This window comes from Pseudomonas sp. TH04 (assembly GCF_016651355.1).
Taxonomy (GTDB): domain Bacteria; phylum Pseudomonadota; class Gammaproteobacteria; order Pseudomonadales; family Pseudomonadaceae; genus Aquipseudomonas; species Aquipseudomonas fluorescens.
Genome location: NZ_JAEKEA010000001.1, coordinates 3,841,833 through 3,953,924 on the forward strand (window position 1 = coordinate 3,841,833; position 112,092 = coordinate 3,953,924).

Below are 112,092 nucleotides of genomic sequence, written 5' to 3' on the forward strand. Positions count from 1 at the left end.
GTGCGTCCGAATCAGTGGAAAGCACCAGATCCACGCGTTCCAGCAGGTCACGCACTTGCTCGCGCGTTGAGCCGCTGGCCTGAACGTCAGGCCGTTCCTGCTTATGCAGCAGATCGTGGGTGATGTTCAGCGCGGCCATCACGGCGATGCGGTCGGCACCGATGACTTTGCCGCTGCTGCGGATTTCACGCATTTTGCCATCCAGGTAGCGGGCAGCACTCACCAGGTTGCTGCGTTCTTCCTGGGGGCAGATGATCGAATATTCTTTGTCGAGGATCTGCACGGTAACGCTATTGCTTGAACTCATGAGTCTTGCTCCAGGGCCTTCAGGCGCGAAATCATCGATTCGACCTTACGCCGGGCGATTTCGTTTTTTTCAATGAGGTGAGCGCGTTCCTCGCGCCAGGTCTTTTCCTGAGCTAATAGGAGTCCGTTTTGACTCTTAAGTTGCTCGACCCGATCAATTAGCAATTCGAGTCTGGCCATCAGCGCTTGCAGGTCGGTGTCTTCCATTGGGTTCCACTGGATTTGTCTGATGAATGGCAACTGCAGGATAAACGATCTGACGCCCTTGATAGTCTTGGTACGTCTGCCGGTGCTAGGATACAGCGCTTCATTCTAGACATTGCGCCGTCTGGCGCCTAGCTCACCATGCCTATTCAGAACTCCCCGTACGACGCTTTTTCCAAACTGCTGAGCTCCAGCGGTCATCCTTGCTCGCCTGCCGAACTGCACGGCGTGTTGTTGGGCCGCAGCTGCACGGGTGTTGGCTTCGATGCCGACAACTGGCTGGCTGATGTGGCCGAGCTGCTGGAAACCGAACCGACCGAGAACGTGCGTAACGCGCTGATTGGCCTGCAAGAGATGGTCAAAGGCGAGCTGACCGGTGATGACGTCACCGTGGTCCTGCTGCTGCCGACCGACGACGCACCGCTTACCGAGCGCGCTGCCGCACTGGGCCAATGGTGCCAGGGTTTCCTCCACGGTTTCGGCGTGAACGCCAGCGGCCTGGAACTGAGCACTGATGCCAAAGAAGTGTTGCAAGACTTGGCGGCGATCTCCCAGGTGCAAGATGCCCTGGAAGAGTCCGAAGACGGCGAAGGCGACTATATGGAAGTAATGGAATACCTGCGCGTCGCGCCGCTGCTGCTGTTCACCGAGACCAAGAAGTCCGCTGAACCGGCTGCACCCAAGCCTTCGCTGCACTAAGAAAGGAAGCCCATCTGCCCATGATCCATATCCCGAAAGCGGAATACACCCGTCGCCGCAAGGCGCTCATGGCGCAGATGGAACCCAACAGCATCGCGATTCTGCCGGCCGCCGCCGTGGCCATTCGCAATCGTGATGTCGAGCACGTCTACCGCCAGGACAGCGACTTCCAGTACCTGAGCGGGTTTCCCGAGCCCGAAGCGGTGATCGTGCTGATGCCCGGTCGCCAGCATGGCGAGTACGTGCTGTTCTGCCGCGAACGCAACGCCGAGCGCGAATTGTGGGACGGCCTGCGTGCCGGCACCGAAGGCGCGATTCGTGACTTTGGCGCCGACGATGCATTCCCCATCACCGATATCGACGACATCCTGCCGGGCCTGATCGAAGGCCGCGACCGGGTCTACTCGGCCATGGGCAGCAACGCCGAGTTCGACCGGCATGTGATGGAGTGGATCAACGTGATCCGCTCTAAAGCGCACCTGGGCGCCCAGCCGCCGAACGAATTTGTTGCCCTGGATCATCTGCTTCACGACATGCGCCTGTATAAATCGGCGGCAGAAGTGAAGGTGATGCGCGAGGCCGCACGAATTTCCTGTGCGGCCCACGTGAAGGCCATGCAGGCCAGTCGCGCGGGGTTGTATGAGTTCAGCCTGGAAGCCGAGCTGGATTACGAGTTTCGCAAGGGCGGCGCGAAAATGCCGGCCTATGGCTCCATCGTCGCCGCCGGGCGCAACAGCTGCATTCTGCATTACCAGCAGAATGACGCAGTGCTCAAGGATGGCGACCTGGTGCTGATCGACGCCGGTTGTGAGATTGACTGCTACGCCAGCGACATCACTCGCACCTGGCCGGTCAACGGTACGTTTTCGCCCGAGCAAAAAGCGATTTACGAGATTGTGCTGGCGTCCCAGGAAGCGGCCTTTGCCGAAATTGCGCCGAACAAACATTGGAACCAGGCCCATGAGGCGACGGTAAAAGTCATTACCACCGGGCTGGTGAAACTGGGCCTGTTGCAGGGCGATGTCGACGAATTGATCGCCAGCGAAGCGTACCGGACCTTCTATATGCACCGTGCCGGACACTGGTTGGGCATGGATGTACACGATGTGGGCGAGTACAAGGTCGGTGGCGAATGGCGCGTGTTGGAAGTCGGCATGGCGTTGACCGTGGAACCCGGCATCTATATATCGCCGGACAACCAGAGTGTGGCAAAGAAATGGCGTGGCATTGGCGTGCGCATCGAGGACGACGTGGTGGTGACCAAGCAAGGCTGTGAAATCCTGACCGGCGGCGTGCCCAAGACGGTTGTCGAGATCGAAGCGCTGATGGCGGCTGCCCGATGAGCCGCGTTAACCTGGCGATCATCGGCGGCGGCCTGGTGGGTGCGAGCCTGGCGCTGGCGTTGCAAGCGGGCGCCAAGGCGCGGGGTTGGAACATCGTGCTGATCGAACCGTTTGCGCCGGGTGACACGTATCAGCCGAGCTACGATGCGCGTTCCTCGGCGTTGTCTTACGGCGCTCGTCAGATTTATCAGCGCTTGGGCCTGTGGCAAGCCATCTCCCGCCGCGCCGAGCCGATCAAGCAGATTCATGTGTCGGACCGTGGGCGTTTCTCCACTGCGCGGTTATCCGCGATGGAGGAGGGCGTGCCTGCCCTCGGTTATGTGGTGGAAAACGCCTGGCTCGGCCAATGCCTGTGGCAAGGTTTGGACAAAGAAGTGGTGAGCTGGCGCTGCCCGGCCGAAGTCACGCGCATGGAGCCGCTGCCCGATGGCTATCGCCTGACCCTCAATGATGAAACCGTATTGGAGTGCGACCTTGCGGTGCTGGCCGATGGGGGCCGCTCCGGTCTGCGCGAGCAATTAGGCATCGGTGTAAAAACACGCCCGTACAACCAGAGTGCGCTGATCGCCAACATCACCCCAAGCGACGCGCACAACGGCGAAGCCTTCGAGCGCTTCACCGATGAAGGCCCGATGGCCTTGCTGCCGCTGCCGGACAATCGTTGCGCGCTGGTCTGGACCCGCATCGGCATGGACGCACAGCGCCTGGCCAACCTTGATGAACGCAGTTTCTTGAGCGAATTGCAGGGCGTGTTCGGCTACCGCCTGGGCACCCTGAAGCAAGTGGGCGCCCGTCATTTGTACCCGCTGACTCTGGTGGAGGCGGAAGAACAAGTCCGCTCTCACCTGGCGGTCCTCGGCAATGCGGCTCACAGCCTGCACCCGATTGCCGGGCAGGGTTTCAACCTGTCCCTGCGCGATGCGAATGCCTTGGCCGAAGCCTTGCTGGCTGGGCCGGCGGTGCCGGGTGACCTGGCGACGTTGCAGCGTTATCGCGAGCGCCAGCACCTGGATCAGAAGCTCACGGTGGGGTTTTCCGATCAAGTCACGCGCCTGTTTGGCAGCGCTCAACCCTTGGTGGCCATGGGGCGCAATATGGGCCTGCTGGGCCTGGACCTGCTCCCGCCGGCCAAACGCTGGTTCGCCCGTCAGGCCATGGGCTTGGGTACGCGCCCCGATGCGTAAGTGGTTGGTCCAACGGTTGGGTAAAGCGCGGCTGTTGCGTTGGGTCATGACCCTTTATCCGCCCTATCTCGGGGCGGGGATCAGCGTGCAGCACATGAGCGCTGACTTTCGTCATGTCAAAGTGCGCATGGGGCTGGGCTGGTACAACCGTAATTACGTCGGCACGCAATTTGGCGGCAGCTTGTATTCGATGGTCGATCCGTTCTACATGTTGCTGTTGATGGAGAACCTGGGCCGCGACTACATCGTCTGGGACAAGGCTGCGAGCATCGATTTCATCTCGCCGGGCAAAGGCCCGGTGTACGCCGAATTTTCCATCGACGACGCCTTGCTGGACGAGATTCGTCGACAGACTGAAGGGGGTGAGAAGTACTTGCCCCAGCTTCAGGTGCAGATTCATGACGGCTCCGGCACCCTGGTGGCGCGGGTCGACAAAACCCTTTACGTGCGGCGCAAGCCGCCAGCGAGACAGGCTTAAAGCATGGACATGCGCGCAGATGTGCTGATTGTCGGGGCCGGAATGGTCGGGAGCGCCTTGGCGCTGGCGTTGCAGGGCAGTGGCCTGCAAGTGCTGCTGCTCGATGGCAGCCCGCTGAGCGTCAAGCCGTTCGATCAGGACGCAGCCTTCGAGCCCCGCGTGAGTGCCTTGTCGGCCGCCAGCCAGCGCATCCTCGAGCGCCTGGGCGTGTGGGACGGCATTGTGTCGCGGCGCGCCAGCCCCTATGGCGAGATGCAGGTGTGGGACGGCAGCGGCACGGGGCAAATCCACTTTTCAGCGGCCAGCGTGCACGCCGAAGTGCTGGGGCATATCGTCGAGAACCGCGTGGTTCAGGACGCGTTGCTGGACCGCCTGCACGATTGCGACTTGGGCTTGCTGGCCAATGCGCGCCTGGAACAGATGCGTCGCTCCGGTGATGACTGGCTGCTGACCTTGGCCGACGGCCGCAAATTGCGTGCACCGCTGGTGGTTGCCGCCGACGGTGCCAACTCCGCTGTGCGCCGCCTGACCGGCACCGCGACGCGCGAGTGGGATTACCTGCATAACGCCATCGTCACCAGCGTGCGCAGCAGCCAGGCTCACCAGCGCACGGCATGGCAACGCTTCACCGATAGCGGCCCGCTGGCATTTTTACCGCTGGTACGGGAGGGGCAAGAGGATTGGTGTTCGATCGTCTGGTCGACCACCCCGGCGGAATCCGAACGCTTGATGGCGCTGGATGACGACAGCTTTTGCCGTGAACTGGAGCGCGCCTTTGAAGGGCGGCTCGGCACAGTGATCAGCGCCGACCCGCGCGTTTGTGTGCCCTTGCGTCAACGCCACGCCAAGCGCTATGTGGCCGAAGGCCTGGCGTTGATCGGCGATGCCGCGCATGTGATCCACCCGTTGGCGGGGCAAGGCGTGAACCTGGGGTTTCTCGATGCAGCAGTGCTGGCCGAAGTGTTGTTGGCGGCCACCGAGCGCGGCGAGCGCCTGGCCGATGTGAAGGTGCTGAGCCGCTATGAGCGCCGGCGCATGCCGCACAACCTGGCGCTGATGGCGGCGATGGAAGGTTTTGAGCGGTTGTTCCAGGCCGATCAACTGCCTTTACGCTGGCTGCGCAACGCCGGGTTGAAAATGGTCGACCAGATGCCCGAAGCCAAAGCGGTTTTTGTACGTCAGGCCCTGGGGTTGACGGGCGATCTGCCGGAGCTGGCCAAGCCCTGACTTGAAATGCAGTCGCTGTGGGAGCCGGGCTTGCCCGCGATGAGGCCATCAGCGCTCGCGCCAATCCGGCCATGCAACATCTGGTAACGCCTCCACCGAGCGCTACCAAATGTGAGTCCTTATCATTTGCCTTCTTTTTGCAAATGAGAGACCGCACCCATGTTGGCACCCAAGCGCCTCCTGACTGCCCTGGCACTCACCCTTATCGGCAGCACCACCGTGCAGGCGGCCGACGAAGTCGTGGTCTACTCCTCGCGTATCGACGAACTGATCAAGCCGGTGTTCGACGCCTACACCCAGAAAACCGGGGTGCAGGTGAAGTTCATCACCGACAAGGAAGCCCCGCTGATGCAGCGGATCAAGGCCGAAGGCGAAAACGCCACCGCTGACCTGCTGCTGACCGTCGACGCCGGCAACCTCTGGCAGGCCGAGCAAATGGGCATCCTGCAACCGTTCACCTCTGCGGTGATCGACAAGAACATTCCCCTGCAATACCGCGCCTCCAGCCACGCATGGACTGGCCTTAGCCTGCGTGCGCGGACCATCGCCTATTCCACTGACCGCGTAAAACCGGGCGACTTGACCACCTATGAAGCCCTGGCCGACAAGCAGTGGGAAGGTCGACTGTGCCTGCGCACAGCGAAAAAGGTCTACAACCAGTCGCTGACGGCCACCCTGATCGAAACCCATGGCGCGGCCAAGACTGAAGAAATCGTCAAAGGCTGGGTCAACAACCTGTCCACCGACGTGTTCTCCGATGACATCGCAGTGCTCGAAGCCATTAACGCCGGGCAGTGCGACGTGGGTATCGTCAACACCTACTACTATGGTCGCCTGCACAAGCAGAAGCCGGACCTGGCGGTGAAGCTGTTCTGGCCGAACCAGGGCGACCGTGGCGTACACGTGAACCTGTCGGGCATTGGCCTGACCAAGCACGCACCGCACCCGGAGGCTGCCAAGGCCCTGGTGGAGTGGATGACTACGGCTGAGGCGCAGAAGATTTTTGCCGATGTGAACCAGGAGTTCCCGGCTAACCCCGCCGTGCCGCCATCAGCGGAAGTAGCGACCTGGGGCAAGTTCATCGCCGATACCTTGCCGGTGGAGGTGGCAGGCAAGCGCCAGGCTGAGGCCATTCGCCTGATGGACCGCGCCGGCTGGAACTAAAATTTTAGAACGCCGCTGATCAACATGTGGGAGCGGGTGTGCTCGCGAAGGCGTCGTGTCAGTCGATACATGTGTGACTGATACACCTCTTTCGCGAGCACGCCCGTTCCTGCATGGGTTGGTGGTGTTTTCAAGACAACTGACATTCTGAGAATTTTTCATTGGCCCACCCCGCCCAACGCCGCTGGTACCTGCCGGTCTTCACCGTCGCCGCTCTGGTACTGCTGCCGCTGAGCGTGCTGTTGCTGTCCTGGCAGAGCATCGACACACAGATCTGGGCGCACCTGTGGGACACGCAGATGCCACGTCTGCTGGGCAACACGCTGACCCTGGTGTTGGGCGTCGGTGTCGGTGTGACGCTGCTGGGCGTGAGCCTGGCCTGGCTGACCAGCCTCTGCGAATTTCCCGGGCGGCGCTGGCTCGACTGGGCGCTGATGTTGCCCTTCGCTATTCCCGCCTACGTGCTGGCCTTTGTGTTTGTCGGCCTGCTCGATTTCGCAGGCCCGGTACAAACCCTGCTGCGCGAATGGTGGGGCAGCGGTCTGCGTCTGCCGCGCGTGCGTTCCACTGGCGGTGTGATCATCGTGTTGGTGCTGGTGTTCTACCCCTATGTCTATCTTCTGGCGCGCACCGCGTTTTTGGCTCAGGGCAAAGGCCTGATGGAGGCGGCGCGCGTGCTTGGCCAGTCACCCTGGCAAGCGTTCTGGCACGTCGCGTTGCCCATGGCGCGCCCGGCGATTGGTGCTGGCGTAGCGTTGGCGTTGATGGAGACCCTGGCAGATTTCGGCGCAGTCTCGGTATTCAATTTCGACACCTTTACCACCGCTATCTACAAAACGTGGTACGGCTTTTTCAGCCTTTCCAGCGCTGCCCAACTCGCCAGCCTGTTGCTGCTGGTGGTCATGCTGGTGTTGTACGGCGAACGACGTGCCCGAGGTGCCAGCCGCGCGGGCAATGAGCGGCCGCGCGGCAAGGCGCTGTATCACCTGCGCGGGTTAAAGGCCGCCGCGGCCAGTGCTTGGTGTGGTTTGGTGTTTGCCTGTGCCTTTGTTATCCCGATGCTGCAACTGGTCGCCTGGTTCTGGCAGCGCGGTCGGTTCGATCTGGATGAGCGTTATACCGGCTTGATCGTTCACACCCTCTACCTGGGCGGTATCGCTGCCCTGATCACGGTCAGCGTTGCGTTGATATTGGCCTTTGCCAATCGCCTGGCGCCTACGCGCGCGATTCGCTCCGGAATCAGCTTGGCCAACGTCGGCTATGCCTTGCCGGGCTCGGTACTGGCGGTGTCGATCATGCTGGCGTTCAGCTACCTGGACCGTGAGCTGGTAGTGCCGTTGTCAGGTTGGCTCGGCGGCGCTGGCAAGCCTTTGTTGCTTGGCAGCCTGTCGGCGCTGGTCCTGGCGTATCTGGTGCGTTTTCTGGCGGTGGCCTATGGGCCGCTGGAAAACAGCCTGGCGCGAATCCGACCGTCTTTACCGGAAGCGGCGCGCAGCCTCGGCGTCAGTGGGCCACGACTGTTTTGCAAAGTGTATCTGCCGCTATTGCTGCCGGGGACATTGAGCGCGGCGCTGCTGGTGTTCGTCGATGTGCTCAAGGAAATGCCGGCGACCCTGCTGATGCGCCCGTTTGGCTGGGACACGCTGGCGGTACGGATCTTTGAAATGACCAGTGAAGGGGAATGGGCGCGGGCGTCGTTGCCGGCGCTGACACTGGTGTTGGTGGGCCTGTTGCCGGTGATCGGCCTGATCCGACGCTCTGCACGACAAATCGGTTAGGTGCCAGTCCTACGGCTTGCGGCTACAATGCGCGGCATTCGGTGCGCTCCGTCTTTCGGGGCGAGTCGCTAAATGTCGCTGCAGGCCTGGTAATACAAGGTGTTCAGCGCAAATGGCAACTCTGCGCATCTTCGCCAAGCCCGGAAGGAGAAACCCATGGGACAGCGTACGCCTCTGTATGACCTGCATCTCGCCCTCGGCGCGAAAATGGTCGATTTTGGCGGTTGGGATATGCCTCTGCATTACGGCTCGCAAGTTGAAGAACACCATCAGGTGCGACGCGACTGCGGGGTGTTCGATGTATCTCATATGACCGTGATTGATGTCACAGGCCTTCAGGCCAAGGAATGGCTCCAGCACCTGCTGGCCAATGATGTCGATCGTTTGCATGGCTGCGGCCGTGCGCTTTACAGCGCCATGCTCAATGAGCAAGGCGGCGTAGTGGACGACATGATCGTCTACCGCACCGAGACGGGCTACCGGTTGGTGGTCAACGCAGCCACCCGTGATCAGGATATGGCCTGGATGCAGGCACAGTTGGGCAGCTACGCGGTGCAACTGCATGAGCGGTCCGAGTTGGCGATGCTTGCCATTCAAGGGCCGCATGCCCGGCAGAAAATCGCCGAATTGGTCACCCAGTCTCGCGGCACGCTGATCCATCAGCTCAAGCCGTTTGAAGGCCAGGTCGACGGCGATTGGTTTATCGCGCGTACGGGTTACACCGGTGAAGATGGCTTGGAAATTGTCCTGCCTGCCGCTCAGGCTCCGGGTTTTTTCAATGACCTGGTCGGCGCCGGCATTTCACCCATTGGCCTTGGCGCCCGCGATACCCTGCGCCTGGAGGCCGGCATGAATCTGTATGGCCAGGATATTCACCAGGCGGTTTCGCCCCTGGCGGCCAATATGGCCTGGAGTATTGCCTGGGAGCCTGCCGACCGCCAATTCATCGGCCGTGCCGCCCTCGAGGCGGAAAAAGCAGGCGGTGTGCGCTACAAATTGGTCGGTCTGGTGCTGGAGGAGCGTGGGGTTTTACGTGCTCACCAAGTGGTTCGTATCGCCAATGTTGGCGAAGGAGAGATCACCAGTGGTAGTTTCTCTCCTACGCTGAGCAAATCCATTGCACTGGCGCGTGTACCGACGGCCACTGCCGATCGGGCCGAAGTGGAAATCCGCGGTAAGTGGTACCCGGTTCGAGTGGTCAAACCGACCTTCGTGCGCCATGGCAAAACCCTGATCTAACTATTCCGGCAGGCCAAAGGCCGCTGACATTTCATCTTGAGGACACAGACTATGAGCGATATCCCTGCCGACCTGCGTTTTGCCGAAAGTCACGAATGGGCCCGTCTGGAAGCTGACGGCACTGTGACCGTCGGTATCTCCGACCATGCTCAGGAAGCGTTGGGTGATGTGGTGTTTGTTGAACTGGCGGAAGTTGGCGCCCAGTTTAAAGCTGAAGGCCAGGCTGGCGTGGTTGAGTCGGTGAAGGCTGCTTCGGATATCTACGCCCCGATTGCTGGCGAAGTGATCGCCGTCAACGAGGAATTGAGTGGCAGCCCTGAGCTGTTGAACTCCGACCCTTACGGCGCCTGGATCTTCAAGCTCAAGCCAAGCAACTCGGCTGATCTGGAAAAACTGCTGGATGCCGCCGGCTACAAAGCCGCCATCGGCGAGTAACCGCGAGCCGTTGGACCCGCGCACATCAATGTGGGAGCTGGCTTGCCTGCGATAGCATCACGGCGGTGTGGTTGAATCACCGCAGTGCCTGTATCGCAGGCAAGCCAGCTCCCACAGTTGATTGCGGACAGCTGGCAGTTTGTCTTTAGCTCGCTTTCAGTACCGCTTTAACCGCCGCGACCGACCGTTCCACGTCCGCTTCTGTCATCGCCGTGAACATCGGCAACGACACGATCAAACGCCCAACACGCTCCGACACCGGGAACATGCCTTCCTTGAAGCCCTGTGCCCGATACAGGCTCAGCAGGTGGATCGGCGGGTAGTGATACCCAATGCCGACGCCGTGGGCTTGCATTTGCTCCATGAAGGTCGCGCGCGCGGGCAGACCGTCCTGGCGCTCCGGCAGTACCAGCTGGAACAGGTGCCAGTTGCTGTTTTCGAAATCCGCTGGCGGCAGTTGCGCGCCGTATGTCTCTTCAAAGTCACTGCCGAAGCACTTGAAGTAGTGCCGTGCCAGATTCTGGCGATGGGCAGTGATCTTCTCGATATGGGCAAATTGCCCCAGGCCGATGGCGGCGGCGATGTCGGTCATGTTGAACTTGCCGCCCAACACATCCACGTCCAGCCCGTCAAAACCGGTACGGGTAACGCCCTGCAGACGATATTTTTCTGCCAGACGGGCTTCCTCGGCATTGTTCAACACCAGGCAACCGCCCTCGGAAGAGGTGATGTTCTTGTTCGCCTGGAAGCTGAACGACACGAAGTCACCGGTTGCACCGATACGTTCGCCATCCCAGCTGGAACCCAAGGCCTGGGCGGCGTCTTCGACGATACGCAGGTTGTACTTGTTGGCCAGTGCATACAGCATCGGCATATCCAGGGGCAGGCCGGCCAGGTAGACCGGGATGATCGCCTTGGTACGTGGGGTGATCGCTGCTTCTACCTGGGCCAGGTCGATGTTGCGGGTGACCGGGTCGATATCGGCAAATACCGGCGTGGCGCCCACTTCCAGAATGACGTTGGCGGTGGCGACCCAAGAGATAGGGGTGGTGATGACTTCGTCACCAGGGCCGATCCCGGCGATGCGCAGGGCAATCTCCATGGTGCAGGTGCCGGAGTTGAAAGTCCGTACCGGACGGCCGCCAAAGTATTCCGACAGTTGTGCTTCGAACGCCTGTACTTTTGGCCCGCTGGTGATCCAGCCTGAGCGCAGGACGTCGCCGACCGCCGAGATGGTGGCTTCATCAATGGTAGGTTTGGAAAACGGCAGAAAGGGCTGTTGGCTCATAACGACGAAGGCATCCGTTTCAGATAGGCGATGAGTAAAAGACGTATCAGTACCGCATGGTTGCACGGTTTGACTGAATATAGCCTGTCATGCGTGAACGAATCGTCATGTTATGGACAAAAAAATGCCGCTTGGGAAAGCGGCATTTTTTATCGGGCGCGGTTACTCGGTAACAGCGTTTTTCGCGAGGATGGCGTTGGCCAACTCCATATCTGTGGCCTTGAGGCCAGGGTTGTCAGCGCGCACTTTCTGCATGGCAGCTTCCAGGTAAGGGCCGCGGATGCCGCCGTCGCTGGCAACAAAGCTGCCTGCGTCATCCTGGGCGGCGACCACCAGCTTGTGGTCCTTGAAGGTCAGGTACGTCGAGCCGGTAGTGGCGCCCGATGAGATGACGTTGCGCCAGAAACTGTCGGCCATGGCTGAGCCGACAGGGAGGGAAAGCACAGCAAGGGTTGCGACAGCATATTTGAGACGCATGATGGGTGACTCCGACTGGGTTATCTGAACAGTTTGATTGTAGTTAGCCCAATCGAGTTCCATCACTGACTAAACAGTTTCGACCTGTAAAACCACGCCATGCTGACCAATGACACGCACTTGAGCGCCTACGGGGCTGTCCGGACCGGTCACCATCCACACGCCATCGCCGACTTTTATCTTGCCCCGGCCATCGACGATCGCCTGATGCACCACAAATGTGCGACCAATCAGTTCCGAGCCGCGCATGTTCAGCCCCGGCTGGTCGCTGACCTTGGCGCTGCTGCGCTGGCGTCTCCACCAGTACACGGCGGTCAGGATCGACAAGACAGCGAATAGCAGCAGCTGCCATTCCAACCCGAGCGGTGGGACCAGAAACTTGATAACGCCTACGGCCGCGGCGGCGATCCCCATCCACAGCAGGTAGCCACCGGCGCCGAACACTTCAAGAATCAACAGCACCGTACCCAGTGCCAGCCAATCCCAGAACGACAGATGCTGCAGGAATTCCCACATGGCGACTGCCTCAGCCTTTCTTGTTGTCGAAGGTTGCCTTGACGATTTCGCCGATGCCACCGACTGCGCCAATCACCTGGCTGGCCTCCAGCGGCATCAGGATGACTTTGCTGTTGTTGGCCGAAGCCAGCTTGCCCAAGGCATCGATGTATTTTTGCGCGACGAAGTAGTTAACCGCCTGCACGTTGCCCGAGGCGATTGCCTCGGAAACCACTTGGGTGGCGCGGGCTTCGGCTTCGGCCTGACGCTCGCGGGCTTCAGACTCCAGGAAAGCCGCCTGACGGCTGCCCTCGGCCTCAAGGATCTGCGCCTGCTTCTTGCCTTCGGCAGTCAGGATCGCCGATGCGCGCAGGCCTTCGGCCTCCAGAATCTGCGCACGCTTGATCCGCTCGGCTTTCATCTGGCCGGACATGGCGGCCATCAGGTCGGCAGGCGGGCTGATGTCCTTGATCTCGATCCGGGTGATCTTGATGCCCCACGGTGCCGTCGCTTCATCCACGGTACGCAGCAGTTTCTCATTGATGCCGTCACGCTGGCTCAACATCGCATCCAGTTCCATGGAGCCGAGCACGGTGCGGATATTGGTTTGCAGCAAGTTACGAATAGCATGTTCGAGGTTGTTGACCTCATAGGCGGCCTGGGCAGTGTTGACCACCTGGAAGAAGCACACGGCGTCAATCTGCACAGTGGCGTTATCGGCGGTGATGACTTCCTGAGGCGGGATATCCAGCACGCTTTCCATCACGTTCATCTTGCGACCAATGCGGTCCATGATCGGAATGATGATGTTGAGGCCGGGTTTGAGGGTGTTGGTGTAGCGGCCGAAGCGCTCGACGGTCCATTGGTAGCCCTGGGGCACCACTTTAAAACCCATGAACAGGATGGCCACGGCCAAACCCACGAATAGAAGCAGTACGGTTCCGATCTGCATAGCGATTCCCTATCTGATGGTGTCAGTGAAGCGGATGTGCGATCGAGTGTAACGGTCTGCTCACGGATAGGGACGGTTTCACGGCGCAACCACCCAATCATTTGTTTCTGAATCCCCAGGGGTTACCCGCAAAACTTCTGCGAGGGTGGTCAGCCCGGCGTGCACTTTGTCGATACCGGCCATTCGCAGCGTGCGCATGCCTTGCCCAAGTGATGCCCGGCGTAGAGCCTGCACATCGGCGCCGGGCGTGATCAGCGCCTTGAGCGTCTCGTCCATCACCATGATTTCGTAGAGCCCGGCACGGCCTTGGTAGCCGCTGTCGCGACACTCCCCGCAGCCAATCGCTTCGTGAGCCGGTTCCGGCGCATTCACCGCGCGTTTGCAATGAGGGCACAAAAGCCTTACCAAACGCTGTGCCATTACGCCTATCAGCGTAGCCTTGATCAAATAATGAGCAATGCCCAGTTCCTGCAAACGACTGATGGCGCTGGGAGCATCGTTGGTGTGGAGAGTCGATAGCACCAGATGTCCGGTCAGTGCGGCCTGGATCGCCATTTCGGCCGTTTCCTGGTCGCGAATCTCACCGATCATGATGATGTCCGGGTCTTGACGCAGCAGCGCGCGGATACCGCTGGCGAAGGTCAGGTCGATGTTGTGGTGCACTTGCATCTGGTTGAAGGCGGGCTCAATCATTTCGATCGGATCTTCCAGCGTGCACAGGTTGACCTCGCGGGTCGCCAGTTGCTTGAGCGTGGTGTAGAGGGTGCTGGTCTTGCCCGAGCCGGTAGGCCCGGTAACCAGGATGATGCCGTTGGCCTGGCGGGTCATGGCGTGCCACCGTTGTTGGTCTTCGACGGATAAGCCCAGTTGGTCAAAATCCTTGATCAGCACCTGTGGATCGAAAATACGCATCACCAGTTTTTCGCCAAACGCGGTCGGCAGGGTTGAAAGGCGCAGTTCCACCTCAACGCCCTCCGGGCTTTTGGTCTTGACCCGGCCGTCCTGGGGTTGGCGCTTTTGCGCGACATTCATCCGGCCCAGGCTTTTCAGGCGGCTGACGACCGCCATCGTGACCTGAGGCGGAAATTGATACACATCGTGCAACAGCCCGTCGATGCGAAAACGCACCCGGCCCTGGTCGCGACACGGTTCTATGTGGATATCGCTGGCCCGTTGGCCAAAGGCGTACTGCAACAGCCAGTCGACGATATTGACGATATGCGCGTCATTGGCATCCGGCTCCTGCTCGCTGGCGCCGAGGTTGAGCAGTTCGAAGTTGCTGGCCACCGTTACCTTTTGATCTGCGCCGCTGACGGACTGGGCCAGTCGGTAAAACTCGCCAATGCAGCGCTGAATGTCCTTGGGGTTGGCGACCACGCGCTTGATCGAGCGTTTCAGCACCTGCGCCAGCCCGGCTTCCCATCCGCTGACATGGGGCTGGGCGCTGGCGACGGTGACGGTTTGCGCATCCACGGCCACCGCAAGGATCGCGTGGCGCTGCGCGAAGGCGTGGGACATCAAGGGCACTACCGTCGCCACGTCGATCTTGAGCGGGTCGATGCGCAGATAAGGCTGCCCGACATGCCGGGCCAGCCATTGGGTCAGTGTTTCCAGGCAAAACCCTTCGGTTGCGATGCATTCAAGCGGGTGCAGTGAGGACGGCGTCGCCGATAACCTTTGCGCCACCTCCGCTGAAATCAGCTTTTGCTCGACCAGCGCAGGCAGCAATTGCTGCAGTTCCAATCGGTGATCGTGCAAGGCAGCGGGCATGGGCATTTCCTGGGCAGTGTCGGGTGTAATTCCAGGCTAGCCAGTCGCTGAACATCCACCGCCCAGTGTGTATTGCAGGCTTTTACAGACTGGCCGCCGTCACCGCCTGAGGCCGCAGGGAATCGGCCGGCCACACGTCCAGCGAGCACACGCTGATCAGGTTTCTAATTTTTTCACCGATCACCTGGGCCCGATGCCAGCTCAAACCGTCCATCACGATGTCGATGTTCAGCAGGTCGTCCTCCCGGTTCACATTGACCTGCTGTGGCGTCAGGAACTGCAGTGCGAAGTAATTGAGCACGCGGCACAGCACATCCGGTTCGGCCTCGGCAACGATCTGATAATGCGCCTGGCAATGGGCGCAGTTGACGGCCCACGCATCGACGCGGGCAGAGGGCGGTGTGGTTTCGACGGCGTGCATGCTGATTCTCCAGATTCGACTGAAGAAATTTTTACATTCGCTGCGGGAGATTTCTTATCTAAGATGGGGCGTATTTGCGATTTGTTGAATAAAACAATTCGATATAAGCGCTATTAAAGGTATTTCTATGCACAGTGAGTTGGACGTCTACGACCGCCGTATCCTGGCCCTGCTGCAAGAGGACGCCTCACTGTCCAGCGCGCAGATCGCCGAGCAGGTGGGGCTGTCGCAGTCGCCGTGCTGGCGGCGTATTCAGCGGCTGAAGGAAGAAGGCGTGATTCGCGGTCAGGTGACGCTGCTCGACCGCAAGAAAATCGGCCTCAACACGCAGATTTTTGCCGAGGTAAAACTCAACGCCCACGGCCGATCCAACTTCACCGAGTTCACCGAGGCGATCCGTGGGTTTCCGGAAGTGTTGGAGTGTTATGTGCTGATGGGGGCGGTGGATTTTCTGCTGCGCATCGTCACCTCGGACATTGAGGCGTACGAGCGGTTTTTCTTCGAGAAGCTGTCGATGGTGCCGGGGATTCAGGAGGTCAACTCGATCGTGGCTTTATCCGAGATCAAGTCCACTACCAGCCTGCCTGTATTGCGCTGACCGTGTGGGAGCGGGCTTGCTCGCGAATGCGGCGTGTCAGCCACCAAGAAGTTGACTGATCCACCGCTTTCGCGAGCAAGCCCGCTCCCACATTTGACCGAATTGCTCGGTTTTACAGGCGCAGCAACGTTTTCCAGGCACGGTTCTGATACACCGCAATCGCCTGATGCATGCGCGCATCCAGCGACTCGTCGGTGATCGGCTGGTTGGCCAGCAGCGCCAGCTTGTTCAGCTCGCCGTACAAACGGTCCAGTTCCGGAATATCCACCACGTGGCGCGCGTGATGCAGCCAGGCCTGGATGCGCTCGATACGCGGCAGTTGCTCGGCCAGGTCTTCCGGTTGCTGCTGATAGCGCGGCAGTTGCAGGGCGACGGCATCGTCAGCCAGCAGGCGCGGTAGCCAGTTGGTGATTTGCGCGGCGCCCTGGCGGTTGCCACGCACGTTGCGGTCGGTGGTCCAGGTGCGTGCCAGCAGCCAGCGCGAGGTGTTCAGCGAGAACAAGCCCCAGCGCACGTCTTGCAGCTCTTCAGCGAATTGTTCCGGTGCGGCTTTGCGAATGTCTTCGTCGTCATCACCGGCCTGGACCAGCGGGCGCCAGTCTTCCAGCAACGCATCCAGCGCGCTGCGCAGTTCACTGGTGGATTGACGCGGAGCGGCCTGGCCGAGGCTGCCGATCAGGGCGCGCAGTTCGCCGAGGTTGTCGACCCAGTCCTGCAGCAGGCGCCAGTGGCCGTTGAAACGGTATTGTTCGGCCAGGCGCTGGCTGCTGCCCAGCAGGTGCCACATGATGGCGGCGAAAGCGTCGTCCAACGGCATTTCGGCTTGGATCTGCGGCGCCGGCAGGCTCAGCGAGTAGCTGTTGGCGTCGTACAAGCGGTAACCACGCTCGGCTTTGCTGATATCGCAGGGCATCAGTGCCAGGGTGGCGGCCAGTTCGGCGGCGAGTTCCAGCAGGGCAGCCGGTTCACCTTCGCGCAGTTCCAGTTCCAGCTCGCAGATTTCTTCTTTCTGCTTGCCGACGACCACATGGCCCAAGTCCAGGGCGGCTTCGATGACCACCTTGGTCTTGCCACGTCCCCAGGCGATTTCAGCGCGCTCACGCACGAAATCGGTGGTGAAAATCGGCTTCAGGGTCTTTTTGTCCAGCTCGGCCAGTTGCTCGGGCCAGCACTCGCCGTCGAGTTTCTTCACGTCGAGCTTGGCTTTGGGCAGGTCCCAGTTGAACTCGTTGCGTTCCGACAAACCGGCGACGCTTTGGCCACGGGTCTTGAGGGTCTGGATGATTTCGTCACCGTCCTTGCGCAGGCGCAGGGCGACTTTGGCCTGGGCCAGGTCGCGCTCGGGGGTGTCGAAATACTGGTTCATCAACTCACGGCGTTCCCAGCCACTTTTGTTGCGTTTTTTCAGTAGCGGGTGCTCACGCAGCGCGGCGAGGGTTTCGCGGCTGACGCGGAGCTTGATTTCGGTTTCTTTCTGCATGGCCGGAAAATCCAGGATCGGGAGCGCAGCCGGGGAAAAGAGTGGCTGCCAAGGTCGTGCAGTGTACAGGACTGAGCCCGGCAACGCGCCGCAACGGTTTATTGTGTCGTGCAGATGGTTCTATAGTGGGGCTCATCCGGGAAGTTGAGAGGCCGCGCATGCCGTTACCGTCCATGAAAGAGCAATTCGCCGCGTTGGTTGCCGCGCCGTCGGTCAGTTGCACCCAAGCGTCTCTCGACCAGACCAACCGCCCGGTGATCGACCTGCTCGCCAGTTGGCTGGGCGACCTGGGTTTTGCCATCGATATCCAGCAAGTCAGCCCTGGCAAGTTCAACCTGCTCGCCAGTTTTGGCAGCGGCCCTGGCGGCCTGGTGCTGGCCGGTCATAGCGACACCGTTCCTTATGATGCTGCGCTGTGGAAAACCGACCCGCTCAAACTGACGGAAGTCGACGGCCGTTGGGTGGGGTTGGGCAGCTGCGACATGAAGGGCTTTTTTGCACTGGCCATTGAAGCGGTGTTGCCATTGTTGGATCAGCCGTTCAAGCAACCGTTGCTGATCCTCGCCACCTGCGACGAAGAAAGCTCCATGTCCGGCGCTCGCGCGCTGGCCGAGGCGGGGCGCCCGTTGGGTCGCGCGGCGGTGATCGGTGAGCCGACGGGGCTTAAGCCGATCCGCCTGCACAAAGGCGTGATGATGGAGCGTATTGATATTTTGGGCCAAAGCGGCCATTCGTCGGACCCAAGCCTGGGCCACAGCGCTCTTGAAGCCATGCACGACGCCATCGGCGAACTGCGTGGCTTGCGCCTGGCCTGGCAGCGTGAGTACCGCAACCCGCAATTCAGCGTGCCGCAACCGACCATGAACTTCGGCTGCATCCACGGTGGTGACAATCCCAACCGCATTTGCGGTCAATGTTCCCTGGAATTCGACCTGCGGCCCTTGCCGGGCATGGACCCGCAAGTACTGCGCGACGCTATCCGGCAGAAGCTCGAACCCTTGGCCGAGCGTCACAAAGTCAAGATCGACTACGCGCCGCTGTTCCCCGAAGTGCCGCCGTTCGAGCAGGCCGAAGACGCCGAGCTGGTGCGGGTGGCGGAGCGATTGACCGGTCATCGTGCCGAAGCAGTAGCGTTCGGCACCGAAGCGCCTTATCTTCAGCGCCTTGGTTGTGAAACCCTGGTGCTCGGCCCTGGCGATATTGCCTGCGCTCACCAGCCAGGTGAGTACCTCGAAATGTCACGCTTGACGCCTACAGTGCGTCTATTGCGAGAACTGATCGAACATTACTGCCTCAAACCTGCATAAATTAACCCCAGCCCATTCGTACATAAGGAGAGTGAGCGTGTCGCCAAGCCTGTTCCGACGATAACCATCAGCCCGCTGTGCGCTTTCACGATTCATCCTTTTTTGGCTGCTTTTTATTACAGGCCCAGGTGTTATGCCCGAATACGTCAATTGGCTTCGTCACGCTTCGCCTTACATCAACGCCCACCGCGACTGCACCTTTGTGGTCATGCTGCCCGGCGACGGTGTGGAACATCCCAACTTCGGCAATATCGTTCACGACCTGGTGCTGCTTCACAGCCTGGGCGTGCGGCTGGTGCTGGTCCACGGTTCGCGCCCACAAATCGAAGCGCGCCTTGAAGCGCGCGGCCTGACCCCGGTTTACCACGAAGGCTTGCGCATCACCGATGCCGCGACGCTGGAGTGTGTGATCGACGCGGTCGGCCAGCTGCGTATTGCGATCGAAGCGCGCCTGTCCATGGACATGGCCTCGTCGCCGATGCAAGGCTCGCGCCTGCGGGTGGCCAGCGGCAACCTGGTCACCGCGCGGCCGATCGGTGTGCTGGAAGGCGTGGATTACCACCACACCGGCGAAGTGCGCCGGGTCGACCGCAAGGGCATCAACCGTCTGTTGGATGAGCGCTCCATCGTACTGCTGTCGCCGTTGGGTTACTCGCCCACCGGGGAGATTTTCAACCTGGCCTGCGAAGACGTTGCCACCCGCGCCGCCATCGACCTGGGGGCGGACAAGCTGCTGCTGTTTGGCGCCGACCTGGGGCTGATCGATGAACACGGTCTCCTGGTTCGTGAGCTGCGCCCGCAACAAGTGCCGGCGCACCTGCAGCGCCTGGGCAACAACTATCAGGCTGAACTGCTCGACGCCGCCGCCGAAGCCTGCCGTGGCGGCGTAGGGCGCAGCCATATCGTCAGCTACGCCGAAGACGGCGCATTGCTCACCGAACTGTTTACCCGGGACGGCGGCGGTACGCTGGTGGCCCAGGAGCAATTTGAACTGGTGCGCGAAGCGGCGATTGAAGATGTCGGCGGTTTGCTCGACCTGATCAGCCCGCTGGAAGAGCAGGGCATTCTGGTACGGCGTTCGCGCGAAGTGCTGGAGCGTGAGATCGAGCAGTTCAGTGTGGTCGAACGCGAAGGCATGATCATCGCCTGTGCGGCGCTGTATCAAATCGCAGACTCGGACGCCGGTGAGTTGGCATGCCTGGCCGTGAACCCGGAATACCGCCACGGCGCGCGCGGTGATGTGTTGCTGGAGCGCATCGAAACCCGAGCCCGGGCGCAGGGGTTGAAGACGCTGTTTGTCCTCACCACGCGTACTGCCCACTGGTTCCGTGAGCGTGGTTTTGTACCGAGCAGCGTCGATCGTCTGCCTTCGGCGCGAGCCTCGCTGTACAACTACCAGCGTAATTCGAAGATTTTCGAGAAGGCCCTCTAACGCCGATTTTCCTGCCTGATAAAAAGCTGGCTCCTGCAGGAGTTGGCTTACGGGTTGATGAACTTGTCGGTCACGTACGCTGAGTAATCCGGCAGCACCGCTTCGATCTTCCCCTGTTCCTGCAAAAACGTCGCTGTCTCTCCAATCGCCTTCGCTGTGCCCCCTTTAAGCAGGGCTTCGGTTTGCTGCGCCTGGGCATCCGGGAAGGTGGTGCCGGCCAAGAGCTCAGGAATATCCACGGCATTCGAACCTGTCAATTTGGCGATTTTCTGCACCGGTTCAGAGTCTACCGTCCAGCCGTTTTTATGGGCGGCATAGTCGGCGAAAGAGTCCAGCGTGACCTTGGCAAACTTGGCCACTACGTCAGGATGTTTTTCCGCGAAATCCTTGCGTGCCACCCACACTTCGAATGTCGGCGCTCCCCACTGGCCCACCTGGGCCGCATCTGTCAGGGTTTTTCCGGTCTTGCGGATCTCGCCCAGGGCTGGCGACCACACGAACGCACCGTCGATATCGCCACGTTTCCACGCGGCGGCAATCTCTGCGGGCTGCAGGTTCACCACGTTGACTTTTTGGGCGTCCAGGCCCCAATGCTTCAGCGCGCCGAGCAGGCTGTAATGAGAGGTTGAGACGAAGGGGGTGGCGATGGTTTTGCCGACCAGGTCCTCTGGTGTGTCGATGCCGCTGCCATTACGCACCACCAGCGCTTCAGAAGCATTGATCTGCGCCGATACCATAAAGGCTACGATCGGTAGATTGCGTGAAGCCGCCGCTGCTAGAGGGCTGGAACCCAGGTTACCGATTTGTACATCGCCGGATGCGATAGCCGTGACGACTTGCGGCCCACTGTTGAATCGGCGCCAGGCAATCTTCTCGCCAATCGCCTTTTCGTAGAGCCCATCGGCCTGGGCGACTTTGCTGGGGTCGATGCCGGTTTGATAGCCGATGGTTAAATCGGCCGCTTGGACACCAAAAGAAATTATTAGTGACACAAAAACTGTAACAAATTGACGAGAGGATGTGCCTTTGGCCATGATGGCGTCGCCTTTTTGATCGTGGGTGACGTATGCAACTGTACGGCAACACTAATCGATCTAAAAAAAGGCTGGTAAATACCATTTAGGAATTAGCTTATGGGGCGGTTGGTCTATGCTGACCGGCTTGCTGCATGCAAAGCCTTATTCCTGAATCGTATGAAAAAGAATGAAACAATTCTTTTTGGGTGTATGAAAAACTCATTACCCTGCAGGGACCAAATCAACAGCGTTTAGACCAAGGTAGTAGACATACAAAGTTACGATTGACTTGGTAGTCACTATCTGGCGCTAATCGCGCATCTGTGGATCCAGGGCGTCAGATCCGGGACCAAAGAAATACAAAAATTAGAAATGAGAGGAGCGGTACATGAAGAAGTCAACATTGGCGTTGGCTGTGACCCTGGGCGCAATCGCTCAGCAAGCAGGCGCTGCCGGTTTCATCGAAGACAGCAAGGCCACTCTGGGTCTGCGTAACTTCTACATCAACACTGACAACCGTGACGGCGCGCCTACGGCGAGCAGCCGTAGCAAGAACGCAGAATGGGGCCAAGGCTTCGACCTGCGTTTCATCTCGGGTTACACCCAAGGTACCGTTCAGTTTGGTGTTGACGCTATCGGCCTGTACGGCATGCGTCTGGACTCCAGCCGCGATAACCACGGCAACTACAGCGGCACCTCTTCGGGCGGCACTGTGTTCCCAAGCGACGGCAACAAGGCTGTCAGTGATTTCGCCAGCCTGGGCGTGACCGGTAAGGTCAAAGTCTCCCAGACCGAACTGAAGCTGGGCACTTTGCAGCCTAAGCTGCCAGTTATCGTGACCAACGACGGTCGTCTGCTGCCGCAAACCTTCCAAGGTGGCCAGATCACTACCAACGACATCAAGGATTTGACCTTGGTTGGTGGTCAGATTGAGCATGCCAAGGGCCGTAACTCCAGCAACAACGAAGGCTTGTCGCTGGGCGGTGCCAACGGTAGCTCTAACTACAGTGCCGGCAAGTTCGTCAATAAGTTCTACTACGCAGGTGGTGACTACAAGATCAACAAGGATCTGACTGCCCAGTACTACTACGGCAACCTGGAAGACTTCTACAAGCAACACTTCCTGGGTCTGACCCACAACTGGTCGATCGGCCCGGGCGTATTGAAGTCTGACTTGCGTTACTTCCACAGCACCGACGACGGTCTGAACGGTAACACGCCTGCCTATTACACCACCGGCAACTACAACACCTTCAACGCCGGCAAGGGTAAGGTTGACAACAACCTGTACAGCGGCCTGTTCCTGTACACCGTTGCAGGTCACACGTTTGGTGGTGGTTACCAGGTCAGCAACGGCAGCAGCGATTTCCCGTGGCTGAACCAAGGTGACGGTTCGTCGGCGTACCTGACTACCGACATGCAAATCCAGAAGTTCGCCCGCGCAGGCGAGCGTACCTGGCAAGCACGTTACGCTTACGATTTCGCCAAGGTTGGCCTGCCAGGCCTGACGGCCGGTGTTGTGTACCTCAAAGGTAGCGACATCGACACCATCGCCAACAACGCCGGTCGTGCTGAAACCACCGGTCAGTCCGAGTGGGAACGCGACATCACCGTTGCCTACGTGATTCCAGAAGGCCCGCTGAAAAACCTCGGCGTTGCCTGGAAAAACGCTATGTGGCGTACCGATCTGGCGAACACCCGTTCCCAGGACGAAAACCGTTTGATCGTCAGCTACTCGCTGCCACTGTTCTAGTAGCGTGAAGCTGTTGTAAGACTGTAAACCTTGCCCGGCGCAATGCCGGGCAAGGTGTCTTTCTTTTCAAGTCGGGCTCAACCCCCGCAAGCCCTTCCTGAAACCCCTCTTGGTACAGCGTCTCAAGGCCTTCTCGAACCTTGTGTTGGATGTTGATCCTCAGCGTTTCCCGCGTCCAATGAATTGATTTTTAATATTCGTTTATCGTCTAAATAAAGCGATATTTATTCTTTTTAAATAATCTATAACCCATGCACAGTAGGCTCCATAAGCACTCACCAGGAGCCACACCATGAGCCTAAGATTGGGCGACATCGCCCCCGACTTCGAACAGGATTCCAGCGCCGGCAAGATTCGCTTCCATGAATGGCTGGGCGATAGCTGGGGCGTGCTGTTTTCCCATCCGGCGGACTTCACTCCGGTGTGCACCACCGAGTTGGGCTTTACCGCCAAGCTCAAGGACGAATTCGCCAAGCGCGGCGTCAAGGCGATTGCGCTGTCGGTAGACCCGGTGGACTCGCACCACAAGTGGATCGAAGACATCAACGAAACCCAGAACACGGTCGTTAACTTCCCGATCCTGGCGGATGCCGATCGCACGGTGTCGGACCTGTACGACCTGATCCACCCGAATGCCAGTGACACCCTCACCGTGCGCTCCTTGTTCGTGATCGACCCGAACAAGAAGATTCGCCTGACGATTACCTACCCGGCCAGCACCGGCCGCAACTTCCACGAAATCCTGCGGGTTATCGACTCGCTGCAGCTGACCGACAGCCACAAGGTCGCCACGCCCGCCAATTGGCAGGACGGCGATGACGTGGTGATTGTGCCGTCGCTCAAGGACGAGGAAGAAATCAAGCAACGCTTTCCCAAAGGCTATCGCGCGGTGAAGCCGTATCTGCGGCTGACCCCACAGCCTAATCGCTGAGGCTGAAACCGCTATCGCGGGCAAGCCCGCTCCCACAGGGGAATGCGGTCAGCTGTGGGAGCCGGGCTTGCCCGCGATAGCAGACTTCAAATGGACACAGGTTTCAAGTTGTAGACCGTCTCACACAGCAGGGGTTTTCAGGCCGTTTCGACGGCCTTTTTTTTCGTCTGAAGATTCATAAATCTCATATATTTTTAGGGAATAAACAAATGAAAAAATAAGATTTATAGATATATAAATCAGCTGATATGGTCTGTCCCATCTTGGCGCCACCGCACACAGCGAACCGCCGACACTTGCTCAAGGAATACCTGCATGCTGGTCGTAACACTTGGAGGCAGTCCCAGCCAGCGTTCCCGCTCCGGGGTCTTGCTGGAAAAAACCCGTCAGTGGCTGCAAGACAAAGGCGTGGAAGTGGTGAGTTATCAGATACGGGACTTCCCGGCCGAAGACTTGCTGCACGCCCGCTTCGACAGTCCCAAAGTCATCGACCTGTTGCAGCAAGTCGCCAACGCCGACGGCCTGGTCATCGCCACGCCGGTCTACAAGGCCTCGTTCTCGGGTGCGTTGAAAACCGTGCTCGATCTGCTGCCTGAGCGCGCCCTGGCCCACAAGATCGTCTTGCCGATGGCCACCGGCGGCAGCATCGCCCACATGCTGGCAGTGGACTACGCCTTGAAGCCGGTGTTGTCGGCCCTCAAAGCCCAGGAGCTGCTCCACGGCATCTTTGCCGAAGACAGCCAGATCGCTTACGGCGAGGGCAGTGCCCAGGCGCAACTGGTGCCGGTGCTTGAACAGCGTTTGCACGAGGCCCTGGAGACGCTCTACAGCGCCATGGCCCGTCGCCCGAAACCCCTTGATCCCAATGTGTTGAATGACCGTTTGTTGAGTGCTCGCTGGAGCATTTAAGCCTTACCGGATTTTGTAGTACTCACCTTACTCAGCCGCCAACGGCCAAGCAGGTGCAGCCAACCCCCCAATCGCATTTTTTGGAGAGAGCGCCATGCGCACTGTCATCTTGCGTCGTGGTCTGGTCGCACTGTTTGCTGCGGCTGTGTCCTTCGGCGCCATGGTTCAAGCCCACGCCGCCGAAACCCTGCGGATCGGTTATCAAAAGTACGGCACCCTGGTGTTGCTCAAAGCCAAGGGCACGCTGGAAAAACGCCTGGCCGCCCAAGGCGTGCAGGTGCAGTGGACGGAATTCCCCGGTGGCCCGCAACTGCTCGAAGGCCTGAACGTCGGTTCCATCGACTTCGGCGTCACCGGCGAAACCCCGCCGGTCTTCGCCCAGGCAGCCGGCGCCGATCTGCTTTATGTCGCCTACGAACCGCCTGCGCCGACCAGTGAAGCGATCCTGGTGCCCAAAGACTCGACGATCAACTCCGTGGCCGAGCTCAAGGGTAAGAAAATCGTGCTCAACAAAGGCTCCAACGTGCACTACCTGCTGGTACGCGCCCTGGAGGATGCCGGCCTGAAATACACCGACGTGCACACCGTGTTCCTGCCGCCCGCCGATGCCCGCGCCGCGTTCGAGCGTGGCAGCGTCGACGCCTGGGTGATCTGGGACCCGTACCAGGCCGCCGCCGAAAAACAACTGCAAGCGCGCACCCTGCGTGATGGCACCGGCATCGCCGACAACCACCAGTTCTACCTGGCCACCAAACCGTACGCCACACAGCACCCGGATGTGATCAAGGCGCTGGTGGAAGAAGTGCGTGCGGTAGGTGAGTGGTCCAAAGCCAACCCGCAGGAAGTCACGGAACAAGTCGCACCGCTGCTCGGCCTACCGGCTGACATCACCCTGACCTCGGTGAAGCGCCAAGGCTACGGCGCGCTGTTCCTGACCCCGGAAGTGGTCGCCGCCCAGCAGAAAATCGCCGACAGCTTCTACCAGCTCAAATTGATCCCCAAACCCTTGAGCATCAAGGACGTGATCTGGACGCCACCCGCCGCCGTTGCCAAAGCGCCGTAATTCGACTTCTTCAGGAGACAACTCCATGAGCCTCACTATTTTCTGGTTCCTGCCTACCCACGGCGACGGCCATTACCTGGGTACCGCCGAAGGCGCTCGCGCCGTTGACCACGGTTACCTGCAACAAGTGGCACAGGCGGCCGACCGCCTGGGTTTCGGCGGGGTGTTGATCCCGACCGGCCGCTCCTGCGAAGACTCGTGGCTGGTGGCCGCCTCGCTGATCCCGGTGACCCAGCGTCTGAAATTCCTCGTCGCCCTGCGCCCCGGGATCATTTCCCCGACGGTGGCTGCGCGTCAGGCGGCGACCCTGGACCGCCTGTCCGGTGGCCGTGCGCTGTTTAACCTGGTGACCGGCGGTGATCCGGAAGAGCTGGCCGGCGACGGTTTGTTCCTCAGCCACGAAGAGCGCTATCAGGCCTCCGTGGAGTTCACCCGCATCTGGCGTCGTGTGCTGGAAGGTGAAACCGTGGATTACGACGGCGAACACATCAGCGTCAAAGGCGCCAAATTGCTCTACCCGCCGATCCAGCAGCCGCGTCCGCCGCTGTACTTCGGCGGCTCCTCCGAAGCCGCCCAGGACCTGGCCGCTGAACAAGTGGAAATGGTGCTGACCTGGGGCGAGCCTCCGGCCGCGGTCGCGGAAAAAATTGAACAGGTGCGGGCCAAGGCCGCGAAACTGGGGCGCACGGTGCGTTTCGGCATCCGTCTGCATGTGATCGTGCGGGAAACCAACGATGAGGCGTGGAAAGCCGCCGACAAACTGATCTCCCACCTGGACGACGAGACCATCGCCCGTGCCCAGGCGTCCCTGGCGCGCTTCGACTCCGTCGGCCAGCAACGCATGGCGGCCTTGCACGGCGGCAACCGTGACAACCTCGAAGTCAGCCCCAACCTGTGGGCCGGTGTCGGCCTGGTACGCGGTGGTGCCGGTACGGCGCTGGTAGGTGATGGCCCCACCGTGGCGGCACGCGTCAATGAGTACGCTGCGCTGGGCATCGATACCTTCATCTTCTCCGGTTATCCACACCTGGAAGAGTCGTACCGCGTGGCTGAGCTGCTGTTTCCGCACCTGGACATCGAACGTCCCGCGTTGCCGAAAAGTGCCGGTTACGTCAGCCCGTTCGGCGAGATGGTCGCCAACGACATCCTTCCCAAAGCTGCGTCGCAGAGCTGAGGCGCCGTCATGAACGTTGAAAAATTAAGCCATCGTGTCGCGCCTTGGGTGCTACCGGTCTTATTGCTCGCGGTGTGGCAGTTGTCGGTGTCGGCGGGTTGGTTGTCGACACGCATTCTGCCGGCGCCGAGTGCGGTCATCGAAGCCGGGGTTAACCTGGTGCGCAGCGGCGAAATCTGGACGCACCTGGCCATCAGCGGCTGGCGTGCCGGCCTGGGCTTTGTGATCGGTGGCAGCATCGGCCTGGCCCTGGGCTTTATCACCGGCCTGTCGAAATGGGGCGAGCGCCTGTTGGACAGCTCGGTACAGATGATCCGCAACGTGCCCCACCTGGCGCTGATTCCGCTGGTGATCCTGTGGTTCGGGATTGACGAGACCGCGAAGATTTTCCTGGTCGCCCTTGGCACGTTGTTCCCGATTTACCTGAATACCTACCACGGCATTCGCAACGTCGACCCGGCGTTGGTGGAAATGGCGCGCAGCTACGGCTTGTCCGGCTTCAGCCTGTTCCGTCAGGTGATCCTGCCGGGCGCGTTGCCTTCGATTCTGGTCGGCGTGCGTTTTGCGCTGGGCTTTATGTGGCTGACGCTGATCGTGGCGGAAACCATCTCGGCCAGCTCCGGCATTGGTTACCTGGCGATGAATGCCCGTGAATTCCTGCAAACCGACGTGGTGGTATTGGCCATCGTCATGTACGCCATCCTCGGCAAACTCGCCGACTTGGCTGCGCGCGGTCTGGAACGTGTGTGGCTGCGCTGGCACCCGGCTTACCAAGTGAACAAAGGAGGTGCGGCATGACCGCTCAACAACCTCCGCGCCTGCTCAAGGGTATCCCGCTGGCGGTGCGCAAATTGCGCAAGGCCTTTGGTACGCGCGAAGTCCTTAAGGACATCGACCTGCACATCCCCGCTGGGCAGTTTGTGGCCGTGGTCGGGCGCAGTGGCTGCGGCAAAAGTACCTTGCTGCGCTTGCTGGCCGGCCTCGACAAAGCCAGCGGCGGCGAGCTGTTGGCCGGCTCCGCAGCGCTGAGCGAAGCGATTGAAGACACGCGGTTGATGTTCCAGGAGGCGCGCCTGCTGCCGTGGAAAAAGATCATCGACAACGTGGGCCTGGGTCTCAACGGTAACTGGCGCCCCAAAGCGCTGGAGGCGCTGGAGGCGGTCGGCCTGGCGGAGCGTGCCAATGAGTGGCCGGCGGCCTTGTCCGGTGGCCAGAAGCAACGGGTGGCCTTGGCGCGTGCGCTGATTCACCAACCGCGCCTGCTGCTCCTCGATGAACCCCTGGGCGCCCTGGACGCCCTGACCCGCATCGAGATGCAGCAACTGATCGAAAACCTCTGGCAGAAGCACGGCTTCACCGTGTTGCTGGTGACCCACGACGTCAGCGAGGCCGTGGCGATTGCCGACCGGGTCATCCTGATCGAAGACGGCGAAATCGGCCTGGACCTGATTGTCGATCTGCCGCGCCCCCGCGCCCGAGGCTCGCATCGCCTGGCTGCGCTGGAAGCCGAAGTGCTTAACCGTGTGCTGTCGCTGCCCGGCACGCCACCGGAGCCCGAACCTGTTTCACCGCTGCCGACGCAATTGCGTTGGGCTCAATAACTCACTTGTCCCTCGAAGGAAGTACACCATGACTATTAAAGCCATCAACGTGCGTAACCAGTTCAAAGGCACCATCAAGGAAATCGTCGAAGGTGACGTGCTGTCGGAAATCGACGTGCAGACGGCGTCCGGTATCGTGACGTCTGTGATCACTACCCGTTCGGTCAAAGAGCTGGAGTTGGTGATTGGCAGCGAAGTGATTGCCTTCGTTAAGTCCACCGAGGTGTCGATCGCCAAGTTGTGATCGGGATGTGCGGTGCTTTTAAGGCCGCATTCGCGAACAAGCCCGCGGCCACATTTGACCGAGTTCCAACAGTGGAATGCCTTCAAATGTGGGCGCGGGCTTGCTCGCGAAGAGGCCGGCGCAGTCAACCCAATACTTGGCGCTTGGGCAGATATGCCGGCAAATAAAGCCCCACATACGCATCAAATACCCGCATGCCTTCCTCAGCCATGCGCGGCGTAATCTGCCCATGCTGATGCACCGAGCGCGCATAGACGCGGTCGCTCAGCTCCAGCGCCAACGCGAACACATCCACATCCTCAGGCAGCGTCGGCACTTCGAAGTGGCGGTTGAACACGGCCAGCATCAAGTCCCCCAATTCCAGATCATGCTGGCGGTCGGCCTGGGTCACTTCGGTGAGCCCATGCTGAGCGAGGATCAGCTGGCGTGCGGCGGCGTCGTGCTCGTAGACCGTGAGCATGCGCTGTTCGACGATGCAGGACAGGTCGCGCCAGTGCTTGAGTGACGCGTGCTCGATAGGTGCCTGAATGGCTGCACGAAAGGCTGCATGCACATCGGCGGTCAACGCTTCGAGGAGCGCCGGCACGCTGGCGAAAAAGTGATACACCGACGACGGTGGAATCTGTGCCCGTTCCGCCACGCTGTAGATCGACAAACTGGCCACGCCTTCGGTCGCCAGCAAGGTGCGGGCGGCGTCGAGGATCGCGTCGATCCGGGCCTGGCTGCGGGCGCGGGGTTTGCGAGGGGCGGCGGGGCGGGTGGTCATGGAAGTCTCCTACAAGGCAGCGGGCATTGTATGAGCAGGAACCGGTGTTGTCTGCCAAGGCGCCATCGCGAGCACCCCTCCCACAGTTGACTGAGTTCCAACCTTGCAATGCAGTCAAGTGTGGGAGGTGGCTTGCTCCCGATGAGGCCGACTCGGTCCACCGGAAGAAACCCATAAAAAAACGCCACAGACCAAAGGCCGGAGGCGTTTTTCAGTGCAACCACTGCTTACACAGTATGCAGGTACCAGTTGTACTCAAGGTCGGAGATGGAGTGTTCGAACTCTTCCAGCTCACTTTCCTTACAGGCGACGAAGATATCGATGTATTTAGGATCGATGTACTTGGCCATCACCTCGCTGTCGTCCAACTCGCGCAAGGCATCGCGCAGGTTGTTCGGCAGGCTCTGTTCGTTTTGCTCGTAGCTGTTGCCTTCCACGGGTGCGCCCGGTTCGATCTTGTTGGTCAGACCGTGGTGCACACCTGCCAGGACCGAAGCCATCAGCAGGTAAGGGTTGGCGTCGGCACCGGCCACGCGGTGTTCGATACGGACGGCATCCGAGGAGCCGGTCGGTACGCGAATCGCCACAGTCCGGTTGTCCAGGCCCCAGCACGGCGAGTTCGGCACGTAGAACTGTGCGCCGAAACGACGGTAGGAGTTGACGTTGGGGCACAGGAACGCCATTTGGGCGGGTAGGGTCTCCAGCACACCGCCGATCGCGTGACGCAATGCGGCGTTCTGCTCGGGATCCTCGCTGGCAAAGATGTTCTTGCCTTCCTTGTCCAGGATCGAAATGTGTACGTGCAAACCATTGCCCGCCTGGCCTGGGTAAGGCTTGGCCATGAAGGTGGTGTCCATCTCATGGTCGTAGGCGATGTTCTTGATCAGGCGCTTGAGCAGTACTGCGTAATCGCAAGCCTTGATCGGGTCGGCCACGTGGTGCAGGTTCACTTCGAACTGCGCCGGGGCACTTTCCTTGACGATCGCGTCAGCCGGGATGCCTTGCTCTTTGGCACCTTCCAGAATGTCCTGGAGGCAGTCGACGTATTCGTCGAGGTCGTCGATCAGGTAGACCTGAGTCGAGTGCGGGCGTTTGCCGGAGATCGGCGAGCGGGGCGGTTGTGGGCGGCCGTTCACGTTCTCCTGGTCGATCAGGTAGAACTCAAGCTCGAAGGCTGCGCAGATGGTCAAACCGAGGTCGTCAAACTTGCTGACAACTTGGCGGAGCACTTCGCGAGGATCGGCGAAGAAAGGTTCACCTTCAAGTTCGTGCATGGTCATCAGCAGTTGCGCGGTTGGGCGCTTTTGCCACGGCTCATTGCACAGGGTGTCAGGGATCGGATAACAGATTCGGTCAGCATCACCGATGTCCAGACCCAGGCCAGTGCTTTCCACCGTCGAGCCGTTGATATCCAGGGCAAATAAAGAGGCAGGCAGGTTAATGCCCTTCTCGTAAACCTTGTGGAGGCTGGTGCGTTCGATGCGCTTGCCGCGCACCACACCATTCATATCCGCAATTAGAAGGTCTACGTACAGAACCTCAGGATGATCCTTAAGGAACGCGTTCGCTTCGTTAAGCTGAACGGCACGCGGGGGTACCGACATGATGCAACACCTTTGTTGTTAAAAATATCAATCATTGATCTTTTCTGGTTTCAGTCAACCCGAACGGCTAGCCGAAGTCAAGCGAGGCCTTTTTTGCCCTAAAAAAGCGCCTCCAGGCCTTTTTTGGGGCTTTTTGGGGCGGTTTTTTGGGTTTGATGGCCTTGGGACTAGCAGGCTTGAGCGGGCCGTGTTGTATTTTTTACGGGGGTGTTGTGTAAAAAAATGAACAAGGCTAAGCTCGATTCAAACCCATAACAGCAATAATACCGGGGTGCTTCATGTCTCGCCTGCCGTTAATCGGCGTCACCGCCTGCTCCAAACAGGTCGGTCTGCATGCTTATCACATCAGTGGCGACAAATACGTCCGTGCAGTGGCCACCGCTGCCAAGGGCTTGCCATTGATCATTCCATCCTTGGGCGATCTGCTCGAACCGGCCAATATTCTTGACGGCCTGGATGGCATCCTGTTTACCGGCTCCCCCTCCAATATCGAACCTTTTCTCTACGACGGTCCGGCCAGCACGCCCGGGACTGCTCATGATTCTGCACGGGACCAGACCACGCTGCCGTTGCTGCGTGCCGCGATTGCGGCAGGCGTGCCGGTGCTGGGCATCTGCCGTGGGTTCCAGGAAATGAACGTGGCGTTGGGCGGCAGCCTGCACCAGAAGGTTCATGAAGTGCCGGGCATGATGGATCACCGCGAAGACGACACCCAGCCGGTTGAAATTCAGTACGGCCCGGCGCACAGCGTCGCGATCGCCCCGAATGGCGTCTTGGCAAGCCTGGGGTTGCCGCAGACCATTCAGGTCAACTCGATTCACGGCCAAGGTGTCGATCGCCTGGCGCCGGGGCTGCAGGTCGAAGCCACTGCGCCGGATGGGTTGATCGAAGCTTTTTCTTACACCGCGGGCAAGGCTTTTGCTTTAGGAGTGCAATGGCACCCCGAATGGCAGGTAAGCTCTAACCCGCACTACCTCGCGATCTTCCAGGCCTTTGGCTCGGCCTGTCGAAAGCGGGCGATGCAACGCGACGCGGATGCTGCGTCAAACAACGCCTGACCTTTAATGGATGTCAGGAAACACAGCCCAGAGGCATTTATGAGTAACAACCTCGACCAGCTCACCGATTGGTTGAAAGACCACAAGATCACAGAAGTCGAATGCATGATTGGCGACCTCACCGGTATCACCCGGGGCAAGATCTCGCCGACCAACAAGTTCATCGCCGAAAAAGGCATGCGCCTGCCCGAGAGCGTTCTGTTGCAGACCGTGACCGGCGACTATGTCGAAGACGACATCTATTACGAATTGCTCGACCCGGCCGACATCGACATGATCTGCCGCCCCGACCAGAACGCCGTATTCCTGGTGCCCTGGGCCATCGAGCCTACCGCCCAGGTGATTCACGACACCTACGACAAGCAAGGCAACCCGATCGAGCTGTCGCCGCGCAACGTGCTCAAGAAAGTCCTCCAGCTCTACGCCGACCGAGGCTGGCAGCCCATTGTGGCGCCGGAGATGGAGTTCTACCTGACCAAACGCTGCGAAGACCCGGACTTCCCGCTGCAACCGCCGATCGGCCGTTCCGGGCGCCCGGAGACCGGTCGCCAGTCCTTCTCTATAGAAGCGGCCAACGAGTTCGACCCGTTGTTCGAAGACGTCTACGACTGGTGTGAACTCCAGGAGCTGGACCTCGATACCCTGATCCATGAAGACGGCACCGCGCAGATGGAAATCAACTTCCGTCATGGTGATGCGCTGTCCCTGGCCGACCAGATCCTGGTGTTCAAGCGCACCATGCGCGAGGCCGCACTCAAGCACAACGTGGCCGCCACCTTCATGGCCAAGCCCATGACCGGCGAGCCCGGCAGCGCGATGCACCTGCACCAGAGCATCATCGACATCGCCACCGGCAAGAACGTCTTCTCTAATGAAGACGGGACCATGAGCCAGCTGTTCCTCAACCACATCGGTGGCCTGCAGAAATTCATCCCTGAATTGCTGCCGCTGTTTGCCCCCAACGTGAACTCGTTCCGCCGCTTCCTGCCCGACACCTCGGCGCCGGTGAACGTGGAATGGGGCGAAGAAAACCGCACCGTCGGCCTGCGCGTACCGGATGCCGGCCCGCAGAACCGTCGCGTCGAAAACCGCCTGCCGGGCGCCGACGCCAATCCGTACCTGGCGATTGCCGCCAGCCTGCTGTGCGGCTACATCGGTATGGTCGAAGGTCATAACCCAAGCGCGCCGGTGGTGGGCCGCGGATATGAGCGCCGCAACCTGCGCCTGCCGCTGACCATCGAAGACGCCCTTGAGCGTATGGAAAACAGCAAGACCATCGAAAAATATCTGGGTCAAAAATTCATCACAGGCTACGTCGCGGTCAAGCGGGCCGAGCATGAAAACTTCAAGCGCGTGATCAGTTCGTGGGAGCGGGAATTCCTGCTCTTCGCCGTCTGATGCGTCGGGCGCGCCTCAGGATTGGCGCGCCCTCACCTGAAAAGTCTAGGAGATTGGTATGTCCAGCAACAACCCGCAAACCCGTGAATGGCAAGCCTTGAGCAATGATCACCACCTGGCGCCGTTCAGCGATTTCAAGCAATTGAAAGTGAAAGGCCCACGGATTATCACCAAAGCCCACGGCGTTTACCTGTGGGACAGCGAAGGCAACAAGATCCTCGACGGCATGGCCGGCCTGTGGTGCGTGGCGATCGGTTACGGTCGCGATGAACTGGCTGACGCCGCCGCCAAGCAGATGAAAGAGCTGCCGTACTACAACCTGTTCTTCCAGACCGCTCACCCGCCGGTGCTGGAACTGGCCAAGGTGATTTCCGAGATCGCACCGGCCGGCATGAACCACGTGTTCTTTACCGGCTCCGGCTCGGAAGGCAACGACACCATGTTGCGCATGGTCCGCCACTACTGGGCGATCAAGGGCCAGCCGAACAAGAAGATCATCATCAGCCGCAAGAATGGCTATCACGGCTCCACGGTGGCCGGCGCCAGCCTGGGCGGCATGACGTACATGCATGAACAGGGTGACTTGCCGATCCCGGGTATTACCCACATCGCCCAGCCGTACTGGTATGGCGAAGGCGGCGACATGAGCCCGGAAGAATTCGGGATCTGGGCCGCCAACCAGCTGGAAGAGAAGATCCTCGAACTGGGCGTGGACAACGTCGGTGCCTTTATTGCCGAGCCGATCCAGGGGGCCGGTGGCGTGATCGTACCGCCAGAGACCTACTGGCCGCGCATCAAGGAAATCCTCGCCAAGTACGACATCCTGTTCGTCGCCGATGAAGTGATCTGCGGTTTCGGCCGTACCGGTGAGTGGTTCGGTAGCGACTTCTATGACCTCAAGCCACACATGATGACCATCGCCAAGGGCCTGACCTCGGGTTACATCCCGATGGGCGGCCTGATCGTGCGCGACGACGTGGTTGCCGTGCTCAATGAAGGCGGTGATTTCAACCACGGCTTCACCTACTCCGGTCACCCGGTGGCGGCAGCGGTAGCCCTGGAAAACATCCGGATTCTGCGCGATGAAAAAATCGTTAACCGTGTGCACGAAGAAACGGCACCGTATTTGCAGAAACGTCTGAGGGAACTGGCTGATCACCCGCTGGTGGGTGAGGTTCGCGGTGTCGGCATGCTCGGGGCGATTGAGCTGGTGCAGGACAAGGCCACGCGCAAACGTTACGAAGGCCGTGGTGTGGGCATGATCTGCCGCACGTTCTGCTTCGAGAATGGCCTGATCATGCGCGCCGTGGGCGACACCATGATCATTTCGCCTCCGCTGGTGATCAGCAAGGCGGAAATCGACGAGTTGGTGACCAAGGCTCGCCAGTGCCTGGACCTGACTTTGGCGGCATTGCAAGGCTAAGTGCTAGGCTCAGTGCGCAGCGGCTTCGGGCGCTGCGTGCGGGCAGTGACAAAAACGCAGTAATAAAGGGGGCTTTGGTTGAAAGCCGGCCCCTGAACTTGCCAGACTGTCGCCGTGTTTTGTTGCCCTTTGGAAGGGTCGTAAGACGACTAAAGAACGTGGCCCAAAAAAGAAAAATTGGAGCATCACCAAATGAAGGCATTAGGTTTGAAGAACGCTGGCAAGACCCTCCTCGCGTTGTCCCTGATGGGCGCAATGGCGGGCGCGGCCCAGGCAGACGATAAAGTGCTGCACGTCTACAACTGGTCCGACTACATTGCACCGGACACCATCGCCAACTTTGAAAAAGAGTCGGGCATTAAAGTGGTGTACGACGTTTTTGACAGCAACGAGACCCTGGAAGCCAAGTTGCTGGCAGGCAAGTCCGGTTACGACATCGTCGTTCCGTCGAACAACTTCCTCGCCAAGCAGATCAAGGCCGGTGTCTATCAGGAGCTGGACAAGTCCAAGCTGTCCAACTACGCCAACCTGAACAAATCCCTGCTTAAAGCCGTGTCGGTCAGCGACCCGGACAACAAGCACGCGTTCCCGTACATGTGGGGTTCGATCGGCATCGGTTACAACCCGGAGAAGGTCAAGGCTGCGCTGGGCGTGGACAAGATCGACTCGTGGGACGTGCTCATGAAGCCGGAAAACATCGCCAAGCTGAAAAGCTGCGGCGTGAGCTTCCTCGACTCGCCAACCGAAATGCTGCCGGTGGCGCTGCATTACCTCGGCCTGCCGACCGACACCCAGAAGAAAGCTGACCTCAAGCAAGCCGAGGACCTGTTCCTCAAGCTGCGCCCATCGATCGGCTACTTCCACTCGTCCAAGTACATCTCCGACCTGGCCAACGGCAACATCTGCGTGGCCGTGGGGTACTCGGGTGACATCCAGCAGGCCAAGTCCCGCGCGGCTGAAGCCGGTGGCAAGGTCAAGGTTGCCTACGACATTCCGAAAGAAGGCGCCGGCAGCTTCTATGACATGGTCGCCATCCCTAAAGATGCCGAAAACGTCGATGCTGCCTACAAGTTCATGAACTACCTGCTCAAGCCGGAAGTTATGGCCGCTATCACCAATAGCGTCCGTTTCCCGAACGGTAACGAGAAAGCCACCGCACTGGTCGACAAAGACATCACCAGCGACCCGGGCATTTACCCGCCTGCGGATGTGCAGGCCAAGCTCTACGCCATTGCTGACTTGCCGGCGGCTACTCAGCGTGAAATGACGCGCAGCTGGACCAAAATCAAATCGGGCAAATAAGCCTTTGAACCGTGGGGGCGGCGAACCGCCGCTCCCACACATTAAATGATAGAAAGCTTTGCCGGATCGGTTTATCGAGGGTAAGTTGCGCGCCGGTTTTGTTGCCGAGCAACAACTTTGGGCCCAACTATTTAAGAGGACCTCCACTTGCCAATTTCTTTATTTCGCAAAGCCTTGCTGGTGGGTGCAGGTATCACGCTGGCTGTCAGCGTGCAGGCCGCGCCGACTGTGCATGTTTATAACTGGTCGGACTACATCGGCGCCGACACCCTGGCCAACTTCGAAAAGGCCAGCGGCATCAAGCCGGTGTATGACGTGTTTGACTCCAATGAAACCCTGGAAGGCAAGTTGCTCGCCGGGCGTACCGGTTACGACGTGGTCGTGCCGTCCAACCACTTCCTTGGCAAGCAAATCAAAGCCGGGGCGTTTCAGAAGCTCGACAAGTCGTTGCTGACTAACTATTCCAATCTGGACCCGGCGCTGCTCAAGCGTCTGGAAAAGAACGACCCGGGTAACCAATACGCCGTGCCGTATCTGTGGGGCACCAACGGCATTGGTTACAACGTCGACAAAGTCAAAGAAGTGCTGGGCGTCGACCATATCGACTCCTGGGCCGTGCTGTTCGAGCCGGAAAACATGAAGAAGCTCGCCACGTGCGGGGTCTCGTTCATGGACTCGGCGGATGAAATGCTGCCGGCGGTGCTCAACTACATGGGCCTGAACCCGAACAGTACCAACCCCGAAGACTACAAGAAGGCCGAAGAGAAGCTGCTCAAAGTGCGGCCCTACGTGACCTATTTCCATTCTTCCAAATACATCTCGGACCTGGCCAACGGCAACATCTGCGTGGCGGCCGGTTTCTCCGGTGATGTGTTCCAGGCCAAGGCTCGCGCAAGCGAGGCCGGCAAAGGCGTGAACATCGCCTACGCGATTCCGAAAGAAGGCGGCAACCTCTGGTTTGACGTGCTGGCGATCCCCAAGGATGCGAAGAACGTCAAAGAGGCTCACGCCTTCATCAACTATTTACTGCAACCTGAGGTGATCGCTCAGGTCAGTGATTACGTCGGTTACGCCAACCCTAACCCAGGGGCGGACAAACTGATGAAGCAATCGATACGCACTGACGCAGCGGTTTACCCACCGCAGGCGGTTCTCGACCGGACTTTCGTCAACTTCGAGCTACCCCCGAAAGTGCAACGTTTAATGACCCGTAGCTGGACCAAGGTCAAGACGGGCAAGTAAGGCTTAAGGCTCAAACTATTCTGGGTTCGCCTGCCTCGGGCGAACTGCACTCTTTTTTGTTGGGAGTTTCGTAAATGGCAGTTGCCTCCGGCGCCTATAAGAAAGCCCTCGAGGGCGACCAGACACCGAAAAAGGTGCTGGTCAAAATCGACCGGGTCACGAAGAAGTTCGACGAGACGATTGCCGTGGACGATGTGTCCCTGGAAATCAAGAAAGGCGAGATCTTCGCCTTGCTCGGCGGATCGGGATCGGGCAAATCCACCTTGCTGCGCATGCTCGCAGGCTTCGAGCGCCCAACGGAAGGTCGCATCTACCTCGATGGTGTGGACATCACCGATATGCCGCCCTACGAGCGGCCGATCAACATGATGTTCCAGTCCTACGCCTTGTTCCCGCACATGACCGTGGCGCAGAACATCGCGTTCGGCCTGCAACAGGACAAGATCCCCAAGGCTGAAGTCGATGCGCGCGTGGCCGAGATGCTCAAGCTGGTGCAGATGAGCCAGTACGCCAAGCGCAAGCCGCACCAACTGTCTGGCGGTCAACGTCAGCGTGTGGCACTTGCGCGCTCCCTGGCCAAACGCCCGAAACTGCTGCTGCTCGACGAGCCGATGGGCGCCCTCGACAAGAAGCTGCGTTCGCAGATGCAACTGGAACTGGTGGAGATCATCGAGCGCGTGGGCGTGACCTGCGTGATGGTGACCCACGACCAGGAAGAGGCCATGACCATGGCCGAACGCATCGCGATCATGCACCTGGGCTGGATCGCCCAGATCGGCAGCCCGATCGACATCTACGAAACGCCTACCAGCCGTCTGGTGTGTGAGTTCATCGGCAACGTGAACATTTTCGACACCCAGGTGGTGGACGACGCCGAAGGCCACGCGGTACTCAAGTGCCCGGACCTGGACCGCGACATCTACGTGGGCTACGGCATTGCCACGGCAGTGGAAGACAAGTCGGTGACCTACGCCATCCGCCCGGAAAAGCTGTTGGTCACCACCGAAATGCCGACCTGCGAGCACAACTGGTCCAGCGGCAAAGTGCATGACATCGCCTACCTGGGCGGCCACTCGGTGTTCTACGTGGAACTGCCGAGCGGCAAGCTGGTGCAGTCCTTCGTCGCCAACGCCGAACGCCGTGGCCAGCGCCCAACCTGGGGTGACCAGGTCTACGTGTGGTGGGAAGACGACAGCGGCGTGGTACTTCGCTCATGAATATGAAGAAGTTCAAACGCCAGCTGCAACGAATAACGCCCGGTGGCCGGCATGTGGTCATCGGGATTCCTTTCCTCTGGCTGTTCCTGTTTTTCGCGCTGCCGTTCTTCATCGTCTTGAAGATCAGCTTTGCCGAAGCCGACGTGGCGATCCCGCCTTACACCGAGATCTACACCTTCGTTGAGCAAAAGCTGCAGTTGGTGCTCAACCTCGGCAACTACGCGATGCTCGGCGACGACGAGTTGTACATCGCCGCGTACCTGGGCTCGCTGAAGATGGCGTTTTTCAGCACGCTTCTGTGCCTGTTGATCGGCTATCCGATGGCCTACGCGATTGCCAGCGCGCGCAAAGAAATGCAGACCGTACTGGTGCTGCTGATCATGATGCCGACCTGGACCGCGATCCTGATCCGCGTGTATGCGTGGATGGGTATCCTCAGCAATAACGGCTTGCTCAATAGCTTCCTGATGTCCATCGGCTTGATCAACGAGCCGCTGCAGATCCTCAACACCAACATCGCGGTGTACATCGGCGTGGTCTATTCGTACCTGCCGTTCATGATCCTGCCGCTGTACGCCAACCTGGTCAAACACGACCAGAGCCTGCTGGAAGCTGCGTCCGACCTGGGTTCGAGCACCTTCAACAGTTTCTGGAAAATCACTGTGCCGCTGTCCAAGAACGGCATCATCGCCGGCTGCATGCTGGTGTTCATTCCGGTGGTGGGCGAGTTCGTGATCCCGGAACTGCTCGGCGGTCCGGAAACCCTGATGATCGGTAAAGTGTTGTGGCAAGAATTCTTCAACAACCGTGACTGGCCGGTGGCGTCTGCCCTGGCGGTGGTGATGCTGGCGATCCTGATCGTGCCGATCATCCTGTTCAACCGCAGCCAAGCCAAAGAGATGGAGGGCAAGATATGAAGCGCGTCAGTTTCTCAAGCTTCATGCTGGTGGCGGGGTTGTTGTTCATTTACCTGCCGATGCTGATCCTGGTGATCTACTCGTTCAACGAATCCAAACTGGTGACGGTGTGGGGCGGTTGGTCGATCAAGTGGTACGTGGGCCTGTTGGACAACACCCAGTTGATGGGCTCGGTGGCGCGCTCCCTGGAAATTGCCTGCTACACCGCCGTTGCGGCGGTGGCACTGGGTACGCTGGCGGCGTTTGTGCTGACCCGTATCAGCCAGTTCAAGGGCCGCACGCTGTTCGGCGGCCTGGTGACGGCACCGTTGGTGATGCCCGAAGTGATCACCGGTCTGTCGCTGTTGCTGCTGTTCGTGGCCATGGCGCAGATGATCGGTTGGCCCCAGGAGCGTGGCATTGTCACCATCTGGATCGCCCACACCACGTTCTGTGCGGCGTATGTGGCGGTAGTGGTGTCGGCGCGCTTGCGTGAGCTGGACCTGTCGATTGAAGAAGCGGCAATGGATCTGGGCGCGCGGCCATGGAAGGTGTTCTTCCTGATCACCATCCCGATGATCGCGCCATCGTTGGCGGCAGGCGGCATGATGTCGTTCGCGCTGTCTCTGGACGACCTGGTACTGGCCAGCTTCGTGTCGGGGCCGGGTTCGACTACGTTGCCGATGGAAGTGTTCTCGGCGGTACGTCTTGGGGTTAAACCCGAGATCAACGCCGTGGCCAGCCTGATTCTGTTGGCGGTGTCACTGGTGACCTTCCTGGTGTGGTTCTTCAGCCGCCGTGCCGAAGAGCACCGCAAGAAAGCCATCCAGCAAGCGATTGAAGAAGCCGCAGCGGATGGCTGGCAGCAGCCGGACAAGCGCCGGGCGCCTGCGCCGGTCTAACCCCGGAACGGGTTCAACATGTGGGAGGGGGCTTGCTCCCGATTGCGCAACGCCAGTCACTGCAGCTATTGACTGACCGACTGCAATCGGGAACAAGCCCCCTCCCACATTTGATTGGGTTTTCACGTCAGCTATGCAGCCCAAGGCGACTTGCGAATCACCTCGACAAAGTTCATCGGCTTGAACCCCGGCTCCTGATCCACCAACACATCGGTCTTCACGTTGCCAAACGTGGTCTGCGGGCGATGGCGCAAGCCGTCAGCAAACGCGCAGATGATGCATTCCTTGAACCCTTCGCCGCGTGGATGCGCATGCACCACGGCCTCGCGCTGCACGCTGGAAAAGGCGGCGTAGTCCATGCCCAGCACATCCATCTCGACACCAGCGGTCACCAGCGCCACGGTCGGGCGCAAGTGCTGCGGTACACCCGGCGTGGTGTGCAGGGCGATCGACAGCCAGACTTGTTCGATATCGTCATCGCTCAGCCCGTAAGGTTTGAGGAATGCGGCCGCCGCGTTGGCGCCGTCCACTTCGAAACGCTCGTTGTTACTGCGATGGCCTTCGACCAGGCCCAGGTCGTGGAACATCGCGCCGACGTAAAGCAGCTCCGGGTTGTAGGCCAACTGCTTGCGCTCACCGCTCAACGCACCGAACAGAAACACCCGGCGCGAGTGGTGGTAAAGCAAGTCGGACTCGACGTCGCGGATGTATTCGGTGGTGGCTTTGGCCAAGGCGCTGTCCGGGATCTGGATGCCGGCGATGGAGTTGCTCATGGTCGTGCTCCTCAATAAAGCGCCGGGGGTGGCGCCGATGAGTGAAGTCTGGTCGCGTACCCGCGAAGGGGCTATCGCGGCGAGGGCGCGATGTCGGCCAATGTGGCGCCACATCGTGCCAGCCGGATTAGTCTCTTGAAATCTGCGCAGATCAAATGTGGGAGCGGGCTTGCTCGCGAAAGCGGTATGTCAGTTAATGCATGTACTGACTGAACAACCGCATTCGCGAGCAAGCCCGCTCCCACAGAGTTTTGCCTTTATTCAGTTAGAAAAGGGTGTCTCTATTTATGGGCAAAACCGTCGCCATCCTGATCTTCCCCGGCGTCCAGTCACTGGACGTGACCGGCCCCATGGATGTGTTCTGCGAGGCCAACCGTTTTCTGCCGCCCGAAGAGCATTATCAGCTTGAAGTGATCGGCCTGGGCCACGGCACCCTGCCAGCCTCCAACGGCCTGTCATTGCAGGCCCACAAACATTACTGCGACGCCTTGCAAGCCTATGATCTGTTGCTGGTCGCTGGCGGCCCTCAGCTGCCTTTCGAAGATTTCGGCGCCCAGTTTGATGATTGGCTACGCGGCGCCGCCGCCCGCGCACAGCGTTTCGGCTCGATCTGCAATGGCGCCTTTATGCTGGCGCGCGCCGGGTTGCTGGATGGCAAAACCGTCACCACCCATTGGAACGACGCTGCCGACCTGGCGCGCCTGTGCCCCTCGGCCCAGGTCGATGCCGACCGTCTCTACGTGCAGGACGGTAATCTCTACACCTCGGCGGGCGTCACGGCAGGCATCGACCTGTCGCTGTACCTGCTGGCCCAGGATCACGGCCCGGAAGTCGCGCTGAGCGTGGCCAAGCGCCTGGTGGTGTTCACTCAGCGCTCGGGCGGGCAGTCGCAGTTCAGCCCGTTCCTCACGCCTCACGCCGAAAGCACCTCGGCGGTGGCATTGGTGCAGCTGTACGTGCTGGCGAACTTGACCGGGGATTTGACCATTGCCGATCTGGCCAGGGCGGCCAACATGAGTGCGCGTAATTTCTCTCGAGTGTTTGCTCGTGAGGCGCGCATAACGCCTGCCGAGTTCGTCGAGCGAGCGCGAGTGGACGCGGCGCGGGTGATGCTCGAAAGCAGCGCCGCACCGCTCAAGACTGTGGCCTATCAATGCGGTTTCCGTGACGCCCAGCACATGCGCAGTGTGTTCAACCGCCGGCTGGGCGTGACGCCGCAACAGTTCCGGCTTAACTTTGCTGCACCGGTGTGAGCGTGTCGTAGGCTTCCAGCGCGCGCAGTGAGTAGATATACGCGGCGCCTGCATTCAGCGAGATGGCGGTGGCCAAGGTGGCGGCAACTTCTTCTCGGGTCGCGCCGGCATTGATCGCCGCATCCGCGTGTGCGGCGATACAGCCGTCGCAGCGCGTGGTGATCGCCACGGCGATGGATATCAGCTCGCGGGTCTTGGCGTCGAGTACATGGTTTTCCTCGGCAGCCTCGTCCAGCGCCATATAGGCTTTGACCATCTTCGGGTTGCTCTTGCCCAGCGCACCAAAGGTTTTATTCACGTTAGCAAGCAAGTCGGACCAGTTATTGAACATTGCGGTAACTCCTGAACGGGTTGGGTGTGAAGCCAGTCTGTGCCGTTCGGGGTTGGTATGATTGTTCGATCCACTCATCTTTTTGACCGATGTTCGCAAATGAATTCGATCGATACCCTTATTGCGCTGGCCAACCTGCGCGGCAGTCTGGATTTACGTTGCCAGTTCCAGGGTGACTGGGCGCTGGAACACACCCCGGAGAATCTCGGCGTGGCGCCGTACCACATCGTCATTAGCGGAACTTGCCGCGCCGAATTGTCGGGCGGCCAGCACGTGACGCTGGAGGAGGGCGACATCCTGTTGATGCCCGGTGGCGCAACCCATTTGCTGCGCAGCCAGGGTGAGCGGATTCGGCCGGTGCAGCCCACCGTGATCGAAGGCGGTGTACTGCCGGTGTATCGCCTGGGTGGCGAACGGCCGGAAGTGGACATGCTCTGCGGCAACTTTCACTACAACCGCCAATCGTTGTTGCTTGGTGCATTGCCGGAATTTTTGGTGGTGTCCAGCCGCCAGTGGCAGGGTGATGGGCAGTTGGCCGCGTTGATTGCTTTACTGCGCAGCGAGGCGGACGGCCAGCAATTGGGCGCCCGCTCGTTTATCGACGCGCTGTCGCAGGCCTTGTTCACTTTGATCCTGCGTGCCTGGCTGGCTCGCCAGACACCCGTGGCAGGCACCTTCGCTTTGCTCGCCGACAAGCGCCTGAGCAAAGCCTGGCAGGCGATGCTGGCCGAGCCTGGTCAAGAGTGGACGATCGACAGCCTGGCGGCGGCAGCCACCATGTCGCGGGCCACCTTCATGCGTGCGTTTGTAAAAGTGGCGGGCGTGTCGCCGTGGGTGCTGCTGACCCAGCTGCGCATGGAACTGGCCTTCAACCTGCTGCGCCAATCGCGCCTGAGCCTGCTGGATATCGCTGCGCAGGTGGGTTACCAGTCCCAGGCGGCGTTCAGCAAGAAATTCAAGGAAACCTACGGCGAGGCGCCGGGGCGGATGCGGGCTCGTTAGTCGCTACAACACAAAGCAAATGTGGGAGCGCATTCTTCCAGCACTATTTTCTCGCAGGCAACAGCTTCAGCGTGCCACGGGTATTCGCCGTCACTTCTTCATCACTGAAATGCGCCTGCTCGTACCCACCCTCGATATAGGTTTCCGCCTGGTCGCCATAGTGCGAGTCAAACGGCACCCCGCTTTGCCCCACAGGGTTGATGGTCAACGCATGGGCCGGGTCGGCGAAGTCGATCAGGCGCCGGGTCGACGGGCCATAGGTCACGGGCCATGGCGCAGGGCCGATCATGGCCGATTGGTTATTCGGCACTTCGTGGGTACCGGGCGCCGGGAATGGGCCGACGTTGAAAATCTTGTCCAATGGCTTCTGCATGCCCAGCGGATGGCCGTGAGTCAGGGTATGGGCCTTGCCCCACTGCCATTGCGACGGGTCATCGCCAAAGGTGGCCTTGAGGTGAGCCAGGCTGTTGTCCCAGGCGAGCTTGACGGTGTCGGCGCGCTTGCCGTTCCACCAGGGTGAGTCTGGTGAAGCGGCCAGGCGTGGCAGCGCGGCGTCGATCACCCGAGTACCGAGCAGGGTTTTAAACATGGCGTCGCCGAGCTTCGGGTGGAAGGCCGCATCGGTGAGGTTAAACAGGAACTGGTTGAAGAGTGTCGCGCTGGTGGAGTCCAGCGGGTAATCGCCTTTCCAGGCGGCCAACTGTTCTATCAGTTTCAACTGCGCCGGGTCCTTGACCACCTCACGCAGCACCGGCAACAGCGGTGCCAGCAAGCGTGGGCCGTAGGCGGTAGTCGTGCCCAGTTGCAAGGCTTGGCTGTTGTTCACGTCCCACTTCACGCTTTTGTCGCTCAACTGCGTGTTCAATTGTTGGCCACGGTCGGCCAGGTTGTAGTAACCGGGGATTTCCATGCCGGTGGGTGACGCCGGCTGGGCATTGGCCGACACCACATAACCCCGCGCCGGGTTTTCTTCCTGAGGGTTGGCGCTGAAAGGGTAGAAACCCAGCTTGTCAGCCTGGGCGGTGCTGCCATCGAGAATGAACGCCGGGTTGGCCCCGGCCGGGCGGATCGGCAGTTGCGCCGCCGCCCACCAGCCGATATCACCCTTGGCATTTGCCCACACAATATTCAGGCCCGGTGCCGAAACCTTGGCCGCTGCGGCGCGCACCTTGGCCAGGGTATCGGCGCGGTTGAGCTGGTAGAAACCTTCGAGGATAGGGTTTTCGGTGTCGAGGAACGCCCACCACATGGCAATCGGCGTGCTGCCGGCATTCTCGCCGAGCACGTCATTGATGATCGGACCGTGGGGCGACTGGCGCAGGGTAAAGGTCACCGGTGCCTGGCCCTTCACCGCGATCTGTTGCTCGCTGCTGGTCATGTTGACCCATTGGCCGTGGTACCAGACCTGGTTGGGGTTGTCGGGGTTGACCTTTTCGGCGATCAGGTCGAGGTCATCGTTCTGGAACATGGTCAGGCTCCAGCCGAAATCCAGGTTGTGCCCCAGGAACGCCACCGGCACCAGCGCGTTGTGATAGCCGTAGAGCTCAAAACCCGGTGCAGAGAGCTGTGCTTCGTACCACACCGACGGCACCGAGAAACGGATATGCGGGTCGCCCGCCAGCAAGGGCTTGCCGCTCTTGGTGCGACTGCCGCTGATGGCCCAGGCATTGCTGCCTTCGAACTGCGGCAAGCCATTCTCGGCCAACGCCCTGTCGCTCAACGAGGCCAGCGCGCCGAGCGTCTGCCAATCACGGGCGGCCAGGTTAAGCGCGCCCTTGGGCTGCCAATCGAGGTCGAAGACTTTCAGGTAGTCGCCGCCCAATTGGTCGCGTACGTAAGTCAGCAACGGCTCGGTACGAAACGCGGCGGCAAAGCTGTAGGCCATGTACCCGGCGACGCTGATGGTGTCCTCAGCGGTGAACCGCCGCTTGGGAATGCCCAGCACGTCAAACTCGATCGGGCTGGGGTGGCTGTCCTGAAATTGATTGATCCCGTCCAGGTAGGCTTGCAGGGCTTTCCAGGCCGGTGAATCGTGGTCCATGTGTTCCACGTAGCTCAAGGCGCGTTCGCGAATGCGCAGGCTGCGAAACAGCCTGTCGGTCTGGAGCATCTTCGGGCCCAGTATCTCGGCCAGTTCGCCACGGGCCAGGCGCCGCATGATTTCCATCTGGAACAGCCGGTCCTGGGCATGCACATAGCCGAGGGCGCGGTACAGATCGGTCTCGTTCTCGGCGCGCAGGTGCGGCACGCCACGGTCGTCATAGCGCACGGTGACCGCGCCTTGCAGGTTGGCGAGTGTTTCGGTGCCCTGGCGGGTGGGTTGCTTACTGTAGACATACCAGCCGGCGCCGGCCATGAGGGCGGCAATCAGGATAGCGAGCACGGTCAGGCTGCGTTTCATGGACGGTCCTTGAGTCATTCACCTTGAAGGTCAACGGAGTCTAATAGGTTTGGCGAGGGCTGAGGGAAATGCTGATATCGCGCACGATGCACCGCAGTGACAGCCGAGGTTCAAGTGGTGAGTGCCCTGACTACGCTACTATTGCGCCGGTCATCTTTGAGCTTTTTTCCATGACTTGCGCCCCGCAACCCCTTCCAGACTCCAGCCGCTCCGAGGCTGCCTACGCGTGCTGCCTGGAAGCGCCGTCGCTGATCAGCCGCTTCTTGCAGCACCCGCCAGTGGGCTTCGATGCGCGCCTGTCCGAGCAGGGCCTGCCGTATTTTTTCACGCCCTTCGACCTGTTGACCACCGCCGACGATGCGTTCGAAAAGCGTGTTCGCAGCTGGCCCGGGTATCGTTTCTGGAACGCCTGGCTGCGTGTCGACAGTTGTTTTGTGGGGACCACGGTCAGTGAATATTCACCACTGCCCCAAGGCGTGTCGCCTCATGACCTAGCGCAGTGGTTGCAGGAGGCGTGCGCGCCGCAGCGCAAGCTCACCATCGTCAAAGACGTACCGTGCAACTCGCCGCTGCTCAGCGAGGCGGATAACCGCTACGCGCAAACCCTGATTGATGAGTGCACCCGGCGCGGTTTCATCAGCGTTGAGGGGCAGGCGCTGGCGTACGTGCCGATCAACTTTGCCACGATCGATGAGTACCTGGCGCGCTTGTCTCACAGCCGTCGCCGCAATATCCGACGCAAACTGCGCAGCCGTGAAGCGCTGCGGGTGGACGTTCTGGACACCGGTGATGCGCGCTTCAATGATGATGCCTGGCTCACGCAGTTGTACGGGTTGTACAAGGCGGTGTATGACCAGAGCGAGATCCATTTTGACCTGCTCACCCCTGAGTTTTTCAGCAGCCTTCTGCGGGACGCCGACAGTAACGGGCGCGTGTTCTGCTATTGGCACTGCGACGAACTGATCGGCTACAACCTGTGCTACGTGGAGGGCGACAAGCTGCTCGACAAGTACATCGGCCTTAGCTACCCGCTGGCGTTGGAATTCAACCTGTATTTCGTCAGTTGGTTTGTGAACCTTGAATATGCGCTGGCCAATGGGCTGAAATTTTATGTGGCGGGTTGGACCGACCCGCAGGTCAAGGCCAGCCTGGGCGCCGACTTTACCTTTACCCGCCATCTGGTCTGGGTACGTAACCCGCTGTTGCGCAAGCTGGGCAACCGGTTCCGTCATCACTTTGAAAGTGATACCCAGTGGCACCAGGAGCACACCGCATGAGCCAGGCCCGACCGCCGCTGATTCTCGATTTCGACCGTGCCGTCAGTGACATTCCTGGCGCAATTACGCTGGCGTTGCAGGCCTGGCAGGAAAAAATCCGTTTCGGCTGCCGCTGGGCACAATTCAAACAGCTGGAAACCGCCCTGCACGCACAAATGCCCAGCGATTACGGCTGTGTATTTACCGGCAGCGGTGACTATCACCACCTCAGCCAGCTGTTGTTGAATCGCCTGCCGACGCAGCAGAAATTCCAGCTGATCATCTGCGACAACCACCCGGATAACATGCGCTACCCGTTCGGTATCCACTGCGGCTCCTGGGTTTACTGGGCCAGCCGCTTGCCGCAGGTCGAGCATGTGCATGTGCTGGGCATCGGTTCGCAGGATATCGGCCTGGGCCACGCCTGGGAGAATCACTGGTCGCCGCTGCTCAAGCGCAAGTTGACCTACTGGAACATCAACGTCGACACGCGCTGGATGAACTGGATCGGTGCCGGGCGCAGCAATCGCGCCTTCAGCAATGCGGATGAATTGATGCGCGCGTTCCTGGCACAGTTTGACCGTTCACTGCCGGTGTACCTGTCCATTGATAAAGATGTGCTGAGCCCGGAAGTGGTGAACACCAACTGGGACCAGGGCGAATTCCTCGAGCAGCATTTGAACGACCTGATCAGTGCCTGCCAGGGCCGAATCATCGGCGCGGACATCACTGGCGATGTGTCGGCCTACCACTATGAAAGCAAGTTCAAACGCTGGTTGAGTGCGTCCGATGGCCAGGAAGAACTGCCTGAGGCCCAGGTGCAGATCTGGCAGCAGCAACAGAACGAGCTGAACAGCCGGCTGGTGGCCCGTATCAATCAGGGTTGGCGACAATAGCTTTTAGCTGGGCGAATACGCTTTCGAAATGTTCATCCGTCAGCCAATGGCTGTTACTGATCGACAGTGTGCGAGTCGCGAACGCCTGGGCTTGGCTGATAGCGCCGCCAGGCTGCAGCAGCGGGGCCACGTGGGGGTAGTCCGGCAATGTGTGGATAAACAGACGGGTCACGCCCAGCCCCGAGGTCCACAGCTGCGCCATCGCTGCATCGCGGGCTTGTGCAGACGGCATCATCACCATCAGAAAGGGCCAGGTGCCTTGCTGGCCTGGCCGGTCCATAACGACCGAGACACCGGGCAAGGCATTCAAGCGAGCTGCACGGCGCAAGGCTCGGACGCGACCTTGCTGCAGGTAATCGGGCAGGCGAGCCAGCGCGGCGGCGCCGACCTTCTGGCGATAGCCGCCGAGGCGGTGCAACGGGATGTCGTTGACTGAAAAGTCATCGCCCACGGCACTCACTTCATCGCCCTGTTCCAACGCTTTGCGCAACGGCTTGCCATACACGTAGTGCAAGCCGCGAGGTTGGTAAAGCAGCGCGTAACCCCACAACTCGGCGCTGCGTTGCAGCTCCCAGCGCAGGCTGAACGGCAGGTCCTGTGCGCATTGGCGGTGCAGCGCCTGATGCAGCACCGGATCGCGGCTGAACAGTACGCCACCTTCGGCCGTCGTCAGGCCTTTGCCCAGCGCCATGCTGAAAAATCCCACATCACCTTTGAGCCCGACGCTGCGGCCGTCGTCGAGTGCGCCCATGGCTTGGGCGGCGTCTTCGATGACCACCGCGCCGACAGAATCGGCAATACGCTTGGCGGTATCGACGTCCGCGACACGCCCGGCCAGATGAGTGACCACCACGGCCAGCGTACTGTCGTCGCACAGCTGCTTCAGGTGCTGTTCATCCAGGTCAATGCTGCCCGGCTGAAAATCGCAGGGCACCACGCGCAACGGCGGGCAGTAATGTGCGGCCAACGCCACCAGCGGGCAGGTGTAGGCCGGCACGATCAGCCGGGTGCGGCCGGGCATGCGTTGCTGCAAGACTCGCAGGGCGATGATCAGCGCAGCGGTGCCGGAGCAGGGCAGCGCCGGCAGTGGAATCGAGAACTGGCGAGCCAGAGACTGGGCCAAATCGCCCGAAAGGTTCAGCAAATCCCGCCAGCTTAACGGCAGGCCAGCGGTGGGCGGGATTTCCCTGGTCATGACGCCAGTGGCTGTGAAGGTTCGGCCTCGACAGTTTTGCTGTCTTTGTCTTCACTGCGTGCGAGACAGAGAATGCCTGCGATGATCAAGGCGCCGCCGATGATTTTGGGCCAGGTCAGGGTGTCATCGAACAACCAGACAGAGATCAGCGTCACGCTGATCAGCTCCAAATGGGACGCCGCAAACGCGGGCCCCACCGGTGCGTATTTGAGCAACGTCATCCAGGTGAAGAACGCGCCGATGTAGCCCACGAAGGCACCGTAGATCCATGGTGCGCCAAACACGCGCACCAACCAGGCGGCATCCATCGTCAGGGGTTCGGCATGCACCGAGGCGAATTTGAAACTGACCTGCGCCAACGTGTCGAAAATGATCAGCGCCAGAAAGCCCAGGATATAGAACCGTTTCATTATTCAAACCCCACAACGGTCACGCCACAGGCGATCAGCATGATGCCGATCAACCGCCACTTGCTCAGGCTTTCCTTGAACAGGAAACGCCCGGCAATCATGATCACCACAATATTGATCGAGCCCAGCATCACGCCCACCGACAATGGCACCAGCGTCAGGAATGCCAGCCACAACACAAATTCGAAGACGTAGCAGATCACCCCAAGCCAGATCCAGGGGCGCTTGAGCATGTGCTTCCAGTGAGCCATGCCGTCATGCTCGGCGCTGGCAGAGGCGGCGGCTTTAAACGCCAACTGGCCGGAGGTATCCACGATAACGTTGAGCATCCAGAGGATGATGGTTAACTGGCTCATGTGTTCCTATGCTTACAATCTCACCGAAAACGTACGATACAGCAGCCGATTCATCGCGGGATTGGAGTTTGCCGGTTGAACAGCCTGTGTTCAGTTTGACGCCTTGCTCCACTCGCAATAGCAGCCCACCGCCAGGGTATGGGTGGCGTCGACTTCGCGCCCGGCCTCAAGTGCTTTCAAAATCGGCTCAATAAAGCTGTTGCCGGAATTACACGTCAGGCCCTCGCTGTACGGCCCGAAATACGCGAGCTTGCCTGTGCGATCCCAAATCCCGACAGCCGGGGTGGCGGGGACCTGATCGGCGCCGGCCAGGCTATTGAGGGTTTTCATCTTGCGCAGGTTGTCAGGCAGTTGGCCGTGGCTGCCGGCTTTTTGCAGGGCATAGAATTCGACGCCTTGGGGCGCGTACTGCTCGATGAGCTCGCCCAGGTGTTGCTGGTTGCCGACGTTGCACGGGCAGGCGGGGTCCCAGAAGTGCACCAGGCGAATCGGACCTGGGCCTGCGAGTTCGGCGGGCAGGCGCAAGGCGTCGCCGGAGAACACGGCCGTGTGTTCGCTGAATGCGCGCAGGTAGCGGCCCTGGAACCAGTCATACGCCGCCCACAGCACGCCGGTGCAGATGATCAGGAGCAGGCTGGCGAACAGGGCGGAACGGTAGGGCTGTCGCATTCAGAACTATCCTCGGAGGTCGCGTAGCTTGCCATGCTTGCCCTGACAGATGAATATCGCAGCTCGATATTCATCTTCACCGTCAGTCTGGAACCCTTTATGCCTGTCAGCTTTGACCCCGATCATCTGCGCGAAAGTTTGCGACCCCTTGTGGATGCGCAACCGCTCAGCGCCGAGGCGCGGGTCTACCAGCGTTTCTATGGGCTGGATTTATCTGCGCGCAAAGTGCCGGCGTTGAGCCGTCTAGGGCGTTTCGAAGTGGATGGCTTTGAGGTGGTTGCCCAAGTGTGGTGGCCACCACAGCCGGTGGCGACGATGTTTATGTTCCACGGCTTCTACGACCATATGGGGCTGTACCGCCACGCGGTGGACTGGGCGCTGGACCAAGGGTTTGTGGTGATTGCCTGCGACTTGCCCGGCCATGGTCTGTCCAGTGGCGCACGCGCCAGCATCGATGACTTTTCGGTGTACCAGGACGTGGTGCAGGCTTTGTTCGCCCAGGCTAAGGCGCTGCAACTGCCGCAACCCTGGCACCTGTTCGGGCAAAGCACCGGCGGTGCGGTGGTGGTGGACCATTTGCTCAATCACGGTGCCGCCAGCCCGGCCCAGGGCAAGACTTTTCTACTGTCACCCTTGGTGCGGCCGCGTGCATGGGGTTGGTCGCAGGTCAGTTATTACCTGCTGCGGCCGTTCGTCAAAGGCATCGCCCGGCGGTTCAGCGAGAACACCAACGATCCCCAATTCAAGCCGTTCCTGGAAGCTGACCCCCTGCAGCCACGCCAACTGCCGACTGCCTGGGTGGGCGCGCTGGCGCGCTGGATCAAACGTATCGAAGCCGCACCGCGTAGCCCACGGCGGCCGGTGATCGTGCAGGGCGAGGAAGACATGACGGTGGATTGGCAGCACAACCTGCAGGTGCTGCGGGCTAAGTTCGATCAGCCGGAGGTGTTAATGCTGCCGCGGGGCAGGCATCACTTGGCGAATGAGATTCCGGAGATTCGCCAGGAATACTTCCAGTATTTGACGGACCATCTGAAGTAACACGGAGCCAATGTGGGAGCGGGCTTGCTCGCGAAAACCGCCTGTCAGTCAACTAATACAGTGGCTGACACACCGCATTCGCGAGCAAGCCCGCTCCCACATTGGTTACTGCGCCAGGCTGGAAGTGCTTTGACCAACGGCAAGACCTGCGCGAATGGCTGCAAGAGCTGCCTTGTAATACGCCCTGCCTTCCGGCGATTCCGCAAACGTGGCGAATTCTTCCAGCTCCGGGTCGGACAAATCTCGATAGACATACAGCAGGGTGTTATTCAGGTCGTTGCCGATTTGCTGCATCAGCCGCTCGCGCTGACCATTGAGCATGCCCTGGGCCTGGCCGCCACCCAGCAGGCCAGGAATCATCTGGCTCAAGCTGTCGGCGGCAACCCCGGCAATCGCCAGGCTGACTTCCGCCCCCGCCTCGCGTGCCGGCAGGGCCTGAGCCAGGTGCCCGATGATCAGGCTGCGGGTCGCGTCGGCCTCGATGTGTGGCAGGCCTTGCGCGTTTTTTGCCAGCTGGTCACGGCGGGTGGCCAGCAACTCGGCGGCGACAATCTTGCGGCCCAGCGGCGATTGGAAAAACGCCAGGGCAGGTTTCGGGTCCGCGAGGTTTTTGCGCAATTGCGCTTCAGCACGCTTGTCCACGGCCTGCGCCGCAAAACGTGTGTTGCTGTTGTCCACCAGCGCCTGGTACACCGCCGGCGGCAAGCTGTTGCGGTAGCGCTGCTGGGCTGCACTGAGGGCGTCATTGAAATGCGCACGTTGTTCGGCCCAGCCGGCGACCTTGTATAACTGGTCATGGCCGTCTGCCCAAGCGGGCAAAACGCAGAACATCAGCATGGAAAAAAACAAACGACGCATAGGGACTCCTGTCAGTCGGCCACTATTGTCCGTGTCGGGCGTAGGATTTGTCGAGAAATCCTATCAGTCACCTGACTAAAGTGTGTTCAGACGCTCGGCGGCTCTGTCGGATTTACAGGCGTATGGATACTATGCGCGCCATGCAAATACCCTTCGATCATCCCCTGCTGCAACGCATCGTCGACGACCTGGCCGAAAAAGGTTGGTCGCAGCAGAACGGCTTCCTGCCCCAGGCTCTGACCCTGGAACTGGCGGCTGAGTGCCGTAAACGTGCGGCTGAGGGTGAACTGGCGCCCGCAGCGGTGGGGCGCGGCCCGGCCCAGGAGATTCGCGAAGGGATTCGCGGTGACCATATCCAGTGGCTGGAAGAGGGTGATGCCGCCGTCTGCGAGACGTACATGGGCGTGATGGACAGTCTGCGCCAGGCGATGAATCGTGGTCTGTTCCTGGGCCTGGAGGATTTCGAAAGTCACTTTGCGATGTATCCACCGGGGGCGTTTTACCTCAAACATGTGGACCGTTTTCGCGACGACGACCGGCGTATGGTCTCGGCAGTGGTTTACTTGAACGACGCTTGGCTGCCCGAGCAGGGTGGCCAGTTGCGCATGTACCTCAAGGACGGCGTGGAATACGACGTGGTGCCCAGCGGTGGTAGCCTGGTGGTGTTCCTGTCTGGCGAGGTGCCCCACGAAGTCCTGCCCGCAACGCGTGAGCGCCTGTCCCTGACCGGCTGGTTTCGCCGGCGCGGTAACGAGCCGTTTTAAGTATGGAAAAGATTCTGATCAGTCGCTGCCTGCTCGGGCACAAGGTGCGTTACGACGGTGGTGCCAGCGGCCCGTTCGATCAATTGGCAGCCTGGCAGGCACAAGGGCGCGTGGTTGCGATCTGCCCCGAAGTGTCGGGCGGTTTGCCTACGCCTCGGCCCTCTGCCGAGATCCTGGGCGGGCAGGGTATCGATGTGTGGGAAGGTCGCGCTCAGGTGCTGACCGCTGAGGGAGAAGACTTCAGCGCCGCCTTTCTCGATGGCGCCCGCCAGGCCTTGGCGCTGGTGCAGCGCCATGACATCCGCATTGCCGTTCTCAAGGCCAATAGCCCGTCTTGCGGGAACCTGCTGACCTATGACGGCACCTTCAGCGGCGTGAAGGTCAGCGGCGAAGGCGTGACGGCGGCATTGCTCAAGCGCCATGGAGTGCGGGTGTTCAGTGAGCTTGAACTGGCCGAAGCGGCAGCTGCTCTGTGCGATAGCTCAACACCTGATGTGTGACTGACACACCGCTATCGCAGGCAACCCAGATCCCACATCGACCGAGTATCTATTCGCCTTTGGTGTTGCCCCCAAACCACTTCTGCGTCAGCGCTTTCAAGCGGCCATCGGCCTTCACGTGCTGCAACGCCTTGTCCAGGCTGCTCTTGAAGGCCGGGTTGCCCTTCTGGAAGGGAATCGCAAGCTCCGGCTTTTGGTGATAAGGCTCGCTGAAATCGAACCGATCACTGAACTCGGCAGTCATAGCGATATGGTTGATGGCCACGTCGTACTTGCCGGTTTCAACACCTGGCAGCAGGTCGGTGTCGTCGGTGGTGATAAACGAGGGGCGCACGTCCATCTCCTTCGCCAGTTGCTCACCGAGTTCCACTTCAAAACCGGTGAGCTTGTCGCCGTCATTGAAGTTGAACGGTGGTGTGTTGGCCTCTACGGCGATACGCAATTCGCCGCGATCAAACACGTCATCAATCAGTTCGGCGTGAGCCAAAGGGCTCAGAAGGGGCAGCAAAAGTACAAGGCCAGGCGAAAAGCGCATGGTCGCTCCTAAAGAATTCGTCTGTGCGAGGCGCCTTTCAGCATCGCTTTGCTATGGTGTTGAGTGCCTTGGACAGCAATTTGTCGCGAAGTTGTGATAACCCAACAGATTTCCTGGAAAAACTGGAGAAGCGAATGAAAGCTCTATTGTCTCGTGCAACCCTGGCTAGCCTCTTGCTGGGGGCGTCGATGCTGGCCACCGCCGCTGACGGTATTCCGCGCAGTGCTCCACCCGAAGGTGCGAAAGTATTTATCGTGTCGCCTAAAGATGGCGCCACCGTCGATAAAACCTTCACCGTCAAATTCGGAATGGACGGCCTGAAACTGGCCCCGGCCACCAGCCAGGACCCAGGCACCGGCCACCACCACCTGCTGATCGACCAAAAAGAGCTGCCTGACGCCAGCGTGCCGATCCCGGCCACCGACACCGTGATTCACTACGGCAAGGCCCAGACTGAAACCGAGCTGACGCTCACTCCGGGCAAGCACACGCTGCAACTCGTTGCCGGCGACAAACTGCACATGCAGTTCAACCCGACTGTAGCCTCGAAAGTCATCACGGTTAACGTCAAGTAAGATTTGTTCAGATGTAAAAAAGGGAGCCCCAAAAGGCTCCCTTTTTTGTGCGGCGTTTAAAGCGTTAGAACAACACGCGGCTACGAATCGTGCCGTTGATGTGCTGCAGCTTCTCTTGCGCCAGGTCCGAGTACTCGGCGTCTACGTCGATGACCACGTAGCCGACTTTCTCGTTGGTCTGCAGGAACTGACCGGAAATGTTGATGCCGTTTTCTGCGAAGACCTTGTTGATCTCCATCATCACGCCAGGGATGTTCTGGTGGATGTGCAGCAAACGGTGCTTGCCAGGGTGAGCCGGCAGGGCCACTTCCGGGAAGTTGACCGAGGACACCGACGTACCGTTGTCGCTGTACTTGACCAGTTTCTCCGACACTTCCAGGCCGATGTTGGCTTGGGCTTCAGCAGTGGAACCGCCGATGTGTGGAGTCAGGATCACGTTGTCCAGGCCACGCAGCGGGCTTTCGAAGATGTCGTCGTTAGAGCGCGGCTCTACCGGGAACACGTCGATAGCGGCGCCGATCAGGTGCTTGTCCTTGATCGCGTCGGCCAGTGCGTCCAACTCGACCACGGTGCCGCGTGCAGCGTTGATCAGGATGCCGCCTTTCTTGATCGCGCGGATTTCCTTCTCGCCAATCATCCACTGGGTCTCAGCGGTTTCCGGAACGTGCAGGGTGACGATGTCGGACATGCCCAGCAGTTCGGTCAGGCTCGACACCTGAGTGGCGTTGCCCAGTGGCAGTTTGGTCAGGGTGTCGTAGAAGAACACCTGCATGCCCAGGCCTTCAGCCAGTACCGACAATTGCGTACCGATCGAGCCGTAACCGACGATACCCAGCTTCTTGCCGCGGATTTCGAAGGAGTTGGCCGCGCTTTTGATCCAGCCGCCACGGTGGCAGGAAGCGTTCTTCTCTGGGATGCCGCGCAGCAGCAGGATGGCCTCGGCCAGCACCAGTTCCGCCACAGAACGGGTGTTGGAGTACGGCGCGTTGAACACCGCGATGCCGCGCTCGCGCGCTGCGTTGAGGTCGACCTGGTTGGTGCCGATACAGAAACAGCCGACGGCTACCAATTTCTTGGCGTGGTCGAAGATCTCTTCGGTCAACTGAGTGCGGGAGCGAATGCCGATAAAGTGCGCGTCGGCGATCTTTTCCTTTAACTGGGCTTCCGGCAGAGAACTGGTGATGTACTCAATGCTGGAGTACCCAGCGGCTTTCAGTACGTCGACAGCCGATGGGTGGACGCCTTCCAGAAGAAGGAACTTGATCTTGCTCTTATCGAGAGAAGTCTTGCTCATCTGCGTAAACCTGTATCCCGGAGAAAAATGGCAGGGAATCGAGCAGTTAGTGCCCTGAACCAGTGCACAAGAGCTGACCCGGACGGCAGGAAAGCCGTCACCGCAGAAACGCCTTTGGGCTCTGTCCTGCGGGGGCGGTATGCTAGCATACGCGCCCCGCTAAACACCTATTCCTGCGACGTGAAGCGTTCTCAGGATGACCATGAATTGTTCGAGAGTCCTGTCGATGACCCATCCTGCCCTGATTGATGAGCTAAAGACCCTGGTTGAGCCCGGCAAAGTGCTGACCGATGCAGACTCCCTGGAGGCTTACGGCAAGGATTGGACCAAGCACTTCGCACCTGCACCGTCTGCCATCGTCTTTCCCAAGACCATCGAACAGGTGCAAGCCATCGTCCGTTGGGCCAATGAACACAAGGTGGCGCTGGTGCCATCTGGTGGTCGTACCGGCTTGTCGGCTGCTGCCGTTGCGGCCAATGGCGAGGTGGTGGTGTCGTTCGACTACATGAACCAGATCCTCGACGTGAACCTCACCGACCGCACCGCCAGGTGCCAGCCGGGCGTGGTCACCAAGCAATTGCAGAACGTCGCCGAAGAAAAAGGCCTGTACTACCCGGTGGACTTCGCTTCGTCCGGTTCGAGCCAGATTGGCGGCAACATCGGCACCAATGCCGGCGGGATCAAAGTGATTCGCTACGGCATGACCCGCAACTGGGTCGCCGGCATGAAAGTCGTCACCGGCAAAGGTGACGTACTGGAGCTGAACCGCGACCTGATCAAGAACGCCACCGGTTACGACATGCGCCAACTGTTTATCGGTGCCGAAGGTACGTTGGGTTTTGTGGTGGAAGCCACCATGCGCCTGGACCGTGCGCCGAAAAACCTCACTGCCATGGTGCTTGGCACCACTGACTTCGACTCGATCATGCCGGTGCTGCACGCGTTCCAAAGCAAGCTGGACCTGACCGCCTTCGAATTCTTCTCCGACAAGGCCCTGGCCAAAGTCATGGGCCGTGGCGACGTACCGGCACCGTTCGAAACCGAATGCCCGTTCTACGCGCTGCTGGAATTCGAAGCCACCACCGAAGAAGTCGCCAACCACGCCCTGGAAACCTTCGAGCACTGCGTTGAGCAGGGCTGGGTGCTGGACGGCGTGATGAGCCAGAGCGAAACCCAACTGCACAACCTGTGGAAACTGCGCGAGTACATCTCCGAGACCATTTCCCACTGGACGCCCTACAAGAACGACATCTCCGTGACCGTTTCCAAAGTCCCGGCGTTCTTGAAGGAAATTGACGCGATCGTCGGTGAGCATTACCCGGACTTCGAAATTGTCTGGTTCGGCCACATCGGCGACGGCAACCTGCACCTGAACATCCTCAAGCCGGAAAACCTGAGCAAGGACGAGTTCTTCGCCAAGTGCGCCACCGTCAACAAGTGGGTGTTCGAGACCGTCGAGAAGTACAACGGCTCGATCTCCGCCGAACACGGCGTGGGCATGACCAAGCGCGATTACCTGACCTACAGCCGCTCGCCGGTTGAAATTGAATACATGAAGGCAGTCAAAGCGGTGTTCGACCCTAACGGGATCATGAACCCTGGGAAGATCTTCGCTGTTTAACCGTCCCTGAAGGAGTCGTTTCATGAGCTACCAGCACAAGTACATCGACGGCACCAACATCCACTTTCCCCTGGGTAAAGTGGTGTGCATCGGGCGTAACTACGCCGAACATGCCAAGGAACTGGACAACCCGGTCCCGACCGAGCCCCTGCTGTTCATCAAGCCGGGCAGTTGCGTGGTAGCACTGGAAGGCGGTTTCGCCATCCCTACCGAGCGCGGCTCGGTGCACTACGAAGCGGAAATCGCGGTACTGATCGGCAAACCGTTGTCGGCCAAGCCGAGCCGTGAAGAAGTGCTGGACGCCATCTCCGGCTTCGCCCCGGCACTGGATTTGACCCTGCGCGACAAGCAGGCCGAATTGAAAGCCAAAGGCCTGCCGTGGGAAATCGCCAAGTCGTTCGACGGCGCGGCGGTGATCGCACCGTTTGTGGTGAGCAGCACCTTTGCGGACGTGACCGACATCGGCATTCGCCTGACCATCAACGGCGAAGTGCGCCAGGACGGCAACAGCGCGCAGATGCTCAACCCGATCATCCCGATGATCCAGCACATGGCCGGCTGCTTCTCGCTGCAGGCGGGTGACGTGATTCTCACCGGCACCCCGGCCGGTGTGGGCCCGTTGAATGTGGGCGATGAGCTGGTGTTGGAGCTGGCGGGCGTGAGCCGCTTCGAAAGCAGCGTTCGCTAAGAACCCGGCCAAACGCGGTCAAAAATGTGTGAGCGGGCTTGCTCGCGAATGCGGTGTACCAGTCAACACATTCGGTGACTGACACGCTGCATTCGCGAGCAAGCCCGCTCCCCATTTGGTTGCGTACATCATGAGCAGAATCGAAGGGTTTTGCATTTTTTTCACACGCCATCCGGATAATCCGCAGGCTCCTGCGCGCGGGCCCGTCGATCCTGTGCTATCACCTAAAGCTGACTTTCTGGAAAAGCGCTCAATGGCCGTGCTCTTGCCTTCCGTTAAATCCAAACCCCGTTCACGTTTTGCCCTGCGCTGGTATTCCTGGCTGTTCCTGGTCGCGGTAATTGTGTATGGCGTTGCCTGGGCGATGCATTGGGATGATCGCGGCGTATTGTGGGTGGCGGAGCGTTTTGAAACGCCGGCTGAGCGACAAGCGAGCGTGTGGCTGCCGGATTACCGTGCGGTTATCGACGCCAAATTGCTGCCCGGTATGGAGAAGGACGAGGCTTCGGACGTTTCCTATAACCCGCAGACCAAAACCCTGTTTTCTGTGATGGGCAAAAACCCGTTCCTCGTGGAGCTGAGCCTGCAAGGCGACGTGCTGCGCAAAATGCCGCTCAACGGCTGGAATAACCCGGAAGGTGTGACAGTCATGGAGAACGGCCAGATGGCCATTGTCGATGAACGCATGCACACCCTGACCGTGGTCAGCGTTGACGCCAGCACCCAGCAACTGAATTTCGCGGACTTCAAGACTTACGACCTGGGCCCGTCCAAGGATCAGAACAAAGCCTTTGAAGGCGTGACCTGGGACAAACGCAACCAGCACATCGTACTCGGCGAAGAGCGCCCGCCGGCGCTGTTCACCTGGAAAAGCGATGGCAGCACGCTGACCGGCGACAAGCAAAAGATCGCCAGCACCGCGCTGGACGTGCGCAACATCTCGGCCCTGGCCGTCGACCCGCGTACCGGGCACTTGCTGGTGTTGTCGGCCGACTCCCACCTGCTGCTGGAGTTGGATGAGAAGGGCGAGCAAGTCAGCTTCATCACCCTGCTTGGCGGCTTCAATGGTCTCAAGCACACCATTCCCCGGGCGGAAGGCGTGACCATGGACGAGAACGGCACGTTGTATATGGTCAGTGAGCCGAACCTGTTCTATCGCTTCGAAAAACAGAAATAACCGACGATTGCGTCGGTTACCGCTCTATAAGCGGCATTCACCAGGCACTCGGCAGCGTTTAAGTTTAAATTCAGAACGGCGTGATATTTATTCGCCACTTTTTGTCTTTGAGCTTGCCTGATGCGTCGACTTGCCCGCCCCAAACCCGCGTTCTTTATCGTGATGCTGCTCACTCTGGTCGCCGCCGGAGTGGTCGCACAGCACTTTCGCCTGTTTGAGCGTGGCTGGTTCAATTTCCAGACATGGCGCCATCCTGCCGATGAGCGCTCCATTGGCCTGGGGGATTACCGCGTCAGCCTGCAAGCCGTGGTCATCGACGGTCTCGACGACAACGTCTCGGCCCTTACCTACGACCCGGTGCGCAAAAGCCTGTTTACGGTCACCAATAAAAACGCCGAACTGATCGAGCTGTCCCTGGACGGCAAGATCCTGCGGCGGATTCCTCTGGTGGGGTTTGGCGATGCGGAGGCGGTGGAGTTCATCAGCGACAACATCTACGTGATCAGCGATGAGAGCCAGCAACGACTGATCAAGGTGCATGTGAATGACGACACCCAATTTCTCGATGCTGCGGATGCTGAGCAGATGACGTTGGGCGTGCACATCGGTGGTAACAACGGCTTCGAGGGCCTGGCGTACGACTCGGTGGGCAAGCGCCTGTTTGTGGCCAAGGAACGCGACCCGATGCTGATTTACGAGGTTCACGGGTTTCCCCATTTCAAACCGGAAAAAACCTACTCCGTGCACGTGATCAACAACCCCAAGCGCGATGCCGGGCTGTTTGTGCGCGACCTCTCGAGCCTGCAATACGACGAGCGCAGCGGCCACCTGCTGGCGCTGTCGGATGAATCGTTCCTGGTGCTGGAGCTGGGCCTTGATGGTCGCCCGTTGAGCAGTCTTTCTTTGCTCAACGGGCGCCATGGCCTTGAAAAGCGTGTGCCGCAGGCCGAAGGGATCGCCATGGATGACGAAGGCTCGTTGTATGTGGTCAGCGAGCCGAACCTGTTCTACGTGTTCAAAAAGCCCTGATCAAAACATCCATTGCACGCCCAATGAATAGCCGGTCTGGCTGCCTTCCGTATGCCCAAGGCGGCTGTTCACTTCGGCATACACACCCAGTTGCGGGGTAATCGCCAACTGGCTGCCGACCTGGGCGCGGCCAAAGCGCTTGTCCACTGAACCAAGGTTGGCGGTGCGCGCCTGGCCGTCGGCGCGGGCGGTCAATTGCAGGTCTTCGAGGCGGCCGTCAGCCAATTCGTTGACCCAGGCGATGTCGCCGTAAGGCAGCAGGCTCATGCCATAGGGCAGGGCAACGGCACCGCGCACGCGCCAACCGAGGCTGGCTTCCAGGGAGTCGAAAGACTGTTGTTCGTATTCCAACGCCGTGCGCAGGTTCTGTTTTTCGTGGAATTTATCAATGCGCGAGTGGCTGTAATCCAGGCCGGCAAATGGCCCGCTCTTGATCGCACCGAAATCAAAGTCATAACCGCCCAATACGCGCGCGCCCAACGACAAGGCGTCGGTGTTGCCGGTCAGGTGCTGGTCGAGCAGCACCGGGCCGCCATTGGCCTGGATCAGCAGGTTACGCTTGGAATCAAAACGCGTGTGGCCGACGCTCAGGTCGCCGGCCAGCCAGCTTGGCCCGCCATCGTTGAGCAAGGCATAGGCCGCGGCCTGCCAGGTGTCGCTGTCCAGTTTGCCGCGCTGCTCCAGCGTGTCGCGGCCATTGAGGTAACTGAGGCTGGCGCCGATATTCAGGCTGGAGGTGAGCTGATAGTCGCCCAAGGCGTGTACGCCCAGGCGTCGGGTGTCACGGTTGAGCGGGCTGTCGAAGCCGCTGTCCGGGGTGTATTCGCCGTCCACGCCGATTTCGCCGTCTACGCTTCCGACCTCGCGGCTGGCCGCTTGCAAGGTCAACCAACGGCGATCATGCAGACGCACCATAGCCTGATGCTGGCGTTGCAGGTTGTCCTGCAGGTTGCGCGCAACGGCGCCGCCCGACGTGGTGGAGGCCAGCAAGTCGGCGTTGGTCAGCTCCAGCACCAGGCGGCTGAGCAGGCGTGAATAGTCGCGCAGGCGCTGGTCGATGCGTTCCTGGCCAAAGGCATTGGTCAGCACGGCCTTGTTGTCTTCTGCCGGGTCGTGCCAGGTGGAGCCGCCGGGAATTTTTGGGTTATTGGTTTGGGTGTAACCGTCCAGATCGCCCAGCTCCCAGTTGGTGGCTTCGATATACAGAATCGGGATCTTCAGCGGTTCGAACGGCTCGCCATCACTGCAGCAGCCGGTGCCCTTGGGGTACTGCGGGTCCAGGCCCGGGTTGGTGAACAGCGGGATGTTCAGCTCCTTGGCGATTTGCAAGGTGTGCTCGCGCAGCGACGCCAGGGCGGGGTTGGCCGTGCTGTTCTGGCCGGCGTGGGCGTACATCATGTCGCCGGTGATCAGGCTGTCGAGGTTGATCATCGCCAGCATGTTCGCGCGTTGGCTGGCGCTCAGTGAGTCGACGAAGGCCTTGGAGCCGCGCAGGCCTTCTTCTTCGGCGCCGAAGCCGACGACCTGCAAGCCGTTCTCCAGCGGCAGGCCGCCGAGGTTCCTGGCCACTTCGGTCAGCACGCTGGCGCCGGAGCCGTTATCGTCCAGGCCTTGCAGGGTGGGGCGGCCGAAGTAGGTGTCGAAGTGCGCGCCAATCACCACGTACTGCGGTTTAGTGCCTGCAGCATAGGCCACCACGTTTTGCGAAGCGCGAGTGCCGTTGTTCCAGGTGAAGTTCTGGCGACTGAGGTTGTAGGCCGAACCCATCTGGCTTTGCATCCAATCTGCCGCGCCGGCGAAATTGGCCGTGCCGCGATAACGGCCGGGGTAGTCGTTGATCAGCTTTTCCAGGGTGGTATTGGCGTGCTGGCCGTAATCGTAGGCCTGGGTTTGCGTCGACAGCAGAGTGCCGACAACGCTGATAGCGAGGGCAAGAGGCTTTATCACAAGGTCGTCCTTGAGGTGATGGGGGTTTCAAAGCCCAGAACCATTGCACAATGCGCGCCTCATTCCATGAGCGTGTGCGAAGTGGCGCATTGTTAAACGCGTGGGTCGCCTGGGTGTAATTTGTAACGGATTTGATACTAGGAGAGGCGTGGAATGCCGTGACATGCGCACGGTTTTTGAGCGCGGGTGCTGCGAAAAGTAGCGGTTTTGTTACACAGTTATCCAGGTCAGCACACATTAAATGTGGGAGCGGGCTTGCTCGCGAATGCGGTGTCTCAGTCGCCAGATCAGTTGACTGACACACCGCATTCGCGCGCAAGCCCGCTCCCACACAAGCCCTGTCTCCACAGGAGATCAGCGCTGAGCTTCAGGCCTTAAGGGTTTTCACGCCTTCAGGCGTACCCAGCAGCAGCACATCCGCCGGGCGCGCGGCGAACAAACCATTGGTGACCACGCCGACGATCGCATTGATCTGGGTTTCCAGTTCCACCGGGTTGGTGATCTGCATGTTGTACACGTCGATGATGATGTTGCCGTTGTCGGTCAACACGCCTTCGCGGTACACCGGGTCGCCGCCCAGTTTCACCAGTTCACGGGCCACGTGGCTGCGGGCCATCGGGATGACTTCGACCGGCAGCGGGAACGCACCGAGTACCGGCACCAGCTTGCTGGCGTCGGCGATGCAGATAAAGGTCTTGGCCACGGCCGCGACGATCTTCTCGCGGGTCAGGGCGGCGCCGCCGCCTTTGATCAGGTTCAGGTGTTCGTCGCTTTCATCGGCGCCGTCCACGTAGAACTCCAGGTCGCTCACGGTGTTGAGCTCGTACACCGGAATGCCATGGCCCTTGAGGCGCGCGGCGGTGGCTTCGGAGCTGGCCACCGCGCCGTCGAACGCGCCCTTGTGCTGGGCCAGTGCATCGATAAAGCAGTTGGCGGTGGAGCCGGTGCCGACACCGACGATGCTTTTGTCGTCGAGTTTAGGAAGGATTAAATCGACGGCGGCCTGGGCCACTGCCTGTTTGAGTTGATCCTGGGTCATGCGGGCTCCGGAACGGGCGGGGAGTTATCGAGGGCGGCGAGTATAACCCAACAAAACCTCGGGATTCGTGTGGTCGCCCGGCCAAAAGCCGGGTTAGACTCCTTGGCCCTGCCCAACCCGCTCAGTGATGCCTGCCGATGCTTGAACAGTACGTCAAAAAGATCCTCACCTCGCGCGTTTATGACGTTGCCGTAGAAACCCCATTGCAGACCGCTCGCCAGCTCTCCGAGCGGCTGGGCAACAAGGTCTGGCTCAAGCGTGAAGACTTGCAGCCGGTGTTCTCGTTCAAGATTCGCGGCGCCTACAACAAGCTGACCCAACTGAGCGCCGAAGAACGCGCGCGCGGTGTGGTCACGGCTTCTGCGGGCAACCACGCCCAGGGCCTGGCCCTGGCGGCCAAGGTGCTGGGGGTCAAGGCCACCATCGTGATGCCCAAGACCACGCCGGAGATCAAGGTCGAAGGCGTGCGCTCGCGTGGCGGCAAAGTGGTGCTGCACGGTGATTCCTTCCCGGAAGCCCTGGCCTACTCGCTGAAACTGGTCGACGAAAAAGGCTACGTTTACATTCACCCCTACGATGATCCGCACACCATTGCCGGGCAGGGCACCGTGGCGATGGAAATCCTGCGCCAGCACCCGGGGCCTCTGGACGCGATTTTTGTGCCGGTCGGCGGCGGCGGGCTGATCGCGGGTATCGCGGCGTACGTGAAATACCTGCGCCCGGAGATCAAGATCATCGGCGTCGAGCCGGACGATTCCAACTGCCTGCAAGCCGCGATGGCCGCGGGTGAGCGCGTGATCTTGCCGACCGTCGGCATTTTTGCCGATGGCGTGGCGGTGGCACAGATCGGCCAGCACACGTTCGACATCTGCAAAGACTATGTGGATGAAGTGATTACCGTCAGCACCGATGAAATCTGCGCGGCGATCAAGGACATCTACGACGACACCCGCTCCATCACCGAGCCGGCGGGCGCATTGGGTGTGGCGGGGATCAAGAAATACGTGGAGACCCGTGGCGTGACCGGGCAAACCCTGGTGGCCATCGACTCCGGCGCCAACGTCAACTTCGACCGCCTGCGTCACGTCGCCGAGCGCGCCGAGCTGGGTGAAGGCCGCGAGGCCATCATCGCCGTGACCATCCCCGAGAAGCCGGGCAGCTTCAAGGCGTTCTGCGAAGCAGTGGGCAAGCGCCAGATCACCGAATTCAACTACCGCTACCACTCCGGGCGTGAGGCGCACATCTTCGTCGGCGTGCAGACGCACCCCGAAAACGACCCGCGCAGCGCGCTGATCGCCAGCCTTACCAGCCAGGGCTTCCCGGTGCTGGACCTGACCGAGAACGAACTGGCCAAGTTGCACATCCGCCATATGGTGGGTGGCCACGCGGCTAAAGTCAGCGATGAGCTGGTGTTTCGTTTCGAGTTCCCGGAGCGCCCGGGCGCACTGTTCAACTTCCTTAACAAATTGGGCGGGCGCTGGAACATCTCGATGTTCCACTATCGCAACCACGGCGCGGCCGACGGCCGTGTGGTCGCGGGCCTGCAAGTACCGGCAGACGAGCGTCACCTGGTGCCGGCCGCGTTGGCACAAATCGGCTACCCGTATTGGGATGAAAGCGAAAACCCGGCCTACCAGCTGTTCCTCGGTTGAGCGACTACGCTGACTGAGCGGCCTATAAGGAATCGAGACCATGGAAACGCTGACCACCCTCAAGGTTATTCACATCACCGCCACCGTGTTGCTGCTGCTCAGCGGCCTCGGCCTGGCGGTCCTGGCCTGGCGCAAACGCAGCGCCGGCCCGGCCTTCACCGTGCAACGCCCATGGGTGTTCGTGTGGTTGTTGATGGGGATAAGCCTTGTCAGCATGCCGTTCACCGGCTGGTGGCTGGTGCACTTGGTCGGCTGGCCGCTGGGGCAAACCTGGATTCTGGGCTCCAGCCTCCTCTATACCGTGGCCGCGCTGGCCTGGTTCTGGCTGGTGGCACGGCTTAATCGCCTGCGCAAAGGCGAAGGCGGCAACCTGAATTTCACCCTGGTGCTGGCGGTGGTCAGCCTGGTGGGGTTTGTGGCGATTGCCGGCTTGATGGGCGCCAAACCGGTCTAAAGGATCTTCATGAACATTCTTTTGGTCGGCGCCACAGGGTTTGTAGGCGGCCACCTGTTGCGTGCCTTGCAGCAAGCGGGGCACCGCGTGATCGCTACGTGTCGCGAGCCTCGAAGTCAGAACTGGCCAGGGGTAGAGTGGCGGTCACTGGATTTGAGCCGGTTGGCGATCGACCCCGAGTGCTTTGTTTTTCCTGACTCTGTTGATTTATTGATCAATGCGGCGGGCCTGCTGAGCGTGGATGCGGCGCAGTTGAGCCGTGTCCAGGATCAGGGCGCCCGCGTGCTGTTTGATCTGGCGGCCCGGCATGGTGCGCGGGTGTTGCAGATTTCTGCCCTGGGGGCTTCGGCGCACTCCGACGTGCCATTCCTGGCCAGCAAAGGCTCGGCGGATGATTACTTGCTCGGCCTGGGCAAAGCGTGCGTGGTGCTGCGGCCTTCATTGGTGGTGGGTGCTGGTGGTGCCAGCAGTGCGTGGTTGGCCGGGCTTTCGCCTTGGCCGTTGATTCCGTTGCTGAACCTCAAGGCCCACCTGCAACCCGTGCATATCGACGACGTGGTCGGTGCGGTACTGGCGCTGTTGCGGCAGTGGCCGGCCGAATCAATGGTGCTGCCGTTGGTGGGCCCTGAGCCGATGCCACTGTCCAAGGTCATTGACCACCTGCGTGCCGCTCAAGGCTGGGGCGCGGGCCGCTACCGGCAAGTGCCGTTGCTGGGGTTGGGCGGTTGGCTGGGAGACCACTTGGGTTGGCGGGCGTTGAATCGACAAAGTATCGCACTGGCGCAACAGGACAATGTGGCCGACCCCGAGGTGCTGGCTTCGGTGTGCGGCTATACGGCCGCACCGCTGGCCACGCGGCTGCGGGATTGGCCGACGGCAACAGTGAGTAGCCAACGCACTGTCCGTCCGCTGATGCTGGCGGTGATGGTGCTGATCTGGCTGGGCACCGCAGTGGTCTGCGCCGGCCCGGGTTATGACTGGGGCCTGCGCATCCTGGCCGAAGCGGGCGTGCAAGGCGCTTGGGCGACGCTGGCGGTGATCGCCGGGGCCGTGTGTGATGGCCTGTTGGGCTTGGGGCTGCTGGTCGCGCGTTGGCGCAGGCAGACCCTGATCCTGCAACTGCTGCTGATGGCAGGTTACACCGTGGTTATCAGCATAATCCTGCCCCATTACTGGTTTGATCCCTACGCGGCGGTCGCCAAAAACCTGGTACTCATGGTGGCTACTCTTTGGCTTCTTTGGACTGAACCCCGGCGATGAGCGCTTACCTGCTGCTGAAAACCCTGCATATCCTGTCGTCGACCATTCTGTTCGGGTTGGGTGCGGGCTCGGCTTACTACGCCTTGCGCGCCTGGCGCAGCGGCAAGGTTGAAGTGATCGCCGTGACCTTCAAACACCTGGTGTTCGCCGACTGGGCGTTTACCGCGACCACGGCGGTGTTCCAGCCCTTGAGCGGAGTTGGCTTGATGCACTTGGCGGGTTGGTCGATGCAGCAAAGCTGGCTGCAATGGACCATCGGCCTGTATTGCCTGGCCGGGATCTGTTGGCTACCGGTGGTGTGGTTACAGATTCGTGTGCACACGATGGCCGAGCAGGCGTTGCGCGAGGGCACGGCGATGCCGATCAAGGCGACAACCTATATGCGCTGGTGGTTTGGTCTGGGCTGGCCGGCGTTTCTGGCGTTTGTGGCGATTTTCTATTTGATGGTGGCGAAGCCGATGTAAGGCTTGGGGCCCAGTCGACTTCATTCGCGAGCAAGCCCGCTCCCACATTCGAGCCGGTTCCTTCAGAGGGAGCGCGGTCAAAATGTGCGCGCGGGCGTGCTCGCGAAGGCGTTATCAGCCGCGCAGACTAATCACCGGCCAGCCACGCTTCTGGGCTTCAGCCCGCAGATTCGGGTCCGGGTCCACGGCTACCGCATGCGTCACCTGCTCCAACAGCGGCAAGTCATTCATCGAATCGCTGTAGAAGTAGCTGTCTTCCAGGCTGTGCCCGGTTTCTTCGAGCCAGCGATTCAAACGCGTGACCTTGCCTTCGCGGAAGCACGGCACATCGGTGCTGCGCCCGGTGTAGCGGCCATTTTCCATCTCGCACTCGGTGGCGATCAGGGTTTCAACCCCCAGGCGCGCGGCAATCGGTGCGGTGACGAAGCGGTTGGTCGCGGTGATGATCACCAGCTTGTCGCCGGCGGCACGGTGCTTGGCCAGCAGTTCCATGGCCTGCGGCAGCATGATCGGCTCGATGCAGTCACGCATGTAGTCGTTGTGCCATTCGTCCAACTGGGCCATCTCGGTGCGGCCGAGGATTTCCAGGCAGAAATTAAGGTAAGCGGCGTTATCCAGCTTGCCGGCCAGGTAATCCTGGTAAAACTCATCGTTGCGCGCCTTGTAGGCCACCGCATCGAGAATTCCGCGTTCGCAGAGGTAATCGCCCCAGGCGTGATCGCTGTCACCGCCCAGAAGCGTGTTGTCCAAGTCGAATAAAGCCAGGCGCATTGCAGTTACTCGCTGAAAAGTCTGTAAAAAGGCGTCCAGAATACGGTCTTTTCACAAGAGTGCACATAAGGTAAGAAGCCTCGTTGCCGCTGGAACAACCTTTGTGGAACAATGCGGCGACATGCGTTTGCGAGGTTGTTGCCGTGATCGACCCCGATGGTTTCCGTCCTAATGTCGGGATTATTCTTACGAATGATGCCGGACAGGTGCTATGGGCTCGCCGAATCAACCAAGATGCCTGGCAGTTTCCTCAAGGCGGAATCAACCCCGACGAAACCCCTGAAGACGCCTTGTACCGTGAGTTGAATGAAGAAGTCGGCCTTGAGCGCGAAGATGTGCAAATTCTGGCCTGTACTCGCGGCTGGTTGCGCTATCGTTTGCCGCAACGCCTGGTGCGTACGCACAGCCAACCGCTGTGCATCGGCCAGAAGCAGAAATGGTTTCTCCTGCGCCTGATCTCCAACGAGCAGCGGGTGCGGATGGATTTGACCGGTAAACCGGAGTTCGATGGCTGGCGCTGGGTCAGCTATTGGTACCCGTTGGGCCAGGTGGTGACATTCAAGCGCGAGGTTTATCGTCGCGCTCTCAAAGAGCTTGCCCCGCGCCTTTTATCGCGCGACTGACGACGGAGTTCGACCCCGAGCCATGCTCAATACGCTGCGCAAGATCGTCCAGGAAGTTAACTCCGCCAAGGATCTCAAGGCGGCGTTGGGGATTATTGTGTTGCGCGTCAAGGAAGCCATGGGCAGCCAGGTCTGCTCGGTTTACCTGCTGGACCCCGAGACCAACCGTTTTGTGCTGATGGCCACGGAGGGCTTGAACAAGCGCTCCATCGGCAAAGTCAGCATGGCGCCCAATGAAGGTCTGGTGGGCCTGGTGGGGACGCGTGAAGAACCCCTCAACCTCGAAAACGCGGCCGATCACCCGCGTTATCGCTACTTTGCCGAAACCGGTGAAGAGCGCTACGCCTCGTTCCTAGGCGCACCGATCATTCACCACCGCCGCGTGGTCGGCGTGTTGGTCATTCAGCAAAAAGAGCGCCGCCAGTTCGACGAAGGTGAAGAAGCCTTCCTCGTGACCATGAGCGCGCAGTTGGCCGGGGTTATCGCCCATGCCGAAGCCACTGGCTCGATTCGCGGCCTGGGTCGCCAGGGCAAGGGCATCCAGGAAGCCAAGTTCGTCGGCGTACCGGGTTCGCCGGGCGCTGCCGTCGGCACGGCGGTGGTCATGTTGCCACCGGCCGACCTCGATGTGGTGCCGGACAAGACTGTCAATGACATTGACGCTGAAATCAAACTGTTCAAGACCGCCCTGGAAGGCGTGCGCGCCGACATGCGCAATCTGTCAACCAAACTGGCCACGCAACTGCGCCCCGAAGAGCGCGCGCTGTTCGACGTGTACCAGATGATGCTCGACGACGCGTCGCTGGGTAACGAAGTCAAAACCGTCATCAAGACCGGCCAGTGGGCCCAGGGCGCGTTGCGCCAGGTGGTCACCGATCACGTCAACCGTTTCGAATTGATGGACGACGCCTACCTGCGCGAGCGTGCCTCGGATGTGCGCGACCTCGGTCGCCGTCTGCTCGCCTACCTGCAGGAAGACCGCACCACCAACCTGGTGTACCCCGACAACACCATCTTGATCAGTGAAGAACTGACCGCCACGATGCTCGGCGAAGTGCCAGAAGGCAAACTGGTGGGCCTGGTCTCGGTGTTGGGTTCGGGTAACTCCCACGTTGCGATCCTGGCGCGGGCCATGGGCATCCCGACGGTGATGGGCCTGGTGGACCTGCCGTACTCCAAGGTCGACGGCATCGACATGATCGTCGATGGCCATCGTGGCGAAGTCTTCACCAACCCCAGCGAGCTGATGCGCAAGCAGTACGCCGAGGTGGTGGAAGAAGAGAAACAACTGGCGCTGGGCCTCGATTCGTTACGCGAACTGCCTTGCGTAACCCTCGATGGTCACCGTGTGCCGCTGCTGGTCAATACCGGCCTGCTCGCCGATGTCGCCCGTGCGCAACAACGCGGTGCCGAAGGGGTGGGGCTGTACCGCACCGAAGTGCCGTTCATGATCAACCAGCGTTTCCCGAGTGAGAAGGAGCAGCTCGCGATCTATCGCGAGCAACTGTCCGCCTTCCACCCGTTACCGGTGACCATGCGCAGCCTGGACATCGGCGGCGATAAGTCACTGTCGTATTTCCCGATCAAGGAAGACAACCCCTTCCTTGGCTGGCGCGGTATTCGTGTCACCCTCGACCACCCTGAAATTTTCCTCGTCCAGACTCGCGCCATGCTCAAGGCCAGCGAAGGCCTGAACAACCTGCGCATTCTGTTGCCGATGATCTCCGGCACCCATGAGCTGGAAGAAGCACTGCACCTGATCCACCGAGCCTGGGGCGAAGTCCGTGACGAAGGCGCCGACGTACCGATGCCGCCGATTGGCGTGATGATCGAAATCCCGGCGGCGGTGTACCAGGCTAAAGAGCTGGCGCGGCAAGTGGACTTCCTGTCGGTCGGTTCCAACGACCTGACCCAGTACCTGCTGGCCGTGGACCGCAACAACCCACGGGTGGCCGACCTCTACGACTACCTGCACCCGGCGGTCCTGCAAGCCCTGCAGCACGTGGTGCGCGACGCCCATGCCGAAGGCAAGCCGGTGAGCATTTGCGGTGAAATGGCCGGTGACCCGGCGGCAGCGGTGCTGCTGATGGCGATGGGCTTTGACAGCCTGTCGATGAACGCCACCAACTTGCCGAAGGTCAAGTGGTTGCTGCGCCAGGTAAACCTGAGCATGGCCAAGGAGTTGCTGGCCGAGTTGATGACCATCGACAACCCGCAAGTTATCCACAGCTCGCTTCAGCTGGCGCTGAAGAATTTGGGGCTGACGCGGATGATCAACCCGGCCTCGGCAAAAACCCTCTAAGCCGAGGTGCGGCCGTCGCCGGCAAGCCCGTCTCCCACAGAAGAATGCATCCAACTGTGGGAGCTGGCCTGTCTGCGATGGCGTCGGCCCAGGCACACTCACATATTGAGTTCCACCTCGCCCAACCGGCCACCGTGCGGCCCGAAACTGCGTTCCAGCATCCGCCGTGTGCCATCGGCATTCACAATCAACGCCGTACTCGCCCGCGTTCCATAACTGGGGCTGGCGATAAACACGCTCGACAACAGACTCTCCGTCGCCAACCCCACGCCGGTATCCGGCAAGTCAGCAAATGGCGCGGTCTGCGGGTCACTCAGAATCCCCAGCAAGGCTTGCGGCTCGGGGTTGTCCAGTAACTCACTCAGCGCCGCCCTGGCCTTGATCAACTTCGGCCATGGCGTATCCAGCCCGGCATTGGATAAGCCATAAACCCCAGCCTTCAACTGCGTCGCTTCGGTCTCATTGGCGTTGTAATGCCACAGCTCGTCCCGTGTACCCACCAATAGATTAAAACCGGCATATTCAATCGAACGGCCGTTAACGTCGGCCAAATACTGATCTATTGGCAGCGAACTGCTTAAAAAGCGGGCCACCAGTTCTCCGCGCGATTTACGCGCCGGGGGCTGGTGCGGATCGCGGATATTGGTCAGGGCGGCAAAACGCCCGTCGGCGTTGACCCCAAGCCAGGTGCCACCCGCTTCCTGGTCGCGACCGGCATAGATGTCAGGCGCATCGGGCCATTGGCCCAGCGGCAGACTGGGCCGGGCGTAGAACTCGTCACGGTTGGCCGCGACGATCAGCGGCTGGGCGTGGCCCGGCCGCCAGGCGAAAACGATCAGGCACATAAGGCATTCCCTGTGTGTTTTGCCCACTCTACCCACACAACGGCGGGCGTTCCATCGTATCGAAGTTGGGTCGCACGCCTTCCATCCGTTAACATGCCAGGCTGTTCAGTATGTGCGAACTTCTTAATTTGAAATTGCGGCTGTAACGCAGGCTTAATCGCACACCGGCATGGTCCGGTGCGCCATGACTAATGATTTAACGAGGAGTCGCAATGCTGCCTTACCCGCAGATCGACCCGGTGGCCTTGGCCATCGGTCCGCTGAAAATCCACTGGTACGGGTTGATGTACCTGATCGGCATCGGCGGTGCCTGGCTGCTGGCTTCCCGGCGCCTGAACCGTTTCGACCCCACCTGGACCAAAGAGAAACTCTCCGACATGGTGTTCTGGATGTCGATGGGGGTGATTGTCGGCGGACGCCTCGGGTATGTGCTGTTCTACGATCTGCCGGCCTATATCGCCAACCCGACGCTGATTTTCGAAGTGTGGAAGGGCGGCATGGCGTTCCACGGCGGCTTTGTCGGCGTAATGATCGCTGCCTGGTGGTTCGGTCGACGCAACGGCAAGTCATTCTTCCAGCTGATGGACTTCGTCGCGCCGTTCGTGCCGATCGGCCTGGGCGCCGGGCGTATCGGTAACTTCATCAACGCCGAGTTGTGGGGCAAGCCGACCGACGTGCCGTGGGCCATGGTGTTCCCGCCGTTCAGCGACCCGGCGCAATTGCCGCGCCACCCGTCGCAGCTCTACCAGTTCGCCCTGGAAGGTGTGGCACTGTTCCTCATTCTGTACATCTTCTCGCGCAAGCCACGTCCAACCATGGCTGTGTCGGGGATGTTCGCCTTGTTCTACGGGATCTTCCGGTTCATCGTCGAATTCGTGCGCGTGCCGGATGCCCAACTGGGCTACCTGGCGTGGGGCTGGCTGACCATGGGCCAGATCCTCAGCATGCCGATGATCCTGGCTGGCCTGGGCCTGCTGTGGTGGGCGTACAACCGTCCGCAAGGCATCAAGAACACCGCGCTTTAAATTCGAATGCCGAGGCTCTTCCGTGAAGGATCAGCCTCCTCGGCTTCAACGATACGGGTAATAACATGAAGCAATATCTCGAACTACTGAACGACGTCGTGACCAATGGATTGACCAAGGGCGATCGCACCGGCACCGGCACCAAAGCCGTATTTGCCCGTCAGTATCGGCATAACTTGGCCGACGGCTTCCCGCTGCTGACCACCAAGAAGCTTCATTTCAAAAGTATCGCCAACGAGTTGATCTGGATGTTGAGCGGCAACACCAACATCAAGTGGCTCAACGAAAATGGCGTGAAAATCTGGGACGAGTGGGCCACCGAAGACGGCGACCTGGGCCCGGTGTACGGCGAGCAATGGACCGCCTGGCCGACCAAGGACGGCGGCAAGATCAACCAGATCGACTACATGGTCCACACCCTCAAAACCAACCCCAACAGCCGCCGCATCCTGTTTCATGGCTGGAACGTCGAGTACCTGCCGGACGAAACCAAGAGCCCGCAGGAGAACGCGCGCAACGGCAAGCAAGCCTTGCCGCCGTGCCACCTGCTGTACCAGGCGTTCGTGCATGACGGGCATCTGTCGATGCAGTTGTATATCCGCAGCTCCGACGTCTTCCTCGGCCTGCCGTACAACACCGCCGCGTTGGCCTTGCTGACTCACATGCTGGCTCAGCAATGCGACCTGATCCCTCACGAGATCATCGTCACCACCGGCGACACCCATGCTTACAGCAACCACATGGAACAGATCCGCACCCAGCTGGCGCGTACGCCGAAAAAGCTGCCGGAACTGGTGATCAAGCGTAAACCTGCGTCGATCTACGATTACAAGTTTGAAGACTTTGAAATCGTTGGCTACGACGCCGACCCGAGCATCAAGGCTGACGTGGCTATCTGATCACTGTGGGAGCGGGCTTGCTCGCGAAAGCGGTGTGTCAGTCGCTGGAAATATCGACTGATCTACCGCATTCGTGAGCAAGCCCGCTCCCACATTGGGTCCGTGTTGACTTGATTCAGTGCCCGTGGCTTCTGCCCACGTGCGAAGGCTCTGCCTCGCTGGCCGCGACACTCCCGCTGACTTCCAGCCGCTGCAAAATCCCGCACTGATCCAGATCCGGCCCACCGCCACAGCGTTGGCGCAGGTCCAGCAATTGCACCTGCAACGCCAGCAGCCCGTCGATCCGTGCCTTTACGTGGTGGATATGCTCGTCAATCAAGGCATTCACGCTTTCGCACTGGTCCTGGGGGCTGTCGCGTAGCCCCAGCAGGCTGCGGATTTCCTCGAGCGTCATGTCCAGGCTGCGGCAATTGCGGATAAAGATCAGCCGTTCGGTGTGCGCCTGGGTGTACACACGATAATTGGCGTCGGTGCGTGCCGGAGGCGGCAGCAGGCCTTCTTTCTCGTAATACCGGATGGTTTCCACCTGACAGTCGGTCAGTTTGGCCAGTTCGCCGATCTTCATCGCAGCAATCTCCAAATGGGTGCTTGACCCTATAGTGGCTACAGGGTCTTTACTTGGCAACAGGCACCTTTACGGACGCGACAGAATGAGCGACTCCATCCACACCCCCAAAAAGCATGATCACCCGCACGATCATGATCCTAAGCACGATCATGCCCACGATCACGATCACGATCATGCCCACGATAACGGCGCCAAACTGACGCCCGTCAAAAAGCACGACCACGCCAGCCATGCCGGCTCCTGCTGTGCAAGCAAGGCCGCGCCTGCCGTGGTCACGCTGAGCGAAGCGCCGACCGCCGGCTCGCGCCTGAGCACCTTTCGCATCGAAGCCATGGACTGCCCAACCGAGCAGACGCTGATCCAGAACAAACTGGGCAAGCTCGCGGGTGTGCAGCAGCTGGAATTCAACCTGATCAACCGCATGCTCGGCGTCACCCATGACTTGCCGAGCACGGCGCCGATCGTCGACGCCATCAAGTCCCTCGGCATGCAAGCCGATCCTATTGAAGAAGGCACCCCGGCCGCTGCGCCGCCGGCTAAGAAACACGGGTGGCCGCTTGCAGTGTCTGGCGTCGGCGCGCTGGGTGCCGAGGTGCTGCATTTCACCGGTGTCGCACCGACCTGGGTGATTGCTCTGGTGGCGTTGGTGTCGATCCTCAGCGGCGGCCTCACCACCTACAAAAAGGGCTGGATCGCCCTGAAAAACCTCAACCTGAACATCAACGCGCTGATGAGCATCGCCGTGACGGGCGCGATCCTGATCGGCCAGTGGCCCGAAGCCGCGATGGTGATGTTCCTGTTTACTGTGGCTGAGTTGATCGAAGCCAAGTCCCTGGACCGTGCGCGCAATGCCATCAGCGGCTTGATGCAGATGACCCCGGAACAGGCCACGGTGCAACAGGCTGACGGCTCGTGGTTGGAACAAGAAGTCAAAAGCATCGATCTTGGTGCCATCGTACGAGTGAAGCCCGGCGAGCGCATTGGCCTGGACGGCGAAGTCACCGCTGGCCAATCCACCATCGACCAGGCACCGATCACCGGTGAAAGCCTGCCGATTGAAAAGACCGTGGGCGATAAAGTCTTCGCCGGCACCATCAACCAAGCCGGCTCTCTGGAATACAAGGTCACCGCAGCCGCCAACAATTCCACCCTGGCGCGCATCATTCACGCCGTAGAACAAGCGCAAGGCGCGCGGGCACCGACCCAGCGCTTTGTCGACAGCTTCGCCAAGGTCTACACCCCGGCCGTGTTCCTGTTTGCCTTGGGCGTGGCGGTGATTCCACCGCTGTTCATGGCGGGCGTGTGGTTCGACTGGATCTACCGTGCGTTGGTCCTGCTGGTGGTTGCCTGCCCTTGTGCCTTGGTGATCTCCACCCCGGTGACCATCGTCAGCGGCCTGGCGGCGGCGGCGCGCAAAGGCATCCTGATCAAGGGTGGCGTGTACCTGGAGGGCGGTTACAAGCTCGATTACCTGGCCCTCGACAAGACTGGCACCATCACCCACGGTAAACCGGTGCAAACCGACTATTTGCCGCTGTTCCCCAACGTCGCGGACAGCGCGCCGGCCCTGGCTGCCAGCCTGGCCGGGCGGTCCGACCACCCGGTGTCGCTGGCGATTGCCAACGCAGCTGTGGATAAAAACCTGCCGAGCCACGCTGTGGATAACTTTGAGGCCTTGGCCGGTCGCGGTGTACGCGGCGACATCAACGGCGAAACCTACCACCTGGGCAACCACCGCTTGGTGGAAGACTTGGGCCTGTGCTCGCCTGCGCTGGAAGAAAAGCTCTTCGCCTTGGAAAAACAAGGCAAGTCGGTGGTGCTGTTGCTCGATAAATCCGGCCCGCTGGCGTTGTTCGCGGTGGCCGACACCGTTAAAGACAGCAGCCGCGAAGCCATCCAGCAGTTGCACGACCTGGGCATCAAGACCTTGATGCTTACCGGCGACAACACCCACACCGCCCAGGCGATTGCGGCCCAGGTCGGTATCGACCAGGCTCAGGGCGACCTGTTGCCCACCGACAAACTGCACGCCATCGAAACCCTCTACGGCCAAGGCCGCCGGGTGGGCATGGTCGGCGACGGCATCAACGACGCGCCGGCCCTGGCCCGTGCCGAGATCGGTTTTGCCATGGCCGCAGCCGGCACCGACACCGCCATTGAGACCGCCGACGTGGCGCTGATGGACGATGATTTGCGCAAGATCCCGGCTTTCATTCGGCTCTCCAGGCAAACGTCGCGTATCCTCAAGCAGAACATCGCCCTGGCGTTGGTGATCAAGGCGATCTTCCTCGCGGTCACTTTCCTCGGCATGGCCACCATGTGGATGGCGGTGTTCGCCGACATGGGCGTGAGCCTGCTGGTGGTGTTCAATGGCCTGCGCCTGTTGCGCAAATAGACGATGAGAGGGTGGCGTGCTGAGTGCCGAGTTGAAGGCGTTTTTTATGGTCGCCCGCCTGGGCAGCATTACCCAGGCGGCGAAAAAACTCGGCCTGAGCCAGCCCACCGTCACCACGCAGATTCGCAACCTGGAAAGCCAGTACGGCGTTGAGCTGTTCTACCGGGGCGGCCGCCGCCTTACCGTCAGCGACGAAGGTGCGCGGCTGCTGCCAATGGTCAAGACGCTGTTGCAGCAGGAAGCCGATATCGAGTTTTTCCTGCGTAACAGCGGCCATGTCCAGGGTGCCTTGAGGATTGCCGCGACGGCGCCGTATTACATTCTCGACCTGGTCAAAGCTTTTCGTGAACGCCTGCCCCACGTGGAGGTGTCGGTGGAAATCGGCAACTCCCAGCAGGTGCTCGAAGCCTTGGACGATTACCGCGTCGATGTCGCCGCGTCCTCGCAACTGCTGGAAGACCCTCGTCTGATCCGGCGCGTACTGGGCACCGATCCGTTGGTGCTGGCGGTGCATCGCAATCACCCGTTGGCCACCCTCGAGCATGTACCGCTCAGTGCGTTGGCCGGGCACACGCTGTTGATGCGTGAGGCGGGTTCGACCACGCGCAGGTTGACCGAAGAAATGTTACAAGGCGCGGGTGTGAATTCCGGGCCACTGTTGGAAATCGGCAGCCGTGAGTCGATTCGCGAGGCCGTGCTGCGCAATATCGGTATCAGCATCATCGCCCGCCAGGAAGTGCCCCATGACCCGCAGTTGCGCGTGCTGACCATCGAGAACGCGCCGCAGATTCCGGAGTATTTGTACTGCCTCAAGGAAAGAAAAGGGGCTCGCCTGCCTGCTGCCTTTCTCGGGTTGGCGCAGGAAATGTCGCCGCTCTGAGGTTTTGTGCTGGCCTTTGGATCGCCATCGCGGGCAAGCCCGCTCCCACCTTCGACCGAGTTCCAGCATGAGAATGCGGTCAAAATGTGGGAGCGGGCTTGCTCGCGAAAGCGGGATCCCAAACAACACATCTCTGTAGTTACTACCCAAATCCACCAATACCACTATCACTCCCTTTTGCCTTCCTGCCACATCAGGGACGCATTGCCCCTCTAGCATGGCCTTCATCAGTTTGATGAGGTGCCTCCATGAACACAGCCCTGACCAACCCCGGCGCGCCGATGAAGGTGCGCGGTATCCAGAAACGCTTCGGCGCCTTTACTGCGCTGGACAATGTGTCGCTGGACGTCGCGGCCGGTGAGCTGGTGTGCCTGCTGGGCCCGTCCGGTTGCGGCAAGACCACTTTGCTGCGGTGTATCGCCGGTCTGGAGCGCCAGGACAGCGGCGAACTTTACCTTGGCCAACGGGATGTTTCCTTGCTGCCACCACAGGCACGGGACTACGGGATTTTGTTCCAGTCCTACGCGCTGTTTCCCAACCTGACCGTTGAAGCGAATATCGGCTACGGCCTCACCGGCAGCGGCCGCGATGAAGTGCGCAAGCGTGTCGGCCAGATGCTCGAACTGGTCGGCCTGCTGGGCAGTGAAAAGAAATACCCCGGCCAACTCTCTGGCGGCCAACAACAACGCGTCGCTCTGGCCCGTGCTCTGGCGCCAGCCCCTTCTTTGCTGCTGTTGGACGAACCGATGTCGGCGCTCGACGCCCGTGTCCGCGAGCACTTGTGCACCGAGTTGCGCCAACTGCAACGACGCCTGGGGATTACCACCCTGATGGTCACCCATAACCAGGACGAAGCCATGTTGATGGCGGACCGCATCGCCGTGATGAACAACGGCAAGGTCGAGCAATATGCCACGCCCCAGGAAATCTACGACCGACCGGCCACGCCGTTCGTGGCGGAGTTCGTCGGCCAGGGCAATTGGCTGCCGTTCAGCCGCAACAGCGACAGCCATGCCCAGGTCGGCGGTATGAACATGCGCCTGGACGATAACGCCAGCAAGGCCAGGTCCGGCCGTTTGTTCTGCCGCCCGGAAGCCATCAGCGTCAACCCGCCGGTGCATGAAGAAAACCTGTTCCCGGCGAAGGTCCGCGAAATCACCTTTCTCGGCAACCGCTGCCGCATGAGCTTTGAGCTGGAACAATTGCCCGGCCATCCGCTGCTGGCCGAACTGGCCCCCGAAGCCATGCCACGCCTCGGCGCCCAGGACATCTGGGTTGCCTTGCCGCCGCGCAGCCTGCAGGTGTTTGCCTGAGATGGCCGAAGATATGACGCTGCCGATTCCCGACAACCTGGCTCGTCAGGTGTCCCGCGCCGAACTGGGCGACCGCATTTTTGTGCTCGGTGGCAAAGTGCTCTGGTTGTGCCTGTTGGGCGTGGCGGTACTGATGCCATTACTGGCGATCTTCTGGCGCGGCTTCAGCAGTGAAGCCGGGCAGGGCGGTGGGTGGGTCGCGGCGCGCGAGCTGGTCACCAGCGACAACTTCCACTGGCTGCTGGGCAATAGCCTGAAGGTTTCCCTCAGCGTAGCGGCCATCGTCGTACCGTTGGCCTATCTGTTTGCTTACGCATTGCAGCGCACACTGATTCCCGGCAAGGCAGTTTGGCGGGGTATATCGCTGCTGCCGTTGATGGCGCCGTCAATGCTGCCGGGGATTGCGCTGGTGTATCTGTTCGGCAACCAGGGCATGTTGCGCGGGCTGCTTTCGGAGAATATCTACAGTTTCTGGGGCATTGTCCTCGGCGAAGTGATCTACACCTTCCCACACGCGTTAATGATCCTGCTGTCGGCACTGTCGCTGGCAGATGCGCGTTTGTTCGACGCGGCGTCGAGCATGGGGGCAAGTCCAGCCCGGGCGTTTCGCAGCATCACTTGGCCGGCCACGCGCCAGGCGGTGTTCGCTGCGTTTTGCCTGGTATTCACCCTGACCATCACCGACTTCGGCGTGCCCGTGGTGGTCGGCGGCGATTATCAGGTGCTGGCGCTGGAGGCCTACAAGGCGGTGGTCGGCCAGCAGCAGTTCGGTCGCGGTGCATTGATTGGCATGGTGTTGCTGTTGCCGGCGCTGTTCAGCTTTGCGGTCGACGCCTGGTTGCGCCGTCGGCAGGGTGACGCCATGAGTGGCCGTGCCCAGGTGTTCCAGCCGGCGCCCTCGGCGCGCCGCGATGGGTGCTACCTGGCCATTGTGCTGCTGATTTGCGCGGTGTTGCTGCTGGTGTTCGGCATGGCGGTGTATTCCTCCCTGGTTAAATTCTGGCCGTACAACCTGTCGCTGTCGCTCAACCACTACCAATTCGAAGACACGGCCGGTGGCGGTTGGCTGGCCTATCGCAACAGCCTGACCATGGCCCTGTGCACGGCGCTGATCGGTAGCGTATTGATCTTCACGGGCGCCTACCTGATGGAAAAGACCAAGGGCCAGAAAGGCCTGAACCTGGCGCTGCGCATGCTCAGTTTTGTGCCGATGGCCGTGCCAGGCCTGGTGCTCGGCCTGGGCTACGTGTTCTTTTTCAACCTCAACGGCAACCCGCTGCATGTGTTCTACGGGACCATGACCCTGCTGGTGGTGTGCACCATTGCGCACTATTTGACCACTGCGCAGATGACCGCGACCACGGCGTTGCGTCAGCTGGACAGTGAGTTTGAAGCCGCCGCGCTGTCGCTCAAGGCGCCGCTGTACCGCCACTATTTGCGCGTCACCGTACCGATCTGCTTGCCGGCGCTGCTGGACATCGTGCGCTACTTGTTTGTGTCGGCGATGACCACCGTGTCCGCCGCGATCTTCCTCTACAGCCCCGATACCCTCCTCGCCGCCGTCGCCGTGTTGAACATGGACGACGCCGGCAACGTAGGCGGCGCCGCGGCCATGTCCACCCTGATTCTGTTCACCTCAGGCGGCGTCTCGCTGCTGCTGGCGTGGGCTTCACGTGGCGCGTTGCGCCGCTCCCAAGCCTGGCGCCAGACCGCGCCCGGCCAATAATCCCTGAAGGAGGTGTTCCATGTTCAAGCCCCTGGCCCTGGCCGCTGCTTTACTCAGCGCATTCAGCCTGAATGCCTTTGCTGCCAAAACCGAGTTGACGGTGTACACGGCGCTCGAAGCCGAGCAGTTGAAGACTTACAAGCAGGCCTTTGAAAAAGCCAACCCGGACGTCGAGATCAAATGGGTACGCGACTCCACCGGCATCATCACCGCCAAGCTGCTGGCCGAGAAAGACCGCCCGCAAGCCGATGTGGTGTGGGGCCTGGCCGCGTCGAGCCTGGCGATCCTTGACCAGCAAGGCATGCTGACTAACTACGCGCCCAAGGACTTGGACAAGATCGGTAAAAACTACCGCGACGCCGCCAACCCACCGGCCTGGGTCGGCATGGACGTGTGGGCTGCGACCATCTGCTTCAACACCGTCGAAGCCGAGAAACAAGGCTTGACCAAACCGGTGAGCTGGCAGGACCTGACCAAGCCTGAGTACAAGGGCAAGATCGTGATGCCTAACCCGGCCTCGTCCGGCACCGGCTTCCTGGATGTGAGTGCCTGGTTGCAGGCCTTTGGCGAGAAACAGGGCTGGCAGTACATGGACGACCTGCACCAGAACATCGGCCAGTACGTTCACTCCGGGTCCAAGCCATGCAAACTGGCGGCTTCGGGTGAGTTCCCGATTGGCATTTCCTTCGAATACCCGGCCGTCCAGCTGAAACGCCAAGGCGCGCCGCTGGACATCATCCTGCCCAAAGAAGGCCTGGGCTGGGACATCGAAGCGACTGCCGTGATCAAAGGCACCGCGCACGCCGAGGCGGCTAAAAAGCTCGCTGACTTCTCCGCCAGCACTGCGGCGATGGACTTGTACAAAGACAACTTCGCTGTCCTCGCCCAGCCTGGCATCGCCAAGCCGCAGACCGAATTGCCCGCTGACTACGAGCAACGCCTGATCAAGAACGACTTCGCCTGGGCCTCGAAAAACCGCGACAGCATCCTGACCGAATGGCGCAAGCGCTATGACGGCAAGTCGGAAAAGGTCGCGGGTCAGTAAGGTTTTCGTTAGGGCTTATGGCCTCTTCGCAGGCAAGCCCGCTCCCACATTTGAACGTGTTCGCACATCAATATGTAGGAGCGGGCTTGCTCGCGCAGGCGGCTTCGAATTCAGGACATCATGTAATGACACACCACAGCGATCTGCTGATCATCGGCGCCGGCATCCTCGGCCTGTCCCACGCTTATGCGGCGGCCAGGCGCGGCCTCAAGGTCACGGTGTTCGAGCGCAGCGCCACACCGTTGGGTGCCTCGGTGCGCAACTTCGGCCAGGCGCTGGTCACCGGCCAACCACCGGGGCCGATGCTTGACCTGGCCCGGGAAAGTCGCGGTATCTGGGGGCAATGGGCACAAGTGGCGGGTGTGCAGCTCAAGCGCAACGGCTCGTACCTGTTTGCCCGCACCGAAGCCGAAGAGCATCTGTTGGAAGCCTTCTGCGCCGGTCGCGCACACGAACACGGCTACAACGTCGAACTGCTGCAAGGCGCGGCGATGAGGGACCTATATGGCGGTCAGTTCCGCCATCACCGCGCAGCGCTGCATGGTAAAGACGATCAGCAGTTGTATTCCCGCGAGGCGATTCCGGCGCTGATCAACTACTTGAGCCAGCAATTGAGCGTGGAGTTTCATTTCTCCACCCTGGTGCGTGACGTGGAGCCCGGCCAGGTGCACACCACCTTAGGCAGCTTTCGCGGCGAGCAGGTCATCGTGTGCTCCGGCCACGACTACCAAACCTTGCTGGCGGAACCGATCGCCGAACTCAACCCGAGTATCTGCCGCCTGCAAATGCTGCGTGCCCGGCCTGCGGCCAACCTCAACCTGCAACACGCGTTGCTCACAGGGTTGAGTTGCGTGCATTACGGCGCCTTCGCCGACCTGCCCGAAGCTGCGCCGGTTCAGGCGCAGATCCTGCGCGAAGCCGCGCATTTGCACGCGCACGGGATTCACTTGTTGATCAGCCCGACGCTCCATGGCGAACTGATCATCGGCGACTCCCATGACTACGGCAGCGACGCCTCGCCGTTCAACGCCGAGCAGGTTGATGACTGGCTGATCGAGCTGGCCGAGCAAACGTTGGGCTGCAAGGTCCAGGTGGTCGAGCGCTGGCAGGGCGTCTACGGCTCGCGCGGGCCGGCGCCGTTTTCGTTCCTGCGCGTAGCGCCCGGCGTGAGCGCGGCACTGATGCACACCGGCGTGGGCATGAGCGTGGGGCCGGCCATGGCCGAGCGAAATATCACAACCCTGTGGGGGGCCGCGTGATGAGCCCGGAGCAGGCGATTGCCGAAGTCTTTGGCGTGTACGAGCAGCACGGCATGGCGGATTACATCGGCGAGCCGGTGTCGCAGATCGAACACATGTCCCAAACCGCGCAACAGGCGATGGCCGAGGGGTTTGATGATGAAGTGGTGCTGGCGGCGTTTTTCCACGACATCGGGCACTTGTGCGGCCAGGGGGGTGAAAACATGGGCAGTTATGGTGTGGTCAGCCATGAGCGGCTGGGCGCAGATTACTTGCGCCGGGCGGGCTTCAGTGAGCGCATGGCCAGGTTGGTGGAATATCACGTGCAGGCCAAGCGTTACCTGACCTTCAGCCAGCCGGGCTATTACGCCCGCCTGAGCGAAGCCAGCCGCCGCACTTTGGCGTACCAGGGCGGCATGATGAGCGTCGAAGAAGCCCAGGCCTTCGAACAGGACCCGCTGTGTGCGGTTAGTTTGCGCATGCGCCATTGGGATGAACAGGCCAAGCATGTATCCATACCGGTGCTTGATCTTGAAGTGCTCAAGGCCAAAGCTCGGCACCTGCTCGCGGCTTAGGTTTCATCCAGACGCTGGGCCAGGGCTTGGATGTGTTCCTGGCGCTCTGCCTGACTCAGCTTGGGATGAGGGTTCAGGGACGACCATTGCGGATGAGCGCGGGCCTTGTGCAGCGCGTCCGGTAACTTGCCTTCACGCCAGGTTTTATCCTGAGGCGTGTCGACCTTGATGCTGTGCATGGCCGCATGGCCGCGCAGGTTCAGGGCCTTGAGCAACTGGCGTTGGCGCAAGGCCAAAAGGCGCAGCACGCTGTCGTCGACGGTCAATTCGCGTTGGCCCTTGATCTTGCCCAGCAGGCGGCTGCCGTAGCTGCGCGCCGTTTGCAGGGCACCCCCGGCAATCGCCCCGGCAATGGCGGCGGCGCCAAGCGTCAAGCCACCGACCAGCAGGTCCACACCTGCCCCGGCAGCCGCTCCTGCGGCGATTCCGCCACCGACGCGCACGCCGAGTTGCTTGAGGGTTTCCGGGTTGAACAGGTCATCGCCCCAGCGGCCGTCGAGTAACGGCAAGTCGCTGGCGGCGGCATCTTGTGGGCGGAAACCGAACAGTTTGAGCAGGGCTTCCACGCATTTCTGTTCGCGTTGGCGCACGGCTTTGCGCAGATCACTGATGGCTTGCTGTTCATCGGCAGTCAAAACGCTGCGCCGGCAGGCGGCGCAGTCGATCAGCAGCTCGGCGATCAGCCGTGCGGCGCTTTGCTGGCGCGCCTCGCGTTGGGCTTGTTGGTCGAGAATCAGCCGCTCCAACGGCCCCCGCGAATTCTCCAGAAGCAGGGCCAGGCTTTCATAAAGACGACGCTCGCCATCTTCCGGTGGCGCCACGCTGTCGAAACGCACCAGCGCATGCAGGCCAAGGCGGGCCAGGGCTTCGCGCCAGTCCGGCTCGCGGTGGTCGCTGCTGCTGACGAAATTGAGCACCGGCAGCAACGGCTTGCCGCAACTGGCCAGCACTTGCAGTTCATCGCGGTACTTGGCCAGCACCGGCTCGCGGGCGTCGATCACATACAGGCCGGCGTCGCAGGCCAGCAATTGGCGCAGCACCTTGGCTTCCTGTTCAAACCGCTGGCGCGCTTCGCTGCCTTCCAGGAAGCGCGCCAGACGGGCCGGGCCGTCGAGGCGTTCGCCGGGGCGATCCAGGCGTTCCAGATAGTCGAGCAGGGCGATGGCATCTTCCAGGCCGGGCGTGTCGTATAGCTCCAGCAAGGCCTCGCCATCCACCGATAACCGCGCGCCTTCGACATGCCGCGTGGTGCTGGGCCGATGGGACACTTCGCCAAACCCGACATCGCGGGTCAGGGTGCGCAGCAGCGAGGTCTTGCCGACATTGGTGTGGCCGACCACGGCGAGTTTCAGCGGTTTAGTCATGACCGGTCTCCAGCCAGTTCAGCGGCGCGCAGTCGGCGAAGGGCAGCTCTAATTGTTGCAGCGCTGCGTGCCAATCGCCCAGGCGCTCGGCGTCCAGTGCCTGGCCGGGCGGGGCTTGCAGCAGCCATACGCGGGTGGCGGCGGCGCTGCGTGCCAGCTCGGCGACCAGCGCCAGGCTGCCACGGTCGGGCGAGCGCCGTGGGTCGCAGGCGATGGCCAGGCGCGCGGGCGGGAAGCGGGTGAGTTGTTCCAGCAGTTTGTTGCGCGATTCACGGCTGTCGAGGATGCCGGCGTTTTTCACGCTGGCCGGCAGTTTGGGCGGCCAGGGGTGCTGATCGTCCAGTTCGATGGCGACCAGCAGCGCGCCGTCGCTCTCCAGCTCACTGACGCCACCGGTGACGTGGTGCAGCTGTTCGGGCGCGGCGTCGTTGACGCCCAGCCGTTCACTGCTGGGCATCAGGCGTTCGCGCAGTTGGCTGTAGCCGGGCAGGTTGAGGTCCAGGCGCAAGGCGGCGCGCCCGCGTTTCCAGCGCCACAGGCAGAGCAGCGCGAGGATCAGTCGGGGCAGCAGGCCGTACACCAGCAACACGCCGACCAGCCAGGCGGCCCAGGCTTGGCGAGCGCTTTCGATGTTCAGGGCGGAATCGCCGCTGGCGCGGATCATCTCGACCGTTGGCACGTTGAAGCCCAGCAACGCGGGAAGGCGGCCCAGGGCTTGGGTCACGGCGACAAAGGTGTCGGCGCCGAGGATGGTGGTTTCCCACACAAAACCATAGCGTCGGGTGGCGAGCAGTGTCAGCAAAATCAGCATGGCACTGAGCAAGGCCAGCAACCACAGGCTGTTGACCAGCATGCCGACCGCCCAGCGATTGAGTTTCTGGCGCTGTAACAACAGCAGCAACGCCGGTGCCAGTTGCGCGGCCTTGGCATCACGCGCGAGTTTCTCGCTGAGCCACAACCACAGGCGGCCGAGGCTGGCGCTGTGTTCGCCGGCAAACAGCAGGCCCAGGGCCCAGCTGATTAACAGGATCAGATTCAAGCCGAGCAGGCTGCCCAGGGCCCAGAACACATTCACGGGCGTCACGCCATTGCCCAATGCAGCAAACGCCAGCCCGGCGCCACTGACTACCGCGACCACGGCCAACAGCACCAGCGCCAAACGGGCACCTTGCAGCCAGCGGGTGAGGGCGGCGGTCAAGCCATCGCGCTCGGCCAAGTGCAGGGCGCGCTGCTGGATGCGCGTCGGCAGGTCGCCGCCGGCCGCGCGGGCCAGGCGGTTGGCTTCCAGGTCTTCCAGCGGGCCGGCGTGTTCTTCACGCAAGCGCACGGTTTCCGTCAGCCAGAGTTTGTGCAAGGGGTTCAGTGCAGTCACGCGCGGTCCTGTTGTGTTCGTGAGCCTGGAGCATAACCGCTCCGGGGCTGTTTAGTGCACGCTGCGCGTGGCTGGGGGCTCTGGTATTCTCGTCGGCATGAAAAACACTCTCCCTCTAAGCCTGATCGCAGCCCTCGGTGAAAACCGTGTGATCGGCGTCGACAACAGCATGCCCTGGCATTTGCCGGGGGATTTCAAATACTTCAAGGCCACCACCTTCGGCAAGCCGATCATTATGGGGCGCAAGACCTGGGATTCGCTGGGCCGACCGTTGCCGGGGCGCTTGAATATCGTGGTCAGCCGTCAGACCGATTTGGTGCTCGAAGGTGCGGAAGTTTTTCCGTCGCTCGACGCCGCGGTTGAGCGGGCTGAGTCCTGGGCGCTGGCGCAGGGCGTGGATGAGCTGATGCTGATCGGCGGTGCGCAGCTGTATGCGCAAGGGCTGGAACAGGCGGATCGCCTGTACCTGACGCGGGTTGCGTTGAGCCCGCCAGGGGATGCGTGGTTTCCCGAGTTTGATCTGAACCAGTGGACGCTGGTGTCGAATGTCGAGAACCCGGCTGAAGGTGATAAGCCGGCGTACAACTTTGAAGTCTGGGAAAAAGCCTAAGCACATTGCTGGCAAGCCAGCTCCCACACTTGACCGAGTTTCTACATGAGAATGCGGTCAAAATGTGCGGGCTGGCTTGCCTGCGACAGCGCTCCGTCAGGCCTGCGCTAACTCAGCATGCTCATCGGCATTCAACAGCGCTTTATCCGTCTGCTTCATGACCTGGCTGGTAATTGCGCCCGCGGTCATCGACCCGTTCACGTTCAACGCCGTGCGGCCCATGTCGATCAGCGGCTCCACGGAAATCAGCAGCGCCACCAGTGACACCGGCAAGCCCATCGCCGGCAGCACGATCAGCGCGGCAAACGTCGCACCACCGCCTACGCCGGCCACACCCGCCGAACTCAAGGTCACAATTGCTACCAGGGTCGCGATCCACAGCGGGTCCAGCGGGTTGATGCCGACCGTCGGTGCAACCATCACGGCCAACATCGCCGGGTAGAGGCCTGCGCAACCGTTCTGGCCGATGGTGGCGCCAAACGAGGCGGCAAAACCGGCGATGGATTGTGGAATGCCCAGGCGGCGCGTCTGCGCTTCAATGCTCAGCGGAATGGCCGCCGCACTGGAGCGACTGGTGAACGCGAAGGTCAGCACCGGCCAGACTTTGCGGAAGAACCGCAGCGGGTTGATCCCGGCCAGGGACAGCAGCAGGCCGTGCACCACAAACATCAGGCCCAGCGCCAGGTACGACACCACCACAAAACTGCCGAGCTTGATGATGTCTTGCAAGTTGGAGCCAGCGACCACTTTGGTCATCAGCGCCAGCACGCCGTACGGCGTCAGCTTCATCACCAGGCGCACCAGGCGCATCACCCAGGCTTGCAGGGTGTCGATGGCGTTGAGCACTTTCTGGCCTTTTTCCACGTCATCCTTGAGCAGTTGCAGCGCGGCAACCCCCAGGAATGCAGCGAAAATAACCACACTGATAATCGACGTCGGTTTGGCGCGCGCCAGGTCGGCGAACGGGTTCGCCGGCACGAACGACAGCAGCAACTGCGGGATATTCAGGTCGGCGACCTTGCCGGCGTAATCACTCTGGATCACTTGCAGGCGCGCCATTTCCTGGGTGCCGGCCACCAGGCCTTCGGCGGTGAGGCCGAACAGGTTGGTCAGGCCGATGCCGATCAGCGCCGCAATTGCCGTGGTGAACAGCAGCGTGCCGATGGTCAGAAAGCTGATCTTGCCCAGGGACGAGGCATTATGCAGACGGGCCACTGCGCTGAGGATCGAAGCGAATACCAACGGGATCACGATCATTTGCAGCAGTTGCACGTAGCCGTTACCGACCAGGTCGAACCAGCCGATGGACGCTTTGAGCACCGGGTTACCGTCGCCATAAATGGCGTGCAATGCCGTACCGAACACCACGCCGAGGGCCAGGGCGAACAGGACCTTCTTGGCGAGGCTCCAGTGCGTGTGGCGAGTTTGTGCCAGGCCCAGCAACAGGGCCACGAACACCAGTAAGTTGAGAATCAGGGGCAGATTCATTGAAGCTCCGTTGAGAAGGCAGCCAATCGCGTGAGCCTGCGATTGCGAACCGGAAATGCTAACAGCTTGAAATATATTGATTTAATACCGATATGGAATGTTGACTGTCGTTTTTGGAATAAGCGGGTGACGTTCAGGCACATGCCCTTGGCGCAATCACGATGTAAGCGGTCGCGCTCGGGCGATAACTGTCACACAGATTTGTTAGCGTCGATGTCTTTCACTCAGGGAGAAAACGCTTATGAAGCTCGCGCCAACACTACTTGCCGCCGCCTTCTGCTTCGGCCTCGCCAGCCAGGCATTTGCCGCCACCGAGTTGAAGCACTGGCCGGCGCCCGCCGCCGAGCAACTGAACAAGATGATTGCCGCCAACGCCAACAAGGGTAACTTCGCGGTGTTCGACATGGACAACACCAGCTACCGCTATGACCTTGAAGAGTCCTTGCTGCCGTACCTGGAAAACAAGGGCTTGATCACCCGCGACACCATGGACCCGTCCCTGAAGCTGATCCCCTTCAAGGACACCGCTGAACACAAGGAAAGCCTGTTCAGCTACTACTACCGCCTTTGCGAAGTCGACGACATGGTCTGCTACCCGTGGGTGGCGCAGATTTTCTCCGGCTTCACCCTCAAGGAGCTCAAAGGCTACGTCGATGAGATGATGGCTTCCGGCAAGCCCGTCCCGGTCACGTACTACGACGGTGACGTGGTCAAGAACATGGACGTCCAGCCACCAAAAGTCTTCACCGGCCAGGCTGAGCTCTACAACAAGCTGATGGAAAACGGCATTGAGGTCTACGTGATGACCGCCGCGTCCGAGGAACTGGTGCGCATGGTCGCTGCCGATCCGAAGTACGGCTACAACGTCAAACCCGAGAACGTCATCGGCGTGAGCACCCTGCTCAAGGACCGCAAGACCGGCGAGCTGACCACCGCGCGCAAACAAATCGCTGCCGGCAAATATGACGAGAAGGCCAACCTTGGCCTGGAACTGACCCCTTATCTGTGGACGCCGGCAACCTGGATGGCCGGCAAACACGCCGCCATCCTGACCTACATCGACGAGTGGAAAAAGCCGGTGATCGTTGGGGGTGACACGCCGACCAGCGACGGCTACATGCTGTTCCACGATGTGGACGTGGCTAAAGGTGGCATCCACCTGTGGGTCAACCGCAAAGACAAATACATGACCCAGCTCAACGGCATGATGGCCAAGCACGCGGCCGCACAAGCCAAGGAAGGGTTGCCGGTGACGGCGGACAAGAACTGGGTGATCGTTAAGCCTGACGAGATTCAGTAAGACCCAGGCGCCTGCTTCGCGAGCAAGCCCGCTCCCACATTTGACCGCATTCCAGCACAGGAATGCGGTCGACCACACTTGACCGAGTTCCAGCACAGGAATGCGGTCGAATGTGGGAGCGGGCTTGCTCGCGAAGGCGGTGTGTCAGGCCATACATGAGTCGGCTGGCCCACCGCTTTCGCAGGCAAGCCAGCTCCCACAGTTGGTCTTCTATGTCTGGGGAGTTTTCTGCGGGCAAAAAAATGCCCCGCACTTGGCGGGGCATTTTTATGGGCGAGGCTTACAGGCCGTCGAGCATCGCCTTGTTACGTACCGCACCCTTGTCGGCACTGGTGGCCAGCAGGGCATACGCTTTCAACGCGGTCGTCACTTTACGTGGACGTTTCTCAACCGGTTTCCAGCCTTTCTTGTCCTGTTCGACCCGGCGTGCAGCCAGCTCTTCATCGCTGATCAACAGGTTGATCGCGCGGTTCGGAATGTCGATCAGCACTTTGTCGCCATCCTGCACCAGGCCAATCGCGCCACCGGCAGCGGCTTCTGGCGAAGCGTGGCCGATCGACAGGCCCGAGGTGCCGCCGGAGAAACGGCCGTCGGTCAACAGGGCGCAGGCTTTGCCCAGGCCTTTGGATTTGAGGTACGACGTCGGGTAGAGCATCTCTTGCATGCCCGGGCCGCCTTTCGGGCCTTCGTAACGGATGATGACGATGTCGCCTTCTTTGACTTCGTCGGCGAGGATGCCACGTACCGAGCTGTCCTGGCTTTCGTAGATCTTGGCGCGGCCTTCGAACACGTGGATCGACTCGTCCACGCCAGCGGTTTTCACTACGCAGCCGTCAAGGGCGATGTTGCCGTACAGCACGGCCAGGCCGCCTTCTTGCGAGTAGGCGTGCTCGACACTGCGGATGCAGCCGTTTTCACGGTCGTCGTCCAGGGTGTCCCAACGGGTCGACTGGCTGAACGCAGTTTGCGTCGGGATGCCCGCCGGGCCTGCCTTGAAGAAGGTGTGCACGGCTTCGTCGTCCGTCTGGGTGATGTCCCATTTGGCGATGCCTTCGGCCAGGGATTTGCTGTGCACGGTCGGCAGGTCGGTGTGCAGCAGGCCGCCGCGGGCCAGGGAACCGAGGATCGAGAAGATCCCGCCGGCGCGGTGCACGTCTTCCATGTGGTATTTCTGGATGTTCGGCGCGACTTTGCACAGTTGCGGCACATGGCGGGACAGACGGTCGATGTCGCGCAGGTCGAAATCGATCTCGGCTTCCTGGGCGGCGGCCAGCAAGTGCAGGATGGTGTTGGTGGAACCGCCCATGGCGATATCCAGAGTCATGGCGTTTTCGAACGCCTTGAAGTTGGCGATGTTACGCGGCAACACCGACTCATCGTTCTCGGTGTAGTAACGCTTGCACAGCTCGACGATGGTGCGGCCGGCTTGCAGGAACAGTTGCTCGCGGTCGCTGTGGGTGGCCAGGGTCGAACCGTTACCCGGCAACGCCAGGCCCAGGGCTTCCACCAGGCAATTCATCGAGTTGGCGGTGAACATGCCGGAGCACGAACCACAGGTTGGGCACGCGCTGCGCTCGTATTCCGCGACCTTCTCGTCAGAGGCGCTGGAATCGGCGGCGATGACCATGGCGTCGACCAGGTCGAGGCCGTGGGAGGCGAGCTTGGTCTTGCCGGCTTCCATCGGGCCGCCGGAGACGAAGATCACCGGGATGTTCAGGCGCAGGGAGGCCATCAGCATGCCGGGGGTGATCTTGTCGCAGTTGGAGATGCACACGATGGCGTCGGCGCAGTGGGCGTTGACCATGTATTCCACGGAGTCGGCGATGATCTCGCGGCTCGGCAGCGAATACAGCATGCCGTCATGGCCCATGGCGATGCCGTCATCCACGGCGATGGTGTTGAATTCTTTGGCGACACCGCCGGCGCGTTCGATCTCGCGGGCGACCAGCTGGCCCAGGTCCTTGAGGTGGACGTGGCCGGGTACGAATTGGGTGAACGAGTTGGCAATCGCGATGATCGGCTTTTTGAAGTCGTCATCTTTCATCCCCGTGGCACGCCACAGTGCGCGGGCGCCGGCCATGTTGCGGCCGTGGGTGGATGTTTTCGAGCGGTAATCAGGCATTGGAGCACTCCGGGCGGCTAATCAGGTAACTACTAATCAGGTACTACTGGGGAGAGAGCTTCTATTGACGTCTGGAGCACTCCGAAAATGGCCGTGTGTCCAAAAGTTGCCACTCGCGTCGCGGGATCGCCGCGTGCTTGGGCCTTGAGCTCATAAACCCGCCGGGGGATGACTGGCGATGAATAGACCCGATTCTACACCGCTGGCGGCTGGAGGGAATGGCCGTAAGCGTGCAGACAGCGCTTACGGGACGTGTGGCGGGGCGTCAGCGCCCGACCCGCGCATTCGTCAACCAACCCCACAAGCTGAAAAGGATGAAGCTGACAGCAATGGTCATCAGCAAATGCGTTCCGGTTTGCGCTAGGGCGGCGCTGCTGACGGCGGCAGTGAGGAACATGATGCTGTTGCCTGCCGATGCTGCGGTGCCGGCACTGCTGGAGAACAGCAACATCGCCGCAGAAATCGCGGCAGGCCGAACCAGGGTAACGGCCAGGGCGCTGATCAGCATCGGAATCAGCAGGGTGACGGTGGTGATGGCCTCAAAGCTGACGATCAGTGTCAACAGCACACCGGCGACAAGCAGCAAGCCGAGGCCGAAGTTGATTTGCCGGGACAGCGGGATGCGCTTTTGCAAATACGACGCCGCGACGCCGCCGAGCAGATAGGCCACGCCGTATACCATCAGCACCAGGGCGTACTGGTATTCGGACAGTTTCAGTGCATCCATGAAAATCAGCGGCGTCACGCTGATCAGCGCGAAATAACAGGCAAACACCAGCGCGGCGATCCACCAGTAACGCAGGAAGTCTCGATTGCTTGCGACGGCTTTCAGCGTACCGATGATCGAAACCGGCGCGCGGTGGGGGCTGGCGGATTTGGACGGCAGGATGCAGAACGCATGGATCAACATGCCCAGCGCCATCAGCGCGAATCCGTAGAAGCTGCCTTGCCAGTCGAAGGTGGTTTGCAGCCAGGAGCCTATCAGGGGTGACAGCGCGACAAACGAACCACTCAGGGTCATGTAATAGAGGCGTACCCGGGCTCGATCCTGTTCCTCGAACAGGTCTTCCACCAGGGCGTGGCCCAGCACGAAGAAACCACAGCCCATCGCCTGTACAGAGCGAAACAGCAAGAAGGTCAGGTAGTCCGCGGCCAGCGCGCAGCCAATCGCGCCCAGGATCGACAAGGTGATGCAGCCGAGCAGGACTTCCTTGCGGCCCCATTTATCCGACAGCGGGCCGGCGACCAGTTGCGAGATGGAAAAGACCAGGGTGAACAGGCTGATGGACAGTGCGATGTCTGCCGTCGGCATGTCGAACCGGGTAGCCAGCGCGGGAAATGAGGGCAGGAGGATGTTGATCGGAAAGAAGCTGATCAGTGAAATGCAGGTGATGAGGATGAAGCGCGAGCGTTGTTGATGCTTGGCGCCGCCACTGAGCGGGAGCGAGCAGGTGGACTCAGACATTGTTTTTGTTTTCCGGAGTGAAACCAGCAACCGATACTAGTCTGCGACCTGCGAAATTCAATCAAAAACGTTGTGGGATGCCCGTAGGGACCTGTGTGGCAATGTTTCTGACACAGCGAAAAATGTGGGAGCTGGTGTGCTCCCACATTTTGATCCGCGCTCTATCGCAGAGCGCGGCGTACCTTAGCTGTTAGGCAACAACCGGCAGGTAATGCTCTTGATGTAGCGCGTCTCGGCAATTGCCGGGTGCACCGGGTGGTCCGGGCCCTGGCCGCCGCGTTCGAGCATCTGGATATTGCGGTCCAGGTGGCGGGCGCTGGTCAGCAGGATGTTTTGCAGGTCGTCTTCCGGCAGGTGCATCGAGCACGAGGCGCTGACCAGGATGCCGTCCTTGCTGAGCAGGCGCATGGCTTGCTCGTTCAGGCGGCGGTAGGCGCCTTCGCCGTTTTTCATGTCTTTTTTGCGTTTGATGAAGGCCGGCGGGTCGGCGACGATCACGTCGAAACGTTCTTCGCTGGCTTTCAGCTCTTTGAGGGCTTCGAAGACGTCGCCTTCGATGCAGGTCATTTTCTCGGCGACGCCGTTCAGCGCGGCGTTACGCTCAACGCCGTCGAGGGCGAAAGCGGAAGCGTCGACGCAGAACACTTCACTGGCGCCGAAGGCTGCAGCTTGCACGCCCCAGCCGCCGATGTAGCTGTACAGGTCCAGCACACGTTTGCCTTTGGCATACGGGGCCAGGCGCGCGCGGTTCATGCGGTGGTCGTAGAACCAGCCGGTTTTCTGGCCCTGGATGACCGGCGCTTCGAACTTCACGCCATTTTCTTCCAGCGCTACCCACTCCGGCACCAGGCCGAACACGGTTTCAACGTAGCGGTTGAGGCCTTCAGCGTCGCGTGCGGCGGAGTCGTTCTTGAACAGGATGCCGCTCGGCTTGAGCACTTGGGTCAGCGCCGCGATCACGTCTGCTTTGTGGGCTTCCATGGTCGCCGAAGCGATCTGCACCACCAGGATGTCGCCGAAACGGTCGACGACCAGGCCTGGCAACAGGTCGGAATCGCCGTAGACCAGGCGGTAGAACGGCTTGTCGAACAGGCGGTCACGCAGCGACAGGGCGACGTTGATGCGGTGTACCAGCAGCGACTTGTCCAGGGGCAACTTGATGTCGCGCGACAACAGGCGTGCGCAGATCAGGTTGTTCGGGCTCATGGCCACGATGCCCAGGGTCTTGCCGCCGGCCGCTTCCAGGATGGCCTGGTCGCCTGCCTGGAAGCCGTGAAGAGGTGTGGCGGCCACGTCGATTTCGTTGCTGTAGACCCACAGGTGGCCGTTGCGCAAACGACGATCGGCGTTGGCTTTGAGACGCAGGCTTGGCAGGGACATGACGTCGCTCCGGAAAAAAGAGCGGGAGTATACCGTGTTGTGCATGAATTCGCGGCGCCGCCGGACATGTGGGAGCGGGCTTGCTCGCGAAAGCGGTGGATCAGCCACTGTATTCGGTGACTGACACCGCGCTTTCGCGAGCAAGCCCGCTCCCACATTTGATCCGGTTTCAGTTCGGCATTTGGGTGTCGGTCAAGTCTTCATAAGGGTTAGAATCCTCGCCTAGCCCAGAGTGTGTACTTATGTCCCAAGAGCTTTCCGCCGAGCAGATCCAACAGGCCCTGCAAGGCATCAGCGTGCCGCCTCAACCGCAAATCATGGTGGATTTGCAGATGGAGCAGTACATGCCCGACCCGGACCTGGAAGTGATCGCGCGGTTGATCTCCCAAGACCCAGGCTTGTCCGGCGCGCTGCTGAAGATCGTCAACTCGCCCTATTACGGGCTGAGCAACAAGATCGCCTCGATCCAGCGCGCAGTGAACCTGCTGGGCAGCCGCTCGATCATTAACCTGATCAATGCCCAGTCGATCAAGGGCGAGATGAGCGACGACACCATCGTCACCCTCAACCGCTTCTGGGACACCGCCCAGGATGTGGCCATGACGTGCCTGACCCTGGCCAAGCGCACCGGTTCGCAAACTGTCGACGAGGCCTATGCCCTGGGCCTGTTCCACGATTGCGGCGTACCGTTGATGCTCAAGCGTTTCCCCAACTACATGGCGGTGCTGGAAGAGGCCTACGCCAACGCCGGCCCCGACTGCCGCGTGGTCGACACCGAGAACAACGCGTTCAACACCAACCATGCAGTCGTCGGTTATTACACCGCCAAATCCTGGCGCCTGCCGGAGCATGTGACCGACGCCATCGCCAACCACCACAACGCCCTGGCGATTTTCAGCGATGAGTCATCGCGCACTCCGCAACTGAAAAACCTGCTGGCGATCCTGAAAATGGCCGAGCACATTTGCTCGTCTTACCGGGTGCTGGGCAGCCAGGCTGAGGACCATGAGTGGAATGCTATCGGCCACCTGGTGCTGGATTACGTGGGCCTGTCGGACTACGACTTTGAAAGCATGAAGTTGTCGATCCGCGAGTTGGGCGCGCACTGACCCTTTTTTCCAGAGGTACACATGCCCGAGTTACCAGAAGTCGAAACCACCCGGCGCGGAATTGCGCCACACCTGGAAGGCCAGCGGGTCAGTCGCGTGGTGGTGCGTGAGCGGCGCCTGCGCTGGCCGATCCCGGAAGACCTCGATGTACGTCTCTCAGGGCAGCGCATCGTCTTGGTGGAGCGGCGGGCCAAGTACCTGTTGATCAATGCCGAAGTGGGCACCTTGATCAGCCACTTAGGTATGTCGGGCAACCTGCGCCTGGTGGAAGTCGGTTTGCCGGCACTCAAACATGAGCATGTGGACATCGAACTCGAGTCCGGCCTGGCCCTGCGCTACACCGACCCACGGCGTTTCGGCGCAATGCTCTGGAGTCAGGACCCGCACAACCACGCGTTGCTGATGCGCCTGGGGCCGGAGCCGTTGACCGACCTGTTTGACGGCGAGCGCCTGTTTCAGCTGTCCCGTGGCAAGTCAGTGGCGGTGAAGCCGTTCATCATGGACAACGCCGTGGTGGTGGGGGTTGGCAATATTTATGCGACGGAAGCGTTGTTTGCGGCGGGGATTGATCCGCGTCGGGCCGCGGGCGGTATTTCACGCGGGCGCTATCTGAAGCTGGCGATTGAGATCAAGCGTGTGCTGGCGGCCGCGATCGAACGGGGCGGCACCACGCTGCGGGACTTTATCGGCGGCGATGGGCAGCCGGGGTATTTCCAGCAGGAACTGTTCGTCTATGGCCGTGGCGGCGAGGCGTGCAAGGTGTGCGGCAGCGAGCTGCGCAATGTGGTGTTGGGGCAGCGCGCGAGTGTGTTTTGCCCTAAGTGCCAGAGCTGACGCTGTGTGATCGCGGATGCCGCCTTCGCGAGCAAGCCCGCTCCCACATTAGAACGCGTTCGTTCTGACGAAATACGCTTAAACGTGGGGCCGGCTTGCTCGCGAAGAGGCCGGTATAGACGCTGAAGAACCTTAAGCCTTACCGGTAATCTTCCGGTACTTCTCCATCAACTGCTCTTCCGTTTCCGGATGGGCTTCATCCAGCGGAATGCAATCCACCGGGCACACTTGCTGGCACTGAGGCTCGTCGTAGTGGCCGACGCACTGGGTGCACAGGTTGGGGTCGATCACGTAGATCTCTTCGCCCTGGGAAATCGCAGCGTTCGGGCACTCGGGTTCGCAGACGTCGCAGTTGATGCAATCGTCGGTGATGATCAGGGACATGGAAACTCCTGCCAGGGCTGTCAGCCAGGGCATCTGAAAACGAATGCGCGCAATTGTGCCGCATTGGCGCCCACAGTGCGAGCGCACATGACCTGTGGCGATGTGCTTGTGGTGGTGAGCGGGCTTATTGCGTCAAGCCCACTGGCCACAGACAAGCCCGCTGGTCAGAAATTACTTTTTGAAACGCAGGGTCAGCGCATCCGCCACGGCCGGGTGCACGAACTTGGTGATATCCCCGCCCAGTGCCGCGATTTCACGAACCAGCGTGGAAGAAATGAACGAATAACGCTCCGATGGCGTGAGGAACAGGCTTTCTACGTCCGGCGCCAGTTGGCGGTTCATGTTGGCCAGCTGGAATTCGTATTCGAAGTCCGACACGGCACGCAGGCCACGCAAGAACACATTGGCGTTCTGCTCTTTGGCGAAGTGCGCCAGCAGCGTCGAAAAGCCCACCACTTCCACATTGGGCAGGTGCTTGGTGACCTCACGCGCCAATTCCACGCGCTGTTCCAGGGGAAACAGCGGGTTTTTCTTGGGGCTGGCGGCGACCGCGATGATCACATGGTCGAACAAGCGAGAGGCACGTTCGACCAGATCGCCATGGCCTTTGGTAATCGGGTCGAAGGTACCTGGGTACAACACTCGGTTCATCGCGTCGTCCTGGCGGAGTCCGTTGGGGAACCGGATGGTATCGCAGCCATCCCGGTCGGCCAAGTCAACTTATGCAGAAGAAAGCACTATAGACAGCACGAATACCGTGTTTTTTCATGCCGTTTTCAGACGTTCGGCCAATGCTGTCGCCAGTTGCGCCGTCAATCCGTACACCGATAATTGCGGGTTAGCCCCAATGCTGGTGGGGAATAGAGAGCCATCGTGGATCGACAGGTTGCGCAATTGGTGATGCCGGCCGAGGCTGTCGGCCACCGCGTTTTTCGAGTCTTCGCCCATCGCGCAACCGCCCATTACGTGAGCGCTGCCCAGTGTGGTTCGGTGCAATTCCAGGCTCAGGCCATCAATCAGGCTGCGTGCCTCGGCCAAGGAGTTCACGTAGCGTGCATCGTGGTGCAGCGGCTTCACCGACTTGGCGCCCGCCGCGAACTGAATCTCGGCCATGGTATGGAACGCCCGGCGCAGGCCGTCCCAGGCGTAATCCGATACCTGATAATCGAGCACCGGCGTGCCGTCACTGCGCAATTCCACGGTACCGCCCGGGCTGTCGGGATGAAAGCCGTCACGCAACAGCGCGAGCATGGCGTGGGTATGCGGCAGTTGGCTCATGTCCAAGGCGTTTTGTGTGCCGTAGCCGCCGAACAGGGTGCTGGCCAAGCCCGGATGTAAGGGCGGAGCTTCCAGCTTGTAGGACATTTTGCCGGTCGTGCCGTCCTGCCATTGGAAGTGGTCGGAATAGATCGACTGTGGCGCACCGTAGAACGGGTTGATGACCTCGTCGAACAGCCCGGCGGAGAAGTTCACCAAGTGCAGAAAGGTCCGTTTGCCCAGCCGCGAATGCGGGTCGGGTGCGTTTGAACGCATCAGCAGCGCCGGGCTGTTGATGCCACCACCGGACAGGACGTAATGCTTGGCCTTGACCGTGATCTTGCGCCCGGTGGGGGCCACGCAGCGTTCATCCATGGCGACGCATTCCAGGCTGCTGATCGTGTCGCCGCTGTATTTGAGCTGCTCGGCGCGGGCCAGGTAGAGCAGCTCGCCGCCTTTTTCCAGGGTGGACGGAATGGTGGTGACCAGCATCGACTGCTTGGCGTTGACCGGGCAGCCCATGCCGCAATACCCCAGGTTGAAGCAGCCGCGCACGTTGCGTGGAATCACGTGCCAGCTGTAACCGAGTTTTTCGCAGCCTTTGCGAATCACATCGTTGTTGGCATTCGGGGGGATGGCCCACGGCGCGATACCCAGGCGCTGTTCCATCTTCTCGAACCACGGCGCCATCTCGGCGCTGCTGTGGCCGGTTACCGCGTATTCGCTGGCCCAGTGGGCGAGGGTGGCGTCGGGCGTACGAAAGCTCGACGTCCAGTTGATCAGCGTGGTGCCGCCCACCGCCCGGCCCTGCAGGATGGTGATCGCGCCGTCTTTGCTCATGCGGCCGATGCCTTCCTGGTACAGGCTGGCGTAGGCCTCGTCTTCCAGCAGTTTGAAATCGCTGCTGGTTTTGAGCGGGCCTTCCTCGATCAGCAACACCTTGTAGCCGGCTGCGCTGAGGATCTCGGCGGTGGTGCCACCCCCGGCGCCGCTGCCGATAATCGCCACATCGGCTTCCAGGGTCAGATCGCTGCCTAAGGCGGCGCCATTGTGGGTTTTCCAGCCACGGGCCAGGCCGTCGCGGAACAGATCGGGTACGGGCATAGAAGTGCACTCTTGTTCTTATGAGTTAAACGCTACGAAGTTGCGGTCAATGTGGGAGCTGGCTTGCTCGCGAATACGGTCTATCAGTTAAGAATTTATTGACTGGCCCACCGCTTTCGCGAGCAGGCCCGCTCCCATATTTTCTGATCGGGTTATCAGGGTTAGATCTTCGGCGGGCCGGGGTAACCGCAATGGGCCCAGGATTGCGGGCGGAAGTACCAGGCCATGATCACCAGCTTGAGCAGTGAGCCCTGGCCCATGCGCAGCAGGTTGAGGTAGCTGTTTTCCCAGCGGTGCAGGAAGTTGCGAATTTGCTCGCTGCTGGCGTTTTCCCAGCTGCCCCAGATCCCGGTCAACGGACCGCGGGTGATACCCATACCCAGTACGTCGAACAGTTGCTGGGTGAGCTTGAACATCTCCGGCGACAAGTGTTGCAGGCTGTAGTCGAGTTTTTTCAGGGTGTCTTCGATCCCGGCGACCACGTCCTGGGCGCTGGCCGCGCCTTCGAGCAGCACCGGTATGACCGCGCGCAGGAACGGCAAATCACTGCTGCGCAGCATGGCAAAGCCGCTGGCCGGGGTGCTGCTGGAGCAGCCGCTGAGGCTGGCGCCGAGCCCGGCAGTGGCCAGGAACGCGCTGGCGCACAGGCCGATTTTCAATACGCCGCGCCGTGACAGCGCGGGTGAATCAGTCAGGCTAGGGTTCATTGTTATTGTTATCCCGAGGGTGTGTTATCAACGGATAAACAGCTTCTGAATCAACGTCTGGATCGACTTGCCATAGGGCGGGTAGATCAACTTCGCCGCGTTCAGGCGCTGCTTGACCAGCACACCCTTGGCCTTGCTGAACGTGAGGAAGCCTTCATGGCCGTGGTAGTGGCCCATACCCGATGGGCCGATGCCGCCAAAAGGCATGTCGTCCTGAGCCACATGCAGCAGCGTGTCATTCAGGCATACACCGCCAGAGTGAGTCTCGTGGAGCACACGGTTCTGCTCGCTCTTGTTGTAGCCGAAGTAATACAGGGCCAACGGGCGAGGACGGTGGTTGATGTAGGCAAACGCCTGGTCGATGCCGCGATAAGGCACGATCGGCAGCACCGGGCCGAAGATTTCGTCCTGCATCACAGTCATGTCATCGCTGACATTCAGCAACAGGCTATGGGCCATGCGCCGAGCCTGGCCTTGCTCGTAAAGCGGAATCAGGGTGGCGCCTTTGTCGGTGGCGTCTTTGACGTAGGCGTTGAGCCGGGCCTGTTGCCGCTCGTTAATGATGGCGGTGTAGTCCGGGTTGTCGGCCAACGTCGGATAAAACCCGCGGACTGCCTTGGAGTAGGCCTCGATGAACCCTTCGACGCGGTCTTCCGGTACCAACACGTAGTCCGGCGCCACGCAGGTTTGCCCGGCATTCAGGCATTTGCCGAAGGCGATGCGCTCGGCGGCGTCCTTGAGTGGCACGTCGGCCGAGACGATCGCGGGCGACTTGCCGCCCAGCTCCAGCGTGACCGGCGTGAGGTGCTCGGCAGCCGCGCGCATCACATGCTTGCCGATGCTGGTGGCGCCGGTGAACAACAAGTGATCGAAGCGCAGTTTGGAAAACGCCATACCCACGTCGGCCTCGCCCAGCACCACGCACACCAGATCCTCAGGGAAGATTTTCCCCAGTAGTGCCTTGAGCAGTTCACCGGTGGCCGGGGTGGACTCGCTGAGTTTGAGCATCACCCGGTTACCTGCTGCCAAAGCACCCACCAACGGGCCAATGGCCAAATACAGCGGGTAGTTCCAGGGCACGATTACGCCCACCACACCGAGCGGCTGGTAGATGACTTTGGCTGAAGCAGGTTGGAAGGCAATGCCCACAGCGCGACGGGAAGGTTTCATCCAGCCTTTGAGGTGTTTGCTGGCGTAGTGAATGCCGTGCAGGCTGGGCATCAGTTCGGCGAACAGGGTTTCGTCGGCACTGCGGTGGCTGAAGTCCTGGCTGATCGCCTTGATCAGCGCCTCGCGTTCGTCGCTGAGCAAGTCGCGCAATGCCTTGAGCCATTGCTGGCGTTGCTCGGCGGGCGGCATCGGGTTGGCCGCATAGGCGAAACGCTGGGCGTCGAACAAGCCCTGGAGTTGATCCAGCGCCTGGGCGTCTTGCAGGTAGGCAACGTTGGCAGGCATGGCGCAGTTCCCGATTGTTATTGGAATGCATCATTTATTAGAGTCATTACTCTAAAATGTCAAATAACATTGCAGCAACATGCGGATTTATCCTGAGCAGGATAGGCCGTAAGATGCTTCATCACGTGTTCAGAAGCTGATCCCCTATGGCACCACGAGTAAAGACCAGCGAGCGCATTGTGCAAACCAGCCTGGAGCTTTTTAACCAGCAGGGTGAACGCAGTGTCAGCACCAACCATATCGCCGCCCATATGGAAATTTCCCCGGGCAACCTGTACTACCACTTCCCCAATAAGCAGGCGATCATCGCCGTGTTGTTTCGTGAATACGAAGCCCTGGTAGACAGTTTTTTGCGCCCGCCCCAAGGCCGCGCCGTGACCGTCGAAGACAAGCGTTTCTACCTGCAGGCCGTGCTGGCCGGCATGTGGCGCTACCGTTTCCTGCACCGTGACCTTGAACATCTGCTGGAAAGCGACCCGGAACTTGCCACCGGCTACCGGCGGTTTTCCCAGCGCTGCCTGATCCAGGGCAGCGCCATTTATCAGGGGTTTGTCGAGGCGGGCATCCTCAATATGGACCCGGTGCAAACCGAAGCGCTAACCCTGAATGCCTGGATCATCCTCACCTCTTGGGTGCGCTTTCTGTGCACCACCAATGAAAACTCCGCTCACTTGAGCGCCGAAGCGATCAAGCGCGGTGTGTATCAGGTGCTGGTGCTGGAGGCGGGGTTTGTTACCGCCGAGGCGAAAGACGCAGTGGATGCCTTGTTCAAAGAGTTTTACGTGCCGTTGAATCAGGCACTGGAAGAAGTGAAGTAGGCCCTTTCTCGAATCTGTTCACAGGAGTCCTGTCATGCCGCTTGCCCAACTGATCAGCCCCCAGCAATTGGCCGAGCGCCAACCGCGCGGCGGGCTGGTGATCCTGGATTGCCGCTTCGCCCTGGAAGACCCGGATTATGGGCTTTGCAGCTACGCCGAAGGGCATATCGAAGGCGCGCAATACGCCGACCTGGAGCGCCACCTCAGCGGGCCGGTGACCAAGGGCGTGACCGGTCGCCACCCGCTACCGGCAGCGGATACGTTGGTTGTGCAGCTGCGGGCCTGGGGCATCAACGCCGACACCGATATCGTGCTGTATGACGACGGCCCCGGCGCCTATGCCGCCCGCGCCTGGTGGCTGCTGGCCTGGCTGGGCAAGCGTGATGGCGTGTTTATTCTGGACGGTGGCCTCAAGGCCTGGCACACGGCAGGTTTCCCGCTGAGCCTGGACGCACCCGTGGTTGAGCCGGGAACATTTGCCGGTACGCCGGATAATCAGCTGGTATTGGACGCGCAACACCTGCAAAAGCGCCTGGGCGAACCGGGCATGACCTTGATCGATGCCCGTGCCCAGCCACGGTTTCGTGGCGACGTGGAGCCGATCGACCCGATCGCCGGGCACATTCCCAGCGCGCAATGTGCGGCATTCAATGAAAACCTGGGCAGCGATGGGCGCTTCCTGCCGGCTGAGCAGCTCAAACAGCGCTTCGCCGCGCAGTTGCAGGGGCGTTCGCCGGATGCACTGGTGGCGTATTGCGGTTCGGGCGTGACGGCGTGTCACAACCTGTTTGCCCTGAGTTTGGCGGGTTATCCGTTGGGCAAGTTGTATGCAGGGTCGTGGAGCGAGTGGATTACTGATCCGGCGCGGGAAGTTGCAACCGGCGACTGATTTGCCTGGTGTGTAAACCCAATCGAAATGTGGGAGCGGGCAAGCCCGCTGCCTCATTATTTAGCGTGCTCCTCCCGCAACCATTGCGGGATGCGGCGCTCCAGGTAGTAGCTGGGGTGCTTCAGCGAACCCTCGACAAACCCCACATGCCCACCCTTGGCCAGCAACTCGAACTCGGTGCAGTCCGACAGTTCGCTGGCCTCGGGCAGGCTGTGGGCGAACACGAAGGGGTCATCGGCGGCCTGGATGATCAGGGTGGGGGTACGGATTTCGCCCAGGTAGTAACGGCTCGATGCGCGGCGGTAATAGTCTTCTGCACTGAGGAACCCATGCAGTGGCGCGGTTACCCGCCCGTCGAAGTCCCAGAATGTGCGCATCTTCTCCAGAGAGCCCAGTGCTTCCAGGGTTTTTAGCCCGTCAGCCCGACCATCCTGTAGAAACCGGCTCTGTTTGAGGCGGATATACGCCAACATCTCGCGCATGAAATGCTTTTGATAAACCCGCGAAAAGCCCAACCCGATGCGATCTGCACATTGATCCAGCCGAAACGGCACCGACACTGCCGCCGCGCCTTGCAGCCCGGAGGCTTCGCCGGTTTCTCCCAGGTGCTTGAGCAGCACATTGCCCCCCAGCGAATAACCCACGGCGTACAGCGGAGCCAACGGCCGCTGGGTGCGCAGATGGGCAATCGCGGCCGCCAGGTCCTCGCTGGCGCCCGAGTGATAGCTGCGCGCCAAGAGGTTGGGTTCGCCCGAGCACCCGCGCCAGTTCAACGCTGCGCTGGCCCAGCCTTGGGACGCGAGGGCTTTTTGCAGGCCGGCCACGTAGGGCGAATTGGACGACCCCGTCAGCCCATGCAGCACCAGCACCAACGGCGCTTGCGCGTCATGGGGGCCATGCCAGTCGAGGTCGAGAAAGTCGCCGTCGTCCAGCCATAGGCGCTCGCGCTGGCGTTCGATATGGGTGGTAGGGCGCCACAATGGCCCCCAAAGCGTTTGCAGGTGCGGGTTGCCGAGGCCGAAGGCGGGTTTGAACAGGTCGACGGAAGGGATCATGGATATCTCTGTAGCGAGCGAGCTTGTTGTGGCGAGCGGGGCCAGCCCGCTCGCCATAAATCAGGCAGCGCTTTCCACCAAACGGTGCCACAACGCGTAATACACCCGACCAGACTTCTGCTCCCGGTGCAGGCGCCAGCTACCCGGCAGGCCGAGGGTCGACGGTGCGGTCTCGCTTTCAGTGTAGATCCACGCATCCGGTGCCAGCCATTGGCGCTCTTCCAGCAACGCACACACCGTCGGCAGCAGGTTCTGGTTGAACGGCGGGTCGAGGAACACCACGTCGTACTCGGTGGCCGGCTGGGTTTCCAGGTAGCGCAACGCGTCGGCGGTCTGAACCTGGCCGGTAGTGCAGCGCAGGGTGCCCAGGTGTTCCTTGAGGCTGGAGACGGCCACATTGCTGGCATCCAGCGCCTGGCCTTGCGCCGCGCCACGGGACAGCGCTTCGAGGAACAGCGCGCCGCTGCCGGCAAACGGGTCCAGCACCTTGGCGTCGCCGATGTACGGCGCGAGCCAGTTGAACAGGGTTTCACGCACGCGATCCGGGGTTGGACGCAGGCCGACGACGTCGGGGAAGCTCAGCTTGCGGCTGCCCCATTCGCCACCAATGATGCGCAGTTGGCCCACACCGTTATGGACGTTGTGGACGGGTTTTTTCGGGCGAGATGAACTGGCCATTAATGCTCCGGAACCCCGAGCGGCTGCTCGGCAGGTTTATCAGTGGGGGGCGGTAGTGGCTTTTGCGCAATCGTCGGGCCGGCGGTCACGATGACCATCTTGTCGGCGCTCAAGTGTTTATTCATCGCAGCCTTCACCTGTTCTACGGTCAGGGCCTGGGATTGTTTCATGAAATCTTCCAGATAGCTCAGCGGCAGGTTGTAGAAACCCATGGCGCCCAGTTGCCCGACGATATCGGCATTGCTCGCGGTGGACAGCGGGAAGCTGCCGGCCAGCTCGCGCTTGGCGTCATCCAGTTCCTTCTGCGTCGGGCCGGTCTTGAGGTAGTCGGCCAGCACGTCTTCAACCAGGCGCAAGGTGCCGCCGCTCATTTCGGCGCGGGTTTGCAGGTTGATCATGAACGGGCCGCGCACCTGCATCGGTGAGAAGCCGGAGTATACGCCGTAGGTCAGGCCGCGCTTTTCGCGCACTTCGCTCATCAAACGGGTGCCGAAGCCACCGCCGCCGAGGATCTGGTTGCCCAGGGACAACGCGGCGTAATCCGGGTCGGCGCGGTCGATGCCCAGTTGCGCGAACAACAGGTGCGTCTGCTTGGACGGGAACTCAATGTGGCTCAGGCCGGCCTTCGGTTCGGTTGGCTGGGCGATCTTCGCCAGGGCCGGACCTTTGGGCAATGAGGCGGAGACCTTGGCGGTCATGGCTTCGGCCTCGGCGCGGGTCAAGTCGCCGACCACTGCAATGACCGCGTTGCCCGCCGCGTAAGCCTTGGCGTGGAACGCCTGCAACTGCGCGAGGGTAATTTTCGGGATGCTGTCGGGTGTGCCTTCGCTCGGGTGCGCGTAAGGGTGGTCGCCGTACAGGCGCTTGAACAGTTCAAGGCTGGCCAGCTTGGCCGGGTTCTGCTTCTGGTACTCAAAGCCGGCGAGGATCTGGTTCTTGATCCGCGCCAGGGAATCGGCCGGGAACGTCGGCTTGCCGATCACGTCGTCAAACAGTGCCAGGGCCGCCTCGCGCTTGTCGCTGTCGCTCAGGCTGCGCAGCGACACCAGCGCCATGTCGCGATAGGCGCCATTGCCGAAGTCGGCGCCCAGGCCTTCAAAGCCGCTGGCAATCTGGCTGACATCCTTGCCCGGCACGCCTTCGTTAAGCATGGCGTTGGTCAGCAATGCCACACCGGGGCTGCTGCCATCCTGGCTGCTGCCGGCGGCGAACAGGATGCGCATGTCGAACATCGGCAGTTCATGCGCTTCGACGAACAGCACCTTGGCGCCCTCGGCGGTGGTCCAGGTTTGCACGTCAAGCTTGCGGTTGGTCGGCGCCTTGCCGTCCAGCTCCGCGAGGGATTGCAGTTTGTTGGCCGATTGAGCCTTGTCCAATGCCTGGCTGGCTACGGACTCGCTCGGGCGCAGGAAGTACACGGCACTGGCTGCAATCAGGGTGACGACGACCATGCCAGGAAAGATCAGGCGGCTGCTTTTGCGATCACTCATGAGCGGTCTCCTCAGGCAAAACATGGGCGACGCTCAAACGCTCGCGGGTGAAATAGGTGCGCGCGGCCTTCTGGATGTCTTCCGGGGTCACGCTTTGCAGGTCGGCCAGTTCGGTGTCCATGAGTTTCCATGACAGGCCAACGGTTTCCAGCGAGCCGATGGCCGTGGCCTGGCTGGTAATGGAGTCACGTTGGTAAACCACGCCGGCAATCACCTGGGCGCGGATACGCTCCAGTTCTTCCGCCGTCGGCGGTTTGGCTTTCAATTCGTCCAGCAGGCGCCACAGGCCGGCTTCGGCCTGGGCAATGGTTTTTTTCTTCTGCTGGTTCGGAGTGGCCGTCAGGGTGAACAGGCTGTCGCCCCGGGTGTAGGCGTCGTAGCTGGTGGAGGCGGCGGAAACCAACTCTTCACCGCGCTCCAATTGCTCCGAGATACGCGCGCTGTAGCCGCCATCCAGCAGGGCCGAGAGCAGGCGCAGGGCTTGTACCGAGCGTTTGTCTTCGGCGGTGGCCAGGCCCGGTACGTTGAAACCGAGAATGACGCTCGGCAGCTGGGTCTGCACATGCATGGTCAGCAGGCGCTCGCCGGGTTCGGCGAGCTCCAGCGGGATCTTCGCGGGTGGCACATCACGTTTTGGGATTGGGCCGAAGTAGCGCTGGGCCAGGCTCTTCACCTGGTCCGGGGTCACGTCGCCGACCACTACCAGCGTGGCGTTGTTCGGCACGTACCAGGACTGATACCAATGGCGCAGCTCTTCGACTTTCATGCGCTCAAGGTCGGCCATCCAGCCGATGGTCGGCGTGTGGTAGCCGCTGGCCGGGTAAGCCATGGCCTTGAAGCGCTCGTAGGCCTTGGACATTGGGTTGTCGTCGGTGCGCAGGCGGCGCTCTTCCTTGATGACCTCGATCTCGCGGCTGAACTCATCGGCCGGCAGGCGCAGGCTGGCCATGCGGTCGGCTTCGAGTTCGAAGGCGACGCCCAGGCGATCACGGGCCAGTACCTGGTAGTAGGCGGTGTAGTCGTCGCTGGTGAAGGCGTTTTCTTCGGCGCCCAGGTCGCGCAGGATCAACGAGGCTTCGCCTGGCCCGACCTTGGCGCTGCCCTTGAACATCATGTGTTCCAGGGCATGGGACAAACCGGTCTGGCCCGGCGTTTCATAGCTCGAACCCACCTTGTACCAGACCTGGGAGACCACGACCGGTGCACGATGATCTTCGCGCACGACCACTTTAAGGCCGTTATCCAGGGTGAATTCATGGGTGGGTTGTGGGTCGGCAGCCAAGGCTGAAAGGGGCAGGCAAACTGTGCCGAGCAGCAGGCCAGCGGCGCGGCGGGCTAGAGCATTCATTCGTTTTTAAACCTGTTGGGTTGCCCGCTTGGTCTTAGCGTCGGCGGGCGAGGAGGTGCTAGGATACTGATCCGATTTGGACACGGCCACTGCGGCGGTCATCTTGTCCCGGATCCAGTCGTAGGAATGTTGGAGTAGATGGTGGGTTTCCCCGACGATCTTCCACTTTTCGCCGATTTTATCGCTTCAGTCCTTTATTGAAACGATTTGTTGAGGCCTTTATTTACGCCTTACAAAATGTTGCGCATGAACAAGCGAGCGTTAACGCAGTCTGTTCTGCATCGAATTTATTTACCGAGGCGCCCTGGCGCATCGCTACTTTGAGATAGCCGTCCTCCATGTTTGGTTCCAACGACGACAAGAAGAGCCCAGCTGCGGCTGGCGAGAAAAAAGGCCTGTTCGGATGGCTGCGCAAAAAGCCGCAGGAAACCGTCGTCGAACAGTCACAGGTTCAACCTGAGCCTATCCCAGAGCCTGTATTAGAAGCCGAACCGGTCGCTGAAACCCCGGCGCCGGTGGTGTTGCCGATGGCTGAGCCCGTATTGCAGCCAGCGGCACAGGTTGAGCCAGCGCCAGAGCACATGCCGTGGCTGGAACTGCCGGTGGCCGAAGAGCCTGTGGCACTGGTTGAAGACGTGCAGGCTGAGCACGTGACGCCGCCGATTCCGGTCGTGGTTGAGCCGGTGGCGGTTGTGGTCGAAGCGCCGCCAGTGATCGAAACGCCTGCGCCGGTGGTTGTGGAGCTCGCGCCGGCACCTGTGGTGGTTGCCGCGCCTGCCGTTATCGAGCCGCCGGTCGCACCGGAGCCGGTCGTCGTGCCTGCCGAAACCAGCAAAACCGGTTTCTTCGCCCGCCTCAAGCAAGGCCTGAGCAAGACCAGCGCCAGCATTGGCGAAGGCATGGCCAGCCTGTTCCTGGGCAAGAAGGTTATTGATGATGAGCTGCTGGAAGACATCGAAACCCGCCTGCTGACCGCCGACGTAGGCGTCGAAGCCACTGCGGTGATCATCCAGAGCCTGACCCAGAAGGTCGCGCGCAAGCAGTTGACCGACGCCGATGCGCTCTATAAATCCCTGCAGGCCGAGCTGGCCGCGATGCTCAAACCTGTGGAAGCGCCACTGGTCATCACCCCGAAGAAGCCGTTCGTAATTCTGGTGGTCGGCGTCAACGGTGCCGGCAAAACCACCACCATCGGCAAGCTGGCCAAGAAGCTGCAGTCGGAAGGCAAGAAGGTCATGCTTGCCGCCGGCGACACCTTCCGCGCTGCTGCCGTGGAGCAGCTGCAAGTCTGGGGTGAGCGCAACAAGATTCCAGTCATCGCCCAGCACACCGGCGCCGACTCCGCCTCGGTGATTTTCGATGCGGTGCAGGCTGCCAAGGCCCGCAATATTGATGTGTTGATCGCCGATACCGCCGGTCGCCTGCACACCAAGGACAATTTGATGGAAGAGCTGAAGAAAGTGCGCCGTGTCATCGGCAAGCTCGACGGCGAAGCGCCACACGAAGTGTTGCTGGTGCTCGATGCCGGCACAGGCCAGAACGCCATCAGCCAGGCCAAACAATTCAACCAGACGGTGCAACTGACCGGCCTGGCATTGACTAAGCTCGACGGCACGGCCAAGGGCGGCGTGATCTTCGCCCTGGCTAAACAGTTCGGCTTGCCGATTCGTTATATCGGCGTCGGTGAAGGCATCGATGACCTGCGCACCTTTGAAGCCGAACCCTTTGTACAGGCACTTTTCGCCGAGCGGGAGCGTCCATGATTCGATTCGAACAGGTCGGTAAACGCTACGCCAACGGGCATGTGGGCTTGCATGAGCTGAGCTTTCGAGTGCGTCGCGGCGAGTTCTTGTTTGTGACCGGCCACTCGGGTGCCGGCAAAAGTACATTGTTACGCCTGTTGCTGGCGATGGAGCGTCCTACTACCGGCAAGTTGCTGCTGGCGGGCCAGGACCTGGCCACCATCAGCAATGCGCAGATTCCTTTCCTGCGCCGTCAGATCGGTGTGGTGTTCCAGAACCATCAGTTGCTGTTTGATCGTACGGTGTTCAACAACATTGCCTTGCCGTTGCAGATCCTCGGGCTGTCCAAGGCTGAGATCGTCAAGCGCGTGGATTCGGCACTGGAGCGTGTGGCGCTGTCGGACAAGACCGACCTGTACCCGGGCGACCTGTCCACCGGCCAGCAACAACGCGTCGGTATCGCGCGCGCCATTGTCCACCGCCCGGCCTTGCTGCTGGCGGACGAACCCACCGGTAACCTCGACCCGCGCCTGGCGGCCGAGATCATGGGCGTGTTCGAAGACATCAACCGTCTGGGCACCAGCGTGCTGATCGCCAGTCACGACCTGGCCCTGATCGCCCGTATGCGCCACCGCATGCTCACTCTGCAACGTGGCCGCCTGATCGGTGACGGGGAGGCCGGCGTATGAGTGCGACACGCAGCCCTAAAGTTTCCGAGCGCGTGGCGCCCAAAGCCGCCGACCCGCAACCGCAGAAGAAAAAACGCGACGATGACGATGGCCCGGATTTCGGCACGCTGCTGCGCGCCTGGATCGAAAGCCATCGCGCCAGCCTGCTCGACAGCCTGCGCCGCCTGGGCAAACAGCCGATTGGCAGCTTTTTCACCTGCCTGGTGATGGCTGTGGCCCTGAGCCTGCCGATGGGGTTGTCGCTGCTGCTTAATAACGTCGAGCGCCTGGGCGGGTCCTGGCAGCGCGCGGCGCAGATTTCGCTGTACTTGAACCTCGACGCCAGTACCAAGGAAGGCGAGAGTTTGCGCGATGACATCAAGCACCTGCCGGGTGTTGCGGATGCCGAGTACATCAGCCGCGACCAGGCCCTTGAGGAGTTTCAGCAGCAATCCGGCCTGGGCGAGGCGCTCAAGGAATTGCCGCAGAACCCGCTGCCAGGCGTGGTGCTGGTAACGCCGAATGAAGTCGACAAGCCGGCCCTTGAAGCCCTGCGGCAAAAACTCGCAGAGATGCCCAAGGTGCAACAGGCACAACTTGATCTAGTCTGGGTGGAGCGCCTGGCCGCGATCCTCAAGCTGGGCGACCGCTTTGTGTTTGGCCTGACGGTGTTGTTGGTGTCTGCATTACTTTTGGTGATAGGTAATACCATTCGTCTTCATATTGAAAACCGTCGCACCGAGATAGAAGTGATTAAACTGGTCGGCGGCACAGACAGCTATGTGCGTCGTCCATTTCTGTACATGGGCGCGCTTTATGGCTTTGGTGCGGGGATTTTGTCATGGGGCGTGCTGGCGTTTGGCCTTGATTGGCTGAACGACGCGGTAGTCGGGCTTGCCGGCTTGTATGGCAGCGATTTCGCCTTGGCTGGCGTGCCGGTCGCCGATGGGCTGTCACTCTTGCTTGGCGCGGTATTGTTGGGGTATATCGGTGCGTGGATTGCAGTCGCTCGTCATTTACGTGAGCTGGCGC

Annotated in this window: 106 protein-coding genes (2 of these 106 running past the window's edge); 64 read left to right on the top strand and 42 right to left on the bottom strand. The window is 60.6% G+C overall.

What is annotated here, in order from left to right:
- Both JFT85_RS17150 and JFT85_RS17155 read right to left on the bottom strand, forming a co-directional pair.
- Positions 1-307 carry the 5' portion of a cell division protein ZapA gene (locus tag JFT85_RS17150; protein ID WP_005792389.1) on the bottom strand. It extends 11 nt beyond the left edge of the window, so 307 of the gene's 318 nt are visible here — the first part of the coding sequence; its start codon is at positions 305-307; the stop codon falls past the left edge of the window.
- Positions 304-513: a TIGR02449 family protein gene (locus tag JFT85_RS17155; protein ID WP_003177365.1), complete on the bottom strand. Its 210-nt coding sequence runs from the start codon at positions 511-513 to the stop codon at positions 304-306. The genes JFT85_RS17150 and JFT85_RS17155 overlap by 4 nt, the downstream gene beginning before the upstream one ends.
- Before the next feature lie 138 nt (positions 514-651).
- Between JFT85_RS17155 and JFT85_RS17160 the strand changes: the two genes are divergently transcribed.
- The 9 genes from JFT85_RS17160 to gcvH all read left to right on the top strand — a co-directional run bounded on the left by JFT85_RS17160 (position 652) and on the right by gcvH (position 10,057).
- Complete coding sequence (locus tag JFT85_RS17160) at positions 652-1,209, top strand: YecA/YgfB family protein (protein WP_053258579.1); 558 nt, start codon at positions 652-654, stop codon at positions 1,207-1,209.
- A 20-nt stretch (positions 1,210-1,229) separates the two neighbouring features.
- Positions 1,230-2,552 carry a Xaa-Pro aminopeptidase gene (gene pepP, locus JFT85_RS17165; RefSeq protein ID WP_073636704.1) on the top strand — a complete coding sequence of 441 codons (1,323 nt, stop codon included), beginning with the start codon at positions 1,230-1,232 and terminating at the stop codon, positions 2,550-2,552.
- Positions 2,549-3,736, top strand: a complete 1,188-nt coding sequence (gene ubiH / locus JFT85_RS17170; RefSeq protein ID WP_073636705.1) for a 2-octaprenyl-6-methoxyphenyl hydroxylase — start codon at positions 2,549-2,551, stop codon at positions 3,734-3,736. Before pepP ends, ubiH begins: the two co-directional genes overlap by 4 nt.
- Positions 3,729-4,214, top strand: coding sequence for a DUF4442 domain-containing protein (locus JFT85_RS17175; RefSeq protein WP_053258576.1), 486 nt, complete (start codon positions 3,729-3,731; stop codon positions 4,212-4,214). The genes ubiH and JFT85_RS17175 overlap by 8 nt, the downstream gene beginning before the upstream one ends.
- A gap of 9 nt (positions 4,215-4,223) precedes the next feature.
- Positions 4,224-5,441 carry a 2-octaprenyl-3-methyl-6-methoxy-1,4-benzoquinol hydroxylase gene (locus tag JFT85_RS17180; protein WP_176152389.1) on the top strand — a complete coding sequence of 406 codons (1,218 nt, stop codon included), beginning with the start codon at positions 4,224-4,226 and terminating at the stop codon, positions 5,439-5,441.
- Between the two features lie 159 nt (positions 5,442-5,600).
- On the top strand, positions 5,601-6,605 hold the full coding sequence (locus tag JFT85_RS17185; protein ID WP_053258574.1) for an extracellular solute-binding protein: 1,005 nt from the start codon (positions 5,601-5,603) through the stop codon (positions 6,603-6,605).
- A 161-nt stretch (positions 6,606-6,766) separates the two neighbouring features.
- A complete protein-coding gene (locus JFT85_RS17190) occupies positions 6,767-8,383 on the top strand; it encodes an ABC transporter permease (RefSeq protein ID WP_073636707.1) in 1,617 nt (538 codons plus the stop codon).
- A gap of 156 nt (positions 8,384-8,539) precedes the next feature.
- Complete coding sequence (gene gcvT, locus JFT85_RS17195) at positions 8,540-9,622, top strand: glycine cleavage system aminomethyltransferase GcvT (protein ID WP_053258572.1); 1,083 nt, start codon at positions 8,540-8,542, stop codon at positions 9,620-9,622.
- 51 nt (positions 9,623-9,673) lie between these two features.
- Positions 9,674-10,057: a glycine cleavage system protein GcvH gene (gene gcvH, locus JFT85_RS17200; RefSeq protein WP_053258571.1), complete on the top strand. Its 384-nt coding sequence runs from the start codon at positions 9,674-9,676 to the stop codon at positions 10,055-10,057.
- A gap of 145 nt (positions 10,058-10,202) precedes the next feature.
- Here gcvH and JFT85_RS17205 read toward each other — a convergent pair whose 3' ends face one another.
- The 6 genes from JFT85_RS17205 to JFT85_RS17230 all read right to left on the bottom strand — a co-directional run bounded on the left by JFT85_RS17205 (position 10,203) and on the right by JFT85_RS17230 (position 15,460).
- Entirely contained in the window at positions 10,203-11,345 is a 1,143-nt protein-coding gene (locus JFT85_RS17205) for a DegT/DnrJ/EryC1/StrS family aminotransferase (protein WP_053258570.1), read from the bottom strand.
- Positions 11,346-11,507: 162 nt separating this feature from the next.
- The gene (locus JFT85_RS17210) at positions 11,508-11,822 is read right to left on the bottom strand and encodes a DUF2388 domain-containing protein (protein ID WP_043046966.1); all 315 of its coding nucleotides are present in this window, start codon (positions 11,820-11,822) and stop codon (positions 11,508-11,510) included.
- 69 nt (positions 11,823-11,891) lie between these two features.
- Positions 11,892-12,338 carry an NfeD family protein gene (locus tag JFT85_RS17215; protein ID WP_053258569.1) on the bottom strand — a complete coding sequence of 149 codons (447 nt, stop codon included), beginning with the start codon at positions 12,336-12,338 and terminating at the stop codon, positions 11,892-11,894.
- 10 nt (positions 12,339-12,348) lie between these two features.
- Positions 12,349-13,269, bottom strand: coding sequence for an SPFH domain-containing protein (locus JFT85_RS17220; RefSeq protein WP_053258568.1), 921 nt, complete (start codon positions 13,267-13,269; stop codon positions 12,349-12,351).
- A 78-nt stretch (positions 13,270-13,347) separates the two neighbouring features.
- On the bottom strand, positions 13,348-15,039 hold the full coding sequence (locus JFT85_RS17225; RefSeq protein ID WP_201230203.1) for a GspE/PulE family protein: 1,692 nt from the start codon (positions 15,037-15,039) through the stop codon (positions 13,348-13,350).
- 82 nt (positions 15,040-15,121) lie between these two features.
- Positions 15,122-15,460 carry a hypothetical protein gene (locus JFT85_RS17230; protein ID WP_053258566.1) on the bottom strand — a complete coding sequence of 113 codons (339 nt, stop codon included), beginning with the start codon at positions 15,458-15,460 and terminating at the stop codon, positions 15,122-15,124.
- Positions 15,461-15,587: 127 nt separating this feature from the next.
- On the opposite strand from JFT85_RS17230, the gene JFT85_RS17235 reads away from it, so the two are divergent.
- Positions 15,588-16,058 carry an Lrp/AsnC family transcriptional regulator gene (locus tag JFT85_RS17235; protein ID WP_010167872.1) on the top strand — a complete coding sequence of 157 codons (471 nt, stop codon included), beginning with the start codon at positions 15,588-15,590 and terminating at the stop codon, positions 16,056-16,058.
- Between the two features lie 112 nt (positions 16,059-16,170).
- Here the strand turns inward: JFT85_RS17235 and JFT85_RS17240 are convergent, their stop codons facing one another.
- Positions 16,171-17,538 (bottom strand): CYTH domain-containing protein, encoded by a 1,368-nt coding sequence (locus tag JFT85_RS17240; RefSeq protein ID WP_073636711.1) that lies wholly within the window; start codon positions 17,536-17,538, stop codon positions 16,171-16,173.
- 158 nt (positions 17,539-17,696) lie between these two features.
- On the opposite strand from JFT85_RS17240, the gene argE reads away from it, so the two are divergent.
- Together argE and argA are read left to right on the top strand one after the other, a co-directional pair.
- Positions 17,697-18,845 carry an acetylornithine deacetylase gene (gene argE / locus JFT85_RS17245; protein WP_053258564.1) on the top strand — a complete coding sequence of 383 codons (1,149 nt, stop codon included), beginning with the start codon at positions 17,697-17,699 and terminating at the stop codon, positions 18,843-18,845.
- Between the two features lie 133 nt (positions 18,846-18,978).
- Entirely contained in the window at positions 18,979-20,277 is a 1,299-nt protein-coding gene (argA, locus tag JFT85_RS17250; protein WP_201230205.1) for an amino-acid N-acetyltransferase, read from the top strand.
- Between the two features lie 47 nt (positions 20,278-20,324).
- Here the strand turns inward: argA and tauA are convergent, their stop codons facing one another.
- A complete protein-coding gene (gene tauA, locus JFT85_RS17255; protein ID WP_053258562.1) occupies positions 20,325-21,311 on the bottom strand; it encodes a taurine ABC transporter substrate-binding protein in 987 nt (328 codons plus the stop codon).
- A 370-nt stretch (positions 21,312-21,681) separates the two neighbouring features.
- On the opposite strand from tauA, the gene JFT85_RS17260 reads away from it, so the two are divergent.
- From JFT85_RS17260 to JFT85_RS17295, 8 genes are all read left to right on the top strand, one after another.
- A complete protein-coding gene (locus tag JFT85_RS17260) occupies positions 21,682-23,046 on the top strand; it encodes an OprD family porin (protein WP_053258561.1) in 1,365 nt (454 codons plus the stop codon).
- A 292-nt stretch (positions 23,047-23,338) separates the two neighbouring features.
- Complete coding sequence (locus JFT85_RS17265) at positions 23,339-23,977, top strand: peroxiredoxin (protein WP_053258560.1); 639 nt, start codon at positions 23,339-23,341, stop codon at positions 23,975-23,977.
- Between the two features lie 315 nt (positions 23,978-24,292).
- Positions 24,293-24,886 carry an NADPH-dependent FMN reductase gene (gene ssuE, locus JFT85_RS17270; RefSeq protein ID WP_053258559.1) on the top strand — a complete coding sequence of 198 codons (594 nt, stop codon included), beginning with the start codon at positions 24,293-24,295 and terminating at the stop codon, positions 24,884-24,886.
- Between the two features lie 94 nt (positions 24,887-24,980).
- The gene (locus tag JFT85_RS17275) at positions 24,981-25,949 is read left to right on the top strand and encodes a sulfonate ABC transporter substrate-binding protein (RefSeq protein WP_053258558.1); all 969 of its coding nucleotides are present in this window, start codon (positions 24,981-24,983) and stop codon (positions 25,947-25,949) included.
- 25 nt (positions 25,950-25,974) lie between these two features.
- On the top strand, positions 25,975-27,123 hold the full coding sequence (ssuD, locus tag JFT85_RS17280) for an FMNH2-dependent alkanesulfonate monooxygenase (protein ID WP_053258557.1): 1,149 nt from the start codon (positions 25,975-25,977) through the stop codon (positions 27,121-27,123).
- A gap of 9 nt (positions 27,124-27,132) precedes the next feature.
- Positions 27,133-27,921, top strand: a complete 789-nt coding sequence (ssuC, locus tag JFT85_RS17285) for an aliphatic sulfonate ABC transporter permease SsuC (RefSeq protein ID WP_053258556.1) — start codon at positions 27,133-27,135, stop codon at positions 27,919-27,921.
- On the top strand, positions 27,918-28,724 hold the full coding sequence (gene ssuB, locus JFT85_RS17290; protein WP_053258555.1) for an aliphatic sulfonates ABC transporter ATP-binding protein: 807 nt from the start codon (positions 27,918-27,920) through the stop codon (positions 28,722-28,724). The genes ssuC and ssuB overlap by 4 nt, the downstream gene beginning before the upstream one ends.
- A gap of 28 nt (positions 28,725-28,752) precedes the next feature.
- Positions 28,753-28,968 carry a TOBE domain-containing protein gene (locus tag JFT85_RS17295; RefSeq protein ID WP_003213899.1) on the top strand — a complete coding sequence of 72 codons (216 nt, stop codon included), beginning with the start codon at positions 28,753-28,755 and terminating at the stop codon, positions 28,966-28,968.
- Between the two features lie 124 nt (positions 28,969-29,092).
- On the opposite strand, the gene JFT85_RS17300 is transcribed toward JFT85_RS17295, so the two are convergent.
- A complete protein-coding gene (locus JFT85_RS17300) occupies positions 29,093-29,734 on the bottom strand; it encodes a TetR/AcrR family transcriptional regulator (RefSeq protein WP_053258554.1) in 642 nt (213 codons plus the stop codon).
- 227 nt (positions 29,735-29,961) lie between these two features.
- Positions 29,962-31,338, bottom strand: a complete 1,377-nt coding sequence (locus tag JFT85_RS17305) for a glutamine synthetase family protein (protein ID WP_053258553.1) — start codon at positions 31,336-31,338, stop codon at positions 29,962-29,964.
- A gap of 278 nt (positions 31,339-31,616) precedes the next feature.
- On the opposite strand from JFT85_RS17305, the gene JFT85_RS17310 reads away from it, so the two are divergent.
- The 8 genes from JFT85_RS17310 (at position 31,617) to JFT85_RS17345 (ending at position 40,776) form a co-directional block, all read left to right on the top strand.
- Complete coding sequence (locus JFT85_RS17310; protein WP_053258552.1) at positions 31,617-32,396, top strand: gamma-glutamyl-gamma-aminobutyrate hydrolase family protein; 780 nt, start codon at positions 31,617-31,619, stop codon at positions 32,394-32,396.
- A 39-nt stretch (positions 32,397-32,435) separates the two neighbouring features.
- Positions 32,436-33,794 carry a glutamine synthetase family protein gene (locus JFT85_RS17315; protein WP_053258551.1) on the top strand — a complete coding sequence of 453 codons (1,359 nt, stop codon included), beginning with the start codon at positions 32,436-32,438 and terminating at the stop codon, positions 33,792-33,794.
- A 58-nt stretch (positions 33,795-33,852) separates the two neighbouring features.
- Positions 33,853-35,217 (top strand): aspartate aminotransferase family protein, encoded by a 1,365-nt coding sequence (locus tag JFT85_RS17320; RefSeq protein ID WP_053258550.1) that lies wholly within the window; start codon positions 33,853-33,855, stop codon positions 35,215-35,217.
- 207 nt (positions 35,218-35,424) lie between these two features.
- Positions 35,425-36,519, top strand: a complete 1,095-nt coding sequence (locus JFT85_RS17325) for a polyamine ABC transporter substrate-binding protein (protein ID WP_053258811.1) — start codon at positions 35,425-35,427, stop codon at positions 36,517-36,519.
- A gap of 147 nt (positions 36,520-36,666) precedes the next feature.
- Positions 36,667-37,761, top strand: coding sequence for a polyamine ABC transporter substrate-binding protein (locus tag JFT85_RS17330; protein WP_053258549.1), 1,095 nt, complete (start codon positions 36,667-36,669; stop codon positions 37,759-37,761).
- Between the two features lie 74 nt (positions 37,762-37,835).
- Positions 37,836-38,978 carry an ABC transporter ATP-binding protein gene (locus JFT85_RS17335; protein ID WP_003176776.1) on the top strand — a complete coding sequence of 381 codons (1,143 nt, stop codon included), beginning with the start codon at positions 37,836-37,838 and terminating at the stop codon, positions 38,976-38,978.
- A complete protein-coding gene (locus tag JFT85_RS17340) occupies positions 38,975-39,895 on the top strand; it encodes an ABC transporter permease subunit (RefSeq protein WP_053258548.1) in 921 nt (306 codons plus the stop codon). The genes JFT85_RS17335 and JFT85_RS17340 overlap by 4 nt, the downstream gene beginning before the upstream one ends.
- Positions 39,892-40,776 (top strand): ABC transporter permease subunit, encoded by an 885-nt coding sequence (locus JFT85_RS17345; RefSeq protein ID WP_003176774.1) that lies wholly within the window; start codon positions 39,892-39,894, stop codon positions 40,774-40,776. Before JFT85_RS17340 ends, JFT85_RS17345 begins: the two co-directional genes overlap by 4 nt.
- A gap of 131 nt (positions 40,777-40,907) precedes the next feature.
- Here the strand turns inward: JFT85_RS17345 and JFT85_RS17350 are convergent, their stop codons facing one another.
- Complete coding sequence (locus tag JFT85_RS17350; RefSeq protein ID WP_053258547.1) at positions 40,908-41,549, bottom strand: HD domain-containing protein; 642 nt, start codon at positions 41,547-41,549, stop codon at positions 40,908-40,910.
- 287 nt (positions 41,550-41,836) lie between these two features.
- On the opposite strand from JFT85_RS17350, the gene JFT85_RS17355 reads away from it, so the two are divergent.
- Positions 41,837-42,802, top strand: coding sequence for a GlxA family transcriptional regulator (locus JFT85_RS17355; RefSeq protein ID WP_073636715.1), 966 nt, complete (start codon positions 41,837-41,839; stop codon positions 42,800-42,802).
- Here the strand turns inward: JFT85_RS17355 and JFT85_RS17360 are convergent.
- On the bottom strand, positions 42,780-43,133 hold the full coding sequence (locus JFT85_RS17360) for a carboxymuconolactone decarboxylase family protein (protein WP_053258545.1): 354 nt from the start codon (positions 43,131-43,133) through the stop codon (positions 42,780-42,782). The two genes, JFT85_RS17355 and JFT85_RS17360, sit on opposite strands and share 23 nt — an antisense overlap.
- A gap of 99 nt (positions 43,134-43,232) precedes the next feature.
- Between JFT85_RS17360 and JFT85_RS17365 the strand changes: the two genes are divergently transcribed.
- On the top strand, positions 43,233-44,135 hold the full coding sequence (locus JFT85_RS17365) for an AraC family transcriptional regulator (RefSeq protein ID WP_053258544.1): 903 nt from the start codon (positions 43,233-43,235) through the stop codon (positions 44,133-44,135).
- Positions 44,136-44,178: 43 nt separating this feature from the next.
- Here the strand turns inward: JFT85_RS17365 and JFT85_RS17370 are convergent, their stop codons facing one another.
- Positions 44,179-46,536 (bottom strand): penicillin acylase family protein, encoded by a 2,358-nt coding sequence (locus tag JFT85_RS17370; protein WP_187601211.1) that lies wholly within the window; start codon positions 46,534-46,536, stop codon positions 44,179-44,181.
- Between the two features lie 170 nt (positions 46,537-46,706).
- Here JFT85_RS17370 and JFT85_RS17375 point away from each other — a divergent pair, with 170 nt between their 5' ends.
- Both JFT85_RS17375 and JFT85_RS17380 read left to right on the top strand, forming a co-directional pair.
- On the top strand, positions 46,707-47,813 hold the full coding sequence (locus JFT85_RS17375) for a GNAT family N-acetyltransferase (RefSeq protein WP_069551123.1): 1,107 nt from the start codon (positions 46,707-46,709) through the stop codon (positions 47,811-47,813).
- Entirely contained in the window at positions 47,810-48,688 is an 879-nt protein-coding gene (locus tag JFT85_RS17380; RefSeq protein ID WP_053258541.1) for a hypothetical protein, read from the top strand. Before JFT85_RS17375 ends, JFT85_RS17380 begins: the two co-directional genes overlap by 4 nt.
- On the opposite strand, the gene JFT85_RS17385 is transcribed toward JFT85_RS17380, so the two are convergent.
- The 4 genes from JFT85_RS17385 to JFT85_RS17400 all read right to left on the bottom strand — a co-directional run bounded on the left by JFT85_RS17385 (position 48,666) and on the right by JFT85_RS17400 (position 51,318).
- Positions 48,666-49,883 carry a DegT/DnrJ/EryC1/StrS family aminotransferase gene (locus JFT85_RS17385; protein ID WP_201230207.1) on the bottom strand — a complete coding sequence of 406 codons (1,218 nt, stop codon included), beginning with the start codon at positions 49,881-49,883 and terminating at the stop codon, positions 48,666-48,668. The genes JFT85_RS17380 and JFT85_RS17385 overlap by 23 nt on opposite strands.
- The gene (locus JFT85_RS17390; protein ID WP_053258539.1) at positions 49,880-50,293 is read right to left on the bottom strand and encodes a DMT family transporter; all 414 of its coding nucleotides are present in this window, start codon (positions 50,291-50,293) and stop codon (positions 49,880-49,882) included. The genes JFT85_RS17385 and JFT85_RS17390 overlap by 4 nt, the downstream gene beginning before the upstream one ends.
- Entirely contained in the window at positions 50,293-50,649 is a 357-nt protein-coding gene (locus JFT85_RS17395) for an EamA family transporter (RefSeq protein ID WP_053258538.1), read from the bottom strand. Before JFT85_RS17395 ends, JFT85_RS17390 begins: the two co-directional genes overlap by 1 nt.
- A 90-nt stretch (positions 50,650-50,739) precedes the next feature.
- The gene (locus JFT85_RS17400; protein ID WP_053258537.1) at positions 50,740-51,318 is read right to left on the bottom strand and encodes a DUF6436 domain-containing protein; all 579 of its coding nucleotides are present in this window, start codon (positions 51,316-51,318) and stop codon (positions 50,740-50,742) included.
- A 99-nt stretch (positions 51,319-51,417) separates the two neighbouring features.
- On the opposite strand from JFT85_RS17400, the gene JFT85_RS17405 reads away from it, so the two are divergent.
- Positions 51,418-52,359 (top strand): alpha/beta hydrolase, encoded by a 942-nt coding sequence (locus JFT85_RS17405; protein ID WP_169875575.1) that lies wholly within the window; start codon positions 51,418-51,420, stop codon positions 52,357-52,359.
- Between the two features lie 105 nt (positions 52,360-52,464).
- Here the strand turns inward: JFT85_RS17405 and JFT85_RS17410 are convergent, their stop codons facing one another.
- Positions 52,465-53,217 (bottom strand): DUF2059 domain-containing protein, encoded by a 753-nt coding sequence (locus JFT85_RS17410; protein WP_053258536.1) that lies wholly within the window; start codon positions 53,215-53,217, stop codon positions 52,465-52,467.
- Between the two features lie 131 nt (positions 53,218-53,348).
- On the opposite strand from JFT85_RS17410, the gene JFT85_RS17415 reads away from it, so the two are divergent.
- The gene (locus JFT85_RS17415) at positions 53,349-53,981 is read left to right on the top strand and encodes a 2OG-Fe(II) oxygenase (RefSeq protein ID WP_169875576.1); all 633 of its coding nucleotides are present in this window, start codon (positions 53,349-53,351) and stop codon (positions 53,979-53,981) included.
- Between the two features lie 2 nt (positions 53,982-53,983).
- Positions 53,984-54,481, top strand: coding sequence for a DUF523 domain-containing protein (locus JFT85_RS17420; protein WP_201230209.1), 498 nt, complete (start codon positions 53,984-53,986; stop codon positions 54,479-54,481).
- Between the two features lie 49 nt (positions 54,482-54,530).
- On the opposite strand, the gene JFT85_RS17425 is transcribed toward JFT85_RS17420, so the two are convergent.
- A complete protein-coding gene (locus JFT85_RS17425; RefSeq protein ID WP_201230212.1) occupies positions 54,531-55,016 on the bottom strand; it encodes a transporter substrate-binding domain-containing protein in 486 nt (161 codons plus the stop codon).
- A gap of 134 nt (positions 55,017-55,150) precedes the next feature.
- On the opposite strand from JFT85_RS17425, the gene JFT85_RS17430 reads away from it, so the two are divergent.
- Complete coding sequence (locus tag JFT85_RS17430; protein WP_053258532.1) at positions 55,151-55,591, top strand: DUF4399 domain-containing protein; 441 nt, start codon at positions 55,151-55,153, stop codon at positions 55,589-55,591.
- 64 nt (positions 55,592-55,655) lie between these two features.
- Here JFT85_RS17430 and serA read toward each other — a convergent pair whose 3' ends face one another.
- Complete coding sequence (gene serA, locus JFT85_RS17435; RefSeq protein WP_010167810.1) at positions 55,656-56,885, bottom strand: phosphoglycerate dehydrogenase; 1,230 nt, start codon at positions 56,883-56,885, stop codon at positions 55,656-55,658.
- Positions 56,886-57,111: 226 nt separating this feature from the next.
- On the opposite strand from serA, the gene JFT85_RS17440 reads away from it, so the two are divergent.
- The 4 genes from JFT85_RS17440 (at position 57,112) to JFT85_RS17455 (ending at position 61,400) form a co-directional block, all read left to right on the top strand.
- The gene (locus JFT85_RS17440) at positions 57,112-58,506 is read left to right on the top strand and encodes an FAD-binding oxidoreductase (protein ID WP_053258531.1); all 1,395 of its coding nucleotides are present in this window, start codon (positions 57,112-57,114) and stop codon (positions 58,504-58,506) included.
- A 22-nt stretch (positions 58,507-58,528) separates the two neighbouring features.
- Positions 58,529-59,194, top strand: coding sequence for a fumarylacetoacetate hydrolase family protein (locus tag JFT85_RS17445; protein WP_053258530.1), 666 nt, complete (start codon positions 58,529-58,531; stop codon positions 59,192-59,194).
- Between the two features lie 253 nt (positions 59,195-59,447).
- Positions 59,448-60,371, top strand: coding sequence for an SdiA-regulated domain-containing protein (locus JFT85_RS17450; protein ID WP_053258529.1), 924 nt, complete (start codon positions 59,448-59,450; stop codon positions 60,369-60,371).
- A 120-nt stretch (positions 60,372-60,491) separates the two neighbouring features.
- Complete coding sequence (locus JFT85_RS17455) at positions 60,492-61,400, top strand: SdiA-regulated domain-containing protein (protein ID WP_053258528.1); 909 nt, start codon at positions 60,492-60,494, stop codon at positions 61,398-61,400.
- Here JFT85_RS17455 and JFT85_RS17460 read toward each other — a convergent pair whose 3' ends face one another.
- Together JFT85_RS17460 and rpiA are read right to left on the bottom strand one after the other, a co-directional pair.
- Complete coding sequence (locus JFT85_RS17460; protein ID WP_053258527.1) at positions 61,401-63,347, bottom strand: autotransporter domain-containing protein; 1,947 nt, start codon at positions 63,345-63,347, stop codon at positions 61,401-61,403.
- Between the two features lie 367 nt (positions 63,348-63,714).
- Positions 63,715-64,386 (bottom strand): ribose-5-phosphate isomerase RpiA, encoded by a 672-nt coding sequence (gene rpiA, locus JFT85_RS17465; RefSeq protein WP_069551118.1) that lies wholly within the window; start codon positions 64,384-64,386, stop codon positions 63,715-63,717.
- A 137-nt stretch (positions 64,387-64,523) separates the two neighbouring features.
- Here rpiA and ilvA point away from each other — a divergent pair, with 137 nt between their 5' ends.
- The 4 genes from ilvA to JFT85_RS17485 are packed head-to-tail and all read left to right on the top strand — an operon-like array spanning position 64,524 to position 68,216.
- A complete protein-coding gene (gene ilvA / locus JFT85_RS17470) occupies positions 64,524-66,038 on the top strand; it encodes a threonine ammonia-lyase, biosynthetic (protein WP_053258525.1) in 1,515 nt (504 codons plus the stop codon).
- Between the two features lie 40 nt (positions 66,039-66,078).
- On the top strand, positions 66,079-66,492 hold the full coding sequence (locus JFT85_RS17475; protein WP_069551117.1) for a DUF2269 family protein: 414 nt from the start codon (positions 66,079-66,081) through the stop codon (positions 66,490-66,492).
- A 9-nt stretch (positions 66,493-66,501) separates the two neighbouring features.
- Positions 66,502-67,752, top strand: coding sequence for an SDR family oxidoreductase (locus JFT85_RS17480; protein WP_201230214.1), 1,251 nt, complete (start codon positions 66,502-66,504; stop codon positions 67,750-67,752).
- Positions 67,749-68,216 (top strand): DUF2269 family protein, encoded by a 468-nt coding sequence (locus tag JFT85_RS17485; RefSeq protein WP_053258522.1) that lies wholly within the window; start codon positions 67,749-67,751, stop codon positions 68,214-68,216. The genes JFT85_RS17480 and JFT85_RS17485 overlap by 4 nt, the downstream gene beginning before the upstream one ends.
- Positions 68,217-68,330: 114 nt before the next feature.
- Here the strand turns inward: JFT85_RS17485 and JFT85_RS17490 are convergent, their stop codons facing one another.
- Positions 68,331-68,987, bottom strand: a complete 657-nt coding sequence (locus JFT85_RS17490) for a histidinol-phosphatase (RefSeq protein WP_053258521.1) — start codon at positions 68,985-68,987, stop codon at positions 68,331-68,333.
- Positions 68,988-69,130: 143 nt separating this feature from the next.
- On the opposite strand from JFT85_RS17490, the gene JFT85_RS17495 reads away from it, so the two are divergent.
- Positions 69,131-69,610, top strand: a complete 480-nt coding sequence (locus tag JFT85_RS17495) for an RNA pyrophosphohydrolase (protein WP_053128161.1) — start codon at positions 69,131-69,133, stop codon at positions 69,608-69,610.
- 22 nt (positions 69,611-69,632) lie between these two features.
- Entirely contained in the window at positions 69,633-71,912 is a 2,280-nt protein-coding gene (gene ptsP, locus JFT85_RS17500) for a phosphoenolpyruvate--protein phosphotransferase (protein ID WP_053258520.1), read from the top strand.
- Between the two features lie 98 nt (positions 71,913-72,010).
- Here ptsP and JFT85_RS17505 read toward each other — a convergent pair whose 3' ends face one another.
- A complete protein-coding gene (locus JFT85_RS17505; protein WP_078827481.1) occupies positions 72,011-72,757 on the bottom strand; it encodes an NRDE family protein in 747 nt (248 codons plus the stop codon).
- A gap of 212 nt (positions 72,758-72,969) precedes the next feature.
- On the opposite strand from JFT85_RS17505, the gene lgt reads away from it, so the two are divergent.
- Positions 72,970-73,782: a prolipoprotein diacylglyceryl transferase gene (gene lgt / locus JFT85_RS17510; RefSeq protein ID WP_053258518.1), complete on the top strand. Its 813-nt coding sequence runs from the start codon at positions 72,970-72,972 to the stop codon at positions 73,780-73,782.
- A gap of 65 nt (positions 73,783-73,847) precedes the next feature.
- Positions 73,848-74,681, top strand: a complete 834-nt coding sequence (locus tag JFT85_RS17515) for a thymidylate synthase (protein WP_053258517.1) — start codon at positions 73,848-73,850, stop codon at positions 74,679-74,681.
- Positions 74,682-74,796: 115 nt separating this feature from the next.
- Here JFT85_RS17515 and cadR read toward each other — a convergent pair whose 3' ends face one another.
- On the bottom strand, positions 74,797-75,246 hold the full coding sequence (cadR, locus tag JFT85_RS17520; protein ID WP_053258516.1) for a Cd(II)/Pb(II)-responsive transcriptional regulator: 450 nt from the start codon (positions 75,244-75,246) through the stop codon (positions 74,797-74,799).
- Between the two features lie 85 nt (positions 75,247-75,331).
- Here cadR and JFT85_RS17525 point away from each other — a divergent pair, with 85 nt between their 5' ends.
- The 7 genes from JFT85_RS17525 (at position 75,332) to JFT85_RS17555 (ending at position 84,421) form a co-directional block, all read left to right on the top strand.
- Positions 75,332-77,644, top strand: coding sequence for a heavy metal translocating P-type ATPase (locus JFT85_RS17525; protein WP_201230216.1), 2,313 nt, complete (start codon positions 75,332-75,334; stop codon positions 77,642-77,644).
- Between the two features lie 16 nt (positions 77,645-77,660).
- Positions 77,661-78,524, top strand: a complete 864-nt coding sequence (locus JFT85_RS17530; RefSeq protein ID WP_201230218.1) for a LysR substrate-binding domain-containing protein — start codon at positions 77,661-77,663, stop codon at positions 78,522-78,524.
- 248 nt (positions 78,525-78,772) lie between these two features.
- Positions 78,773-79,837 (top strand): putative 2-aminoethylphosphonate ABC transporter ATP-binding protein, encoded by a 1,065-nt coding sequence (locus JFT85_RS17535; protein ID WP_053258513.1) that lies wholly within the window; start codon positions 78,773-78,775, stop codon positions 79,835-79,837.
- 1 nt (position 79,838) lies between these two features.
- Positions 79,839-81,563 carry a putative 2-aminoethylphosphonate ABC transporter permease subunit gene (locus tag JFT85_RS17540; protein WP_201230220.1) on the top strand — a complete coding sequence of 575 codons (1,725 nt, stop codon included), beginning with the start codon at positions 79,839-79,841 and terminating at the stop codon, positions 81,561-81,563.
- Positions 81,564-81,582: 19 nt separating this feature from the next.
- Entirely contained in the window at positions 81,583-82,608 is a 1,026-nt protein-coding gene (locus tag JFT85_RS17545) for a putative 2-aminoethylphosphonate ABC transporter substrate-binding protein (RefSeq protein WP_201230221.1), read from the top strand.
- 125 nt (positions 82,609-82,733) lie between these two features.
- Positions 82,734-83,867 (top strand): TIGR03364 family FAD-dependent oxidoreductase, encoded by a 1,134-nt coding sequence (locus JFT85_RS17550; RefSeq protein WP_201230222.1) that lies wholly within the window; start codon positions 82,734-82,736, stop codon positions 83,865-83,867.
- Positions 83,867-84,421, top strand: coding sequence for a phosphonate degradation HD-domain oxygenase (locus tag JFT85_RS17555; RefSeq protein ID WP_053258509.1), 555 nt, complete (start codon positions 83,867-83,869; stop codon positions 84,419-84,421). The genes JFT85_RS17550 and JFT85_RS17555 overlap by 1 nt, the downstream gene beginning before the upstream one ends.
- On the opposite strand, the gene JFT85_RS17560 is transcribed toward JFT85_RS17555, so the two are convergent.
- Together JFT85_RS17560 and JFT85_RS17565 are read right to left on the bottom strand one after the other, a co-directional pair.
- On the bottom strand, positions 84,418-85,785 hold the full coding sequence (locus JFT85_RS17560) for a DUF3482 domain-containing protein (RefSeq protein ID WP_073636728.1): 1,368 nt from the start codon (positions 85,783-85,785) through the stop codon (positions 84,418-84,420). The two genes, JFT85_RS17555 and JFT85_RS17560, sit on opposite strands and share 4 nt — an antisense overlap.
- Complete coding sequence (locus JFT85_RS17565; protein ID WP_053258507.1) at positions 85,778-87,157, bottom strand: DUF2868 domain-containing protein; 1,380 nt, start codon at positions 87,155-87,157, stop codon at positions 85,778-85,780. The genes JFT85_RS17560 and JFT85_RS17565 overlap by 8 nt, the downstream gene beginning before the upstream one ends.
- 97 nt (positions 87,158-87,254) lie before the next feature.
- On the opposite strand from JFT85_RS17565, the gene JFT85_RS17570 reads away from it, so the two are divergent.
- On the top strand, positions 87,255-87,767 hold the full coding sequence (locus tag JFT85_RS17570) for a dihydrofolate reductase (protein WP_053258506.1): 513 nt from the start codon (positions 87,255-87,257) through the stop codon (positions 87,765-87,767).
- Positions 87,768-87,863: 96 nt separating this feature from the next.
- On the opposite strand, the gene JFT85_RS17575 is transcribed toward JFT85_RS17570, so the two are convergent.
- Entirely contained in the window at positions 87,864-89,255 is a 1,392-nt protein-coding gene (locus tag JFT85_RS17575) for an L-cystine transporter (RefSeq protein WP_053258505.1), read from the bottom strand.
- A 241-nt stretch (positions 89,256-89,496) separates the two neighbouring features.
- On the opposite strand from JFT85_RS17575, the gene JFT85_RS17580 reads away from it, so the two are divergent.
- Positions 89,497-90,555: a hypothetical protein gene (locus tag JFT85_RS17580; RefSeq protein WP_053258504.1), complete on the top strand. Its 1,059-nt coding sequence runs from the start codon at positions 89,497-89,499 to the stop codon at positions 90,553-90,555.
- 280 nt (positions 90,556-90,835) lie between these two features.
- On the opposite strand, the gene ilvD is transcribed toward JFT85_RS17580, so the two are convergent.
- The 3 genes from ilvD to JFT85_RS17595 form a co-directional block, all read right to left on the bottom strand.
- Positions 90,836-92,677 (bottom strand): dihydroxy-acid dehydratase, encoded by a 1,842-nt coding sequence (gene ilvD / locus JFT85_RS17585; protein WP_201230223.1) that lies wholly within the window; start codon positions 92,675-92,677, stop codon positions 90,836-90,838.
- Between the two features lie 265 nt (positions 92,678-92,942).
- The gene (locus JFT85_RS17590; protein ID WP_053258502.1) at positions 92,943-94,142 is read right to left on the bottom strand and encodes an MFS transporter; all 1,200 of its coding nucleotides are present in this window, start codon (positions 94,140-94,142) and stop codon (positions 92,943-92,945) included.
- A 183-nt stretch (positions 94,143-94,325) separates the two neighbouring features.
- The gene (locus JFT85_RS17595; RefSeq protein WP_017734765.1) at positions 94,326-95,522 is read right to left on the bottom strand and encodes a class I SAM-dependent rRNA methyltransferase; all 1,197 of its coding nucleotides are present in this window, start codon (positions 95,520-95,522) and stop codon (positions 94,326-94,328) included.
- Positions 95,523-95,818: 296 nt separating this feature from the next.
- Between JFT85_RS17595 and JFT85_RS17600 the strand changes: the two genes are divergently transcribed.
- Positions 95,819-96,631, top strand: a complete 813-nt coding sequence (locus JFT85_RS17600; RefSeq protein ID WP_171902620.1) for an HDOD domain-containing protein — start codon at positions 95,819-95,821, stop codon at positions 96,629-96,631.
- A gap of 21 nt (positions 96,632-96,652) precedes the next feature.
- Positions 96,653-97,465, top strand: coding sequence for a bifunctional DNA-formamidopyrimidine glycosylase/DNA-(apurinic or apyrimidinic site) lyase (gene mutM, locus JFT85_RS17605; RefSeq protein ID WP_069552297.1), 813 nt, complete (start codon positions 96,653-96,655; stop codon positions 97,463-97,465).
- A 132-nt stretch (positions 97,466-97,597) separates the two neighbouring features.
- Here mutM and JFT85_RS17610 read toward each other — a convergent pair whose 3' ends face one another.
- From JFT85_RS17610 to JFT85_RS17630, 5 genes are all read right to left on the bottom strand, one after another.
- Positions 97,598-97,849, bottom strand: a complete 252-nt coding sequence (locus JFT85_RS17610) for a YfhL family 4Fe-4S dicluster ferredoxin (protein WP_003195146.1) — start codon at positions 97,847-97,849, stop codon at positions 97,598-97,600.
- Positions 97,850-98,020: 171 nt separating this feature from the next.
- A complete protein-coding gene (gene coaD / locus JFT85_RS17615; RefSeq protein ID WP_003176711.1) occupies positions 98,021-98,500 on the bottom strand; it encodes a pantetheine-phosphate adenylyltransferase in 480 nt (159 codons plus the stop codon).
- Between the two features lie 114 nt (positions 98,501-98,614).
- Positions 98,615-100,210: a GMC family oxidoreductase gene (locus JFT85_RS17620; protein WP_201230224.1), complete on the bottom strand. Its 1,596-nt coding sequence runs from the start codon at positions 100,208-100,210 to the stop codon at positions 98,615-98,617.
- Between the two features lie 161 nt (positions 100,211-100,371).
- Positions 100,372-100,917, bottom strand: a complete 546-nt coding sequence (locus JFT85_RS17625; protein ID WP_053258498.1) for a hypothetical protein — start codon at positions 100,915-100,917, stop codon at positions 100,372-100,374.
- 27 nt (positions 100,918-100,944) lie between these two features.
- On the bottom strand, positions 100,945-102,372 hold the full coding sequence (locus tag JFT85_RS17630) for a coniferyl aldehyde dehydrogenase (protein ID WP_053258497.1): 1,428 nt from the start codon (positions 102,370-102,372) through the stop codon (positions 100,945-100,947).
- A 146-nt stretch (positions 102,373-102,518) separates the two neighbouring features.
- Between JFT85_RS17630 and JFT85_RS17635 the strand changes: the two genes are divergently transcribed.
- Positions 102,519-103,190 carry a TetR/AcrR family transcriptional regulator gene (locus JFT85_RS17635; protein WP_053258496.1) on the top strand — a complete coding sequence of 224 codons (672 nt, stop codon included), beginning with the start codon at positions 102,519-102,521 and terminating at the stop codon, positions 103,188-103,190.
- Positions 103,191-103,224: 34 nt separating this feature from the next.
- Positions 103,225-104,079 (top strand): sulfurtransferase, encoded by an 855-nt coding sequence (locus tag JFT85_RS17640; RefSeq protein WP_187601218.1) that lies wholly within the window; start codon positions 103,225-103,227, stop codon positions 104,077-104,079.
- A 56-nt stretch (positions 104,080-104,135) separates the two neighbouring features.
- On the opposite strand, the gene JFT85_RS17645 is transcribed toward JFT85_RS17640, so the two are convergent.
- Genes JFT85_RS17645 through JFT85_RS17660 form a run of 4 tightly spaced genes read right to left on the bottom strand, consistent with a single transcriptional unit; the run spans position 104,136 to position 108,650 of the window.
- Entirely contained in the window at positions 104,136-105,134 is a 999-nt protein-coding gene (locus JFT85_RS17645; protein ID WP_053258494.1) for a hydrolase, read from the bottom strand.
- A gap of 60 nt (positions 105,135-105,194) precedes the next feature.
- Positions 105,195-105,812: a 16S rRNA (guanine(966)-N(2))-methyltransferase RsmD gene (rsmD, locus tag JFT85_RS17650; protein WP_187601219.1), complete on the bottom strand. Its 618-nt coding sequence runs from the start codon at positions 105,810-105,812 to the stop codon at positions 105,195-105,197.
- Positions 105,812-107,302, bottom strand: a complete 1,491-nt coding sequence (locus tag JFT85_RS17655) for a M16 family metallopeptidase (RefSeq protein WP_073636733.1) — start codon at positions 107,300-107,302, stop codon at positions 105,812-105,814. Before JFT85_RS17655 ends, rsmD begins: the two co-directional genes overlap by 1 nt.
- Positions 107,295-108,650, bottom strand: coding sequence for a M16 family metallopeptidase (locus tag JFT85_RS17660; protein ID WP_053258491.1), 1,356 nt, complete (start codon positions 108,648-108,650; stop codon positions 107,295-107,297). The genes JFT85_RS17655 and JFT85_RS17660 overlap by 8 nt, the downstream gene beginning before the upstream one ends.
- Positions 108,651-108,988: 338 nt before the next feature.
- On the opposite strand from JFT85_RS17660, the gene ftsY reads away from it, so the two are divergent.
- The 3 genes in view from ftsY to ftsX are tightly spaced (each overlapping or abutting the next) and all read left to right on the top strand, a layout consistent with a single transcriptional unit that may run on beyond the window.
- Entirely contained in the window at positions 108,989-110,413 is a 1,425-nt protein-coding gene (gene ftsY / locus JFT85_RS17665; protein ID WP_201230225.1) for a signal recognition particle-docking protein FtsY, read from the top strand.
- Positions 110,410-111,081, top strand: a complete 672-nt coding sequence (gene ftsE / locus JFT85_RS17670) for a cell division ATP-binding protein FtsE (RefSeq protein ID WP_003213784.1) — start codon at positions 110,410-110,412, stop codon at positions 111,079-111,081. Before ftsY ends, ftsE begins: the two co-directional genes overlap by 4 nt.
- Positions 111,078-112,092, top strand: partial view of a permease-like cell division protein FtsX gene (ftsX, locus tag JFT85_RS17675; protein WP_053258489.1) — the 5' portion only. The gene runs 8 nt beyond the window's last position; only the first 1,015 of its 1,023 coding nucleotides appear in the window; the start codon lies at positions 111,078-111,080; its stop codon lies off the right edge, out of view. The genes ftsE and ftsX overlap by 4 nt, the downstream gene beginning before the upstream one ends.

What these genes read in the sequence shown, in the direction of transcription:
- JFT85_RS17550 (WP_201230222.1), top strand. Translation starts at nt 82,734, where the DNA reads ATGACACACCACAGCGATCTGCTGATCATCGGCGCCGGCATCCTCGGC.
- JFT85_RS17555 (WP_053258509.1), top strand. Translation starts at nt 83,867, where the DNA reads ATGAGCCCGGAGCAGGCGATTGCCGAAGTCTTTGGCGTGTACGAGCAG.
- JFT85_RS17575 (WP_053258505.1), bottom strand. Translation starts at nt 89,255, where the DNA reads ATGAATCTGCCCCTGATTCTCAACTTACTGGTGTTCGTGGCCCTGTTG.
- JFT85_RS17620 (WP_201230224.1), bottom strand. Translation starts at nt 100,210, where the DNA reads ATGCCCGTACCCGATCTGTTCCGCGACGGCCTGGCCCGTGGCTGGAAA.
- JFT85_RS17660 (WP_053258491.1), bottom strand. Translation starts at nt 108,650, where the DNA reads ATGAATGCTCTAGCCCGCCGCGCCGCTGGCCTGCTGCTCGGCACAGTT.
- pepP (WP_073636704.1), top strand. Translation starts at nt 1,230, where the DNA reads ATGATCCATATCCCGAAAGCGGAATACACCCGTCGCCGCAAGGCGCTC.
- lgt (WP_053258518.1), top strand. Translation starts at nt 72,970, where the DNA reads ATGCTGCCTTACCCGCAGATCGACCCGGTGGCCTTGGCCATCGGTCCG.
- JFT85_RS17630 (WP_053258497.1), bottom strand. Translation starts at nt 102,372, where the DNA reads ATGCCTGCCAACGTTGCCTACCTGCAAGACGCCCAGGCGCTGGATCAA.
- JFT85_RS17275 (WP_053258558.1), top strand. Translation starts at nt 24,981, where the DNA reads ATGCGCACTGTCATCTTGCGTCGTGGTCTGGTCGCACTGTTTGCTGCG.
- JFT85_RS17265 (WP_053258560.1), top strand. Translation starts at nt 23,339, where the DNA reads ATGAGCCTAAGATTGGGCGACATCGCCCCCGACTTCGAACAGGATTCC.
- serA (WP_010167810.1), bottom strand. Translation starts at nt 56,885, where the DNA reads ATGAGCAAGACTTCTCTCGATAAGAGCAAGATCAAGTTCCTTCTTCTG.
- ssuC (WP_053258556.1), top strand. Translation starts at nt 27,133, where the DNA reads ATGAACGTTGAAAAATTAAGCCATCGTGTCGCGCCTTGGGTGCTACCG.
- JFT85_RS17355 (WP_073636715.1), top strand. Translation starts at nt 41,837, where the DNA reads ATGGGCAAAACCGTCGCCATCCTGATCTTCCCCGGCGTCCAGTCACTG.
- ilvA (WP_053258525.1), top strand. Translation starts at nt 64,524, where the DNA reads ATGCTTGAACAGTACGTCAAAAAGATCCTCACCTCGCGCGTTTATGAC.
- JFT85_RS17485 (WP_053258522.1), top strand. Translation starts at nt 67,749, where the DNA reads ATGAGCGCTTACCTGCTGCTGAAAACCCTGCATATCCTGTCGTCGACC.
- JFT85_RS17420 (WP_201230209.1), top strand. Translation starts at nt 53,984, where the DNA reads ATGGAAAAGATTCTGATCAGTCGCTGCCTGCTCGGGCACAAGGTGCGT.
- JFT85_RS17240 (WP_073636711.1), bottom strand. Translation starts at nt 17,538, where the DNA reads ATGCAGAAAGAAACCGAAATCAAGCTCCGCGTCAGCCGCGAAACCCTC.
- JFT85_RS17350 (WP_053258547.1), bottom strand. Translation starts at nt 41,549, where the DNA reads ATGAGCAACTCCATCGCCGGCATCCAGATCCCGGACAGCGCCTTGGCC.
- JFT85_RS17610 (WP_003195146.1), bottom strand. Translation starts at nt 97,849, where the DNA reads ATGTCCCTGATCATCACCGACGATTGCATCAACTGCGACGTCTGCGAA.
- JFT85_RS17360 (WP_053258545.1), bottom strand. Translation starts at nt 43,133, where the DNA reads ATGTTCAATAACTGGTCCGACTTGCTTGCTAACGTGAATAAAACCTTT.
- JFT85_RS17340 (WP_053258548.1), top strand. Translation starts at nt 38,975, where the DNA reads ATGAATATGAAGAAGTTCAAACGCCAGCTGCAACGAATAACGCCCGGT.
- JFT85_RS17645 (WP_053258494.1), bottom strand. Translation starts at nt 105,134, where the DNA reads ATGATCCCTTCCGTCGACCTGTTCAAACCCGCCTTCGGCCTCGGCAAC.
- JFT85_RS17365 (WP_053258544.1), top strand. Translation starts at nt 43,233, where the DNA reads ATGAATTCGATCGATACCCTTATTGCGCTGGCCAACCTGCGCGGCAGT.
- JFT85_RS17295 (WP_003213899.1), top strand. Translation starts at nt 28,753, where the DNA reads ATGACTATTAAAGCCATCAACGTGCGTAACCAGTTCAAAGGCACCATC.
- JFT85_RS17535 (WP_053258513.1), top strand. Translation starts at nt 78,773, where the DNA reads ATGAACACAGCCCTGACCAACCCCGGCGCGCCGATGAAGGTGCGCGGT.
- JFT85_RS17540 (WP_201230220.1), top strand. Translation starts at nt 79,839, where the DNA reads ATGGCCGAAGATATGACGCTGCCGATTCCCGACAACCTGGCTCGTCAG.
- ssuB (WP_053258555.1), top strand. Translation starts at nt 27,918, where the DNA reads ATGACCGCTCAACAACCTCCGCGCCTGCTCAAGGGTATCCCGCTGGCG.
- ftsY (WP_201230225.1), top strand. Translation starts at nt 108,989, where the DNA reads ATGTTTGGTTCCAACGACGACAAGAAGAGCCCAGCTGCGGCTGGCGAG.
- tauA (WP_053258562.1), bottom strand. Translation starts at nt 21,311, where the DNA reads ATGGCCAAAGGCACATCCTCTCGTCAATTTGTTACAGTTTTTGTGTCA.
- mutM (WP_069552297.1), top strand. Translation starts at nt 96,653, where the DNA reads ATGCCCGAGTTACCAGAAGTCGAAACCACCCGGCGCGGAATTGCGCCA.
- JFT85_RS17480 (WP_201230214.1), top strand. Translation starts at nt 66,502, where the DNA reads ATGAACATTCTTTTGGTCGGCGCCACAGGGTTTGTAGGCGGCCACCTG.
- JFT85_RS17180 (WP_176152389.1), top strand. Translation starts at nt 4,224, where the DNA reads ATGCGCGCAGATGTGCTGATTGTCGGGGCCGGAATGGTCGGGAGCGCC.
- JFT85_RS17580 (WP_053258504.1), top strand. Translation starts at nt 89,497, where the DNA reads ATGAAGCTCGCGCCAACACTACTTGCCGCCGCCTTCTGCTTCGGCCTC.
- JFT85_RS17155 (WP_003177365.1), bottom strand. Translation starts at nt 513, where the DNA reads ATGGAAGACACCGACCTGCAAGCGCTGATGGCCAGACTCGAATTGCTA.
- JFT85_RS17315 (WP_053258551.1), top strand. Translation starts at nt 32,436, where the DNA reads ATGAGTAACAACCTCGACCAGCTCACCGATTGGTTGAAAGACCACAAG.
- JFT85_RS17395 (WP_053258538.1), bottom strand. Translation starts at nt 50,649, where the DNA reads ATGAGCCAGTTAACCATCATCCTCTGGATGCTCAACGTTATCGTGGAT.
- JFT85_RS17335 (WP_003176776.1), top strand. Translation starts at nt 37,836, where the DNA reads ATGGCAGTTGCCTCCGGCGCCTATAAGAAAGCCCTCGAGGGCGACCAG.
- JFT85_RS17320 (WP_053258550.1), top strand. Translation starts at nt 33,853, where the DNA reads ATGTCCAGCAACAACCCGCAAACCCGTGAATGGCAAGCCTTGAGCAAT.
- JFT85_RS17380 (WP_053258541.1), top strand. Translation starts at nt 47,810, where the DNA reads ATGAGCCAGGCCCGACCGCCGCTGATTCTCGATTTCGACCGTGCCGTC.
- JFT85_RS17635 (WP_053258496.1), top strand. Translation starts at nt 102,519, where the DNA reads ATGGCACCACGAGTAAAGACCAGCGAGCGCATTGTGCAAACCAGCCTG.
- ilvD (WP_201230223.1), bottom strand. Translation starts at nt 92,677, where the DNA reads ATGCCTGATTACCGCTCGAAAACATCCACCCACGGCCGCAACATGGCC.
- coaD (WP_003176711.1), bottom strand. Translation starts at nt 98,500, where the DNA reads ATGAACCGAGTGTTGTACCCAGGTACCTTCGACCCGATTACCAAAGGC.
- JFT85_RS17595 (WP_017734765.1), bottom strand. Translation starts at nt 95,522, where the DNA reads ATGTCCCTGCCAAGCCTGCGTCTCAAAGCCAACGCCGATCGTCGTTTG.
- JFT85_RS17185 (WP_053258574.1), top strand. Translation starts at nt 5,601, where the DNA reads ATGTTGGCACCCAAGCGCCTCCTGACTGCCCTGGCACTCACCCTTATC.
- JFT85_RS17505 (WP_078827481.1), bottom strand. Translation starts at nt 72,757, where the DNA reads ATGTGCCTGATCGTTTTCGCCTGGCGGCCGGGCCACGCCCAGCCGCTG.
- JFT85_RS17445 (WP_053258530.1), top strand. Translation starts at nt 58,529, where the DNA reads ATGAGCTACCAGCACAAGTACATCGACGGCACCAACATCCACTTTCCC.
- rpiA (WP_069551118.1), bottom strand. Translation starts at nt 64,386, where the DNA reads ATGACCCAGGATCAACTCAAACAGGCAGTGGCCCAGGCCGCCGTCGAT.
- cadR (WP_053258516.1), bottom strand. Translation starts at nt 75,246, where the DNA reads ATGAAGATCGGCGAACTGGCCAAACTGACCGACTGTCAGGTGGAAACC.
- rsmD (WP_187601219.1), bottom strand. Translation starts at nt 105,812, where the DNA reads ATGGCCAGTTCATCTCGCCCGAAAAAACCCGTCCACAACGTCCATAAC.
- JFT85_RS17260 (WP_053258561.1), top strand. Translation starts at nt 21,682, where the DNA reads ATGAAGAAGTCAACATTGGCGTTGGCTGTGACCCTGGGCGCAATCGCT.
- ptsP (WP_053258520.1), top strand. Translation starts at nt 69,633, where the DNA reads ATGCTCAATACGCTGCGCAAGATCGTCCAGGAAGTTAACTCCGCCAAG.
- JFT85_RS17450 (WP_053258529.1), top strand. Translation starts at nt 59,448, where the DNA reads ATGGCCGTGCTCTTGCCTTCCGTTAAATCCAAACCCCGTTCACGTTTT.
- JFT85_RS17300 (WP_053258554.1), bottom strand. Translation starts at nt 29,734, where the DNA reads ATGACCACCCGCCCCGCCGCCCCTCGCAAACCCCGCGCCCGCAGCCAG.
- JFT85_RS17640 (WP_187601218.1), top strand. Translation starts at nt 103,225, where the DNA reads ATGCCGCTTGCCCAACTGATCAGCCCCCAGCAATTGGCCGAGCGCCAA.
- ssuE (WP_053258559.1), top strand. Translation starts at nt 24,293, where the DNA reads ATGCTGGTCGTAACACTTGGAGGCAGTCCCAGCCAGCGTTCCCGCTCC.
- JFT85_RS17425 (WP_201230212.1), bottom strand. Translation starts at nt 55,016, where the DNA reads ATGCGCTTTTCGCCTGGCCTTGTACTTTTGCTGCCCCTTCTGAGCCCT.
- JFT85_RS17305 (WP_053258553.1), bottom strand. Translation starts at nt 31,338, where the DNA reads ATGTCGGTACCCCCGCGTGCCGTTCAGCTTAACGAAGCGAACGCGTTC.
- JFT85_RS17230 (WP_053258566.1), bottom strand. Translation starts at nt 15,460, where the DNA reads ATGCACGCCGTCGAAACCACACCGCCCTCTGCCCGCGTCGATGCGTGG.
- JFT85_RS17655 (WP_073636733.1), bottom strand. Translation starts at nt 107,302, where the DNA reads ATGAGTGATCGCAAAAGCAGCCGCCTGATCTTTCCTGGCATGGTCGTC.
- JFT85_RS17375 (WP_069551123.1), top strand. Translation starts at nt 46,707, where the DNA reads ATGACTTGCGCCCCGCAACCCCTTCCAGACTCCAGCCGCTCCGAGGCT.
- ftsE (WP_003213784.1), top strand. Translation starts at nt 110,410, where the DNA reads ATGATTCGATTCGAACAGGTCGGTAAACGCTACGCCAACGGGCATGTG.
- JFT85_RS17160 (WP_053258579.1), top strand. Translation starts at nt 652, where the DNA reads ATGCCTATTCAGAACTCCCCGTACGACGCTTTTTCCAAACTGCTGAGC.
- JFT85_RS17410 (WP_053258536.1), bottom strand. Translation starts at nt 53,217, where the DNA reads ATGCGTCGTTTGTTTTTTTCCATGCTGATGTTCTGCGTTTTGCCCGCT.
- JFT85_RS17215 (WP_053258569.1), bottom strand. Translation starts at nt 12,338, where the DNA reads ATGTGGGAATTCCTGCAGCATCTGTCGTTCTGGGATTGGCTGGCACTG.
- JFT85_RS17490 (WP_053258521.1), bottom strand. Translation starts at nt 68,987, where the DNA reads ATGCGCCTGGCTTTATTCGACTTGGACAACACGCTTCTGGGCGGTGAC.
- JFT85_RS17560 (WP_073636728.1), bottom strand. Translation starts at nt 85,785, where the DNA reads ATGACTAAACCGCTGAAACTCGCCGTGGTCGGCCACACCAATGTCGGC.
- JFT85_RS17385 (WP_201230207.1), bottom strand. Translation starts at nt 49,883, where the DNA reads ATGACCAGGGAAATCCCGCCCACCGCTGGCCTGCCGTTAAGCTGGCGG.
- JFT85_RS17310 (WP_053258552.1), top strand. Translation starts at nt 31,617, where the DNA reads ATGTCTCGCCTGCCGTTAATCGGCGTCACCGCCTGCTCCAAACAGGTC.
- JFT85_RS17400 (WP_053258537.1), bottom strand. Translation starts at nt 51,318, where the DNA reads ATGCGACAGCCCTACCGTTCCGCCCTGTTCGCCAGCCTGCTCCTGATC.
- JFT85_RS17515 (WP_053258517.1), top strand. Translation starts at nt 73,848, where the DNA reads ATGAAGCAATATCTCGAACTACTGAACGACGTCGTGACCAATGGATTG.
- JFT85_RS17475 (WP_069551117.1), top strand. Translation starts at nt 66,079, where the DNA reads ATGGAAACGCTGACCACCCTCAAGGTTATTCACATCACCGCCACCGTG.
- JFT85_RS17625 (WP_053258498.1), bottom strand. Translation starts at nt 100,917, where the DNA reads ATGAACCCTAGCCTGACTGATTCACCCGCGCTGTCACGGCGCGGCGTA.
- JFT85_RS17525 (WP_201230216.1), top strand. Translation starts at nt 75,332, where the DNA reads ATGAGCGACTCCATCCACACCCCCAAAAAGCATGATCACCCGCACGAT.
- JFT85_RS17205 (WP_053258570.1), bottom strand. Translation starts at nt 11,345, where the DNA reads ATGAGCCAACAGCCCTTTCTGCCGTTTTCCAAACCTACCATTGATGAA.
- ubiH (WP_073636705.1), top strand. Translation starts at nt 2,549, where the DNA reads ATGAGCCGCGTTAACCTGGCGATCATCGGCGGCGGCCTGGTGGGTGCG.
- JFT85_RS17440 (WP_053258531.1), top strand. Translation starts at nt 57,112, where the DNA reads ATGACCCATCCTGCCCTGATTGATGAGCTAAAGACCCTGGTTGAGCCC.
- JFT85_RS17390 (WP_053258539.1), bottom strand. Translation starts at nt 50,293, where the DNA reads ATGAAACGGTTCTATATCCTGGGCTTTCTGGCGCTGATCATTTTCGAC.
- JFT85_RS17370 (WP_187601211.1), bottom strand. Translation starts at nt 46,536, where the DNA reads ATGAAACGCAGCCTGACCGTGCTCGCTATCCTGATTGCCGCCCTCATG.
- JFT85_RS17430 (WP_053258532.1), top strand. Translation starts at nt 55,151, where the DNA reads ATGAAAGCTCTATTGTCTCGTGCAACCCTGGCTAGCCTCTTGCTGGGG.
- JFT85_RS17225 (WP_201230203.1), bottom strand. Translation starts at nt 15,039, where the DNA reads ATGCCCGCTGCCTTGCACGATCACCGATTGGAACTGCAGCAATTGCTG.
- gcvH (WP_053258571.1), top strand. Translation starts at nt 9,674, where the DNA reads ATGAGCGATATCCCTGCCGACCTGCGTTTTGCCGAAAGTCACGAATGG.
- JFT85_RS17545 (WP_201230221.1), top strand. Translation starts at nt 81,583, where the DNA reads ATGTTCAAGCCCCTGGCCCTGGCCGCTGCTTTACTCAGCGCATTCAGC.
- argA (WP_201230205.1), top strand. Translation starts at nt 18,979, where the DNA reads ATGCCCGAATACGTCAATTGGCTTCGTCACGCTTCGCCTTACATCAAC.
- JFT85_RS17455 (WP_053258528.1), top strand. Translation starts at nt 60,492, where the DNA reads ATGCGTCGACTTGCCCGCCCCAAACCCGCGTTCTTTATCGTGATGCTG.
- JFT85_RS17220 (WP_053258568.1), bottom strand. Translation starts at nt 13,269, where the DNA reads ATGCAGATCGGAACCGTACTGCTTCTATTCGTGGGTTTGGCCGTGGCC.
- JFT85_RS17235 (WP_010167872.1), top strand. Translation starts at nt 15,588, where the DNA reads ATGCACAGTGAGTTGGACGTCTACGACCGCCGTATCCTGGCCCTGCTG.
- JFT85_RS17405 (WP_169875575.1), top strand. Translation starts at nt 51,418, where the DNA reads ATGCCTGTCAGCTTTGACCCCGATCATCTGCGCGAAAGTTTGCGACCC.
- argE (WP_053258564.1), top strand. Translation starts at nt 17,697, where the DNA reads ATGCCGTTACCGTCCATGAAAGAGCAATTCGCCGCGTTGGTTGCCGCG.
- JFT85_RS17570 (WP_053258506.1), top strand. Translation starts at nt 87,255, where the DNA reads ATGAAAAACACTCTCCCTCTAAGCCTGATCGCAGCCCTCGGTGAAAAC.
- JFT85_RS17415 (WP_169875576.1), top strand. Translation starts at nt 53,349, where the DNA reads ATGCGCGCCATGCAAATACCCTTCGATCATCCCCTGCTGCAACGCATC.
- JFT85_RS17590 (WP_053258502.1), bottom strand. Translation starts at nt 94,142, where the DNA reads ATGTCTGAGTCCACCTGCTCGCTCCCGCTCAGTGGCGGCGCCAAGCAT.
- ssuD (WP_053258557.1), top strand. Translation starts at nt 25,975, where the DNA reads ATGAGCCTCACTATTTTCTGGTTCCTGCCTACCCACGGCGACGGCCAT.
- JFT85_RS17175 (WP_053258576.1), top strand. Translation starts at nt 3,729, where the DNA reads ATGCGTAAGTGGTTGGTCCAACGGTTGGGTAAAGCGCGGCTGTTGCGT.
- JFT85_RS17345 (WP_003176774.1), top strand. Translation starts at nt 39,892, where the DNA reads ATGAAGCGCGTCAGTTTCTCAAGCTTCATGCTGGTGGCGGGGTTGTTG.
- JFT85_RS17210 (WP_043046966.1), bottom strand. Translation starts at nt 11,822, where the DNA reads ATGCGTCTCAAATATGCTGTCGCAACCCTTGCTGTGCTTTCCCTCCCT.
- gcvT (WP_053258572.1), top strand. Translation starts at nt 8,540, where the DNA reads ATGGGACAGCGTACGCCTCTGTATGACCTGCATCTCGCCCTCGGCGCG.